Origin of the sequence: Bradyrhizobium sp. 138 (assembly GCF_023074075.1) — a bacterium.
Classification (GTDB): domain Bacteria; phylum Pseudomonadota; class Alphaproteobacteria; order Rhizobiales; family Xanthobacteraceae; genus Bradyrhizobium.
Genome location: NZ_JADPKT010000094.1, coordinates 283262 through 396605 on the forward strand (window position 1 = coordinate 283262; position 113344 = coordinate 396605).

104 protein-coding genes, 1 tRNA gene, 1 other RNA gene and 4 pseudogenes (2 of these 110 cut by a window edge) are annotated in these 113344 nt (G+C 64.6%); 54 read left to right on the forward strand and 56 right to left on the reverse strand.

The features are described from left to right. The 5 genes from IVA79_RS33600 to IVA79_RS33620 form a co-directional block, all read right to left on the reverse strand. Window positions 1–1378, reverse strand: partial view of a lysine--tRNA ligase gene (locus IVA79_RS33600; protein ID WP_247561534.1) — the 5' portion only. Its footprint begins 266 nt before the window's first position; only the first 1378 of its 1644 coding nucleotides appear in the window; its start codon is at window positions 1376–1378; its stop codon lies beyond the left edge, outside the window. A gap of 113 nt (window positions 1379–1491) precedes the next feature. Continuing rightward, a complete protein-coding gene (locus IVA79_RS33605; RefSeq protein WP_247561535.1) occupies window positions 1492–2427 on the reverse strand; it encodes a transporter substrate-binding domain-containing protein in 936 nt (311 codons plus the stop codon). Window positions 2428–2575: 148 nt separating this feature from the next. Continuing rightward, on the reverse strand, window positions 2576–3166 hold the full coding sequence (locus IVA79_RS33610) for an SCO family protein (protein ID WP_247561385.1): 591 nt from the start codon (window positions 3164–3166) through the stop codon (window positions 2576–2578). A 24-nt stretch (window positions 3167–3190) separates the two neighbouring features. Beyond that, window positions 3191–3385, reverse strand: a complete 195-nt coding sequence (locus tag IVA79_RS33615; protein ID WP_247561386.1) for a hypothetical protein — start codon at window positions 3383–3385, stop codon at window positions 3191–3193. Between the two features lie 162 nt (window positions 3386–3547). Next, window positions 3548–4069 (reverse strand): hypothetical protein, encoded by a 522-nt coding sequence (locus tag IVA79_RS33620; RefSeq protein ID WP_247561387.1) that lies wholly within the window; start codon window positions 4067–4069, stop codon window positions 3548–3550. A gap of 265 nt (window positions 4070–4334) precedes the next feature. On the opposite strand from IVA79_RS33620, the gene IVA79_RS33625 reads away from it, so the two are divergent. From IVA79_RS33625 to IVA79_RS33655, 7 genes are all read left to right on the forward strand, one after another. Then, a complete protein-coding gene (locus tag IVA79_RS33625) occupies window positions 4335–5993 on the forward strand; it encodes an FAD-binding dehydrogenase (RefSeq protein ID WP_247561388.1) in 1659 nt (552 codons plus the stop codon). 3 nt (window positions 5994–5996) lie between these two features. Then, window positions 5997–6914, forward strand: a complete 918-nt coding sequence (locus tag IVA79_RS33630; RefSeq protein WP_247561389.1) for a PHB depolymerase family esterase — start codon at window positions 5997–5999, stop codon at window positions 6912–6914. A 101-nt stretch (window positions 6915–7015) separates the two neighbouring features. Then, window positions 7016–7366 carry a RidA family protein gene (locus IVA79_RS33635; RefSeq protein WP_247561390.1) on the forward strand — a complete coding sequence of 117 codons (351 nt, stop codon included), beginning with the start codon at window positions 7016–7018 and terminating at the stop codon, window positions 7364–7366. Between the two features lie 112 nt (window positions 7367–7478). Beyond that, the gene (locus IVA79_RS33640; RefSeq protein WP_247561391.1) at window positions 7479–7844 is read left to right on the forward strand and encodes a nuclear transport factor 2 family protein; all 366 of its coding nucleotides are present in this window, start codon (window positions 7479–7481) and stop codon (window positions 7842–7844) included. 265 nt (window positions 7845–8109) lie between these two features. Continuing rightward, on the forward strand, window positions 8110–10686 hold the full coding sequence (locus tag IVA79_RS33645; RefSeq protein ID WP_247561392.1) for a ligase-associated DNA damage response DEXH box helicase: 2577 nt from the start codon (window positions 8110–8112) through the stop codon (window positions 10684–10686). Between the two features lie 53 nt (window positions 10687–10739). Then, window positions 10740–11411, forward strand: a complete 672-nt coding sequence (pdeM, locus tag IVA79_RS33650) for a ligase-associated DNA damage response endonuclease PdeM (protein ID WP_247561393.1) — start codon at window positions 10740–10742, stop codon at window positions 11409–11411. 118 nt (window positions 11412–11529) lie between these two features. Then, window positions 11530–11961, forward strand: coding sequence for a hypothetical protein (locus IVA79_RS33655; protein WP_247561394.1), 432 nt, complete (start codon window positions 11530–11532; stop codon window positions 11959–11961). Between the two features lie 163 nt (window positions 11962–12124). On the opposite strand, the gene IVA79_RS33660 is transcribed toward IVA79_RS33655, so the two are convergent. Beyond that, the gene (locus tag IVA79_RS33660) at window positions 12125–12901 is read right to left on the reverse strand and encodes a DUF2865 domain-containing protein (RefSeq protein WP_247561395.1); all 777 of its coding nucleotides are present in this window, start codon (window positions 12899–12901) and stop codon (window positions 12125–12127) included. A 175-nt stretch (window positions 12902–13076) separates the two neighbouring features. Continuing rightward, window positions 13077–13640, reverse strand: a complete 564-nt coding sequence (pyrE, locus tag IVA79_RS33665) for an orotate phosphoribosyltransferase (protein ID WP_247561396.1) — start codon at window positions 13638–13640, stop codon at window positions 13077–13079. Window positions 13641–13824: 184 nt separating this feature from the next. Here pyrE and IVA79_RS33670 point away from each other — a divergent pair, with 184 nt between their 5' ends. Further along, window positions 13825–14451, forward strand: a complete 627-nt coding sequence (locus IVA79_RS33670) for a glutathione S-transferase family protein (protein ID WP_247561397.1) — start codon at window positions 13825–13827, stop codon at window positions 14449–14451. A 97-nt stretch (window positions 14452–14548) separates the two neighbouring features. Here IVA79_RS33670 and IVA79_RS33675 read toward each other — a convergent pair whose 3' ends face one another. From IVA79_RS33675 to IVA79_RS33685, 3 genes are all read right to left on the reverse strand, one after another. Next, window positions 14549–15184: a LysE family translocator gene (locus IVA79_RS33675; protein ID WP_247561398.1), complete on the reverse strand. Its 636-nt coding sequence runs from the start codon at window positions 15182–15184 to the stop codon at window positions 14549–14551. A gap of 163 nt (window positions 15185–15347) precedes the next feature. Continuing rightward, complete coding sequence (polA, locus tag IVA79_RS33680; protein ID WP_247561399.1) at window positions 15348–18428, reverse strand: DNA polymerase I; 3081 nt, start codon at window positions 18426–18428, stop codon at window positions 15348–15350. A gap of 133 nt (window positions 18429–18561) precedes the next feature. Continuing rightward, window positions 18562–19629 (reverse strand): acyltransferase family protein, encoded by a 1068-nt coding sequence (locus IVA79_RS33685; RefSeq protein WP_247561400.1) that lies wholly within the window; start codon window positions 19627–19629, stop codon window positions 18562–18564. Between the two features lie 198 nt (window positions 19630–19827). On the opposite strand from IVA79_RS33685, the gene IVA79_RS33690 reads away from it, so the two are divergent. From IVA79_RS33690 to IVA79_RS33705, 4 genes are all read left to right on the forward strand, one after another. After that, window positions 19828–21144: a UDP-glucose/GDP-mannose dehydrogenase family protein gene (locus IVA79_RS33690; RefSeq protein WP_247561401.1), complete on the forward strand. Its 1317-nt coding sequence runs from the start codon at window positions 19828–19830 to the stop codon at window positions 21142–21144. 112 nt (window positions 21145–21256) lie between these two features. Then, entirely contained in the window at window positions 21257–23731 is a 2475-nt protein-coding gene (gene hrpB, locus IVA79_RS33695; RefSeq protein WP_247561402.1) for an ATP-dependent helicase HrpB, read from the forward strand. Between the two features lie 124 nt (window positions 23732–23855). Further along, window positions 23856–24368: a TIGR02281 family clan AA aspartic protease gene (locus IVA79_RS33700; protein WP_247561403.1), complete on the forward strand. Its 513-nt coding sequence runs from the start codon at window positions 23856–23858 to the stop codon at window positions 24366–24368. A gap of 192 nt (window positions 24369–24560) precedes the next feature. Then, a complete protein-coding gene (locus IVA79_RS33705) occupies window positions 24561–26060 on the forward strand; it encodes a phosphomannomutase/phosphoglucomutase (RefSeq protein ID WP_247561404.1) in 1500 nt (499 codons plus the stop codon). A gap of 148 nt (window positions 26061–26208) precedes the next feature. Here the strand turns inward: IVA79_RS33705 and IVA79_RS33710 are convergent, their stop codons facing one another. From IVA79_RS33710 to IVA79_RS33750, 9 genes are all read right to left on the reverse strand, one after another. Further along, window positions 26209–26718 (reverse strand): Lrp/AsnC family transcriptional regulator, encoded by a 510-nt coding sequence (locus tag IVA79_RS33710; protein ID WP_247561405.1) that lies wholly within the window; start codon window positions 26716–26718, stop codon window positions 26209–26211. Between the two features lie 97 nt (window positions 26719–26815). Further along, window positions 26816–27739 carry a sugar kinase gene (locus IVA79_RS33715; RefSeq protein ID WP_247561406.1) on the reverse strand — a complete coding sequence of 308 codons (924 nt, stop codon included), beginning with the start codon at window positions 27737–27739 and terminating at the stop codon, window positions 26816–26818. Between the two features lie 6 nt (window positions 27740–27745). Beyond that, complete coding sequence (gene nudC / locus IVA79_RS33720) at window positions 27746–28684, reverse strand: NAD(+) diphosphatase (protein ID WP_247561407.1); 939 nt, start codon at window positions 28682–28684, stop codon at window positions 27746–27748. A 10-nt stretch (window positions 28685–28694) separates the two neighbouring features. Next, window positions 28695–29114 (reverse strand): HIT family protein, encoded by a 420-nt coding sequence (locus IVA79_RS33725; RefSeq protein ID WP_247561408.1) that lies wholly within the window; start codon window positions 29112–29114, stop codon window positions 28695–28697. A 160-nt stretch (window positions 29115–29274) separates the two neighbouring features. Continuing rightward, window positions 29275–30402: a muconate cycloisomerase family protein gene (locus IVA79_RS33730; protein ID WP_247561409.1), complete on the reverse strand. Its 1128-nt coding sequence runs from the start codon at window positions 30400–30402 to the stop codon at window positions 29275–29277. Next, window positions 30399–31154 carry an SDR family oxidoreductase gene (locus IVA79_RS33735; RefSeq protein ID WP_247561410.1) on the reverse strand — a complete coding sequence of 252 codons (756 nt, stop codon included), beginning with the start codon at window positions 31152–31154 and terminating at the stop codon, window positions 30399–30401. The genes IVA79_RS33730 and IVA79_RS33735 overlap by 4 nt, the downstream gene beginning before the upstream one ends. Then, window positions 31154–31948 carry an amino acid ABC transporter ATP-binding protein gene (locus tag IVA79_RS33740; RefSeq protein ID WP_247561411.1) on the reverse strand — a complete coding sequence of 265 codons (795 nt, stop codon included), beginning with the start codon at window positions 31946–31948 and terminating at the stop codon, window positions 31154–31156. The genes IVA79_RS33735 and IVA79_RS33740 overlap by 1 nt, the downstream gene beginning before the upstream one ends. Further along, window positions 31945–32607 (reverse strand): amino acid ABC transporter permease, encoded by a 663-nt coding sequence (locus IVA79_RS33745; RefSeq protein WP_247561412.1) that lies wholly within the window; start codon window positions 32605–32607, stop codon window positions 31945–31947. The genes IVA79_RS33740 and IVA79_RS33745 overlap by 4 nt, the downstream gene beginning before the upstream one ends. A 189-nt stretch (window positions 32608–32796) precedes the next feature. Continuing rightward, window positions 32797–33642, reverse strand: a complete 846-nt coding sequence (locus IVA79_RS33750) for a transporter substrate-binding domain-containing protein (RefSeq protein WP_247561413.1) — start codon at window positions 33640–33642, stop codon at window positions 32797–32799. Between the two features lie 182 nt (window positions 33643–33824). Here IVA79_RS33750 and ffs point away from each other — a divergent pair. The 5 genes from ffs (at window position 33825) to IVA79_RS33775 (ending at window position 37267) form a co-directional block, all read left to right on the forward strand. Continuing rightward, an RNA gene (gene ffs, locus IVA79_RS33755) (signal recognition particle sRNA small type) lies at window positions 33825–33921 on the forward strand. A gap of 96 nt (window positions 33922–34017) precedes the next feature. Further along, the gene (locus tag IVA79_RS33760) at window positions 34018–35844 is read left to right on the forward strand and encodes a DNA polymerase III subunit gamma/tau (RefSeq protein ID WP_247561414.1); all 1827 of its coding nucleotides are present in this window, start codon (window positions 34018–34020) and stop codon (window positions 35842–35844) included. 30 nt (window positions 35845–35874) lie between these two features. Then, on the forward strand, window positions 35875–36195 hold the full coding sequence (locus tag IVA79_RS33765; protein ID WP_194404772.1) for a YbaB/EbfC family nucleoid-associated protein: 321 nt from the start codon (window positions 35875–35877) through the stop codon (window positions 36193–36195). Between the two features lies 1 nt (window position 36196). After that, on the forward strand, window positions 36197–36799 hold the full coding sequence (recR, locus tag IVA79_RS33770) for a recombination mediator RecR (protein WP_247561415.1): 603 nt from the start codon (window positions 36197–36199) through the stop codon (window positions 36797–36799). A 30-nt stretch (window positions 36800–36829) separates the two neighbouring features. Continuing rightward, window positions 36830–37267, forward strand: coding sequence for a hypothetical protein (locus IVA79_RS33775; RefSeq protein ID WP_247561416.1), 438 nt, complete (start codon window positions 36830–36832; stop codon window positions 37265–37267). A gap of 155 nt (window positions 37268–37422) precedes the next feature. On the opposite strand, the gene IVA79_RS33780 is transcribed toward IVA79_RS33775, so the two are convergent. After that, window positions 37423–38790, reverse strand: a complete 1368-nt coding sequence (locus tag IVA79_RS33780; RefSeq protein WP_247561417.1) for an MFS transporter — start codon at window positions 38788–38790, stop codon at window positions 37423–37425. Window positions 38791–38861: 71 nt separating this feature from the next. Next, window positions 38862–40064 (reverse strand): DNA recombination protein RmuC, encoded by a 1203-nt coding sequence (gene rmuC / locus IVA79_RS33785; protein ID WP_247561418.1) that lies wholly within the window; start codon window positions 40062–40064, stop codon window positions 38862–38864. A 170-nt stretch (window positions 40065–40234) separates the two neighbouring features. Here rmuC and def point away from each other — a divergent pair, with 170 nt between their 5' ends. From def to truA, 3 genes are all read left to right on the forward strand, one after another. Beyond that, window positions 40235–40759, forward strand: coding sequence for a peptide deformylase (def, locus tag IVA79_RS33790; RefSeq protein ID WP_247561419.1), 525 nt, complete (start codon window positions 40235–40237; stop codon window positions 40757–40759). A 138-nt stretch (window positions 40760–40897) separates the two neighbouring features. After that, window positions 40898–41827 carry a methionyl-tRNA formyltransferase gene (gene fmt / locus IVA79_RS33795; RefSeq protein WP_247561420.1) on the forward strand — a complete coding sequence of 310 codons (930 nt, stop codon included), beginning with the start codon at window positions 40898–40900 and terminating at the stop codon, window positions 41825–41827. Next, a complete protein-coding gene (gene truA / locus IVA79_RS33800) occupies window positions 41827–42564 on the forward strand; it encodes a tRNA pseudouridine(38-40) synthase TruA (protein WP_247561421.1) in 738 nt (245 codons plus the stop codon). Before fmt ends, truA begins: the two co-directional genes overlap by 1 nt. 42 nt (window positions 42565–42606) lie before the next feature. Here truA and dapE read toward each other — a convergent pair whose 3' ends face one another. From dapE to rpmH, 12 genes are all read right to left on the reverse strand, one after another. Continuing rightward, on the reverse strand, window positions 42607–43773 hold the full coding sequence (gene dapE, locus IVA79_RS33805) for a succinyl-diaminopimelate desuccinylase (protein WP_247561423.1): 1167 nt from the start codon (window positions 43771–43773) through the stop codon (window positions 42607–42609). Further along, on the reverse strand, window positions 43770–44414 hold the full coding sequence (locus IVA79_RS33810; protein WP_247561425.1) for a DUF805 domain-containing protein: 645 nt from the start codon (window positions 44412–44414) through the stop codon (window positions 43770–43772). The genes dapE and IVA79_RS33810 overlap by 4 nt, the downstream gene beginning before the upstream one ends. 108 nt (window positions 44415–44522) lie before the next feature. Continuing rightward, complete coding sequence (locus IVA79_RS33815) at window positions 44523–45059, reverse strand: DUF805 domain-containing protein (protein ID WP_247561427.1); 537 nt, start codon at window positions 45057–45059, stop codon at window positions 44523–44525. Window positions 45060–45141: 82 nt separating this feature from the next. Then, the gene (gene dapD, locus IVA79_RS33820) at window positions 45142–45987 is read right to left on the reverse strand and encodes a 2,3,4,5-tetrahydropyridine-2,6-dicarboxylate N-succinyltransferase (protein ID WP_247561428.1); all 846 of its coding nucleotides are present in this window, start codon (window positions 45985–45987) and stop codon (window positions 45142–45144) included. A gap of 131 nt (window positions 45988–46118) precedes the next feature. After that, entirely contained in the window at window positions 46119–46811 is a 693-nt protein-coding gene (locus IVA79_RS33825; protein WP_247561430.1) for a pyrimidine 5'-nucleotidase, read from the reverse strand. Between the two features lie 14 nt (window positions 46812–46825). Continuing rightward, on the reverse strand, window positions 46826–47812 hold the full coding sequence (locus IVA79_RS33830) for a DUF1036 domain-containing protein (protein WP_247561536.1): 987 nt from the start codon (window positions 47810–47812) through the stop codon (window positions 46826–46828). A gap of 161 nt (window positions 47813–47973) precedes the next feature. Then, window positions 47974–48861, reverse strand: a complete 888-nt coding sequence (gene argB / locus IVA79_RS33835; RefSeq protein WP_028140832.1) for an acetylglutamate kinase — start codon at window positions 48859–48861, stop codon at window positions 47974–47976. A gap of 226 nt (window positions 48862–49087) precedes the next feature. Then, complete coding sequence (locus IVA79_RS33840; protein WP_247561431.1) at window positions 49088–49453, reverse strand: DUF423 domain-containing protein; 366 nt, start codon at window positions 49451–49453, stop codon at window positions 49088–49090. Continuing rightward, window positions 49453–50106: a ribosome biogenesis GTP-binding protein YihA/YsxC gene (yihA, locus tag IVA79_RS33845; protein ID WP_247561432.1), complete on the reverse strand. Its 654-nt coding sequence runs from the start codon at window positions 50104–50106 to the stop codon at window positions 49453–49455. The genes IVA79_RS33840 and yihA overlap by 1 nt, the downstream gene beginning before the upstream one ends. Before the next feature lie 171 nt (window positions 50107–50277). Beyond that, window positions 50278–52149, reverse strand: coding sequence for a membrane protein insertase YidC (gene yidC, locus IVA79_RS33850; protein ID WP_247561434.1), 1872 nt, complete (start codon window positions 52147–52149; stop codon window positions 50278–50280). 16 nt (window positions 52150–52165) lie between these two features. After that, a complete protein-coding gene (rnpA, locus tag IVA79_RS33855; RefSeq protein WP_247561435.1) occupies window positions 52166–52552 on the reverse strand; it encodes a ribonuclease P protein component in 387 nt (128 codons plus the stop codon). Window positions 52553–52580: 28 nt separating this feature from the next. Then, window positions 52581–52715: a 50S ribosomal protein L34 gene (gene rpmH, locus IVA79_RS33860; protein WP_008542748.1), complete on the reverse strand. Its 135-nt coding sequence runs from the start codon at window positions 52713–52715 to the stop codon at window positions 52581–52583. Between the two features lie 364 nt (window positions 52716–53079). Between rpmH and IVA79_RS33865 the strand changes: the two genes are divergently transcribed. From IVA79_RS33865 to IVA79_RS33890, 6 genes are all read left to right on the forward strand, one after another. Then, complete coding sequence (locus IVA79_RS33865; protein ID WP_247561437.1) at window positions 53080–54579, forward strand: HAMP domain-containing sensor histidine kinase; 1500 nt, start codon at window positions 53080–53082, stop codon at window positions 54577–54579. 182 nt (window positions 54580–54761) lie between these two features. Continuing rightward, window positions 54762–54838 (forward strand) — tRNA-Arg (locus IVA79_RS33870). An 84-nt stretch (window positions 54839–54922) separates the two neighbouring features. Next, entirely contained in the window at window positions 54923–55279 is a 357-nt protein-coding gene (gene queD / locus IVA79_RS33875) for a 6-carboxytetrahydropterin synthase QueD (protein WP_247561438.1), read from the forward strand. A gap of 311 nt (window positions 55280–55590) precedes the next feature. Beyond that, on the forward strand, window positions 55591–55839 hold the full coding sequence (locus tag IVA79_RS33880; RefSeq protein ID WP_247561537.1) for a type II toxin-antitoxin system RelE/ParE family toxin: 249 nt from the start codon (window positions 55591–55593) through the stop codon (window positions 55837–55839). A 13-nt stretch (window positions 55840–55852) separates the two neighbouring features. Next, the gene (locus tag IVA79_RS33885) at window positions 55853–56161 is read left to right on the forward strand and encodes a HigA family addiction module antitoxin (protein ID WP_247561439.1); all 309 of its coding nucleotides are present in this window, start codon (window positions 55853–55855) and stop codon (window positions 56159–56161) included. A gap of 138 nt (window positions 56162–56299) precedes the next feature. After that, entirely contained in the window at window positions 56300–57202 is a 903-nt protein-coding gene (locus IVA79_RS33890) for a hypothetical protein (RefSeq protein WP_247561440.1), read from the forward strand. A 43-nt stretch (window positions 57203–57245) separates the two neighbouring features. Here IVA79_RS33890 and IVA79_RS33895 read toward each other — a convergent pair whose 3' ends face one another. Then, the gene (locus IVA79_RS33895; RefSeq protein WP_247561441.1) at window positions 57246–58826 is read right to left on the reverse strand and encodes a winged helix-turn-helix domain-containing tetratricopeptide repeat protein; all 1581 of its coding nucleotides are present in this window, start codon (window positions 58824–58826) and stop codon (window positions 57246–57248) included. Between the two features lie 220 nt (window positions 58827–59046). Between IVA79_RS33895 and IVA79_RS33900 the strand changes: the two genes are divergently transcribed. After that, window positions 59047–59706: a peroxiredoxin gene (locus IVA79_RS33900; protein ID WP_247561442.1), complete on the forward strand. Its 660-nt coding sequence runs from the start codon at window positions 59047–59049 to the stop codon at window positions 59704–59706. Between the two features lie 249 nt (window positions 59707–59955). Further along, the gene (locus tag IVA79_RS37085) at window positions 59956–63012 is read left to right on the forward strand and encodes an autotransporter domain-containing protein (protein WP_247561443.1); all 3057 of its coding nucleotides are present in this window, start codon (window positions 59956–59958) and stop codon (window positions 63010–63012) included. Between the two features lie 125 nt (window positions 63013–63137). Here the strand turns inward: IVA79_RS37085 and IVA79_RS33910 are convergent, their stop codons facing one another. From IVA79_RS33910 to IVA79_RS33925, 4 genes are all read right to left on the reverse strand, one after another. Then, window positions 63138–64169, reverse strand: coding sequence for an MBL fold metallo-hydrolase (locus tag IVA79_RS33910; protein ID WP_247561450.1), 1032 nt, complete (start codon window positions 64167–64169; stop codon window positions 63138–63140). Between the two features lie 120 nt (window positions 64170–64289). Continuing rightward, window positions 64290–65096, reverse strand: coding sequence for a helix-turn-helix transcriptional regulator (locus tag IVA79_RS33915; protein WP_247561451.1), 807 nt, complete (start codon window positions 65094–65096; stop codon window positions 64290–64292). 137 nt (window positions 65097–65233) lie between these two features. Continuing rightward, window positions 65234–66025 (reverse strand): phytanoyl-CoA dioxygenase family protein, encoded by a 792-nt coding sequence (locus IVA79_RS33920; RefSeq protein ID WP_247561453.1) that lies wholly within the window; start codon window positions 66023–66025, stop codon window positions 65234–65236. 210 nt (window positions 66026–66235) lie between these two features. Further along, window positions 66236–66562 carry a hypothetical protein gene (locus IVA79_RS33925; RefSeq protein WP_247561455.1) on the reverse strand — a complete coding sequence of 109 codons (327 nt, stop codon included), beginning with the start codon at window positions 66560–66562 and terminating at the stop codon, window positions 66236–66238. A gap of 222 nt (window positions 66563–66784) precedes the next feature. Between IVA79_RS33925 and IVA79_RS33930 the strand changes: the two genes are divergently transcribed. Together IVA79_RS33930 and IVA79_RS33935 are read left to right on the forward strand one after the other, a co-directional pair. Further along, on the forward strand, window positions 66785–67450 hold the full coding sequence (locus IVA79_RS33930; protein WP_247561457.1) for a class I SAM-dependent methyltransferase: 666 nt from the start codon (window positions 66785–66787) through the stop codon (window positions 67448–67450). Window positions 67451–67461: 11 nt separating this feature from the next. Beyond that, window positions 67462–68505 (forward strand): zinc-binding dehydrogenase, encoded by a 1044-nt coding sequence (locus IVA79_RS33935; RefSeq protein WP_247561459.1) that lies wholly within the window; start codon window positions 67462–67464, stop codon window positions 68503–68505. A 113-nt stretch (window positions 68506–68618) separates the two neighbouring features. On the opposite strand, the gene IVA79_RS33940 is transcribed toward IVA79_RS33935, so the two are convergent. Continuing rightward, a complete protein-coding gene (locus IVA79_RS33940; RefSeq protein ID WP_247561538.1) occupies window positions 68619–69485 on the reverse strand; it encodes a LysR family transcriptional regulator in 867 nt (288 codons plus the stop codon). Between the two features lie 98 nt (window positions 69486–69583). Here IVA79_RS33940 and IVA79_RS33945 point away from each other — a divergent pair, with 98 nt between their 5' ends. From IVA79_RS33945 to IVA79_RS33975, 7 genes are all read left to right on the forward strand, one after another. After that, window positions 69584–70894, forward strand: a complete 1311-nt coding sequence (locus tag IVA79_RS33945) for an aspartate aminotransferase family protein (RefSeq protein ID WP_247561461.1) — start codon at window positions 69584–69586, stop codon at window positions 70892–70894. Window positions 70895–70914: 20 nt separating this feature from the next. Next, complete coding sequence (locus tag IVA79_RS33950; protein ID WP_247561463.1) at window positions 70915–72525, forward strand: gamma-glutamyltransferase; 1611 nt, start codon at window positions 70915–70917, stop codon at window positions 72523–72525. Between the two features lie 247 nt (window positions 72526–72772). Next, on the forward strand, window positions 72773–74932 hold the full coding sequence (locus IVA79_RS33955) for a GumC family protein (RefSeq protein ID WP_247561465.1): 2160 nt from the start codon (window positions 72773–72775) through the stop codon (window positions 74930–74932). Window positions 74933–74934: 2 nt separating this feature from the next. Beyond that, window positions 74935–76077, forward strand: a complete 1143-nt coding sequence (locus tag IVA79_RS33960) for a cellulase family glycosylhydrolase (protein WP_247561467.1) — start codon at window positions 74935–74937, stop codon at window positions 76075–76077. Between the two features lie 83 nt (window positions 76078–76160). Further along, a complete protein-coding gene (locus IVA79_RS33965) occupies window positions 76161–77717 on the forward strand; it encodes a hypothetical protein (protein WP_247561469.1) in 1557 nt (518 codons plus the stop codon). Window positions 77718–77897: 180 nt separating this feature from the next. Further along, window positions 77898–79151 (forward strand): GGDEF domain-containing protein, encoded by a 1254-nt coding sequence (locus IVA79_RS33970; protein ID WP_247561470.1) that lies wholly within the window; start codon window positions 77898–77900, stop codon window positions 79149–79151. A gap of 207 nt (window positions 79152–79358) precedes the next feature. Next, window positions 79359–80678 carry an aminotransferase class V-fold PLP-dependent enzyme gene (locus IVA79_RS33975; RefSeq protein WP_247561472.1) on the forward strand — a complete coding sequence of 440 codons (1320 nt, stop codon included), beginning with the start codon at window positions 79359–79361 and terminating at the stop codon, window positions 80676–80678. Between the two features lie 113 nt (window positions 80679–80791). On the opposite strand, the gene IVA79_RS33980 is transcribed toward IVA79_RS33975, so the two are convergent. Further along, window positions 80792–81814, reverse strand: a complete 1023-nt coding sequence (locus IVA79_RS33980; protein ID WP_247561474.1) for an LLM class flavin-dependent oxidoreductase — start codon at window positions 81812–81814, stop codon at window positions 80792–80794. 210 nt (window positions 81815–82024) lie between these two features. Here IVA79_RS33980 and IVA79_RS33985 point away from each other — a divergent pair, with 210 nt between their 5' ends. Then, window positions 82025–82159, forward strand: coding sequence for a hypothetical protein (locus tag IVA79_RS33985; protein ID WP_247561476.1), 135 nt, complete (start codon window positions 82025–82027; stop codon window positions 82157–82159). A 400-nt stretch (window positions 82160–82559) separates the two neighbouring features. Here the strand turns inward: IVA79_RS33985 and IVA79_RS33990 are convergent, their stop codons facing one another. Beyond that, window positions 82560–82808: a hypothetical protein gene (locus IVA79_RS33990; protein WP_247561478.1), complete on the reverse strand. Its 249-nt coding sequence runs from the start codon at window positions 82806–82808 to the stop codon at window positions 82560–82562. Window positions 82809–82964: 156 nt separating this feature from the next. Between IVA79_RS33990 and IVA79_RS33995 the strand changes: the two genes are divergently transcribed. Continuing rightward, window positions 82965–85991 carry a BTAD domain-containing putative transcriptional regulator gene (locus IVA79_RS33995; protein WP_247561480.1) on the forward strand — a complete coding sequence of 1009 codons (3027 nt, stop codon included), beginning with the start codon at window positions 82965–82967 and terminating at the stop codon, window positions 85989–85991. Between the two features lie 22 nt (window positions 85992–86013). Here the strand turns inward: IVA79_RS33995 and IVA79_RS34000 are convergent. The 3 genes and pseudogenes from IVA79_RS34000 to IVA79_RS34010 all read right to left on the reverse strand — a co-directional run. Next, window positions 86014–86174, reverse strand: a pseudogene (locus IVA79_RS34000) (methyltransferase); the annotation flags it as partial. After that, a pseudogene (locus IVA79_RS34005) lies at window positions 86174–86392 on the reverse strand (LLM class flavin-dependent oxidoreductase); the annotation flags it as partial. The pseudogenes IVA79_RS34000 and IVA79_RS34005, both read right to left, overlap by 1 nt. 30 nt (window positions 86393–86422) lie before the next feature. Next, a complete protein-coding gene (locus tag IVA79_RS34010) occupies window positions 86423–87352 on the reverse strand; it encodes a LysR family transcriptional regulator (RefSeq protein ID WP_247561481.1) in 930 nt (309 codons plus the stop codon). 119 nt (window positions 87353–87471) lie between these two features. On the opposite strand from IVA79_RS34010, the gene styA reads away from it, so the two are divergent. Then, entirely contained in the window at window positions 87472–88722 is a 1251-nt protein-coding gene (gene styA / locus IVA79_RS34015) for a styrene monooxygenase subunit StyA (protein WP_247561483.1), read from the forward strand. Between the two features lie 24 nt (window positions 88723–88746). Further along, window positions 88747–89232, forward strand: a complete 486-nt coding sequence (gene styB, locus IVA79_RS34020) for a styrene monooxygenase NADH-dependent flavin reductase subunit StyB (protein ID WP_247561485.1) — start codon at window positions 88747–88749, stop codon at window positions 89230–89232. A gap of 6 nt (window positions 89233–89238) precedes the next feature. Here the strand turns inward: styB and IVA79_RS34025 are convergent. From IVA79_RS34025 to IVA79_RS34040, 4 genes and pseudogenes are all read right to left on the reverse strand, one after another. Beyond that, window positions 89239–89328: pseudogene (locus IVA79_RS34025) on the reverse strand (methyltransferase); the annotation flags it as partial. A gap of 92 nt (window positions 89329–89420) precedes the next feature. Beyond that, on the reverse strand, window positions 89421–89891 hold the full coding sequence (locus tag IVA79_RS34030) for a hypothetical protein (RefSeq protein WP_247561486.1): 471 nt from the start codon (window positions 89889–89891) through the stop codon (window positions 89421–89423). A 457-nt stretch (window positions 89892–90348) separates the two neighbouring features. Beyond that, entirely contained in the window at window positions 90349–91062 is a 714-nt protein-coding gene (locus tag IVA79_RS34035) for a Crp/Fnr family transcriptional regulator (protein WP_247561489.1), read from the reverse strand. 410 nt (window positions 91063–91472) lie between these two features. Further along, window positions 91473–91674 (reverse strand): annotated as a pseudogene (locus tag IVA79_RS34040) (integrase); the annotation flags it as partial. Between the two features lie 431 nt (window positions 91675–92105). Between IVA79_RS34040 and IVA79_RS34045 the strand changes: the two are divergent. Together IVA79_RS34045 and IVA79_RS34050 are read left to right on the forward strand one after the other, a co-directional pair. After that, window positions 92106–92573, forward strand: a complete 468-nt coding sequence (locus tag IVA79_RS34045; protein ID WP_247561491.1) for a phasin family protein — start codon at window positions 92106–92108, stop codon at window positions 92571–92573. A gap of 205 nt (window positions 92574–92778) precedes the next feature. Next, window positions 92779–92973: a hypothetical protein gene (locus IVA79_RS34050; protein ID WP_247561493.1), complete on the forward strand. Its 195-nt coding sequence runs from the start codon at window positions 92779–92781 to the stop codon at window positions 92971–92973. Window positions 92974–93938: 965 nt separating this feature from the next. Here the strand turns inward: IVA79_RS34050 and IVA79_RS34055 are convergent. Both IVA79_RS34055 and IVA79_RS34060 read right to left on the reverse strand, forming a co-directional pair. Further along, window positions 93939–94622, reverse strand: a complete 684-nt coding sequence (locus tag IVA79_RS34055) for a class I SAM-dependent methyltransferase (RefSeq protein ID WP_247561495.1) — start codon at window positions 94620–94622, stop codon at window positions 93939–93941. Window positions 94623–94648: 26 nt separating this feature from the next. Further along, window positions 94649–95107: an Rrf2 family transcriptional regulator gene (locus tag IVA79_RS34060; protein WP_247561497.1), complete on the reverse strand. Its 459-nt coding sequence runs from the start codon at window positions 95105–95107 to the stop codon at window positions 94649–94651. A gap of 183 nt (window positions 95108–95290) precedes the next feature. On the opposite strand from IVA79_RS34060, the gene IVA79_RS34065 reads away from it, so the two are divergent. Next, window positions 95291–95539, forward strand: coding sequence for a type II toxin-antitoxin system Phd/YefM family antitoxin (locus IVA79_RS34065; protein ID WP_247561499.1), 249 nt, complete (start codon window positions 95291–95293; stop codon window positions 95537–95539). A gap of 318 nt (window positions 95540–95857) precedes the next feature. Continuing rightward, window positions 95858–96151, forward strand: a complete 294-nt coding sequence (locus IVA79_RS34070; RefSeq protein ID WP_247561502.1) for a DUF718 domain-containing protein — start codon at window positions 95858–95860, stop codon at window positions 96149–96151. Between the two features lie 16 nt (window positions 96152–96167). Here the strand turns inward: IVA79_RS34070 and IVA79_RS34075 are convergent, their stop codons facing one another. The 3 genes from IVA79_RS34075 to IVA79_RS34085 all read right to left on the reverse strand — a co-directional run bounded on the left by IVA79_RS34075 (window position 96168) and on the right by IVA79_RS34085 (window position 100716). Then, window positions 96168–98189, reverse strand: a complete 2022-nt coding sequence (locus tag IVA79_RS34075; protein WP_247561504.1) for a YgiQ family radical SAM protein — start codon at window positions 98187–98189, stop codon at window positions 96168–96170. 77 nt (window positions 98190–98266) lie between these two features. After that, complete coding sequence (locus IVA79_RS34080; RefSeq protein WP_247561506.1) at window positions 98267–99679, reverse strand: amidase family protein; 1413 nt, start codon at window positions 99677–99679, stop codon at window positions 98267–98269. A 2-nt stretch (window positions 99680–99681) separates the two neighbouring features. Beyond that, window positions 99682–100716, reverse strand: a complete 1035-nt coding sequence (locus tag IVA79_RS34085) for a LacI family DNA-binding transcriptional regulator (protein ID WP_247561508.1) — start codon at window positions 100714–100716, stop codon at window positions 99682–99684. A gap of 210 nt (window positions 100717–100926) precedes the next feature. Between IVA79_RS34085 and IVA79_RS34090 the strand changes: the two genes are divergently transcribed. From IVA79_RS34090 to IVA79_RS34110, 5 genes are read left to right on the forward strand one after another with little or no spacing between them, the layout of a single operon-like run. Next, window positions 100927–101868: an ABC transporter permease gene (locus IVA79_RS34090; protein ID WP_247561510.1), complete on the forward strand. Its 942-nt coding sequence runs from the start codon at window positions 100927–100929 to the stop codon at window positions 101866–101868. Window positions 101869–101882: 14 nt separating this feature from the next. Then, window positions 101883–102776: an ABC transporter permease gene (locus tag IVA79_RS34095; protein ID WP_247561512.1), complete on the forward strand. Its 894-nt coding sequence runs from the start codon at window positions 101883–101885 to the stop codon at window positions 102774–102776. Then, the gene (locus IVA79_RS34100) at window positions 102773–103762 is read left to right on the forward strand and encodes an ABC transporter ATP-binding protein (protein ID WP_247561513.1); all 990 of its coding nucleotides are present in this window, start codon (window positions 102773–102775) and stop codon (window positions 103760–103762) included. Before IVA79_RS34095 ends, IVA79_RS34100 begins: the two co-directional genes overlap by 4 nt. Then, entirely contained in the window at window positions 103759–104787 is a 1029-nt protein-coding gene (locus tag IVA79_RS34105; RefSeq protein WP_247561515.1) for an ABC transporter ATP-binding protein, read from the forward strand. The genes IVA79_RS34100 and IVA79_RS34105 overlap by 4 nt, the downstream gene beginning before the upstream one ends. 25 nt (window positions 104788–104812) lie before the next feature. Continuing rightward, window positions 104813–106378, forward strand: coding sequence for an ABC transporter substrate-binding protein (locus tag IVA79_RS34110; protein WP_247561517.1), 1566 nt, complete (start codon window positions 104813–104815; stop codon window positions 106376–106378). Here the strand turns inward: IVA79_RS34110 and IVA79_RS34115 are convergent. Further along, complete coding sequence (locus tag IVA79_RS34115; RefSeq protein WP_247561518.1) at window positions 106354–106686, reverse strand: hypothetical protein; 333 nt, start codon at window positions 106684–106686, stop codon at window positions 106354–106356. The genes IVA79_RS34110 and IVA79_RS34115 overlap by 25 nt on opposite strands. A gap of 39 nt (window positions 106687–106725) precedes the next feature. Between IVA79_RS34115 and IVA79_RS34120 the strand changes: the two genes are divergently transcribed. Then, the gene (locus tag IVA79_RS34120; RefSeq protein ID WP_247561519.1) at window positions 106726–106890 is read left to right on the forward strand and encodes a hypothetical protein; all 165 of its coding nucleotides are present in this window, start codon (window positions 106726–106728) and stop codon (window positions 106888–106890) included. Window positions 106891–106894: 4 nt separating this feature from the next. Here the strand turns inward: IVA79_RS34120 and IVA79_RS34125 are convergent, their stop codons facing one another. Both IVA79_RS34125 and IVA79_RS34130 read right to left on the reverse strand, forming a co-directional pair. Then, window positions 106895–107560, reverse strand: a complete 666-nt coding sequence (locus IVA79_RS34125) for a GntR family transcriptional regulator (protein WP_247561521.1) — start codon at window positions 107558–107560, stop codon at window positions 106895–106897. Between the two features lie 8 nt (window positions 107561–107568). Then, window positions 107569–108981: an FAD-binding oxidoreductase gene (locus IVA79_RS34130; RefSeq protein ID WP_247561522.1), complete on the reverse strand. Its 1413-nt coding sequence runs from the start codon at window positions 108979–108981 to the stop codon at window positions 107569–107571. A 178-nt stretch (window positions 108982–109159) separates the two neighbouring features. On the opposite strand from IVA79_RS34130, the gene IVA79_RS34135 reads away from it, so the two are divergent. The 3 genes from IVA79_RS34135 to IVA79_RS34145 form a co-directional block, all read left to right on the forward strand. Next, entirely contained in the window at window positions 109160–110044 is an 885-nt protein-coding gene (locus IVA79_RS34135) for a dihydrodipicolinate synthase family protein (protein ID WP_247561524.1), read from the forward strand. A 200-nt stretch (window positions 110045–110244) separates the two neighbouring features. After that, window positions 110245–112569 carry a TonB-dependent siderophore receptor gene (locus IVA79_RS34140; RefSeq protein ID WP_247561525.1) on the forward strand — a complete coding sequence of 775 codons (2325 nt, stop codon included), beginning with the start codon at window positions 110245–110247 and terminating at the stop codon, window positions 112567–112569. A gap of 2 nt (window positions 112570–112571) precedes the next feature. Then, window positions 112572–113344, forward strand: the 5' portion of a protein-coding gene (locus tag IVA79_RS34145) for a PepSY-associated TM helix domain-containing protein (protein WP_247561526.1). 412 nt of this gene lie beyond the right edge of the window; the window shows 773 of its 1185 coding nt (coding positions 1–773); the start codon lies at window positions 112572–112574; the stop codon falls past the right edge of the window.

A 113344-nucleotide genomic window follows, 5' to 3' on the forward strand; every position in this document is an offset into this window, starting at 1 on the left:
GCAGATCCTGAAGTGCGGCGCGCTCGGTCTCGGTGGGTTCGCGGAATTGCTTCGTCGGCGCGACGAAGTCGCGATAGTAATTGATGGCGTAGCCGACCATGGCATCGAGCTTGGGATGCGTCTGCGGGCTCACGCCGGGACGATAGCGGCCGATGAAGCCCCACAGCGTCTCGGCATTCTCCGCGTTCGACGACGACACCAGCGTCAGCAGCAGCTGGAAGGTGACGGGCATGTCGCCCTTCGGCGGATGGCCGTTGTGGATGTGCCAGACCGGATTGCCGAGCTGCTGCTTGCCGTCCTGCTTGGCGAAGCCGTCGATGAACTGCTGGTAGTCGTCGACGTTGCGCGGGATGACGTCGAAATAGAGCCGCTTGGCCGCCTTCGGCTCGCGATACATGAACAGCGACAGCGATTCCGGCGAGGCGTAGCGCAGCCATTCGTCGATGGTCAGGCCGTTGCCCTTGGACTTCGAGATCTTCTGGCCCTGCTCGTCGAGGAAGAGCTCGTAGTTGAAGCCTTCGGGCGGCGTGGCGCCGAGCGCCCTGGCGATCGCACCGGACAGCTTCACGGAATCGATCAGGTCCTTGCCGGCCATCTCGTAGTCGACGCCGAGCGCGACCCAGCGCATCGCCCAGTCGGCCTTCCACTGGCACTTCACGTTGCCGCCGGTGACTGGCGTCTCGACCTCCTGGTTCGTGTCAGGGTCGACATAGGTCACCGTGCCTGCCGCGACATCTCGGCGGATCATCGGCACCTGCAGCACGACACCCGTCGTCTTGCTGATCGGGAGGAACGGCGAATAGGTGGCGCGGCGATCGGGGCCGAGCGTCGGCAGGATGATCGCCATCACCTTGTCGTAGGCGGCGAGCATCTTGAGCAGCGTCGCGTCGAAGCGGCCGGATGTGTAGTAGTCGGTCGAGCTCGCGAACTCGTAGTCGAAGCCGAAATGATCGAGGAAGGCGCGTAGGCGCGCATTGTTGTGGTGCCCGAACGAGGGATATTCGTTTGAGAACGGATCCGGCACCCGCGTCAGCGGCTTGCCGAGATGCGCGGCCAGCATCTCCTTGTTGGGGACGTTGTCGGGCACTTTCCGAAACCCGTCCATGTCGTCGGAGAAGGCGAGCAGGCGTGTCTTGATCTTGTCCTCGGTCAGCACGCGGAACGCGTGCCGCACCATCGAGGTGCGCGCGACCTCGCCGAAGGTGCCGATATGCGGCAGGCCTGACGGCCCGTAACCGGTCTCGAACAGCACCTCGTCCTTCTGGCTCTTCTTCAGCCGCGCGACAATGGCCTTCGCCTGCTCGAACGGCCAGGCGTTGGATTGTTCGGCGAGCGCACGCAGATCGCTCGGGCTCATGCTGGGATCGATAACGGACATCAAGAAGGGCCTCCGGGCCGCGGAAAATAGCGATTTCCGGGCAGAATGCAAAAGCGTTGATCGTCATTCCGGGTTCACGCTTCGCGCGCCCCGGAATGAGCGGGATTGAATGATTAGAACGGGCTCACCGAGAAATACCGCAGCCACAGATCGGTGTAGCGTCCCTTTTCCCAGAGGCGGAACAGGGCCCAGTTCAGGGCCTGGCGCAGCACGTCGTTGCCCTTTCGCACGGCGATGCCGATGCCTTCGCCGAAGAAGCGGCTCTCGACGAAGGGGCCGCCGGAGAAGGCACAGCAATCGCCGGAATCGGTGCCGTTGATCCAGAACGCCAGCGAGATGGCGTCGCCGAAGATGAAATCAACCTCGCCCTTGCGCAAGGCGGCGCGCATCGCATCGTCGTTGGGATAGGGATGCAGCTCGGCGTCGGTGAACATGGCCTTGAGATAGGCCTCGTGCGCGGAGCCGGCGATGATTCCGACCTTCTTGCCCTCGAGATATTCGGGCCGGATTTCCGGCATCACCGCGTCCTTGCGCGAGGCGAAGCGCGCCGGCACGCGATAGTAGGGATCGGTGAAATCGACGCGGGCGCGCAGCTGCGGGCTCACCGCCATCGAGGCGATGATGGCATCGCCGCGGTTGGAGGAGAGCGCGTCGACCAGCGTCTCGAAGCGGCGCATCTGCACGGTGCAGGTGACCTTGATCTCCTCGCACAGGCTACGGGCGAGATCGACGTTGAAGCCGGCCGGGTTGCCGTCAGCGCCGGTATAGTTGAACGGCGGATAGTCGGTCTCGGTCAGGAAGCGGATCACGGTCAGGCGCGACAGGTCCGGCCGCTCCGGCCGCCGCCGCGGATCCCAGAAGCCGGGTACGGCCTGCGGGGCGGCCTGGGGCGCGACCTGCGGCGTGGCCTGAGGTGCCGCCGGAGGCCGCTTGGCGGGAGCCTGAGCCTTGGCCCCGGACAGGCCTGCGAACAGGCAAGTGCCGACGACCAGCGCCGTCAGCAAGCTACGGGCAGATTTGGACGATTTCGCCTGGTGCGCTGGAGCCATCGGCCGGAAATGAACGAATTTCATTGAGATCGGAGGGCCTTATAGACCATCCCGCCGGGAACGCGAACGCGGATTATGGGCTGGTGAAGGTCTCTCCGCCGTCATGCCCGGCCATGACGATATGGGAAGCACTGCGCCTAAATCGGACTCAGAGATACTTCTTCAAATCCGCCGCCGCCTCTTCCGGCGTCCGCTTCAGATTGAACGGCGAGACGAACCTCCCCTCGCGATCCATCAGATAGACCAGCGCGGTGTGGTCCATGGTGTAGTCGCCGTCCTTGGTCGGGACCTTCTTGGCGTAGACCCGGTAGGAGGTGATGACCTTGGCGGTCTCGGCGGGATCGCCGGACAGGCCCGCGAGGTGCGGATCGAAGCTCGACAGATACTCCTTTATGGTCGCCGGCGTATCGCGCTCCGGATCGACCGAGATGAAGATGGCATTGACCTTGTCGGCATCCTTGCCCATCGCCCGCAGCACTTCCGAGATCTCGAACAGCGAGGTCGGGCAGACGTCGGGGCAATGGGTGTAGCCGAAGAAGATCAGGGTCGGCTTGCCCTTCAGGCTCTTGTCGGTGACGGCCTTGCCGTTCTGGTCGGTCAGCTGGAACGGGCCGCCGATCGCGGCCGGTTGCGCCACCTTGCTGACCCCGCCCATGGCCCAGAACATGATCAGGAGCCCGACAACGAGACTTGCGGCGAAGGCGGTCGCGATCACCAGCGGACGGGCGGCGGAACTCATGGGCGGACAACTTCCTGTCGCGGATCAGAAGCAGGCGGCGAAACCGGTCCTGATCATTTCGAAGAACATCTGGGTGCCGTAGTGGAACCACAGCGCCAGCGCGCCGAGCACGAGCAATCCACCGATCGCCACGCCCGCCCACAGCAGCACGGACGGCGTCCGGCCGGCAGTGGACGAATTGTCCTGTAACGGATGCGTCGGGTGCAGCGGTTGAGCCATGACAATGATCGGGGGCGAAGGCCCCGGTTCCCAAGCTCTCAAATAAGCGTTGGCCCGCGGGCGGGCAAGGCGCCGCCAGCGGGTTAAGGCGCCGCCAGCGGGCAAGGCGCCGCCAGCGGGCCAGAACATCCAATCAGGGCGAGTCCAATCAGGCCGAGAACGTCAGTGCAGGAGCTGGCCCCGGGCGGATTCCAGCCGGTCCGCTTGCGGGAGGGACCGGCGCGACGGCTTGATAGCCGAGGCCTGGGCGTCCAGGTAGCAGGGCTTGTACATGGCCTGGAGCTGCTTGCCCCTCAGGAACAGCATATGCGGCGTGAGGCCGCCACGCTGGTTGATCCAGCGCCTCACCTGCGATGGGTACATCGCATAGAGCATCTGGGTCGCCTCGGTATTGGTGACGGCGCGGCCATTGCTGCCGAAATCCCAGGCCGCGTGGAAGCCGAGCGTTGCGCTCGAGGTCACGCAGATGCGGTCATGCGGGATGGCGCCGAGGACGATGGTGCAGGCCGAGGCGCAGAGGCCGTCGATGATGACGGTTTCGCCCGACTGACGCAGGTCCTGGTACCTGTCGACGTAAGTTCCGATCCGGCCGCCGCGGTCATCCGCGATCCGAACCACCGCGTGAGACGCCCCCATGCCAGCGATCAGCAGAACCGCCGCAAGCAACCCCGTCAGAAACTTCATTGGCCCCCGCCCCGGTCGAATTCGAATCTGCGTGTCAGGTGGTGATGCACGGCTAGCGTCCGTCGTAACCAAGGTTTTGTCTAGGCAGGCCGGCTCGCTCAAAACAAATTCAAATCCAGTGTTGCGTCCGCGCTGCACTCGCTGGGTCTCTATCCCAAAGTGGAACAAGTTAACGATGTCTTGCGCGCCACACCCTTGATCTCAGTTACAACCGTTGGCTTCAATCCGGGCAATTACAGGGGGGAACTCGTGAAGGGGGAAATGCATGGCTGAGGAAATAGACGTCATCGTCGTCGGCGCAGGACTGTCGGGCCTCGTGGCCGCCACCGAGATTGCCAACGCGGGCAAGCGCGTGATCGTGGTCGACCAGGAGGGCGAGCAGTCGATCGGCGGCCAGGCATTCTGGTCGTTCGGCGGATTGTTCCTGGTCGATTCGCCTGAGCAGCGCCGGCTCGGCATCAAGGATTCCTTCGACCTCGCCATGCAGGACTGGATCGGTGCCGCCGGCTTCGACCGCGACGAGGATTTCTGGCCGCGGCAATGGGCCGAGGCCTATGTGGCGTTCGCGGCCGGCGAGAAGCGCGCCTGGCTGCGGGCCATGGGGCATCGCATCTTTCCCGTGGTCGGCTGGGCCGAGCGCGGCGGCTACGACGCGATGGGCCACGGCAATTCCGTGCCGCGCTTTCACGTCACCTGGGGCACCGGCCCGGGCATCGTCGAGCCGTTCGAGCGCCGCGCGCGCGAGGCCGCAAGCAGCGGCCGGCTGGTCTTCAAGTTCCGCCACCGCGTCGATGCGCTCTCCATCACCAACGGCACGGTGGATGGCGTCAGCGGCGCCATCCTCGCCCCTGACAATGTCGAGCGCGGCAAAAGCTCGTCGCGCAATGTGGTCGGTGAGTTCTCGCTGAAGGCGCAGGCCGTGATCGTGGCGTCCGGCGGCATCGGCGGCAATCACGAGCTGGTCCGGCAGAACTGGCCGAAGCGGCTCGGCGATCCTCCGAAATTCATGATCTCCGGCGTGCCCGAACATGTCGACGGCCGCATGATCGGCATCACCGAGAAATCAGGCGCGCGGCTGATCAATCGCGACCGCATGTGGCATTACGTCGAGGGTATCCAGAACTGGTCACCGATCTGGCCGCGCCACGGCATTCGCATCCTGCCCGGCCCCTCCTCGATGTGGTTCGACGCAACAGGCACGCGGCTGCCGGCGCCGCTCTTCCCCGGCTCCGATACGCTCGGCCAGCTCCAATACATCATGTCGACGGGGTACGATTATTCCTGGTTCATCCTGACCCAGAGCATCATCAAGAAGGAGTTTGCGCTGTCGGGCTCCGAGCAGAACCCCGATCTCACCGGCAAGAGCTGGCGCATGACCTTGCGCCGCGCCACCAACAAGGGCGCGCCGGCGCCGGTGGAAGCGTTCAAAAGCCATGGTGTCGACTTCATCGTACGCGACAAGATCGAGGACCTTGTCGCGGAGATGAACAAGCTTGCCGGCAGCGACCTTCTCAAGCTCGAGCACATCAGGATGCAGATCGAGGCGCGCGACCGCGAGATCGCCAATCCCTACGTCAAGGATGCGCAGGTGATGAACATTCACAATGCGCGCCGCTATATCGGCGACAGGCTGATCCGCACCGCCTCCCCACACCGGATCCTGGATCCCGCGCAGGGACCGCTGATCGCGGTCAAGCTCAACATCCTCACCCGCAAGACGCTGGGCGGCTTCGAGACCGATCTCGACTCGCGCGTGTTCGGCGCGGAGGGGCGCGTCATTCCCGGCCTTTATGCGGTCGGCGAAGCCGCCGGCTTCGGCGGCGGCGGCGTGCACGGCTATCGCTCGCTGGAAGGCACCTTCCTCGGCGGCTGCCTGTTCTCGGGCCGCAATGCGGGCCGTGCCGCGGCCAAAGCGGTAGGCTAGATCATGCGGTGGTGGATGCGCTTCGTGGCGCTGGTCTCTTCATTGGCCGCCGCTTCGGCTGCATCCGCCGAGACGATCGACGTAGGCGGCGTGAAACGCTCCTACACCGCGCAGCTGCCGGCCAAAAAGCCTGCGGCGCTCGTGATCGTGCTGCATGGCAAGACCCAGCGCGGCGCCGACATGATCACGCGGACGACGTGGCCGCAGGTCGCGAAACGAGAGGGCTTGGCCGTGGTGTTTCCCGACGGCCTCAACCACGCCTGGGCCGATGCGCGGACCAAGGCGGGACCCGCCCTGCGCGGCCCACCGGTAGGGACCGATGATGTCGCCTTCATCGCAAAGCTGGTTGAAAAGCTGGTGGCCGACGGCACGGCCGATGCAAAGCGCGTCTATGTCGCCGGCATCTCCAATGGCGGCGCCATGGCGATGACACTGGTTTGCGCCCGCGCCGATCTGTTTGCTGCGGGCGCGAGCGTGATCATGAATCTCACTGATGAGGCCGCCGTCACCTGCCATCCGTCGCGGCCGCTGCCGATGCTGCTCATGAACGGCACGGCCGATCCGCTGGTGCCTTATGAGGGCGGGCGCGGATCGAGCTATTATGCCGCAGACGGATTCTGGTCGACCGACGAGACGCTGGCGTTCTGGCGCAAGCTCAATGGCTGCGAGACGGACGACGCGGCAAGGTCCGATTTGCCTGACAAGAATCCTGCGGACCAGTCCACGGTCGCCCGGATCACCTCGCGCTGTCCGACCGGACACGACGTCGTGCTCTATCGCATCAATCATGGCGGCCATCGCATGCCCGGCTTCGCCCCGGATGCCCGCTTCCCCGGGGTTGCAACCAAGATGCTCGGCCCGCAGAACGGCGACATCGACGGCGCCGAGACGATCTGGTCGTTCTTCAGCCAGTCTCATTGAGCGGGCAGCGCATGCGTGCCGGGCAACGCATGCGTGCCCGGGGTGGCAGAGCGCGGGTCGCTGGGCTAGACAGGGCCGCCATTCCAGTGAGGAGATCTCCAATGAGCATTCAGCGTCTTGAAACCGGCCCGCGCATGAGCCAGGTCGTCGTGCACGGCAACACCGTCTATCTCGCCGGCGTCGTCGCGAACAAAGCCGCCGGCGAAAGCGTGACCAAGCAGACCCAGGACATCCTGGCGACCATCGACGGCCACCTCGCCAAGGCCGGCACCGACAAGTCGAAGCTGCTCTCGGCCACGATCTACATCACCGACATGAAGACCTTCGGCGAGATGAACGCGGTGTGGGACGCCTGGGTCTCGCCCGGCAACACCCCGGCGCGCGCCACCGTCGAAGCCAAGCTGGCGGCGCCGCAATACACCGTCGAGATCATGGTGACGGCCGCGAAGTGATTTGACGAAAACGTCACGCGCGTTGATGACCTCCGAGGTAATCGATCAACGCGCGTGAACCTTCGATAGTTGCGGTCAGCCGGACACCACGGCGCCATCGAAGGAGAGCACCATGACCGACCCCATCACCGTCGCCCGCCGATACATCGAGCTCTGGAACGAGCGCACCGCCGGCCGACGCCGCGAACTGCTCAGCGAAAACTGGACGAATGATGCGAGCTATGTCGATCCCCTCATGAAGGGCGACGGCCGCGACGGCATCGAGGCGTTGATCGCGGGCGTGCAGCAACGTTTTCCCGATTTCAAATTCAGCCTGATCGGCGAGCCCAACGGCTACGGCGACCACATCCGCTTTTCCTGGGGACTTGGTCCCGACGGCGCCGACAGCCCGATCAAGGGCACGGATTTCGCCGTGCTGAAGGACGGCCGGATCAGAAGCGTGACCGGCTTTCTCGATCAGGTGCCGGCCGGGGCGTGAGATCGCCGGAGCGATCTCGCCTGTGGCCATCCTTCGAGACGCCCGCCGTTGGCGGGCCCTCAGGATGAGGATCGAATGCGTTGCGCTAATTTCAACGAGCGCCGATGCTCCTTAGCCTCATCCTGAGGAGACTGCGAAGCGGTCGTCTCGAAGGACGAGGCGCGCGCTCAGGTCGCGCAAAATGCCATTGCGATAACCCTCCTCGTGCAAGCGGCGAGGGCAGCACCCCTCGACGAAGCCATCGCTACGGCTTACCTGTCATGCCGTGCCGCCTCGTATCCTCCAAACATCGGCCGAGCCGGCCGCGCTGCTGCCCGCCCGCTTCCAGGCGTGGTTCGCGGCCCGCGGCTGGTCGCCGCGCCCGCATCAATTGGCGTTGCTGGAAAAGGCGCGCGAGGATGCTAGCGCGCTGCTGATCGCACCGACCGGCGCCGGCAAGACGCTGGCCGGCTTTCTGCCGACGCTGGTGGAGCTTTCGACCGAGGTGGCCGAACGGAAGGCGGGTGCGAAGCAAAGCCTCGTCTCCACCGGCCGCAGCGTGCAGCGCGCTGGCGGCCTGCACACGCTCTATATCTCGCCGCTCAAGGCGCTCGCCGTCGATATCGCGCGCAATCTGGAGCGCCCGATCGCCGAGATGGCGCTGCCGATCAAGGTCGAGACCCGCACCGGCGATACGCCGGTATCGCGGCGCCAGCGGCAGCGACGCTATCCACCTGATGTGCTGCTCACGACGCCCGAGCAGCTTGCGCTGCTGCTCTCCTCCGACGACGCGCCGTTCCTGTTCTCCTCCCTGAAGCGCATCGTGCTCGACGAGCTGCATGCGCTGGTGACGTCCAAGCGCGGCGATCTGCTCTCGCTCGGGCTCGCACGGCTGTGGCGGCTGGCGCCACAGATGCGCGCGATCGGCCTGTCGGCAACGGTGGCCGAGCCGGATCAGCTCGCGCGCTTCCTGGTGCCGCAGCTAGGCGGCCAGGAGCGAGCAGCCGACATCGTCATCGCCGGCGGTGCGGCCCCGCCTGAGGTCGAGATGCTGGATACGCGCGAGCGGCTGCCCTGGGCCGGCCACAGCGCGCGCCATGCGCTCCCTGAAATCTACGAGCTGATCAAGGCGAACAAGACCACGCTGGTCTTCGTCAACACCCGCAGCCAGGCCGAGATGCTGTTCCAGAATCTCTGGAGCATGAACGACGACGGCCTTGCCATCGCCCTGCATCACGGCTCGCTCGACGTCGCCCAGCGCCGCAAGGTCGAGGACGCGATGTCGGCGGGCAGATTGCGCGGCGTGGTCTGCACCTCCTCGCTCGATCTCGGCGTCGACTGGGGCGATGTCGATCTCGTCGTCAATATCGGCGCACCCAAGGGCTCCTCGCGCCTGATGCAGCGCATCGGCCGCGCCAACCACCGCCTCGACGAGGCCTCGCGCGCGGTGTTGGTGCCGGCCAATCGGTTCGAAGTGCTGGAGTGCCGTGTCGCCATCGACGCGATCGCTGAGAACGCGCAGGATACGCCGCCATTGCGCACGGGCGGTCTCGACGTGCTGGCCCAGCACGTGCTGGGCTGTGCCTGTGGCGAGCCGTTCCTCTCCGATGAACTTTATGCCGAGATTCGCACCGCTGCGCCTTACGCCGATCTGTCACGGCAGGATTTCGACGACGTCGTCGATTTCGTCGCGTCCGGCGGCTACGCGCTGAAGACCTACGAGCGCTTCGCCCGCATCAAGCAGGACAAGGAGGGGCGCTGGCGCGTCGCCAATCCCAAGGTGCGGCAGAGCTACCGCATGAATGTCGGCACCATCGTCGAGGACGACATGCTGAAGGTGCGCCTGGTGCGCTCGCGCGGTGGCGCTAGCGGTTCGACCGGCGTGATCGCGCGCGGCGGCCGGCTGCTTGGCGAGATCGAGGAGGCCTTCATCGAGGGCCTCTCGCCCGGCGACACCTTCGTGTTCTCGGGCGAGGTGGTGCGCTACGAGACTCTGGTCGAGGACCAGGTCTATGTCTCGCGCGCGCATGACAAGGACCCGAAGGTGCCGTCCTATATGGGCGGAAAATTCCCGCTCTCGACCTATCTGGCCGAACGCGTGCGCCGGCTGCTCGATGACGGGCGCGCCTGGGGCGGCTTGCCGGAGCAGGTGCGCGACTGGCTGTCGCTGCAAAAAGACGTCAGCCAAGTGCCGGCGGTGCGCGAGCTTCTGGTCGAAAGCTTTCCGCGCGCCAACAAGCATTATCTGGTCTGCTACCCCTTCGAGGGACGCCTTGCGCATCAGACCCTCGGCATGCTGCTGACGCGCCGGCTGGAGCGCGCTCGCGCGCGGCCGCTCGGCTTCGTTGCCAATGAATATGCGGTGGTGATCTGGGGACTTGGCGATCTCTCCTTCATGATCCGCGACGATCGGATCGACCTCAACGCGCTGTTCGACCCCGACATGCTCGGCGACGATCTCGAGGCGTGGCTCGCCGAATCCGCGCTGATGAAGCGCACGTTCCGCAACTGCGCCATCATCTCCGGCCTGATCGCACGTCGCCACACCGGCGAAGAGAAGACCCGCCGCCAGGTGCTGTTCTCGACCGATCTCGTCTATGACGTGCTGCGCAAGCACCAGGCCGATCACGTGCTGCTGCGCGCCGCACGCGCCGATGCCGCCACCGGCCTGCTCGATTTGCGCCGCCTCAGCGACATGCTGATGCGCATCCATGGCCGCATCACGCACCGGGAACTCGACCACGTCTCCCCGCTGGCGGTGCCCGTGATGCTGGAAATCGGCCGCGAGTCAGTTTATGGCGAAGCTGCAGACGAGCTGCTGGCGGAGGCCGCCGATGAGCTCGTCAAAGAGGCGATGGGATAAGAGCAGGTTCGGACGTGACGGTTGGCGCGCAGATTTCGGGAGATGTCGACGACATGCGCGTGTCCACAGTCAGCATCAGCGATGTGACCTTTACTGCCGATCTCTCCGGCGCGCTGTTCTGGGAAGAGCAGCGCCTGCTGGTCGTCTCCGACCTGCATCTGGAAAAAGGCTCGAGCTTCGCCACCCGCGGCGTGCTGCTGCCGCCTTACGATACACTGGCAACGCTGAGCCGTCTCGCTGCTGTCATCTCCCGCCATGATCCGCGTACCGTCATCGCGCTCGGCGACAGCTTTCACGATCGCTCCGCGCATGAGCGGTTGTCGCCGGACGATCGCGACGCCGTCGCCGCGCTCCAGGCCGGCCGCGACTGGATCTGGATCTCCGGCAATCACGATCCGATGCTGCCGCGCGATCTCGGCGGCACGGTCGCCGATGAGGTGGCGATCGGCCCGATCACCTTCCGCCACGAGCCCACCGGCGCGCAGGGCGAGATCGCCGGCCATCTCCATCCCAAGGCGCGCGTGTCCGCGCGCGGCCGTTCGATGGAGCGCCGCTGCTTCGCCTCCGACGGGATGCGCGCGGTGATGCCGGCGTTCGGCGCTTATGCCGGCGGCCTCAGCATCCGCGACGCTGCCTTCGCAAAAATCTTCCCGGCCAATGGTTTTGTCGCCCATCTCCTGGGCGACCGCCGCGTCCACGCCATTGCGGCCTCACGCTGTTCCTGAGATTTCAGGGTGCCCTCGGAACAAATTAAGAACACTTTAGCAAGTCTTTGATATATCATTGTGATTCGGCGCGTTGCCGACACAATATCTAGCGTCTGTCAGACTTTGCGAGGACTAGATGTCCACCATCGCCTTCGATCAATTCGCCCTCACCCGGATCGCCGATTTCGCGCGCTCGCTGTCGCGGCTGCATCAGGCCGCGCGGCGCCAGCGGATCGACGACGACCAGTTCGACCGCGAGTTCAACGCGGTGTGCCAGTCGATCTGGGGCTACACCATCGACGATGTCAGCGATGATCTGTTCTCGATTGAGGATCATCTGTTTCTCGACACGCTGGACGAAGCGCATGCGCGCATCTTCGCGGCCGAGCAGGGCTATGACCTCGTCGGCGATCACGGCATGCTGACGGACTGGTGGGGTTTTTGCTGGATGATCCTGGCCGAGAAGCGCGGCTTGTTGACGCCGGACAACCGCGCCGCCGCGCGCGCGGCGATCGAGGAGAAATATCTGGCGGCGCCGAACGTGATCGGGGTGATCATCGGAAGGTGATCGCCGTGCCCCGGACAAAGCGCAACGCTCCCGGCGATGCGAAGCATCGTCCGGTGCGATGCGCTGCAGAGCAGGGGTCCATGTCTCCAAGAGTAACCGTGTGGCGTGGGTCCCGGCTCTGCGTCGCGTCATTGCATGCCGCGCCGTCGTCCGGGACACGAGATCAATCCAACCCCGCGCGCTTGGCCGGCTTCTGCGTCTTCGGCACCGATACATCCGGCAGCGCTTCGCGCACGATCTCAGGCGAGATCGGCGCATCTGCCGACACCGTCTCCGCCCGCACTGGGGCTACTTTCATCTCGCCGAGTCGCGCGCGGACCTGGGCGGTGAGGCCGGGATAGGAGGCAACCGGGGTGAAGTCGGCAGCCTGGTCGTTGCCGACGCGGATGCCGGTATAGGCGACGAGGCCGTCAGTGGTGGCGATCACGTCGCCGGCCTTCAGCGAGGAGTCCAGCGCAAGATCGACCGGGGCAAGGCCGACCGGCTCGCGGCCGTTGCAGGTGCAGTCGGCGCGCAGCGCCTTGCGGTAGGCGAACGCGTTCTCGCTGTCGGCGTAGCGCTCGCCGGTCTGCGACGCGGCACCATCGATCGAGGAGCCGAAATAGACCTTGGTCGCGCTGGCGGGACAGAACGCCTGGCACATCTGGGCCGGCGAGGCGAGGCCGCGCATCAGCGGAAAATACTTGCCGTCGCAGCTGCGCACGCAGAAGGCCGGGCCCGAACCGCCTGCCGCAGCCGAGCGTGTCGGCGGCACATATTGCGGGGTTGCGGCATTTTGCTGGCCGATGAAGGGATCGGCGTAGGAGCTCGCCTGTTGCGGCACCTCGCGCTGCGGCCGCTGCTGCTGCATGCCGCCGAAGAAGAAGTCGAACAGGCCTTCGGCCGAAACCGGGGCGGGAGCCGCAAGCAGCGGTGCTGCAAGCGTAGCGGCCACAAGCATCGCGCGACGCCGCCGGCGCGCATGGGACAGGACTGTACGCAACGCTCACTCCACCCGACGCTACTGAACCGGCCGAGACCCGAGGGGATCTCAGCACATGATTCACCATAAGGCGGGATGGTAAATGAGCGGTTGCTTCACCTCGCCCCGCAAGCGGGGCGAGGGAGAGGAGAGATCACCCCTTCAAGAATTCCGACGCCTTGTACAGCGCGCGGAACGGCAGGCCGGCTGCACCGAACGTATCGGTGGCGCCTTCCTCGCGATCGACCATGGTCAGCACCAGTACCACCTCGGCACCGGTCTCGCGCACGGATTCCACCGCCTTCATCGCCGAGCCGCCGGTGGTGGTGACGTCCTCGACGATCACGACGCGCTTGCCTGCCAGCGTCTCGCCCTTGGGCAGGCCTTCGATCGCGAGCTTGGCGCCATGCTCCTTCGGCTTCTTGCGCACGAAGAAGGCCGCGATCGGATGGCCCTTGATCCACGAGATCTGCGCCAGTGCGCCGGCGAGCGGCACCGCGCCCATCTCGAGCCCGCCAATGAAATCGAGATTGTCGTCCTTCAGCGCCTCATAGGTCAGCTCGGCGAGCAGGGTCGCTCCCTCGGGGTCGAGCATGGTCGGCTTGAGGTTGAAGTAGAAATCGCTCTTGCGGCCCGACGCGAGCGTCACCTCGCCGCGGCCGAAGGAGCGCCGGCGGATGATTTCGAACAGGCGGGCGCGGGAGGCAGATTTCGACACGGCGGTCCCTCGAACAGCTTTTTAGAGGAGGCGGAATTTATCCGCGACAGCAGCGACATTCCAGAGGGGGCGTCCCTCGTCAACAGGGATCGGCCATCCCCGGCTGCCGGTTGTGGGGCTGCGACCTTCTGGAGTAGTTGAGGGCCCAAGTCGGGCACCACGCCTCCTCGAGAAGGAAATGGGAATGACCATCGAGCTGCACACCTGGAACACACCGAACGGCCGCAAGATCTCGGTCGCGCTGGAGGAGATGGGGCTGCCCTACAAGGTGATCCCGGTGAACATCACCAAGGGCGAGCAGATGGCGCCCGGGTTCCTCAAGCTCTCCCCGAACAACAAGATCCCCGCGATCGTCGACCCCGAGGGCCCGGACGGCAAGCCCGTCAGCATCTTCGAATCGGGCGCGATCCTGCTCTATCTCGGTGAAAAGACCGGCAAATTCCTGCCCAAATCGCTTGTCCAGCGGATTCCGGTCTACGAATGGCTGATGTGGCAGATGGGCGGCTTTGGTCCGATGCCGGGCCAAGTGCACCATTTCATCGCGCTCGAGAACGAGCAGGACCGTGCCTATGGCCTGAAGCGCTACATGGCGGAGACGCGCCGGCTCTATGGCGTGCTCGACCGCCGGCTGGCGGATCACGACTTCGTCGCCGGCGACCTCTCGATTGCCGATTTTGCCATCCTGGGCTGGGCCTGGCGTCACCCTCGCCACAAGGTTGATCTGGCCGACTTCCCCAACGTCAAGCGCTGGTATGAGGCCCTGATGGCCCGTCCGGCCGTGAAGCGGGGGATGGACACGAAGCTGGACTAGCCTGACACCGAGCTCTCGCGCCGCGTGCCCCGGACGCGACGTAACGCAAGAGCGCTGCAGCGCTTCCGGGCCACGGGCGCGCGGCTTGTGGCGTCGGCTACACCTTCTTCGCTTCCACCGCCATCCGCACCGCGAGCCCCGCCAGCACCGTGCCCATCAGCCAGCGCTGCACCAGCATCCAGCTCGGCCGATTTGCCAGGAACAGCGCGATCGATCCCGCCGCCAGCGCGATCATCGCATTCACGCTGACGCTGATCGCGATCTGGATCGCCCCGAGCACCACTGACTGCGCCAGCACGCTGCCGGCGGCGGGATCGATGAACTGCGGCAGCAGCGCCAGATACAGCATCGCGATCTTCGGGTTGAGCAGGTTGGTGACGAAGCCCATCGCGAACAATTTGCGCGGGCTGTCGATGGCGAGCTTCCTGACCTGGAACGGTGATCGTCCGCCCGGCTTCACCGCCTGCCAGGCGAGCCACAGCAGATAACCGGCGCCGGCAAAGCGCAGCGCGTCATAGGCGAAGGGAATGGCGAGCAAAAGCGCCGTGATGCCGAACGCCGCGCACAGCATGTAGAACACGAAGCCGAGCGCCACGCCGCCGAGCGAGACGATGCCGGCCACTGGGCCCTGCGTGATCGAGCGGGAGATCAGATAGATCATGTTCGGTCCCGGCGTGAGCACGAGACCGAGGCAGACCAGGGCGAAGCCGAGCAGGGCGGAGGTGTGGGGCATGGGTGAATCGGTGCGGGGACGGCTGTGGTTCTAATACGCGCGGCGAAGTGGGGCCATCACGCAATTGCTCGGAGGACAATTGAGCTCGCCTCTCACCTCGATGTCGTCCCCGCCTAGTGCGGAATTGCGCCCTAGGCGAGGACGACACCGGGTGTGTGGCGCGCTAATGCGCCTCGTCCCAATTGTTTGCCGCGCGTGCGTCGACATGCAGCGGCACCGAGAGCAGCACGGCCGGGAACGGCGCGTCCTGCATCACGTGCTGCACGACGGGGAGCGTCGCCTCGACCTCGGCGTCCGGCACCTCGAAGATCAATTCGTCGTGGACCTGCAGCAGCATCTGCGCCGACAGCTTCTTTGCGGCGAGCGCGTCCTCGACCCGCGTCATGGCGCGGCGGATGATGTCGGCTGCGGTGCCCTGCAGCCGCGCGTTGATCGCGGCGCGCTCGTTGAAGGCGCGTACCGAGGCGTTCGACGCCTTGATATCAGGGTAGTGGCATTTGCGGCCGAACAGCGTGGTGACGTAGCCGTGGCTGCGGCAGAAATCGCGCGTCTCGTCCATGTAGGCGCGGATGCCGGGGAAGCGTTCGAAATACTTCTTGATGTAGGCCGACGCTTCCTCGCGGGCGATGCCGAGCTGGTTGGCGAGGCCGAAGGCCGAAATACCGTAGATGATGCCGAAATTGATCGCCTTGGCGCGACGGCGGATTTCGCTCGGCATGCCCTTGATCGGCACGCCGAACATTTCCGACGCCGTCATGGCGTGAATGTCGAGGCCGTCGCGGAACGCCTGCTTCAGCACGGGAATGTCGGCGATCTCCGCGAGCAGCCTGAGCTCAATCTGCGAATAGTCCGCCGACACCAGCTTGTGCCCCGGCGTGGCAATGAAGGCGCGGCGGATCTTGCGGCCGTCCTCGGTGCGCACCGGGATGTTCTGCAAATTCGGCTCGTTCGACGACAGCCGACCCGTCGTGGTCGCGGCCAGCGCGTAGGTGGTGTGCACGCGATGGGTCTGCGGATTGACGTAAGTGGGCAGCGCGTCGGTGTAGGTCGATTTCAGTTTCGAGACCTGGCGCCACTCCAAAATCTTCTTGGGGAAGTCGTGGCCTTGCTCGGCGAGCTCGTCGAGCACCTGCGCAGTGGTCGACCACGCGCCGGTTTTCGTTTTGGTGCCCCCTGGCAGTCCCATCTTGCCGAACAGGATGTCGCCGATCTGCTTGGGGCTGCCGACATTGACCGGCTCGCCTGCGATCTCCTGGATCTCGGCTTCGACGCGCGCCGCGGTCTGGGCGAAGTCGCCGGAGAGACGCGACAGCACCTGGCGGTCGATCGAGATGCCGCGTCGCTCCATGCGCGCGAGCACCGACACCAGCGGCCGCTCCAGGGTCTCGTAGACCGCGGTCATGCGCTCGGCGACAAGGCGCGGCTTCAGCACGTGCCAGACACGCAAGGCGACGTCGGCGCCTTCGGCCGATAGTGCGGCGGCCTTGTCGATTGGTACCTGGTCGAAGGTGATCTTGCCCTTGCCGCTGCCGAGCAGCTCATTTTCCTTCAGCATGGCATGACCGAACCAGCGCTCGGACAGCGAGTCCAATTCCTGCGAGCCGCGGCCGGCATCGAGCACGTAGGAGATCAGCAGTGCATCGTCGATGTTGCGCAAAATGATGCCGTGCTGCGCCAGCATCACGGCTGTGAATTTGACGTCGAAGCCGATTTTGAGAATGCCTGGTGATTCCAGCACTGGCCGCAGCGCTTGAACCGCCTCTTCATGCTTGACCTGGTCGGGCGCAAGGCCGGCGTCGAACAGGCCGGCCCCGCCGCCGGACTGCTTGTGCGCCAGCGGCACATAGCAGGCCTCGTTCGGCGCCACCGCCAGCGCGATGCCGCAGAGATCGGCCTGCATCGGATCGATCGAGTTGGCCTTGATCTCGATCGCGACATGCCCGGCGTCATGAATGCGCGCGACGAATGCGTTGAGCTCCTTGAGGGACTTGATCGTCTGATACTTGCTCCGATCGACCGGGAGCTTGCGCATGGCCTCTTCGCGCGCAGCAGCCAGCGAGATCGGCGCGCCTTTCAGGCTGGCGCCCTTATCGCCCTTGTCGCCGCCCGTCGGGCCGGCCGCAGGAGCGGCGAAGAGATCGCCGGAAGCCTCGGACGGTTTTGCTTTCGCCGTGCCGCCGCCGGCCCGGGCGCTGCTGCTGTTGCTGGCATCGGCGTCGACATTGGCGGGATCGATCTGCGAATAGTCGGCGACGCGGCGCGTCAGCGTGGTGAACTCCATCGCCTTCAGGAAGGCGATCAGCTTGCGCGCGTCGGGCTCGTGGACGGCGAGGTCGTCGAGCGGCACGTCCAGCTTGACCTTGTCGTCGAGCAGCACAAGCTTTCGCGAGATCCGCGCCTTCTCCGCGTTCTCGAGCAATGCCTCGCGCCGCTTGGGTTGCTTGATCTCGCCGGCACGGAACAACAATTGGTCGAGGTCGCCATATTCGGTGATCAGCTGCGCCGCGGTCTTGATGCCGATGCCGGGCACGCCGGGCACGTTGTCGGTGGAATCGCCGGCCAGAGCCTGCACCTCGACGACCTTGTTCGGGGGCACGCCGAACTTCTCGATCACCTCGGGGATGCCGATGCGGCGGTCCTTCATGGTGTCGTACATGGTGACGCAATCGGTCACGAGCTGCATCAGGTCCTTGTCGGAGGACACGATCGTCGCGCTCGCGCCGCGCTCGCAGGCCTCGCGCACATAGGTTGCGATGAGGTCGTCGGCCTCGAAGCCGCCTTGTTCCAGGCAGGGCAGATCGAAGGCGCGCACCGCTTCGCGGATCAGCGCGAATTGCGGGATCAGATCGTCAGGGGCCGGCGGCCGGTGCGCCTTGTATTCGGGATAGATCGCGTTGCGGAAGGTGACCTCCGACTTGTCGAACACGATGGCAAGGTGCGTCGGCCGGTTGTCCTCGGGCATGTCGCGCAGCAGCTTCCACAGCATGTTGCAGAAGCCGAGCACGGCGTTGACCTGCAGCCCGTCGGACTTGCGGTTCAGCGGCGGCAGCGCGTGGTAGGCGCGGAAGATATAGGAGGAACCGTCGACCAGGAACACGTGGTCGCCCTTGCCGGCTGCTTTCGCCGCGATTGGTTTGGCCGCAACCGGTTTGGCAGCAGCTGTCGCGGCGGGCTTGGGATCGGCGGCCTTGGGCGCTGCCTTGGTGTCAGCTTTGGCGGTGGTCTTCGGGGATGTTTTGGGCATGGCCGCAATGTATGAATTTTTGCGGACTTTGACAGCCTTGAGAGGGGGATTTTTGGGCGGATTCCCACACCTCTCGTCATCCCCGCGCCCCGTGCGCAATTGCGCACTAGGCGGGGACGCACCGAGAACGGTGCTACTCCGCCGCCTGCAACACCGGCCCCGCCTTCCTCGGCGCGATCCAGAACGCATCCGGTCGCTCGAACAGGAAGTGCGCATTGAGACGCAAGGCGGCCCGCCAGATCGCGAGCGCACCGATCACCCCGGCGACGGTGACGATCAGCGACACCGTGCCGATATCGAGAATGATTCCGGTGCGCAGCAGCAGCGTCCGTGTCGCCGCCATCGGCAGGAAGAAGGCGAGATAGATCACGATCGAATGCTCGCCGCAGAAGCGGAGGAAATTCAGCCACTGCGCGCGTGCGAGCAGCGTGCCCATCGTGATGATGGCACAGGCGCCTGCGAAGCCGAGCGCAAGCGAGACGATGCCCCATTCGCTGGCGCCCCACGCGACGAGGCCGGCATTGACCAGCGCCCAGGTCGCGAGCGCTGCGAGCGCAAGCGCCGGGTGCTTCCGCGCGCGGTCCGACAGCGCGAACACGTAAGGCGCGAACAGATATCCCGAATAGAAGTAGACGAAGCGCGCGCAGAACTCGTCGATGACGGTCCACCCCGTCGTGATGCGTGCCGTCTCCAGCGCGGCGGCAACGAGCCAGATCGCGAGTGGCGGGATCCTGCGTGTCAGTTTTGTGACCACGAAGAAGATCGGCAGCAGATAGATGAACCACAGCGTGCCGAACGGCTCGATGAAGGATTCCAGATACAAGAGGCCAACGTGGTGCCAGCTCGTCTCGGCCGCGAAAGCGGGCGCCTTGAAGCCGAACTGGATTGTCACCCAGACGACATAGAAATAGGCGAAATGCACCACCTTGCGGTCGAGATAGGTGCGCCAGTCTCGGTCGATCACCAGCGCCAGGAACAGGCCCGAGATCAGGAAGAAATCCGGCATCCGGAACGGCTTTGCGAAAGCGACAGCGACATGCATGAAACCGGTCTCGCCGGCGGCGAGCTCGACCCCCAGCACCGAATGCATCATCACGACCATGATGATGCAGATGCCCTTGGCGTAGTCGACCCAGTCGACACGCGCGGCAGAAGCGGCCTTGGTGCCTCCGCTCCCTGCGATTGTGCCTGATGGTGCCATGGTGTCCCTTTTCGAGGCGCCTTCCGCCCGTTCTGTTCGGGTGTGGGTCAGTGTGGGGCCCCAGCGGTTTCCGACTTCTTTACCGGTTCAATCCCCATGCCGCTTTTTTGTCTGCGGACTGTTCCTTCCCATCGGGAAAATGCTAAACCGCCCCACGTCGGGGTTTCATTTCGTTAACCAATCTAGACAGGGATTTTCATGCGCATCGCGATGATCGGCACGGGCTATGTGGGATTGGTGTCCGGGGCCTGCTTTGCTGATTTCGGTCACGACGTCACCTGCGTCGACAAGGACGAGAAGAAGATCGCGGCGCTCCATCGCGGCGAGATCCCGATCTATGAGCCGGGGCTCGACGAGCTGGTTGCCGCCAACGTCAAGGCCAAGCGGCTCGACTTCACCACCGACCTGTCGAAGCCGGTTGCGGATGCCGATGCCGTCTTCATCGCGGTCGGCACCCCGTCGCGTCGCGGCGATGGCCACGCCGATCTCTCCTACGTCTATGCCGCCGCGAAAGAGATCGCGCAGTCGCTTCAAGGCTTCACCGTCGTGGTGACGAAGTCGACCGTGCCGGTGGGCACCGGCGACGAGGTCGAGCGCATCATCCGCGAGACCAATCCCAGCGCCGACGTCGTGGTCGCCTCGAACCCCGAGTTCCTGCGCGAGGGCGCCGCGATCCGCGACTTCAAGTTTCCCGATCGCGTCGTGGTCGGCACCTCCGACGAGCGCGGCCGCAAGGTGATGGGCGACATCTACCGGCCGCTGTCGCTGAACCAGGCGCCGCTGATGTTCACGGAACGGCGCACCGCCGAGATGATCAAATACGCCGCCAACGCGTTCCTTGCGACCAAGATCACCTTCATCAACGAGATCGCCGATCTCTCCGAAAAGGCGGGCGCCAACGTCCAGGAGGTCGCGCGCGGCATCGGCCTCGACAACCGCATCGGCACCAAGTTCCTGCATGCCGGTCCCGGCTTCGGCGGCTCGTGCTTCCCGAAGGACACTAAGGCGCTAATCAAGATCGCGCAGGACTACGACGTCTCCTTGCGCATCGTCGAATCCGTGTTGGCCGTGAACGAAAATCGCAAGCGCGCGATGGCGCGGAAGGTGAGTCAGGCGCTCGGCGGCTCGCTGCGCGGCAAGACCATTGCGGTGCTCGGCCTCACCTTCAAGCCCGACACCGACGACATGCGCGATGCGCCGTCGATCCCGCTGGTGACGGGCCTGATCGACATGGGCGCGACCGTGAAGGCGTTCGATCCTGTCGGCATGGAGCAGGCCAAGGGCGAGCTGCCCAGCATCACCTATTGCGAGGACGCGTATTCCTGCGCGCAAGGCGCCGATGCGCTCGTCATCGTCACCGAATGGGTCCAGTTCCGCGCGCTCGATCTCGACCGGCTGAAGAGCGTCATGGCGCAGCCCGTTGTCGTCGACTTGCGCAACATCTACCGCCCCGAAGACATGGAAGCCGCCGGCTTCACCTATGAGAGCGTCGGCCGCCCGCCGGTGCAGGGCTGACGGCGGACAATTCTCCGTTAAATTCGTCATGGCCGGGCTTGTCCCGGCCATCCACGTCTGTTCAAGAACGTGGATGCCCGGGACGAGCCCGGGCATGACGAGTGGATAGGCCTTGCCCCGCAGTTTCGACACACCGCTCCCGATCGATGCCGTGCTCGACGATTTGTCGCGCACGCTGGAGGCCAACAACGCGGCCGTGCTGGTGGCACCGCCGGGCGCCGGCAAGACCACGCGCGTGCCGCTGGCGCTGCTGGATGCGCCCTGGGCTAGGGATAGGAAGATCATCGTGCTGGAGCCGCGCCGCATCGCCGCGCGCGCCAGCGCTGACCGCATGGCCAAATCGCTGGGCGAGCGGGCCGGTGAGACCGTCGGTTATCGCGTCCGCTTCGGCTCGAAGATCTCGCGGGCGACTCGCATCGAGGTGGTGACCGAGGGCATCTTCACCCGCCAGATCCTCGACGATCCCGAATTATCAGGCGTTGCCGCCATCCTGTTCGACGAATTCCACGAGCGCTCGCTCGATGCCGACATGGGTCTCGCACTGGCACGCGATGCGCAAACCGGCCTGCGCGAGGATCTGCGCATCCTCGTGATGTCGGCAACGCTCGATGGTGCGCGCGTGGCAAACCTGCTGGGCGAGGCCCCCGTCGTCGAAAGCGAGGGCCGCGCCTTCCCGGTCGAGACGCGCTATCTCGGCCGCAAGGCCGACGCACCGATTGAGCGGCAGATGGCGGATGCGATCGCATCGGCGCTGCGCGCCGACAGCGGCTCGGTGCTGGCCTTCCTGCCGGGCGCCGCCGAAATCCGCCGCACCCAGAATTTTCTCGGCGAGCGCGTGCAGGACGCCTCCATCGAGGTCGTGCCGCTGTTCGGCGCGCTCGATGCCGCCGTGCAGGACCGCGCCATCGCGCCGGCGCCGAAGGGCACGCGCAAGGTTGTGCTGGCGACATCGATCGCGGAGACCTCGCTGACGATCGAAGGCGTCCGCATCGTGGTCGATTCCGGTCTTGCCCGCGTGCCGCGCTACGAACCCGATATCGGGCTGACGCGGCTCGAGACCGTGCGTGCTTCGCGCGCGGCGGTGGACCAGCGCCGCGGTCGCGCCGGCCGTACCGAGCCGGGCGTCTGCTACAGGCTCTGGGACGAGCCGCAGACGGCTTCGCTCGCGCCCTACACCCAGCCGGAAATCCTCAGCGCCGATCTGTCCTCGCTGGTGCTCGATCTCGCGCAATGGGGCGTCGCCGACCCCACAGCGCTGTCGTTCCTCGACCCGCCACCGGGGCCCGCCTGGAAGGAAGCCAAAAGCCTTCTCGCCGAGCTCAACGCGCTCGATGGTGACGGCCGCATCACCGCCGAAGGCAAGAGCCTGCGTGCCCTGGCGCTGCCGCCGCGGCTGGCGCGCATGATCGTGGATTCGCATCGCGCCGGCGAGGGCGAAGCCGCCGCGGAAATCGCGGCGATCATCACCGAGCGCGGGCTGGGCGGTGACAGCGTCGATCTCGAGCATCGCCGCGACCAGTTCCGCCGCGACCGCTCGCCGCGCGCGTCGAGCGCGCGCGATCTGGCGCGGCGCTGGGCATCGCAGGTCGCGGCTTCGGAGAAGGCCGGGCCGCAGGAGGATCTGTCGACCGGCCTGATGCTCGCTTATGCTTTTCCGGACCGTGTCGCGCGCAACCGCGGCAATGGCAGTTTCGTGCTGGCCAATGGCCGCGGCGCCGCCGTCGAGCAAACCTCCTCGCTCGCCCGCGCACCCTACATCGCGATCGGCCAGATGACGGGCACGGCGGCGAGCGGACGCATCCTGCTCGCTGCGCAAATAACCGAAGGCGAGATCGAGAACCATTTCGCCGAGCATATCGAGAACGCGGACGAAATCACCTTCGACCGCGGCGCGATGGCGCTGCGCGCGCGGCGCAAGCGCGTGCTGCACGCGATCACGCTGTCTGAAGCGACACTGGCTGTGTCGCCCTCAGAGGATACCGCGCGCATTTTCGCCGACGGATTGATCGCCGCCGGTCTCGATCGGCTGCCCTGGTCGAAGGCCGCCAAGCAATGGCGCGACCGCGTGATGTTCCTGCGCAAGGCCGAGGGCGACAGCTGGCCTGACCTTACGGATGATGGATTGATTGCGCGGCGCGACGACTGGCTGGTGCCGGCGCTCTACGACAAGATCGCGCTGAAGGATATCTCGCCGGGCGATCTCTCCGACGCGCTGATGGCGCTGCTGCCGTGGGAGATGCGCGCGCGGCTCGACCGCGAGGCGCCGACGCATTTCGAGGCGCCGACCGGGAGTGTGCTCGCGATCGACTATGACGCCGAGCAGGGGCCGACCATCGCGGTGCGGCTGCAGGAATTGTTCGGTCTCAACACCCATCCCTCGATTGCAGCCGGCAAGGTGCCGCTGGTGCTGGAGCTGTTGTCGCCGGCACAGCGCCCGGTGCAGGTGACGCGTGATCTCCCGGGCTTCTGGCGTGGCAGCTACGCCGCCGTGCGCTCCGACCTGCGCGGCCGCTACCCGCGCCATCCCTGGCCGGACGATCCCGCCAATGCGCTGCCGACCCGGCGGGCGAAGCCGCGCGGGACGTGAGAACACGGCCTCATTAACCCTCCGCTCATCCTTTTCGTCAAAATAGCAGCGCTCCGGCCGCAGCTTCGCTCGCGGTCGGGCCTGTCGCGTGGTGAAATCGGGCTTTCGGCTCGGACGTGGTGTAATGCGTAACATTATGATCTTCGCGGCCGTCATGATCGGCCTCGGCACCTTCATGGCCCAGGTGGCGGACAAGATGAGCTCGGCGTCCGCCACGTCAGTGCCGCGCACGACGGTCGCCGTCGCGGCTGCGGCACCGGCCGGGGGCCGCAGCCTTGCCATTTCCCGCGACGGCCGTGGTCATTTCCAGACCGAGGGCAGAATCGAGGGCCAGCGTATCGGCTTCATGGTCGACACCGGCGCCTCCGTGGTTGCGCTGAATGAGACCTCGGCCGCCCGCTTTGGCCTCCGTCCCTCGCGCAACGAGTACAACGCCACCGTCTCCACCGCCAACGGCACCATCAAGGCCGCGCGCACCCGCATCGCCATGCTCGATGTCGGCGGCCTCATCGTGCGCGACGTCGATGCCATGGTGCTGCCCGACGCGGCGCTGTCGGAGAACCTGCTCGGCCTCTCCTTCCTCTCCCGCCTCAAGCGCTTCGAGTACGCCAACGGCCAGATGGTGCTGGAGCAGTAGGCGGGCCCTGCCGCGATCAGGCACCGTCCATTTCAAAGACATCTCTTTGCCTCGACCGCCCTCGCGGTAACGTTTCTTCGTTACCAAACTGCCGCAATTATCGGCCATAAGCCTGCATTCCCGCCTTCCGCTGCAGCCTGGCATTCGCTAAGGCTGCCTCATTTCCTGCCCCCTATTCACGAGACCGTCTCAATGTTCCCGAAGCCGAAATCCGTATTGTTGCCCAACACCTACGCCTTCGAATCCGAGCCGATGGTGAAACCGACCGGCTTTCGCGAATACGACGCGCGCTGGTTGTTCCAGAAGGAAATCAACCTGATGGGTGTGCAGGCGCTCGGCATGGGGCTGGGTGCGCTGATGGCCGAGCTCGGCGTCCGCCAAGAGATCGTCACCGGCCATGATTTCCGCGGCTATTCGGCCTCGATCAAATATGCGCTGATCTCCGGCCTGATGGCGGCGGGGTGCAAGGTGCACGACATCGGGCTCGCGGTGACGCCGATGGCCTACTTCGCGCAGTTCGATCTCGACGTGCCCTGCGTCGCCATGGTCACGGCCTCGCACAACGACAATGGCTGGACCGGCGTCAAGATGGGCGCCAACCGTCCGCTGACCTTCGGCCCCGACGAGATGACGCGGCTCAAGGAGATCGTGCTGGGCGCCGATTTCAAGAACAAGGCGGGCGGCTCCTACCAATTTCACGAGAACTATCCGGCGCGCTACATCGCCGACCTCACCTCTCGTCCGAAGCTGACGCGCAAGCTCAAGGTCGTCGCCGCCTGCGGCAACGGCACCGCCGGCGCGTTTGCGCCGCAAGTGCTGGAGGCGATCGGCTGCGAAGTGATCCCGCTCGACACCGAGCTCGATCACACCTTCCCGAAATACAATCCGAATCCGGAAGACATGGAGATGCTGCACGCGATCCGCGATGCGGTGCTGCATCACAAGGCCGATGTCGGCCTCGGCTTCGACGGCGACGGCGACCGCTGCGGCGTCGTCGACAATACCGGTGAGGAGATCTTTGCCGACAAGGTCGGCGTGATGCTGGCGCGCGACATGTCGGCGATCCACAAGGACGCGCAGTTCATCGTCGACGTGAAGTCGACCGGCCTGTTCGTCACCGATCCCGTGCTGCAGAAGCAGGGCGCGAAGGTTGCCTATTGGAAGACCGGCCATTCCTACATGAAGCGCCGTACCAACGAGACCGGCGCGCTGGCAGGCTTCGAGAAGTCGGGCCACTTCTTCTTCAACAAGCCCTATGGCCGCGGTTATGACGATGGTCTCGTCTCGGCGATCGCGATCTGCGACATGCTGGACCGCGCGCCGGGCAAGTCGATGGCGGACCTGAAGAACGCGCTGCCGAAGACCTGGTCGTCGCCGACCATGTCGCCGCATTGCGCTGACGAGACCAAATACGGCGTCATCGACCAGGTAGTGAAGCACTTCGAGGGCCTGCAGGCCAAGGGCACGAAGATCGGCGGACAATCGATCCGCGACCTCGTCACCGTCAACGGCGTGCGCGTCACGGTCGAGGACGGCAGCTGGGGCCTGGTGCGCGCCTCCTCCAACAAGCCCGAGCTCGTCGTCGTGGTCGAGAGCCCGGTCTCCGAGCAGCGCATGCACGACATGTTCGAGATGGTGAACAGCGTGCTGCGCACGCATCCGGAAGTCGGCGAGTACAATCAGAAGATTTGAGGAAGTCGGCGCTCACCATGAGCACCGCTGTCATTCCCCGCGAAAGCGGGGAATCCAGTACGCCGCGGCTTCTCCGTATCCAATCACCGTCTCTGGAATACTGGATCGCCCGGTCAAAGCCGGGCGATGACAGCGTCTGGGTGGCGACCTACGCCGCTACCACCGCCGGGATCGGCAGCGTCGTGACCGACTTGATCTTCTCCATCGCGAAGCGCGAGGTGACGTTCTTCAGCGGCACGGCGCTGATCAGCTTCTTGTAGAACACGTCATAGGCCTGCATGTCCGCGACCACGACGCGCAGCATGTAGTCGACGTCGCCGGCCATACGGTAGAACTCCATCACCTCGGGCATGGCGCTGACGGCTTCGGCGAACTTCTTCAGCCAGGCGTCGGAATGGTCGGAGCTCTCGACCGACACGAACACGGAGATGCCAAGGCCGATCTTGTTCTGGTCGACGAGGGCGACGCGCTTGAGGATGACGCCGTCGGCCTCCAGCCGCTGGATGCGCTTCCAGCAGGGGGTCGAGGACAGGCCGACGCGGTCGCCGATCTCGGCGACGGACAGCGAGGCATCCTCCTGGAGCACCATCAGGATCTTGCGGTCGATGGCATCGAGGCGGCGGCTGGTCTCGGGAGTTGGGACAGCGAGGTCGGTCATTTGAAGAACTTTGTTCCATTTCAGGGGCTGATTTCCCTGATATAGAGAAAATCCTTCCACAGCAAGCCCGTAATCTCGGCGCGCCAGTGGAATCGCTCTACAGGGCGCCTCGCAAAAGCCGTTCAACTTCAAAGCGTTGCGGGGCCGCGAGGCCACCGCCATGGCGGGTGCATTTCAGCGCCGCGGCGGCCGCGGCGAATCGCAGCGCCTCCCGCACCCCTTCGCCCTCGGCGAGGCAATGCGTGAACGCTCCATGGAAGACGTCGCCGGCGCCGAGCGTGTCGACCGCCTGGATCGGGAAGGCCGCGGTCTCCTCCAGCTCGCCCGCCTCGTTCAGCCAGATCGTGCCGTGCGGACCGCGGGTCGCGGCGAGGAAGGCGGGCGTCAGCCTGGCGAGACGCCTCAAGGCTTCGCCGTCCTCAGTGATGCCGGCCGTCTCCTGCACCTGCTCGCTGGCGAACAGCAGGTGCGAGGCCGTTTTGAGCAGGCCGTCCTGCAACGACATTGCGCGGTCGACGCCGACGATGACGGGAATACCGCGCCGGCGTGCCTCGGTGCAGAGGGGGATCGCGAACGCGGCGCAGCGGCTCTCGACGAGGACAGAATGACATTCGTCGAGCAGCTCGTCGGCATCGGGCAGCTTCACGGTCCACAGCGCGGGATCGCGATAAATCGTCAGCGTCCGCTCACCGGTCGCGTCGATGGTGATCGCCGAGACCGGTGTGCTCACGTCAGGCATGCGCACGATATTGCTGGTCTCGATGCCTTCGGCGGTCATGCGTTCGAGGATGAAGCCGCTCGACGTCTCGCGAGCATCGCCCATCGGTCCGGCGAAGGTGACGCGGCCGCCAAGCCGCGCGATCGCGATGGCGGCGTTGAGCGCATTGCCGCCGCAAATCTCGGCGAGATGCGTGGCGTTGGCCTTGCTGCCGCGCTGTGGCACGGCCTCGACCCGAAAAGTCAGGTCGCGCACGGGAATGCCGATGCAGAGGATGCGCGGCGCGGCCTTCGGTAGCGCCATCGGCGGTCAGCTCTTGTCGTGCACCCAGCGGCCGAGCAAATGATGGGCGATGGCGAAGGGATGCGGGCCGGCGAGCCCGTCCGGATGCGTCCGTGTCAGCATCAAGGCGGCCTCCTCGCGCGTGAACCAGCGCGCGTCTTCCAGCTCCATGCGATCGACGACGATGTCCTCGCTCACGGCCCGCGCGCTGCAGCCGATCATCAGCGACGACGGATAGGGCCAGGGCTGCGTCATGTAATATTGCACGTCGGTGCAGCGAATGCCGGATTCTTCCAGGATCTCGCGGCGCACCGCGTCCTCGATGGTCTCGGCGGCCTCGACGAAGCCGGCGAGGCAGGAATACATCCCTGCTGGAAACTGCTTCTGGCGGCCGAGCAGGCATTTGTCGCCGGAGGCGACGTGCATGATCACGACGGGGTCAGTCCGCGGAAAATGCTCGGCCTTGCAAGCCGGGCACTCGCGCTTCCAGCCGCCTTCCTTCATCGCGCTGCGCGTGCCGCAATTGGCGCAATAGCCGTGGCGCTGGTGCCAGCTCACCATCGACTTCGCCATCGCGATCGCCGAGAGCTCCTCAGGGGGAATCGCGCCCTGCATCGCCATGCCGCGCAGCTCGGTCAGGGTGTAGTCCTCGCGTCCCACCAGCTTCTCGGCGGCGGCCTGCGACAGGCCCATGCCGAACATCGCGGCGCTGTCGCGCAGGCCGAGGAAGATCGTGCCGGAATTGGCGCCGCACTTCAGCGCCTCGTCGATCGAGAGCAGCGCGCGGATCTTGTCGCCCTCGCGCTTGACCAGCAGCGAGTCGCGGTAGACGACATAGGCGCGCGAATTCGGCTTCTGCTCCATCGCGAACAGCTTCTCGTCGTCGCGACGCAGATGCGCGGCGCGGTCGAGGATGTTGGTGACGAAGGCCGGCCGTCCCAGCGGAAATGCGTCGAATGCTGACATTATCGTTCTTTCAACCCAACCAGATCTTGCGGCGAAGCGCGCTGATGAAATTCTGGACCTCTGCGGTGTCATGCGCCAAGGGCGGCATCACGCCCCAGACCGGCCGCGGCCAGGCCGCGTCACTGGTGCGGCGCGCGATGATGTGAACGTGAAGCTGCGGCACGAGATTGCCGAGCGCGGCGACATTGAGCTTGTCGCATTTGGTGATCTCTTTCAGCGCGCGCGAGACGCGGGAGATCTCCGTCATCAGCTGCGCCTGCTGCACCTCGTCGAGATCGATGATCTCGACCGCGTCGGGACGCCGCGGCACCAGCAGCAGCCAGGGATAATGCGCATCCTTGATGACCAGCACCTTCGACAGCGGCAAATCGCCGATGTCGATCGTGTCGTCTTTCAGGCGGGAATGCAGCGACCAGGCGGGTTCGGGCATAGGTGTTTCCGGATGGCCCGATGGGGTCGGGCTTGTTTGATCCGACCATACGATAGGGAGTCAAATTGGGGAAGCATATGGACCGCATAGGCGGTCGTCGTCCCAGACAAGCTTACGCTTGCCCGGGACGACAGCTGAGTTTGTAGCGTTGGCGGCTGCCTTACGCCTCCGCCAGCACCCGCGCATTGGCGCGGATCGAGGCTTCGCTGACGCGGATGCCGAGGCCCGGTCCATCCGGCACCACGACATGGCCGTTGCGATTCGCAACGCGTTCTTCCAGCACGTCTTCGGTCAGCACATGATGCGGCATGTAGAACTCGCAGCCGAGCGAGATGCCCGGCGTCGCCGCAATCAGCTGTGTGCCTGCGGCGAGCCCGATGCCGCCCTCCCACAGCGTGCCGCCGTAACCGGGCAGGCCGGCGATGTCGGCGATGGCCATGATCGCCTGCGCCTCGAACAGGCCGCCAGCCTTCATCAGCTTGATCGAGACAGCATTTGCCGCCTCGCGGCGCACCACCTCCATCATGTCGCGGCGGTCGAAGCAGCTTTCGTCGGCGAGCACGGGCGTTTCCAGCGCCGCGGTGAGCTGCGCCATCACGTCGAGAAACTTGCGCGGCACCGGCTGTTCGATGAAGGTCGGCGCGAACTCTTCGACGTCGCGCAGGATCTTGATGGCGCCGAACGGCGCCAAGGCCTGGTTGTAGTCGACGCGCAGGTCGATCTTGTCGCCGAACTCCTTCCGGATCGCTGCGAGATGGTCGAGGTCCTCGCGATGCGGCTTTACGCCGGTCTTGACCTTGTAGATGACATTGCCGTCCGGAACCATTTTCCGCATGCGGTCGAGATCGGCGGCAAAATCCGGATCGGCGATCGAGAAGGAGAGCGGGATCGTATCGCGGACGCGGCCGCCGAGCAGGTCGGCGACCGACAGGCCGGACGACTTGCCGACGATGTCGAGCAGCGCCATCTCGATTCCGACCTTGGCCTCGGCGTGGCCGACCAGCGCACGGTCGAGCTCGGCCATGAGTGCGCGGATGCGGCGCACCGGCTTGCCGAGCACGATTGGGCGCAGATAGATATCAAGCGCGGAGAAGGCTGCCTCCGGTGTTCCCGTGAACACCTCCCACGGCGCGGCCTCGCCCCAGCCGACCACGCCGTCGCTGGAGGTGAGCTCGATCAGCACGCGCTTGACCGTGCCCTTGACGTTGCCGACGCCCTGCAGGCGCGCCATCTTGATCGGGCTTTCGATCAGGAACAGCCTGATGCGTTCGACCGTTGCTTGGCTCATGTCAGGCCTCCATTGACGTGCCAGACCTGGCCGGTGACGTAGGATGCTTTTGGCGACGCCAGGAAGGCGATGATCTCGGCGACTTCCTCGGGCCGCCCGCGGCGGCGCATCGGGATCAGCGCTTCTGTGGCAGCGATCTGCTCGGGCGAAAGCCGGCTCTCGCTCGGCTTGTCCTTGATGATGAGGCCGGGTGCAACTGCGTTGACGGTGATGCCGTCGCTGGCCAGTTCAATTGCGGTGAGCCGCACCAGCGCTTCCAGTGCGGCGCGGCTGGCAGCCGTCGCTGCGAAGGGCGCAAATTCGGGCCGGATCGCGTGGGCAACGAACGATGACACCGCGACAATCCGTGCATCGCGCCCTGCGCGAAGGAGCGGAAGCGCGGCAGCGACCATTCGCGTGAAGGCCAGCGCTGACTCATCCATCGCCTGCCGGAACTGATCCGCCGGCGTGCCGATCGCGCTGCCTCGCCGAGCGTGGCCGCCGACCAGGATCAATCCGTCGAGCCGGCAGAAGGCGGCTTTCACGGCCGCGATGGCGTCGGCGGCGACGTTCTCCTCGGCAAGATCGCCAAGGCACTTTGAGACGACGGCGCCCTTCGCTCCGGCGTCCGCGGCGGTGGCGTCGAGACCCTCTGCGTTCGAGCGCGTGTGCAGTAGCAATCCGATGCCGGGCGCTGCGAGCAATTTTGCGGTGGCGCGGCCGATGCCGCTGGCAGCACCGGTGACGAGATAAACGCGGTTGATATCGGACATCACGATGCCGTTGTGGCCGGCGGCAATGCACCGGTGCGGTGGAAATGGCTGAGGAAGGCGCGTGTCGCGGCTTCCTTGGGATTGTCGATCACCTGCCGCGCCGGGCCTTCTTCCACCACGACGCCGTCGCGCATGAAGATGAGGCGGTCGGCGACCTCGCGGGCGAAGGCAATCTCGTGCGTCACGATCACCATGGTCATGCCCTCGGACGCCAGTTGCTGGATCACGTTCAAGACCTCGCCGACGAGCTCGGGATCGAGCGCCGACGTCGCCTCGTCGAACAGCATCACATCAGGTTCCATCGCCAGTGCTCGGGCAATCGCGACGCGCTGCTTCTGTCCGCCGGAGAGCGTCGCCGGATATTGATCGGCTTTTTCGGCGAGACCCACCTTGGCGAGTTGGGCGCGCGCGAGCGTCTCGGCGTCCGCCTTGGCCATCCGCCGCACCGTGACAGGTCCCTCCATCACGTTCTGGAGCGTCGTCATGTGCGGGAACAGGTTGAAATGCTGAAACACCATGCCGGTGGTGGCGCGGAAATTTGCCAACGTCCTCACGTCCGGCAGTTTTGAACCGTCACCGAACGCAAAGCGGGTGTCACCGACGCGGACGCTGCCGCCGTCGGGCACGACCAGGAGATTGATGCAGCGGAGCAGGGTCGACTTGCCGGAGCCTGATGGCCCGATCAGCGCGACGACGCCGCCCTTGACGACGTCAAGATTGATGTTCTTGAGGACTTCGTTGCTGCCGAAGCTCTTGCGAAGGCTGCGGATCTCGATTTTCGACGTTTCGCTCATTCGCTGACCGCCAGTCGCTTCTCGCCGCGGCGGACGAGGATGGTGAGCGGAATCAGGATCGCCGCATAGGCGACCGCGACGGCGGTGTAGGTCTCCAGCGGCCGGTAGCTGTCATGGGCGGCGACCTGGCTCTGATAGACCAGATCAGGCACCGCCAGCACCGAGACCAGCGACGTATTCTTGAACTGGATGATCGACTGGTTCATCAGCGCAGGGATCATGCGCTTGATCGCCTGCGGCAGCACGATGCGGCGCATGGTCTGTCCAGGCGTCATGCCCAGCGCGGCGCCGGCTTCGGATTGGCCCTTGTCGATCGAGATGATGCCACCGCGGATGATCTCGGAATAGAACGAGCCGCCATAGAGCGAGAGCGCCAGCGCCGAGGCCGTGATCGGCGTCATCTCGACGCCGGCGAGAATCGGCAGCGCGTAATAGAACCAGATCAGCTGCACCAGGATCGGCGTGCAGCGGAACGCCTCGATGAAGGCGAGCGCGAGAAGACGCAGCGGCTTGAAGCGCGAGAGCGTGCCGAACGCCCCTAGCAGGCCGAACAGCAGCCCGCACACCACGATGACCACGGTGAAGCCGACCGTGACGCCAAGCCCGTTGAGAAACAGCCAGCGATAGGTCCAGAGGATGCCGAAGTCCCACTGATACATGCGTGTCTTCTTGCTTCACCTCTCCCGCTTGCGGGAGAGGTCGCATCGCATCGCAGATGCGATGCGGGTGAGGGCTCTTTCCTCTGGGGGAGTCTTGCCAGCGGAGACACCCTCACCCCGGCCCTCTCCCGCAAGCGGGAGAGGGAGAGGAGCGGTGCGCGCGGCTCGCGCTTGCCCCAAACGGATCACTTACAACGATACGCCCGGCGGAATGTCCGCTTCCGTCACGCCCACCAGCTCCATGTTGGTGATGATCGCGTTGCGGATGAAGCCGAGGCCCTTGTTGAAGTCGATCCAGGTGTTGACGTAATCGCGCCAGGTCTTGTCGGCCTCGCGGCGGAAGCCGGCATTCGACGTCGTCGCGAAGATCGGCGTCGGCAGCACGAGCTGGCCGAGCGAGGGGTTCTTCTTCAGCACGGTCAGCGACAGCATCGTGATCAGGCACTGCGCGTCGACGCGACCGGTCTGTAGCGCGGCGGTGGCGTCGTCGGCGGTCTTCAGCCGGGTGATCTGCGCCTTGGGCGTCAGGCGGCTGACGACCTGGTCGTGCGAGGAGCCCTGGTCGACCGCGATCTTGATGTCGGGCGAGTTCAGCTCGGCCCAGCTCTTCGGCTTGAAGTCCTTCTTGCAGAGGATGGCAAAGGCATTGTTGAAGACCGGCACCGAGAAATCGATCACCAGTGCGCGCTTCGGGGTCGGGTTGAGGCCGAAGAAGATGTCGATCTTGTTGGCCTGCAGATCGAGCACCGAATTGCCCCAGGTGGTCTCGGTGATCTCGAGCTCGGCCTCCATGTCGTCGGCGAGACCCTTGGCAATGTCGATGTAAAAGCCCTTCCACTGACCGCTGGAGAGATCCTTCATGTAATAGGGTGCGCCGCCGCCGACCGCGCCGATCCGCATCTTCTTGGTCCGGCGGATGCGGGCGAAGGTCGATTCGTTCGAATCGGCGCTCTGGGCCACCGCCGGCGAAGCCAGCGCGGCCGCCGTCATCGCGCCAAGTCCGACAATCGATGCAACATCACGACGTGTAACCATTGGGATCACTGCTTTTCTGGTTGGGACGGGTTCCGGCAGGTTTCATACCAAGGCGGCACTATCAGTGAAAGCACAGCCTATCGGCTGGGCAGATCGGGAATTGCCCGGATGCTGGGCAGGCGCCGGCGATCGAGGGCGATAGCCGCTTGCTTTCCGGTCCTTTTGGCCCCAAATAGAGACCGGGAGATTGGCGGTGGACGAGCCACTCGCCAACCGGGTCAGGTCCGGAAGGAAGCAGCCCTAACGAGGTCCGGATCGGGTCGCTCGTCAGTCTCCTACCTGTTTTTCCGAGCGAACCAGCGCCGGCGGCGCCAGCCGCCAGCGCGCTCCTTTCCGCAAAAGCCGGCCAAGAGACATTTCATTGCGGATCGACCGATGACCGACGCTGGCGCCCCTCCCAACCCCGACAGCGCCGGCCCGGCCGGCAATGCGCCTTACCGGGTGCTGGCGCGCAAATACCGTCCCTCGAGCTTTGACGATCTGATCGGCCAGGAGGCCGTGGTCCGCACGGTCTCCAATGCGTTCGAGACCGGGCGCATTCCACAGGCCTGGATCCTCACCGGCGTCCGCGGCGTCGGCAAGACCACCACCGCGCGCATTTTGGCCCGTGCGCTCAACTACGAGATGCCTGATGGTTCGGTGAAGGGCCCGACCATCCACATGCCGACCCTCGGCGTGCATTGCCAGGCGATCATGGAAAGCCGGCACATGGACGTGCTGGAGATGGACGCGGCCTCGCACACCGGCGTCGACGACGTCCGCCAGATCAATGACAGTGTGCGCTATGCGCCGGCCAGCGCCCGCTACAAGGTCTACATCATCGACGAAGTCCACATGCTGTCGACGGCGGCGTTCAACGCCTTCCTGAAGACGCTGGAGGAGCCGCCGGAGCACGCCAAATTCGTGTTCGCCACGACCGAGATCCGCAAGGTTCCGGTCACGGTGCTGTCGCGCTGCCAGCGTTTTGATCTTCGCCGCGTCGAGGCGGACGTGCTGATGAAGCACCTCGCCAACATTGCCACGAAAGAAAATGTCGAGATCGAGCCGGAAGCGCTCGGCATCATCGCGCGCGCCGCCGAAGGCTCGGTACGCGATTCGCTGTCGCTGCTCGACCAGGCCATCGCGCATGCCGCGGGGCAGGTGAAGGCCGATGCGGTCAGGCAGATGCTGGGGCTCGCCGACCGCACCCGCGTCATCGATCTGTTCGATTCGCTGGCGCGCGGCGACATCGCGAGCGCCTTCAGGGAATTCCGCGACCAGTATGACGTCGGCGCCGACCCGATCGTCGTGCTTTCGGACCTCGCCGAATTCGTCAATTTCGTCACCCGCGTGAAGATCGTGCCTGCGACCGCCGACAACGTCGCTTATGGCGAGACCGAACGCGTGCGCGCGAAGGAGTTCGCTTCGAAAATCTCGATGCGCGTGCTGTCGCGGATGTGGCAGATGCTGCTCAAGGGCATCACCGAGGTGCAGGCCGCGACACGCCCCGCCGCGGCCGCCGAGATGGTGCTGGTGCGCATTGCCTATGTCGCCGACCTGCCGACCCCGGACGAAGCGATCAAGATGCTGGAGCAGAACGGCGGCGGCTCGCCGGTCGTGAGCAGCGGCGGTGCTGCGCGCAGCGGTGCGCCGGCCGCGCCGGTGGCCTCCGCAGCGCCGGTTCGCATGCCGACGGCGTCGCCGCCTTCGTTTGGCGGTGGCGGAGCGCGGCCGCAGATGGCGGCGCCCGCGCCGGATCCGCAAGGCACGGCGCCCGTACTGCGCGTCACCAGCTTCACCCAGCTCGTCGCGCTGGCCGGGCAGAAGCGCGACATCATGACCAAGAGCGCGCTCGAAGGCGATATGCGCCTCGTTCGTTTCGAGGAGGGCCGGCTCGAGGTCGCGCTGGAGCCGAATGCCTCCAGGACCATGATCTCGGAGCTTGCGAAGAAATTCGAGCTGTGGACCGGCCGGCGCTGGACCGTGATCGTCTCCAACGAGCAGGGCCAGCCGACGCTGCGCTCGGTGAACCAGGCCGCCAAGCAGGAGCATGCGCGGACCGCGGAGGCCGATCCGCGCGTGCAGGAGGTGCTGTCGCGCTTCCCCGGCGCGAAGGTCGTCGAGGTCCGCAGGCTTGCTCCCGAGACGCCGGAAGCCAATATAAACGCTGACTATGGCAGTGACGATCCGCCCGACGGTTCCGACGCCGACGACGATCTCTGAGCCATTCTTTCTTTCCAAGGACATGCACCCATGGCTGATTTTCTCGGCATGATGAAGCAGGCGGCACAGCTGCAATCCAAGATGCAGGAGATGCAGGAGCAGCTTGCCAACGTGGAAGTCGAGGGCATCTCCGGCGGCGGCCTCGTTGCGGTGCGCATGACCGCGAAGATGGACGTGAAGGCCGTCAAGATCGATCCCTCGCTGATGAAGCCGGAAGAGCGCGAGGTGCTGGAAGACCTGCTCGTCACCGCCATGGGCGATGCGCGCCGCAGGGCGGAGGCCGCGATGCAGGAGAAGATGCAGGCTCTCACCGGTGGGCTCGGCCTGCCGCCGGGGTTGTTCGGCCAATAAGATGGGCGCTGTTGCAGGTCCCGAAATCGAACGGCTGGTCCAGCTGCTCGCACGGCTGCCGGGCCTCGGTCCGCGATCGGCGCGGCGCGCGGCACTGCATCTGATCAAGAAGCGCGAAGCGTTGATGATGCCGCTGTCCTCGGCCATGCAGGTCGCGCTCGACAAGGTCGAGGTCTGCAAGACCTGCGGCAATATCGACACGCAAAATCCCTGCACCGTCTGCACCGATCCGAAGCGCGACCCATCCATCATCGTCGTCGTCGCCGACGTCGCCGATCTCTGGGCGCTGGAGCGGGCCAATGCCACCCAGGGGCGCTATCACGTGCTAGGCGCGACATTGTCGCCGCTCGACGGCGTCGGCCCGCAGGATCTGACCATCGACGCGCTGGTGGCACGCGCCCATGATTCGCAGGTGCACGAAATCATCCTGGCGCTGAATGCGACGGTGGACGGCCAGACCACGGCGCACTACATCACCGACCTGCTTCAGGACGCCAATGTGAAGGTGACGCGGCTCGCCCATGGGGTTCCCGTCGGCGGCGAGCTTGATTATCTCGATGAAGGTACGCTATCGGCAGCGATGCGGCAGCGGACCCTGTTCTAGCCATCCAAGACATCTCACGGAACGGACGACATGACGAAACTTTTCGCCACACGATTGGCTTTGGTCGCGACGATGGCAATGCTGGTGACCCCGGCGATCTCCGCGCAGCAGGGCGACGAGGCCGCGCCGCCGTCGAAGCCCGGCAAGCCGATCAATGCCGGCGACGTGCTGTCGGGCGAGTTGAACGCGATGAAAGTGCGCGACGTCAAGAAGGCCGGCAAGCGGATCCCGATGTACCAGATCACCTCCGAGCCGCGCCGCCTGCCGGCGCCGAACGGGCTGTGCAACCTCGAGACCGGCCCCGAGACCTTCCAGCTGGTCACCTCCAGCGACGCCCAGGCCACGCAGTTGAAATCATTCGTCGGTAAGGAAATCTCCGTCAAGGTCGACGAGATCGCCTGCGCCAGCGATGCTGGCCAGATGAGCGAAGCCGTGATCACGAAGTGGAGCTTGATCAAGAAGCAGTAGGGGGCAAGTGGGGTGCCGTAGGGGGCAAGTAGGTGCCGTAGGGTGGGTTAGCTGCCGTAGGGTGGGCAAAGCGAAGCGTGCCCACGACCTCTTTCGAATTCCTGGCGCGATGGTGGGCACGGCGCAAGTGCGCCTTTGCCCACCCTACGAGACCTTTAAACCCTTACCGGCCCCAGCGTCTCGAAATGCGCGCGCTTCTGCAACCAGGCCAGCAGCACCAGGCTCGGAATTGCCACCAGCACGCAGATCACGAAGAACAGCGGCCAACCGGTCGTCTCCGCGACGAAGCCCGCACCTGATGAGAGATAGGTGCGCCCCACCGCCGCGAGTGCGGTGAGCAGCGCATATTGCGTCGCCGTGTGCAGCGGGTTCTGGCACAGCGCCGAGAGATAGGCCACGAAGATCACGGTGCCGATGGCGCTGGTGAAATTCTCGGCGCAGATGGCGAACGCCAGCGCCCATTGATTGGTGCCGACGATGGCGAGCCAGGAGAAAGAAAGGTTGGCCAGCGCCTGCACCATGCCGCCGATCCAGAGCGATACCGCAAGCGGATAGCGCCGCGCGACGAAACCGCCGGCAAAGCCGCCGATCAGCGTCGCGGCCAGGCCGACGCCCTTCACGATCGCCGCATAATCATTGCGGGAGAAACCGAGGTCGATCACGAACGGCGCGGTCATTGTCCCGGAGAACGCATCGGTGAACTTGAACAGTACCACGAAGGCGAGCGCGGCGAGCGCATCCTTCCGTGACAGGAATTCCGAGAAAGCGCCGATCGCCGCGCGCAGCACGCGCGCGAATGCGGTCTCTGTTTTCGTCGCAGCTTCAGCCCGGACCGATTGCCCGGGCTCGGTCGCCGCAAGCGCCGTGATCGTCCCGATCAGCACCATCGCCGCCATCACCACATAGCCCCACATCCAGGCCGATGTGCGGGTGATGCCGGTGCTCTCGAAGCCGGAGACGATGAACAGCGCGCCCGCGGTCGAGACCAGCATGCCGATGCGATAGGCCGCGACATAGGCGGCCATGCCGGCAGCCTGCTCGCTCTCGGGCAGGCTCTCGACGCGGAAGGCGTCGACCACGATGTCCTGCGTCGACGACGTCGTCGCCACCAGCAGCGCGCCGAGCGCGACATAGAACGGCGAGCGCGCGGGATCGGTCATAGCCAGCAGCAGGATCGCGACGATCAGTAGCAGCTGCGAAAACAGTAGCCACCCCCGACGCCGCCCGAACGCGCGCGTGAACAGCGGCACATGCAGCGCGTCCACCAGCGGCGCCCACAGGAATTTCAGCGTGTAGGGCGTGCCGACCAGCGCGAACAGCCCGATGGTCTTGAGGTCGACCCCGGCCTCGCGCATCCACACCAGCAGCGTCGAGCCTGACAAAGCCAGCGGCAGGCCGGAGGAGAAGCCGAGAAACAGCACGATCAGCACCCGCGGCTGCAGGTACACGGCAAGACTTTCGCGCCAGGAGGGCGCAGGGGCGGAAGTCGCGGCGGCTGGGGAGGTCGCGTCGGGTGCGGTCATGGAGAGGTGTTAGCAGATTCTGGCGGCGGTGCCTCGTCTCCCTCGCCCCGTTGTTACGAGGAGAGGTTAGATCACTCCCCCGCCTGGAGCTTCCGCGGGAACAGCTCGCCTGCGCCCGCGGCCACCAGCCGTGGCCCCTCGGCCGGCGCGTCGCTCTTGCTGAAATCGAGCTCCTCGATTCGTCCGGCACGTTTCTCGATTTTGTCGGCGGAGATCAGGATCTGGCGGACGTCCTCGTTTGCGTCGGAAAAATGTTTCTGCAGTTTGACCACGCGCTCGCGCAGGCGTCCCAGATCGTCGCCGAGCTTGATCACTTCGGTCTGGATCTGGTCGGCGGCATCGCGCATGCGCGCGTCCTTCATGATCTGCTGCATCACCTGGATCGCGAGCATCAGGAGCGAGGGCGACACCAGCACGACGCGGGCGCGGTAGGCCTTCTGGATCACATCGTCGAAACCGTCGTGAATCTCGGCGTAAACCGATTCCGACGGCACGAACATCAGCGCCATTTCCTGGGTTTCGCCGGTGACGAGATATTTCTCGGCGATGTCGCTGACATGCTTCATCACGTCGCCGCGCAGGCGCTGCGTGGCGACGCGCCGCTCCTCGTCGGTGCGGGCGTCGTGCAGCGCCGTCATCGCCTCCAGCGGGAACTTGGCGTCGATGCAGAGCGGGCGCTGGTCCGGCAGGAACACGACGCAATCGGGCCGCTTGCCGGTCGAGAGCGTGAACTGGAACTCGTAGGCCCCCTTGGGAAGGCCGTCCTGGACGATCGCCTCCATCCGCGCCTGGCCGAAGGCGCCGCGCGATTGCTTGTTGGCGAGCACGTCGCGCAAGGTCGTCACCTGCGTGGTGAGATCGGTGAGGTTCTTGTGGGCGCTGTCGATGATGCCGAGCCGCTCATGCAGCGCGCGCAGGCTCTCCATGGTGTTGCGGGTCGAATGTTCCATGGACTGGCCGACACGGTGCGTCACCGAATCCAGCCGCTCGTTGACCGCCCGCGCCATCTCGGCCTGGCGGCCGGCCAGCGCCTGGGTCATGGCGTCGACCCTCCCAGAGGATTCGCTCTGGGCGCGCAGCACTTCGCTCAGGCGCTCCTCGAGCTCATCGGCCCGGATCGCGTGCGCCATGGCGAGTTCCGCGCCCCGCCGCCCGGATCGCGCGATGACGATGGCGATCACCACCAGCAGGACGAGCACGAGGGCGCCGAAGCCGATAAGCGCATCGATCGTGCGCACCGGCCAGTCGCCGAGCATGAAAATGATCTCGTTCATGCCGACCGTTCTAGCCGATTCGCCGAGGCTCGCGAACGAATAGCGAACGCTTATGGTTAACCGCCCCCTAATTTTTATGGTTAACGAAGCCTGAAGTTTTATGGTTAGCGAAGCGTTAACGGGTTCCCGGCCGCATTGACCGGTTGAAGGCAGCGGCTTAAATCGCGGCCATGGCCCTCAGAGAAATCATCATCCTGCCCGACAAGCAGCTGCGTCTGGTCTCCAAGCCGATCGAGAAGGTCACCTCGGAGATCCGCAAGCTTGCCGACGATATGTTCGAGACCATGTACGACGCGCCCGGCATTGGGCTGGCCGCGATCCAGATCGCGCAGCCGCTGCGGCTGATCACCATGGACCTCGCCAAGCGCGACGAGAACGGCGAGACCAAGCCGCTGCCGCGCGTCTTCATCAACCCCGAGATCATCGCCTCCTCCGAGGAGCTGTCGATTTACGAGGAAGGCTGCCTCTCGATCCCCGAATATTACGAAGAGGTCGAGCGCCCCGCGAAGGTGCGCGTGCGCTTCACCGATCTCGACGGCAAGGTGCACGAGGAGGACGCCGAAGGCCTCTATGCCACCTGCATCCAGCACGAGATCGATCATCTCAACGGCGTGCTGTTCGTCGACTATCTGTCGAAGCTCAAGCGCGACCGCGTGATGAAGAAGTTCGAGAAAGCCGCCAAGCGCGCGGAGTAGTTACGTCCTCCGCCGTCATGCCCGGGCTTGTCCCGGGCATCCACGTTCTCTAGCGCCGCGGGCAGGAAGAACGTGGATGGCCGGGACAAGCCCGGCCATTACGCGTACCTTGCTCGCTTCCGAGGATTGTCTCGCCACATGCCCCTCCGCCTGATCTTCATGGGCACGCCCGATTTCTCCGTGCCGACGCTGCTCGAACTGGTCGCGCATGGCCATGAGATCGTCGCCGTTTACACCCGCGCGCCGAAGCCGGGCGGGCGGCGCGGGCTGCAATTGCAGCCGACCCAGGTCGAGGAGGCCGCGCGAAAACTCGGTGTGCCCGTGCTGACGCCGAAGACGTTGAAGACTGAACAAGCGCTGGAGGAGTTCCGGGCGTTCGACGCCGATGCGGCCGTCGTCGTCGCCTACGGCATGATCCTGCCGCAGCCGATCCTCGATGCGCCAAAACTCGGCTGCTACAATCTACACGCTTCCCTGCTCCCGCGCTGGCGCGGCGCGGCGCCGATCAACCGCGCGATCATGGAAGGCGATGCCGAGAGCGGCGTGATGGTGATGAAGATGGATGTCGGTCTCGACACCGGCGACGTCGCGATGGCCGAGCGCCTCGCCATCACCGACAGCATGACCGCGGCCGATCTGCATGATCGCCTGTCCCGGCTCGGTGCCGATTTGATGGTGCGCGCCATGGCTGCGCTTGCCCGCGGCGGGCTCCAACTGAAGAAGCAGAGCGAGGACGGCGTCACCTACGCCGCCAAGATCGACAAGGCCGAGGCGCGGATCGATTGGAGCAAACCTGCGCGCGCGGTGCTGCGCCACATCCACGGCCTGTCGCCGTTCCCCGGCGCCTGGGCCGAGCTCGACAATGCGCGCGTCAAAATCCTGCGCTGCGAGCTGGCGGAAGGCTCGGGCGCGGGCACTCCGGGCGCGGTGCTCAACGATAAGCTGACCATCGCCTGCGGCGAGGGCGCGATCCGCATCATCGAGCTGCAGCGCGAGGGCAAAGGCCGGATGCAGGCCGCGGAGTTCCTGCGCGGCGCACCCGTGAGCCCGCCGATGCGGTTCGGTTGATGCCCCGCTACAAGCTCACCATCGAATATGACGGCGCGCCGTTCTTCGGCTGGCAGGTGCAGGAGACGCTGCCCTCGGTGCAGGGCGCGCTGGAGGCAGCCGTGAAGGCGATGACCGGCGCGGGTCTGCGCGTGCATGGCGCCGGCCGCACTGATGCCGGTGTCCACGCGCGCGGTCAGGTGGCGCATGTCGATGTCGACAAGCAATTTCCGCCGGGCCGCTTTCGCGACGGACTCAACGCGCATCTGCGGCCGCATCCGATCGCGGTGCTGGAGGCCGAGATCGTGCCTGACAGCTTCGAGGCGCGCTTCTCTGCTTTGAAGCGGCACTACCGCTACCGCGTGATCAACACCCGCGCCAATCTCGCCCTCGACATCGGCCACGCCTGGCGCGTGCCGCGCCGGCTCGATGCCGACGCGATGCATGCGGCGGCGCAGCGCCTGCTCGGCAAGCACGATTTCACCACCTTCCGCGACACCGAGTGCCAGGCCAGATCGCCGGAGAAGACGCTCGATCAGCTCGACGTGCTGCGCGACGGCCGCGAGATCACGATCATCACCTCGGCGCGCTCGTTCCTGCACAGCCAGGTCCGCTCGATGGTGGGATCGCTGGTCTGGGTCGGCGAGGGCCGCTGGACCGCCGACGATCTCTCCGCAGCACTGGCCGCGCGCAACCGCGCGGCGTGTGGCATCGTGGCGCCACCGGACGGGCTGTATCTGATGAAGGTGGATTATTGAGGTTCTTCGCCTCTCTCCGCTTGCGGGAGAGGGAGAAGAACCTCACCCAAAATACCGCGTCAAAATCCCGCGATACACCTTCGTCAGCTTCTCCAGATCGGTCACCGGCACGCGCTCGTCGATCTGGTGCATGGTCTGGCCGACCAGGCCGAACTCGATCACCGGGCAATAGCTGGAGATGAAGCGCGCATCCGACGTGCCGCCTGAGGTCGACAGCTCCGGCTTGCGGCCTGTCACCTCCTCGATCGCGGCCACCGCGAGGTCGGTGAACGGGCCGGGCTTGGTCACGAACACGTTGGAGTTGGAGGGCTCCCAGACGATGCGGGCGCGGATGCGGTTGCCGCAGGCTTTGGCGAGGCGCGTCTCGACCAGCTCGCGCAGGGACGCCTGGGTGTGGTTGTCATTGTAGCGGATGTTGAATTTCGCGCGGGCCTCGCCGGGAATGACGTTGCTCGCCTTGTTGCCGACGTCCACTGAAGTAAATTCGAGGTTGGACGCCTGGAATTGCGCGCTGCCATGGTCGAGCGGCTCGTCGGAGATCGCCACGATCAGGCGCGAGATGTCAGGCACCGGATTGGAGGCACGATGCGGATAGGCGACGTGGCCCTGCACACCGTCGACGACGAGCGTGCCGGATTGCGAGCCGCGGCGGCCGACCTTGATGGTGTCACCGAGCGTCTCGACATTGGAGGGCTCGCCCAGCACGCAATGGTCGAACTTCTCGCCGCGCTCGGCGGCCCATTTGAGCAGCTTGATGGTGCCGTTGATGGAGACGTCTTCCTCATCGCCGGTGATCAGGAACGAGATCGAGCCCTTTCCATCGTCACGCGGCTTGCCGCCATTGGCGGCGAGATGCTCCAGGACAGCAGCGACCGAGCAGGCGATGCCGCCCTTCATGTCGACCGCGCCGCGGCCGTGCAGGACCCCGTCCTTCACCTCGCCGGAGAACGCGCCGACGCTCCATGCGCTCTCGTCGCCCGCCGGCACCACATCGGTATGGCCGGCAAAAGTGAGATGCGGCCCCTCGTTGCCGATCCGCGCATAGAGATTGTCGACGTCGGCAGTGCCTTCCTCGCTGAAGGTCACGCGGTGGCAAGTGAAGCCGGCGGCAGAGAGGATTTTCTCGAGCACCCCGAGCGCACCGGCATCTTCAGGGGTTACCGAGGGACAGCGGATCAGATCGCGGGCAATGGACAAAGCATCGGTCATGCATTCCGCTTAACATGCATGCCGCCGGGTGGGCTAGCACTGGGCGGGACAAATTCGATCTCGCGGCTCTGGTCCCAGCTTTTGGCAGGGGGCGTGGCGGAGCGGTCCTCGATGTCGGCCAGCGGATCGGGGCCGAACCGGTTGCTGCCCTCGCTACCACGCATGCAGAACATCTCGACCAAGCCCCACAGCCACAAGATGGACGCGACCAGCCAGAACGGAAGCATCCAGTAGGAGTCCGGCAGCAGGTCCGAGAACTGGTTGTACAGGCCGGGCAGGAAGAAGAACGAAACGATCCACCAGCCATTCCTGTCGCGATCATGCAGCCGCTTGATGGAGGTCGCGAGAAAAATCCAGAGGAACAGCGACAGGCCGAGCGCCTTCAGGATCAGATTCGTGCGATCGAGGGAGGCCAGCGAGCGATAAGCGCGGGGATCGACCAACTTGAAGAGGTCGTCGAGGCCGAAGTCAAAATCGAGTTTCAGCGATAGCTTTAACGCCCCGTCGGCACTGACGAGGTGGATCACCTGGCCGATCACACCGAGCAGCGCCGCCAGCAACGCCACGATCAGCAGCGCCTGCCACAGCAGGGCGCGGTTGATGCGGCCGTCGAAGCGGAAGAGGTACCAGGTCCAGTCCATGCGATCGGCTCCGGAGGGACGTCGCCGCCCGGACGTTGGTCGTGATGAAGGGAGTGGGGGTTCGATGAGGTCTCGGTGCGTTCCGCGCGCGGATTTGCACTGCGGAATCTATCTCGCGCTATGCGGGGCGGAGCCAGAACGGCGAAGAAAATCCGGAAGCCCCTGCGGCTCGGGACGCGACGTGGCGGCGGCAGCACGAGCGGTGCGCGTCGGATCCGGCCCGAACCGGTTGGGCCCGTCGGTCCCTGGCAGGAAAAACAACTCGATGACGATCCATGTCTGCAGGAGGGACAGGGCAATCGCCAACATCACGAGCAGCATCTCCCCGGCGATCGGGATGTCGACGCCGAACGAGAGTCCGAAAAAGGCGCCGTAATAGAGGTAGGAGAGACGATTGATGACGACAACGGCAAGTGCCCACCAGCCGCTTCTGTTGCGGTCGTGAAGCCTTTTGGCCGTCGTGGCCATGTCGATCCACATCATTGGGATCGCGGCGATCCAGCTCAAGGCTTGTGGTGACGAGACCAGAAATAACGGCTTAAGCCAGGTCACGCCCCAGAGCGCGAGGAGAGCCAGCTCCACGACGAGGTATCTGGCGCGGTTGAGGCGGCCCTTGAAGCTGAACAATAGCCAGACGAAGTCCATCGCCACCTCCGGACCGTGCTCTGCGGCTCGCGGTTCCGCAGGTTGGTCGTACCAGGCTGGACTTCGGTTCGACTGCCGGGCTCTAATCCCGCAGCAGCTCGTTGATGCTGGTCTTGGACCGCGTGCGCTCGTCGACGCGCTTGACGATGACGGCGCAGGCGGTGCTGGGGCCGATCTGGCCGTTCTTCATCGGCTTGCCGGGCAGCGCGCCGGGCACCACGACCGAATATTCAGGCACTTCGCCCATGAAGACCTCGCCGGTCTCGCGGTCGACGATCTTGGTCGAGGCCCCCAGAAACACGCCCATCGCCAGCACCGCGCCCTTGCGCACGATCACGCCTTCGGCGACCTCGCTGCGCGCGCCGATGAAGCAATCGTCCTCGATGATGACGGGTTCGGCCTGCAGCGGCTCGAGCACGCCGCCGATGCCGGCGCCGCCGGAGATGTGCACGCGCTTGCCGATCTGCGCGCAGGAGCCGACGGTGGCCCAGGTGTCGACCATGGTGCTCTCATCGACGTAAGCGCCGAGATTGACGAAGGACGGCATCAAGACGACATTCTTGGCGATGAAAGCCGAGCGGCGCACGATGGAGCCGGGCACGGCGCGGAAACCCGCATCACGAAAACGGTTCTCGCCCCAGCCTTCGAACTTCGAGGGCACCTTGTCCCACCAGGTCGCCTTGCCGGATCCGCCCGGGATAACACCCATGTCGTTGAGGCGGAACGACAGCAGCACGGCCTTCTTCAGCCATTGATTGACCTTCCACTTGCCGTCAGCGCCGCGCTCGGCAACGCGCGCCTCGCCCTTGTCCAAGGTCTCTAGCGCCTGGTCCACGGCCTCGCGCACCTCGCCTCTGGTCGAGGTCGAAATGCCGTCACGCGCGTCGAAGGCGCTGTTGATGGTGGATTCGAGGGCTGCAAGGGACATCGGGATTTCCTCTGGGGAAGGCGTGGTTTCGCGTGAATTGGAGCGCTTTTTCGGGATTTGAGGGGGCTGAGTCAAGGCATACTCCGCCGTCGTCCCGGGTCTGCGCTTACGCTTGCCCGGGACGAAGGCGGTTATCGTGGCGACAGCCTGCCCAAAAACCCCGTCAGATCGTCCGTGACGTGGTCGACATGGGCGGCGTCCCGGCCTTCCAGTTCCCAGTCTTCCCGCACGACCTCTTTCGTTCCATCCGGCACCACCAGCACGGTGGTCATGCCGAGCTGGTGCGGAACGGTGAGGTTGCGGGCGAGGTCCTCGAACATGGCGGCGCGCGTCGGATCGACCGAATGGTCGGAGAGGAATTTCCGATACGTCTGCTCAGCCGGCTTCGGCTCGAACCCGGCGGCGATGATGTCGAACACGCCGTCGAAATGGCCGGCGAAGCCGAGCCGCGCCAGCACCGCATCGACATGGTCGACCGAGCCGTTGGTCAGGATCAGCTTGCGCCCCGGCAGTTTTGCGATGGCTTCGCCGAGCGCCGGGTTCGGCTCCAGCGGCGAATGGTCGATCTTGTGGACGTAGGCGAGATAGTCGTCGGCGGAGACGCCGTGCAGGGTCATCATGCCGCGCATGGTGGTGCCGAAGCGCCGGTAATAGTCCTTCTGGATGTTGCGCGCTTCCGCCGGGCCGACGTTCAGCCAGTTGCAGACGAACTCCCCGATCCGGGCATCGACCTGCTGCCACAGATTGACGTGATGCGGGTAGAGCGTGTTGTCGAGGTCGAACACCCAGGTGTCGACATGGTCGAAGCTGCGGAGCGAAGTCATCAAAACCCTCTCGATCACGGCACCGCGAAGCGCAGCGTCTTGCCGCCGCTCGACATGTCGACCGCGCCAAAGCCCGTTGCCGAAAATCCGCGCGCGCCGCAATCGGTCTGCTCGTTGGTCTCGAACTTGGTTTCGCGCGTGCACAGCTGCCTGTCGCCGCCCCAGTTCAGCGGCCTGTCCTTCAGCTTGACGGCGCGGTTGTCGCCATCGACGGCTTCCGCGAAGCTGAAGATCTGTTTCGGCTGGCCTGTCACATCGGGGTGCAGGCAGGTCTTGGGATCGATGCGATACCAGCCGCGGCTGGTCACGGACCTGCCGTCGTCGGTCGCGATCGCCGCCATCACCTTGTGCGGCGTGTCGTTGCACCAGGTGAGGCCGGTCGCAGACGGCGTCTGCACCGCATCGACCATGGTCTTGAAGAAGGTTGGCGAGCCCACGATGTCCGACGACAATCCGCGGCTTTTCAGGAACGCGGCTAGCGCGGCTTGCGTCTTCGGCCCGTCGACGCCGTCGATCGGCGCGGCGTCATAGCCTGCGATCACCAAGAGGCGCTGGATGCCGGCGAGGCGGGCCTGCTCGTCGTCATATTCGGAATCCTCGGCGAGGTAGGCGGCGAGGTTGCCGTCCGCGCCTTGCGTCGGCGTCACCTGCGTGAACGCGACTTGGGTCTGGCCGCTGCGGCACTGCCGTGCCGCCGCAATGACGAAATTGTCCTGTGCCACGCACAGCATGTCGCGGCCGTTCTGCGGGATCGGGGAGGCGCCATAGACCCCGAGCGCCCGGGCGTGGAGCAGGATGCGGTCGGCCGTCAGCGTGCCCTGCACCATCACGCGGCAGGTGGCGGGATCGATCCTGAACCAGCCCCGCGTCGCGGTCGCGGCCTTGTCGTCGATGCCGATCGCGGCCTCGACGACATAGGACATGCGGTTGCAGATCTTGAGATCGGCGAAAGCGGGCGCGGAGGAGAAGAAGAACGAGACCGCTGCGGCCGGCAACGTCATCAGGAAGCGGGTGAGGGGGGAGCGGCGGTGTTTCGGCCCACTCGAGTCGTCATGGCCGGGTTTGTCCCGGCCATCCACGTCTTTTTTGCCACGAGAAGAAAGGTCGCGGATGCCCGGGACAAGCCCGGGCATGACGGCTCTCATGCGTGGCGTGTCTCGTTTCACTTGTGGATCAGCGTGCCCGTGCCCTGGTTGGTGAAGAGCTCGAGCAGCACCGCATGCTGCATCTTGCCGTCGATGATGACGACGCCCTCGACGCCCTGCTCGAGCGCGTAGATGCAGGTCTCGACCTTCGGGATCATGCCGCCGGAGATGGTGCCGTCGGCGATCAGTTTTCGCGCGTCCTTGACGGACAATTGCGGGATCAGCTTCTTCGACTTGTCGAGCACGCCCGGCACATCGGTGAGCAGCAGCAGGCGTTTGGCCTTCAGCGCGCCGGCCACGGCTCCTGCAAAGGTGTCGGCGTTGACGTTCAGCGTCTGGCCTTCCTTGGAGGTCGCGAGCGGCGCCAGCACCGGGATCAGCTCGTAGCCGATCAGCTGGTTGAGTAGCGTGAGATCGACCTTCTCGGGGTCGCCGACGAAGCCGAGATCGATCGCCTTCTCGATGTTCGAGCCCGGATCAATGATGGTCCGCGTCGTCTTCGACGCTTTGACCATGTTGCCGTCTTTGCCCGACAGCCCGACGGCCTTGCCGCCGGCCTCGTTGATGTAGCCGACGATCTGCTTGTTGACGGAGCCGGCGAGCACCATCTCGACGATCTCGATGGTCGCGGCATCGGTGATGCGCAAGCCCGCTGCGAATTCCGAGACGATGCCGAGACGCTTGAGCATGGTCGCGATCTGCGGCCCGCCGCCATGCACCACCACCGGATTGATCGCGGTCTGCTCCAGCAGCACGATGTCGCGGGCAAAATTCTTCGCGGTCTCCTCGTCGCCCATGGCATGGCCGCCATATTTGATGACGATGGTTTCCTCGTCATACTGCTGCATGTGCGGCAGCGCTTCGGACAGGATGCGGGCCTGGTCGAGCGGGGAGATGTCGGTCATGTCGCGGTCTCGCTGGCGGGTCTAACGCGGCCTGCGTTCTATCCGATTGGCGGGCGGGGCGCAAAGTGGTCTTCGTGCCCCGGACGCAGCAGCGCTTCTTCAGCGGTGCGCTGCAGAGCCGGGGCCACGTGGCTGCTGGATCCCGGCTCTGCGGAGCGTCACCATAGCGCGTCGAAGACGCGCGTAAACGCGCTTTAGGTGCCGCACCGCGTCCGGGACACGAGCGTCACTTCCGCGCCACCAGCGCCGCCAGCGTCATCGCGAGCCAGCCCGCAATCATTACCATTCCACCTGTCGGTGCGGCCATCGGAAACAGCGCGTGCCCGGCATATTGCCGCAAGCTGAGGTCGCCCGCGAACAGCGCGGCGCCGATCGCGAAGCCGAATGCGGCCACGACGCCAATTCCGTCACGCAGAAGGCCGCGCGCGAGCAGGGCTGTGGTCGCAAGTATGGCAGTTGCATGAAACAGCAGCATGGCGCTTGCCGTGGCCAGCCGGCTCGCATCCGCGCCGTGAGCGGCGGCGGCGGCCAGCGTGACGCCGGCGGCGCCCATCAAGCCGGCAAGCCCGATCAGCAGGCGATGGGCCACCATCACTTGCTCCGCTCCTCCAGCAGCTTCGCCATGGCTGCGCGCAAGCTCTCCATGCCGGTCGAGCTGCGCGACGATGTCGCGAGCACATTCGGGAACGCGGCCGGATGTTTGGCCAGCGCGGCCTCGGTCTCGATGATGCGCGCTTGCAGCTCGGCGGCCTTCACCTGGTCGGCCTTGGTCAGCACGATCTGATAGCTGACCGCGGAGCGGTCGAGCGTCTTCAGAACTTCGAGGTCGACGTCCTTGATGCCGTGCCGCGCGTCGATCAGCACGTAGACTCGCGCGAGGCTGGCGCGCCCGAGCAGGAATTTGTGGATCAGTTCGGTCCAGGACGCGACCTGGCTCTTGGGCGCCTTGGCATAGCCGTAGCCGGGCATGTCGACGAGGCGCAGGTCACCCTTGCCGGGGACCTCGAAGAAGATCAGCTCCTGGGTGCGGCCGGGCGTATGCGAGGTGCGCGCCAGCGCGTTGCGACCGGTGAGCGCGTTGATCAGGCTCGACTTGCCGACATTGGAGCGGCCGGCAAAGGCGACCTCCAGCCCCGCCATCGGCGGCAGCGTCTGGATCGAGGGCGAGGCCCAGATGAACTGCCAGTCGCGGGCAAACAGCTTCCGCCCGGCCTCGATCAGCTTCGCATCTTTGTCGTCGGTCATGCGAAGGCTCTTTCCTTTCGTCGTGGCCGGGCAAAAGCGCGAAGCGCGTCTTCCCGTTCAAAATGTCCCGGCCATCCACGTCTTGTTACTGGGCGAGCTTCCAAAACGTGGATGCCCGGGACAAGCCCGGGCATGACGATGTGGAGGCGGTTTGCCTTGCAGTGACGGCGCCTACGTCGCCTTCCGCACGAACGTCGCCTTCAGATTATCGAACAGCTCCACCTTCACGCCGTTGCGGCGCATGATGTAGCTCTGCTGGACCACCGAGAGCAAATTGTTCCAGGCCCAATAGATCACGAGGCCTGCGGGGAAGCCCGCCAGCATGAAGGTGAAGATCAGCGGCATCCAGTTGAAGATGATCTGCTGCGTCGGATCCGGCGGCGTCGGGTTCAGCTTCATCTGGAACCACATCGTGATGCCCATGATGATCGGCCAGATGCCGAGCGCGAGGTAATGGCCGAACACCGGAATCGTGGTCGGATCGAACGGGATCAGTCCGAACAGGTTGAACAAATTGGTCGGATCCGGCGCCGAGAGGTCCTTGATCCAGCCGTAGAACGGCGCATGCCGCATCTCGATGGTGACGAACAGCACCTTGTAGAGCGAGAAGAACACCGGGATCTGGATCAGCACGGGAAGACAGCCGGCGACCGGATTGATCTTCTCCTTGCGGTAGATTTCCATCATCTCCTGCTGCTGCTTCACCTTGTCGTCCGGGTAGCGCTCTTTCAGCGCCTGCAGCTGCGGCTGGACCGACTTCATCTTCGCCATCGAGGCGTAGGACTTGTTCGCCAGCGGGAAGAACAGCAGCTTCACGATCACGGTCACGAGCAGGATCGAGATGCCGAAATTGCCGAAGAAGCGGAAGAAGAAGTCGAGGCCGAGGAACATCGGCTTGGTGATGAAGTAGAACCAACCCCAGTCGATCAAGAGATCGAAATGGTTGAGGCCGAGCTCCTTGTTGTAGCCGCCGTGGCCTGCCAGCGGGAAGTTGATGCCGACCACGCCGGCTTCCTTAGCGCCCGCGAACAGCCGCGCATTCGCGGTGGCGGAGCCGCCGATCGCGACGGTGACGGGATCGAGCAGGTAGTCGGTCTGGTAGGTGTGGACGTTACCTGATGGGTTCGATGAGAACCGCGCCTGCAGCTTGGCATTGGTGTCGGGTAGCAGTGCCGAGGCCCAGTACTTGTCGGTGATGCCGAGCCAGCCGTTGGTGACGTTGTTGAAGTTCACCTGCTTGGATTCGTCGACCTTCTTGTAGGCGTATTCCTGCAAGCCCTGGTCGCCGAGATAGCCGATCAGGCCTTCATGCAGGATGTAATAGCCCGAGACCTGCGGCGCGCCGTGGCGCGAGATCAGCGCGAACGGGTAGAGGGTGACAGGCGCATTGCCGACATTGCTCACCTCATCCTTGACGGTGAAGAGATAATGCTCGTCGACTGCGATGGTGCGGCGGAAGGTGAGGCCGTCGCCATTGTCCCATTTCAGCACCACCGGCGTCGTCGGCGTCAGGCTGCCGCTGCCGTCCTGCTGCCAGACGGTTTGCGCATCAGGCATCTTCGCCGTCACGCCCGTCGCCGCGACCCAGCCGAACTCAGCGTAATAGGGTTCTGCGGTGCCCGACGGCGAATAGAGGATGATCGGCGGCGACTTCGGGTCGACGGTTTCGCGGAATTGCACCAGCGCGATGTCGTCGATGCGGCCGCCCTTCAGCGAGATGCTGCCGGCAATCCGCGGCGTCTCGATCTTCACGCGCGGGCTGGCTGCGATCGCGGCGTCGCGGGCGACGACCGGCTGAGCCTGGTTCGCGGCCGGCGTCGACGGTTGAGCGGTGCCGGGCTGCGGCGCGGCGCCCGGCGTCGCAGGCGCGCCGCCTGGCGTCGCGGACGCCGTCGGCTGCGGCGTGCCCTTCTGGAGCTCGGCCTGGGTCTGCTGCTGGGCGCGCTGCTTCTCCATCTGCGGCACATTGTAGAAATACTGCCAGGCGATCAGCACCAGGCCGGAGAGAATGACGGCGAGGATGGTATTGCGATTGTCGGTCATCACTATTGTCTCGTCATCAATCCGGTTTGCGGCTGGTCGCTGCGGCGTGGCCTGGCCTCGGGCCGCGCGCTTTGTGCGTATGCCGCGCGGGCTTCGTGAACGCCATGCGCAGATCGTCGAGCATGGTGGCGAAGTCGCGCGCGAGCGCGTCCCTTCGGCCGACCAGCACATAATCATGGTGGGGCTGCATCGACACCGGATCGAGCCGCTTCACCAGTTCGCGAAGCCGGCGCCGGATGCGATTGCGCTCGGGGGCGTTGCCGTTCTTTTTGGTAACGGTGAAGCCGATCCGGATCGGGCCGCCGTCATCGCGGGGGCGGCTTTGCAGGACGAACGCGGGACTATTCACCCGCGCGCCATTGGCAACGGCGAGGAAATCCGCCCGCTGCCTCAGCCGATCCATGATGAAATCCCGGAAAAGGGGGTCCGGCTCAGGCGCTCAGACGCTTGCGGCCGCGGGCGCGGCGGGCGGCGAGAACCTTGCGGCCGCCGGCAGTGGCGAGACGGGCACGGAAGCCGTGACGGCGCTTGCGCACCAGTTTGCTGGGTTGATAAGTCCGCTTCACGGGTTTTTCTCCGCTGACCGGGCAATTTGCCTGTAGAATTGATGATAAAGTCCGGAAGATGCGGCCCAAAACGGGCCGTTTCCGGCCCCAAGAGAGCCGCTCCCGGTGTCGCACCGGGTCATCGCGGACAATTTGCGCGGCTTATAAGCGAGCGCCTTGTTTTCGTCAACGCCGCACAAGCGCGCGTTTCCGGTGAATATCGCTGTTTGCGCGGGGTTTTTAACCCTTGAGGTAGCGACTCGCGATATCAGCGCTTACATCCCACCTCGGCAGATTAGCGATCCGTAATTTGACCCGACCGGGGTCGGGCCGCATCTTCAGACCGCCATTCCTTCACCGGCCAAGGCAGCAAGGGGCGAATTTCGTGGCAGCGACAGACCTCCAGCCGATCCAGGATCAGGATCAGCCGGACCCGCCGGCGATACGTCCGCGTGGGACCCGCGGGCTTGGGCTGTCAGGCAAGCTGCTGCTGCTCACCATTCCCCTGGTGATGATCGCTGCCATCCTGCTCTACGTACCCGCCATTGCCAACTTCTGGGTCAACCGGTTGAACGACCGAGTCGCGGCGGCCAACACCGCGGCGCTGGTGCTGGATGCGGCGCCGCTCGGCATGGTTCCCGATTCGCTGTCGCGCCAGATCCTGAAAAGCATCAACGCCCGCGCCGTCGCCATCAAGATGGGCCAGCAGCGCCGGCTGCTCGCCAGCGACAACATTCCCGCCGCCATCGAGCACGACATCGACCTGCGCGACATGACGGCGTGGGAGGCGATCACCGGCTCGTTCCGGATGATGCTGGAAACCGGCAACCAGGCCATACGCATCGTTGGCCCCGGGGTCGGCAATGCCCAGTTCATCGAGATCGTCACCGACGAATTGCCGCTGCGCAAGCAGATGTACCGCTTCTCCCGCAACCTCGTGGTGGTCGCGCTGATCATCGCGGTGTTGACCGCGGGCCTCGTCTATCTCGCGCTTCATTACCTCTTCGTGCGCCCGATGCGGCGGCTGACCGCGAGCCTGGTCGGCTTCCACGAGAACCCGGAAAGCTCGGCGGGAATCATCGTGCCGAGCCAGCGCAGCGACGAGATCGGGGTCGCCGAGCGCGAATTGTCGGACATGCAGCGCGATTTGATGTCGATGCTGAATCAGAAGAGCCGCCTTGCTGCGCTCGGCCTCGCCGTGTCCAAGATCAACCACGACCTGCGCAATCTGCTCGCCTCGGCGCAACTGTTGTCGGATCAGCTCGCCAGCGTGCCGGATCCGCGGGTGCAGCGCTTTGCGCCCAAGCTCGTGCGCTCGCTCGAGCGCGCCATCGCCTTCTGCCAGTCGACGCTGTCCTACGGCCGCGCCCAGGAGGCCGCACCGGACCGCCGGATGATTCTGATCGAGCCTGTCGTGCTGGAGGTGCGCGAGACCGCGGGCCTCGCCTCCGATGCCTCGATCGCCTGGGTCGCCGCGATCGAGCGCGGGCTGGCGGTCGATGCCGACCCCGATCAGCTGTTCCGGGTGCTGCTCAACCTCGTCCGCAACGCCGCCCAGGCGCTGGAGAGTCATTCCTCGGGCGACGGTGGCCCGCAGCAGATCCGGATCACCGGAAAACGCGAGGGCGCCGTGGCGATCATCGAGGTGTCCGACACCGGCCCCGGCGTGCCCCAGAAGACCCGGGAGCACCTGTTCGAGGCGTTCCAGACCTCCGGCCGCCCCGGCGGCAGCGGTCTGGGCCTTGCCATTGCCGCCGAACTGGTCCGCGCCCATGGCGGCGACATTCACCTGGTCGAAGGCACCATCGGCGCCACCTTCCGCATCGTCATCCCCGACCGCCCCGTAGAGCTCCTCTCCATCCGCAACGAACGGGCGCGGGCGTAAGGCGGCCAGAGGCCGAGTTTTTCCGTCATTCCGAGGTGGTCAGAGGGTCAAATACGCGAAAATCTCCCCATCCCGGACCTTGCCAACCGGGGCAAGAGCGGTTAGTCAGAGCGCTCTTTCGCACCCCTTCGGCGCTGTCCGGAGGCTGCCTGCGGGCCCAGCCCGCACTGTTCGCGAAAAACGCGCCCGTAGCTCAGCTGGATAGAGCATCAGACTACGAATCTGAGGGTCGGACGTTCGAATCGTTCCGGGCGCGCCATTCTTCGCCGAAAGGTCAGGACCAAGCAGCATCTGGTCGCCAGACGGGCCCGAGACCGGATGGCTACGCCGTGTGAGGAGCTGGATGAGGATATCGCAGGCGTTCAAGTTCGAGGCGGCGCATCGGCTGCCCAACGTGCCCGAGACCCACCGATGCCGCCGCCTGCATGGTCATTCCTACCGGGTCGAGGTCCAGCTCGACGGGCCGGTCGATCCACACACCGGCTTCGTCGCGGACTTCTTCGATATCGAAAAATGCTTCGCGGACATCATGGGCGCGCTGGACCACCAATGCCTGAACGAGGTCGCAGGCCTCGAGAACCCCACCGCTGAGAATATCGCGATCTGGATCTGGGACCGCTTGAAGCCGAGCCTTCCGCAGCTGTGGGCCGTCCGGGTCTATGAAACGGCGGACTGCTGGGCCGAGTACAACGGCCTCTAACGACGGCCTGCGGTCCCTCGACCCGCGCCGCCCGTAGCTCAGCTGGCTACCGCTCGACTACGAATCCGAAGGGCAGACGTTCGAAATCGCTCCAGGCGCGCCATTCACGCCGAAGCCCGCTGTCGCGTCATCCGTTGCGACCGTCCGTGCGGCGTTAGTCACGAGTTGGGCCTTACTAAAAGATCTTAGCGCTGCTGGTGAAGCGAGGCGGCTGACCGTGCACGGAGGGAGCCAAATCGGATTGCTTTTGGTATCATGTCATGATACATGCGCGTGATGATTAAAGCTTCCGAGGCACGTTCGCTGCGTCGATTTTCCAACAGCGGCGCGTTCCTAAGGGGTTTCCGACCGACGTTGCCAAAGTGGCCCGCCGGAAACTGGTGCAGCTGAACAACGCCACAATGCTTGGTGATCTCGTGGCTCCGCCGGGCAACCGACTGGAAGCTTTGCGAGGCGACCTGGCTGGCAAGCATTCGATCCGAATAAATGATCAGTGGCGGATCGTATTCCTGTGGAGCGATCAGGGACCGGAGGAGGTCGAGATCGTGGATTATCATTGAAAGGCATGCGGCTATGGCCAAGAAACTTCCCCCTGTTCATCCCGGAGAAGTCCTGCGCGAGGAATTCCTGCGTCCCCTGGACCTCTCGCCCTACGCAGTGGCGCGTGCTGTCGGCGTGCCGCGCACGCGAATTGAGCGGTTGGCCAATGAGCAAACCCCGGTGACCGCCGACACCGCCCTGCGGCTCGGCAGATACTTCGGCACCTCGGCCGCGTTCTGGATGAGCATCCAGACACAGTATGACCTTGAACGGGCCGAGGACGAGCTGGGTGCCACGCTGCGCAAGATCGCCCCGGTGCGCGAAGCTAAACCGGCGGCCTGATCGATGGTAAAGATCGCAGCCCATCGCAGATTGGTCCGTTGAAGCGCGTCATCGACCATAATGTCAGAGCGCCACGATGAAACTAAAGCGCCCATCTTCATTGGCTGCGGCGCGCCAGTTCGGTAGTAAGTACGTCCCATGCGCACCATCGCCCGCCTGCTCTCCGGCCTCGTCCTATTCCTTGCAATCGCAGCCGCCCCAGTGCCTCCCGCGCGCGCGGCTGAAACCTGCCCGTTCATCAGCGCCCAGGAGCTCGCGCGCGCGATGCCGGCGCTCAAATGGTCGCTGATTTCAAATCAGGACGGCCGCGGCTGCATCTACCAGGCCGGGCGCGGCGACACGATGATGCTGACCGTGTTCCGCAATTCCGACAAGGACCGCGCCAGGGAATTGTACACGACCTTCGTCAAGACGCTTGGCGAGCGCATGCCGCTCGACGCAGTGTCCGGGATCGGTGACGAAGGCCAGCGCGGGACGAGCGCCGCCGGTGCGGAGCGCCAAGAAGCCGCAATCGTCATTTTGTCCGGCGACTACATTCTGCAGATCACCGTCCATCCGATCGGCCGGCGTGCCGACGATGCGCTGCTCGGGCCGCTCACCGAAGCCGCGCGAATTGCCATCGCCAGCGTGAGCAGGAGCAGCGAACGGTTCGGTGATTGCGAGTGGCTCACGGCCGCGGATGCCGACGGCTTTCTCGACAAGAGCACGCTCACCGTCCAGCGGACCGGCGCGGGCAGCTGCATGATGTTCGATGGCGAGGCCAACACCATGATCGCCGCGGTGATCGCGACCTCGCGCGACACCGCCATCGGCATGATGAAACGATTAGGTCCCTGCAAGCATGTGGCGATACCCGAGCTCGGCAGTGAGGCGTTCGGCCAGCATTCCTGCACCAAGGGCAACGGCAACGCGGTCACCATCTATGTCTGGAAGAACGGCAGGCAGGCCTCGATCGTGTTCGCGCCCGTCAAGCCGCATCCGGAGTCCGGTTCAGTCGAGCGCCTGAAGGCGGTCGCCGGGCGGGTCTATGGAAAGCTTTGACGGCGTACGCTCAGCCGGAATTGGCCGTCACCGCCGCCCCTTCTCACTCCGGCAGTCCCGCCCTGCGAAGTCCTTCGCCGTATCGCCAGGCATCGTCCGGACGCCGATAGGGGCCGTAGATGGCCTCCAGATTCGACACGCGCTCATTCGGATTGATCTGCAGCAGCCGGGTCACGGTCTTCTGCGCCTGTTCGATCTGTCCGGCGAACGCATCTGCTGATGCGCCGATGCGGAGCGCCGGCAACAGTTTTGGCGTGCCGCGCAGGGCCGCGTTCGCCCAGGATGAGGCCTCCTCGTAGCGGCCGGCGAAGAAATGGGCGTGCGCCGTCGCGGCCTGCATCAGCGGCATCAAGGGATCCACCGGGCTGAGGCGCATCGCGTACATCAGGTGCGCAACGGCCGCCTCCGGCTCGCCCATCCAGCTCTTGATGAAGCCGGCGAAATAGGACGCCCACATCAGATTGGGATTGATCTCAAGCGCCTGCTCGATGCATGCGGCGCCGGTGTCGAGATCGCGGACGACATAGGCAAGCGCGCCGGCGCTGGTCGCCAGGGCGAGCGCGTCGTCGCGGCCGAGGCGAACGGCATTCCGCGCCAGGCGGTCGGTCTCGGCGATGTCGCGCGCAAGGTCGTCGGTCGGCCACCGGTTGGTCCTGTCCTTGACATAGCAATACGCGGCCATGCCGTAGGCGGACGCGAACTCCGGATCGCACTCGATCGCCTGCCTGAACAGCTGCAGGGCCTCGACATTGGCTTCGCGGATCGTGAAGCGATAGATCGCCGCCGTGCCGCGCAGATAATATTCGTAGGCCCCCAGGCTCTCGGTCGGCTTGCGCTTGGCGCGTTCGATCGCGGAGTGCTCGAGTTTCGGCACCAGCCGGCCCACCACCTGGCGCGCGATCTGGTCCTGCAGGTCGAAGACGTCGGCCAGCGCGCCGTCGAACCGGTCGGCCCACAGATGCGCGCCGGTCGAGGCGTCGATGAGCTGCGCGGTGATGCGGACGCGATCGACTGATCTGCGCACGCTACCCTCGAGCACGAAGCTGACGCCCAGTTCCCGGCCGATCTGCTTCACGTCGACGGAGCGGCCCTTGTAGGTGAAGCTGGAATTGCGCGCGATGACGAACAGTGAGCGGAAGCGCGACAGCGTCGTGATGATCTCTTCGACGACGCCGTCAGCGAAATATTCCTGCTCGGGGTCGCCGCTCATGTTCTGGAACGGCAGCACTGCGACCGCCGGTTGAGCCGGAAGCGAGAGCGCTTCGGTCGTGGCTGGAGAATCCGGCACCGCCGCAGCGATGGACGACGTGTCGAGGCTCAGGGGGCCAACAAACCGGTAGCCGTATTTCGGCAAGGTCGCGATCCAGCACTCGCCGCCCGGCTCATCGCCGAACACCCGGCGCAACGCTGCAATCTGGACCGGAAGATTGCTCTCCTCGACGATGAGGCCCGCCCAGGCGGATTTGATCAGCGCATCCTTGGAGACCGGATTCCCCGCCCGCTCCAGCAGCGCGCGCAGCACCGCGATCGCGCGCTGTCCAAGCGCGACGGGGGTCCCATTGCGGAACAGGATCGCGTCGTTCGCATCGAGTCGGAACGGACCGATGATGTAACTCGTAGCCATGGTGCGATGCTTAAGAACTTTTTCAGAACGGCACCATGACTTTCGGTAGAGCCGGGCGCAGAAATCAACGATCCCGATTGTCGGGCTAACCCCATCCTTGGCCGGATTCCGGCCGCAAAATCAAGCCTATGCGACGCGTTGTCCCAGCCCCGAGACGAGTCGCGCAAGCTCTCGGGCGCGCAATGGCTGCGCGCCCGAGGACGACAGAAGGAAGTGTGTGATGGCACTGGCACTCAACGACACCGCGCCGGATTTCGAGGCGCAGACGACCGAAGGCGAGATCCGGTTCCACGACTGGATCGGCGATTCCTGGGCGGTGCTGTTCTCTCACCCGAAGGATTTCACGCCGGTCTGCACCACCGAGCTCGGCACGATGGCCGGCCTGAAGAGCGAGTTCGACAAGCGCAACGCCAAGATCATCGGCATCTCGGTCGATCCGGTCGAGAATCACAACAAGTGGAAGGGCGACATCCACAAGGCGACCGGCCACGAGGTCAACTATCCGATGATCGGCGACCGCGATCTCAAGGTCGCCAAGCTGTTCGGCATGCTGCCGGCCTCGGCTGGCGATACGTCGGAGGGACGCACGCCGGCCGACAACCAGACCGTGCGTTCGGTCTTCGTCATCGGTCCCGACAAGAAGGTCAAGCTGGTGCTGACCTATCCGATGACGACCGGGCGGAACTTTCAGGAAATCCTGCGTGTCATCGATTCGCTCCAGCTCACCGCAAGGTTCCCGGTCGCGACGCCCGCCGACTGGATGCCCGGTGAGGACATCGTGATTGCCGGATCGGTCTCGAACGAGGATGCCGTCAGGCGGTTCGGCAGCTTCGATGCTGTCCTGCCCTATCTGCGCAAGGCCAAGCAGCCGCTGGCCTGACGCGTCCGCGCGACGGTCGGGATTCGGCAAGTTTCAATTCTAGAGCGCGGCCTCCGCGAAGAGGGCCGCAAATCAGGCGGGGCCATGCAGTACCGGTTTCAACGATCACGGCCGACGCTCAGGCGCGTTCTGCTCCTCAGCACGGCTTTCACCGGCGTCCTGGCGTTTGGCGTTTTGGGCCATTCCGACCGCGCCCTCGCATCGTGCGCCGTCTCGGCGTCACCGAACGTTGTCTCCTGCGACACGACGGTGACAACCGCCACGACGAACGCAAACGCTGCATCGACGACATCCAGTGATTACGATCAGGGGTTCACCACCGGCGGCGCCGTGACCGGCGCGGTCAATGCCGGCCAGACGGTCAGCGGACAGGGGCTTTCGATCACCACGGCCGAGCTCGATGCTCCGATCACGTTCACCAATAATGGCGCGGTGCTGGGGGCGGGCGAGGGGCTTCGCCTCAACTCCAACGGCGGAAGCATCACCTATTTGGGCAATGGCAGTGTCAGCGGCGCCACCGACGGTCTCGTCATCGTGGTCGCCGGCGCTGGCTCCATCGCGGTCGGCACGAGTGCCGCGCCCGTCGCGGCAAGCTTTTCCGGCAGCTCAGCACTGGTCGCTCAATCGGCCGCCGGCGCGACCGACGTCTTCCTGAATGGCGGCAGCCTGACGGCAACGGGCGCATCCGGGAGCGGCTTGTCTCTGATCAATGGCAGCGGAAACGTCTCCGCCACACTGACCGGCAACACGACGATCACCAACGCCAGCGGCGCCCCCAACGCCACTTCCGGTATCGGTGCGCAATCGAGTGGCGGTGATGTCAACGTCACGTCGAACGCCAATATCGGCAGCGCCGGTGCAGCGTTTGGAGCCGGCATCCAAATCATAGCAAGTGCTGGAAATGCTCATCTATCCCAAACCGGCGGGGCGATCTTCGCCGACACGACTGGGTTTCTTGCAGTGGGTGGTGGCGCGGTTTCAATCAATACGCACGCAGGCAGCTCGATTACCTTGGCCGGCGGAACTGGTGTCACGGCCCAAGCAATGACCGGCGCAGTCACCGTCACCACCGCCGGCACGATCAGCGGGGCGGATCAGGGCGTCGATGCGCGCATCTTCAACGGCGGCAATACCAACGATGTCACGGTCGCTGTGAACGGCAACGTCACCGCGAATGTCATCGGTGTCATGGCGGGAACAGGTGGCACCGGCAACGTGAATGTCTCGGTCGGCGCTGGCGCCACTGTGCGAGGTACGAGCTCCCACGGCGTGATCATTGGCGGTAACGGCGCCAATACGCTCACGAACAACGGCGCGATCATTGGCGATACTGGTCTCGCAACCGCAGGCGGCAGCACCACGGTGACGAATGCCGGCAGCATCACCGGCACTGGCGGCAGTGCGGTGAACCTCGGTGGCGCCAACAACCTCTTCGTCATGACCGGCCCGGCCGCGGCGCTCACGGGCCAGGCGATCGGCAGCGGTACGGACACGTTCCGCTTCGCCGGCACCGGCAGCAACAGCTTCGACGTCAGCCAGATCGGCGCTGGCTGGGCACTGCTCGACAAGACCGGATCCTCCGTCTGGACAGTCACGGGCACGTCGACCTATGCGGGGCCGGTCACGGTCAACGGCGGCACGCTGGCGGTGAACGGCGATCTTTCCTCGGCCGGCAGCCTGACGGTGAACGCCGGTGGCATGCTCGGCGGCAGCGGCATCGCCGGGGCCGTCGCCGTCAACGGCGGCACGCTGGCGCCGGGCAATTCGATCGGCACGCTGACGACGGCGAGCCTGACGATGACCGCGGCCTCGACCTATCTGGTGCAGGTGTCCGGTGCCACCTCCGACAAGACCGTCGTGACCGGCATCGCCGCCATCAATGGCAAGGTCGTGGTCGATCCGGTGACGCGGCTGTCGGCGACGACGACCTATACGATCATGACGGCGGGCACCGTGAGCGGCACCTTCTCCGGCGTGGAATTCCTCAGCGCGACCAGCTTTGCCCGCAATGCACGGCTGAGCTATGTCGGCAACGACGTGCTGCTGACGCTCGACCCCAGCCTGCTGTCGCCGTTGCTGCCGGGCAGCGCCAACATCAATCAGCGTAACGTCGCTGCGGGGATCGACAACGGCCTCTCGGGTGGCGGCGCTCTGCCGGCCGGCTTCAATGCGCTGTTCGCGCTGTCGGGTCAGCCTCTGCTCAATGCGCTCACGCAGGCCTCGGGCGAGACCGCGACCGGGGCGCAGCAGACCACGTTTAACGCGATGAACATGTTCATGGGCGTGCTGACCGATCCGTTCGTGGCCGGTCGCGGCGATCCGCGCTCGGCAGGTGACGCATCGGGTTACGCCGCTGAGGACGGCGGTGCGCTCGCCTATGCTGCCCGCAAGCGCACGGGTGCCGAGCGCGAGGCTTATGCCGCAATGTCTCGCAAGGCGCCGATGCAGGCGTTCGAGTCGCGCTGGAACGTGTGGGCCGCGGGTTTTGGCGGCTCGCAAACCACTGACGGCAATGCGGTGCTCGGCTCCAACACCGCGACCAGTCGCATCGCCGGCGCCGTGGCGGGCGCCGATTACTGGTTCTCGCCGAACACCGTAGCCGGCTTTGCGCTGGCCGGCGGCGGCACCAATTTCTCGGTGGCCAATGGCGGCACCGGCCGCTCCGATCTATTCCAGGCCGGCGCCTTCGTGCGGCACACGGCCGGCGCAGCCTATGTCACGGGCGCGCTGGCCTATGGCTGGCAGGATGTCACCACCGACCGCAACGTCACGATTGTGGGTGCCGATCATCTCCAGGCGCGCTTCAATGCCAACGCGTATTCCGGCCGGCTCGAAGGCGGCTACCGCCTGGTGGTGCCATGGATCGGTGGCGTTGGTCTCACGCCCTATGCCGCGGCGCAGGTCACCACGTTCGACCTGCCGGGCTATACGGAGCGGGCGATTACCGGCAATAACACCTTTGCTCTGAGCTATGCCGCGAAGAACGTCACCGACACCCGCAGCGAGCTCGGCCTTCGCACCGACAAGTCGTTCGCCATGGCCGACGGCATCGCCACGCTACGCGGCCGCGTCGCCTGGGCCCATGACTTCAATTCCGGCCGTTCGATCGCCGCGACCTTCCAGACGCTTCCCGGCTCCTCCTTCGTCGTCAACGGCGCGGCGCAAGCCGCTGATGCCGCTCTGGTCACGGCGTCGCTGGAGAAGACATGGCTGAACGGTTGGTCCGCCGCGGGTACATTCGAAGGCGAGTTCTCGAACGTGGCGCACAGCTACGCCGGCAAGGGCGTGGTGAAGTATCGGTGGTAATGCCAGGCTGAATATCAGGGTGGTGGCGCGCGACGGTGCGCCGCTGCCTTGGCAGGACCCGATCAACAAGCGGCTGCCGTCGGGCGCAGGCGCCGGTTGCGAGGAAGCCGGTCGCGCTGCGCGAGCTAATCCGGATACTTTCGAAGCTCGGGCTGCCATCTCGTCGCGACCACGCGGTCACCGATCGTGAACCGCATGAGGTCCTCTCCGGCCTCCAACGGTCCCTGATAGGTGCTTTGTGTTCTTGATAAGAGCTCACGCACCTCTGTTCCGAGCAGGACGATGTGCGAATAAGCGGCGAGCTTCGGCTTCACGCGCGAAAAAACCATGCCGGCTTCCTCGGGCGATGTGTGATGCGCCGCGACCGGCCTGAGCTGCGGCAGTTTTGCCAATTGCTCCGACATCGCGAAAACCTCGTGGATCAAGAGGTCCGTTCCTGTCGCATGCCTGATCAGGTTTTCGTCGAACTTCGTGTCGCCTGAGATCGTCACGGACCTTGCACCGTAGTCGATGCGATAGCCCACGGATGGCTTGATCAGGTCGCCGTGATCGACTGCAAACGCGGTGACCCTGACGCCGGCTTCGTCGAATACGACGCGGTCCCCGTGAAAGTCGTGGACCTCGATCTGGGTGGCTGCCGCTGGGATTTGTTCGTCCGCCTGACGGATGAGCACGTCATCGGAAAATGCCTCGGCAAGGCCCTTGGCAATCTTTGCAACGCCGCTCGGCGCAGTCGTCCCGTCCGACGGCCCCCATAGCCGCATCGCTTTGGCGCGGGATCCGAACGGTCCAAAGATGTACCCGGTCATCCAGAGATCGGGCAATCCCGCGACATGGTCTGAATGATAGTGAGTCAGAAAGACGGCATCGATGCCTTTGCCGGACGATAGGCCGAGTTGAAACAGGCGCACCGTGACGCCCCGCCCCGCGTCGAAAAGCAGATTGAGCCCGCCGACCTGGACCAACGTCGCCGGCCCGAACCGTGTGGGCGAAGGCATGGGCGCGCCCGTACCGAGCAGCGTCACGACGATGTCCTTGGATATCGGAGGCTTGTCTTCAGCCCTCGCCGTGTCGCAGTCCGGAGAGAGCACCGCCAACAATGCCGCGATACCCGCCAGAATACATCGCCGCGTCGTCGTCCCGTCATTTCCCGCCATCGTGCCAATTCCTTCTTGATCGCAACGTCGCGTGGGACCGGCGCAAAGGCTGGGCGCGCATCGGGCCATGCATTTTGCAGGCTAGCAAACAGCCACCTTCAGCCGGCGCGCTTGTATATTTCAGCCAACCGGGGACAAAATATTATCCCAGTCGCCGACAAACTGGCCTGGACCGGTGCCGACCAACGCGTGGCATTCGCGGATGAAATGCGCCTGATCGAAATATCCGGCTTCGTGGATGATACCGGTCCATGGTCTCGTCGGCTCGTTGCGATGGGCCATCAAGGCTGCGTCAAACCGGACCGTACGTGCATAGAGCTTGGGAGAGAGACCCACCTGGGTGGTGAACCGCCGCTGGAAATGGCGCGCGCTCAAGCCCGATTGTTTCGCAAGCTGGTCGATACGGACACGACCGCGCGATCCCAGCAGTACACGGGAGGTGAAGTCGATCCCATCCGGGGCTGGGCTGCCATCCTGCATCATGCCGAAGCAGCGTTCGGCAGCGACGACGCGCGATGAAAAGTCCGCGGCCGAACGTACGGCGTCGCTAAGCTGCATCCCCCGCTTGCCGAGAACGTCGCTGGCCGGGACCCCTTCATTGACGAGGGCGGTCATGTCGATGCCGACGAGACGGTTGAGCGCAGCCGGCTGCAGCAGAATATTGAAGATATGGATCTCGCCCGACATAAACAGCTGGATGCGGCGCGACCCTTGCGGGCCGACCACGACCGTTTCGGGGGCCGCTTGCAGGCGCCCTCCATCGATTCGAAGATGGAACGGATCGCCCAGATAAATGTCGATGATCTGGTGGGGTCGCGCCGCCAGCGGCCACGTCAGCCCTTCGGGACCGAATGTCCCGCGGCGTTCCTCGAACGAGCGAATGATGCCGCGAAGCGCGGGATGAGGCATCCTTCGTGTGACGTCCATCGAAGGCCTCCCGTTTGGCGTCACCACAAGCGTCGCGCCTGGCCATCTGCATGTTACCACAAAGCTGGCGATAGCGGGTCAGTTCGACGCCATCGGCCACCATCGTCCGGACGGCGTCGACACCTCGAGCTGCTCAACTAGACCGTCAGCTCGCAAGCCCGCCGGATCGCGATCTGAACCGACGAAGGTGGCAACGCCGGATCAAACTCGCTTTTCGGCTGCAGCGGAGGCTGTGCCATGAAGCGCGGCCGCTTTCCGCGGTGGGGTTGCGCGGCATGAACGAGGAACGGGTGGCACAGATAGACGCTGCCTGCCGCGCCGGTCGCCAGTTCGATCTCGCAATCCTTCGTCGAGGCCCAGTCCTCGGCAGCGAGCTGCCGGAGCGTAGTGCCGGCATCGCCATACGGCAGCAACTCTCGTGCGATGGTGGCATGCGAGCCTTTCCGGATCCGCGTGGGCGCATCATCGGCGCCGACATCGGAGAACAGGAAGAGCATCAGGAGCGCACGCCCGGTGCTTTTCACATTGGCGCGCCATTCCATGAAATCCGGATTGGCAGTGCCAAAGCTCATGTCCACATGCCAGCCGTCATCACCAGGCGATTCCGCTGACGGGAAGCGGATCGGAAAGGTGCCGAGGCCCGTGGGCGCAAGCCAGCGCCCTTCGCCGACGAGTTGATCGTAGGCCTTGTGCAGGCGCGGCGCGCTCGCGGCTTCAATGAAAGCGGGCGAAGCCTTGAAGCCCACCCGGACAACGGGTCGAGTCCAGGTCTCGCGTTCGTCTGGCGAAAGGCCAATATCCGCCCACAGCTCATCCCTGCATTGCTTTGCAAGCTGGATGCTGAAGGCGTTCTCGATCTTGACGAAACCGTCGTCGATGAAGTTCTGGACCTGACGAGGCGTCAGGCCAGCCTGTTCGGTCTGGGGCATTGCACATTCTCCGTGCGGCTATCGCATCCAGCGCAGCCGGTTTGATCTGTTTGGCGCGGATGCGCCGCGACGACGTCAGCCGTTCAGATCAGCGGGAAGAATGTGGACATGAATATCATGGTGGGACCGTATAGCGCGGCGGAGCCGGGAATCAAGGCGCGCTGGACGGTTTTGAGAGTCATGCGAGGTTTGGTCGCAAAGCTCAGACACTCACCGCAGCCCCTGCTCGTCGATCAGAATGCGATGGATTTCGATGCGCTGCGGCAGCTCGATCAGGAACTCCGCGTCGCGCGCGAGATGATGCACCTTGGTCGGTTCGCCCTTGGTGAAGGCCGTCATGGCGGCGATATCAGCCCAATAGGAGATCGTGGTGAACCACGTTTCTTCATCGCGGTCCTCCCGCAATTGCTGCACGCCGAGCGCGGTCTTCAATAGCGGCGGAATGCCCTCGGTCTGCAGATAGGCCTGGTAGGCGTCGGCGAGATCGCAGCGGGTACGGCCGCGCCAGATGCGGGCGATGGTCGGTTTGGTCGGCATGGCGGAGCTCCTACGAGGCGAACGCCGTGCCTCGCCTTCCCGTTCCATGCGTCCGCGTGTCACTGCTGGTGACAGAACCTGTGCCGACCGCCGCGCGATTCCAGATCATTGATCTGTAGCAATGAAGATCTCGACCATAGATGCTAGAGCGATTCGCAAGTCGCGACTCTGGCGCCCAGCCAGACGCGAGAATTGCAGCGCGTGCTGGAACCCGAGGACTCAATGGGACGACTCCTGAATATCGTGACGCCACTGCATACGGCGACCAAGCGCGACTACATGGGCCGCATGAACGACGACAAGATCGGCTGCTCGCTGAAGGCGCGGGAATACGAGGCCGATTATTGGGATGGCGACCGCCGTTTCGGCTATGGCGGCTACCGCTTCATCGAGGGGCGCTGGGCGCCGGTCGCCAAGGCGCTGATCGAGACCTATGGTCTGAAGGACGGCTCCAGCGTGCTCGACGTCGGCTGCGGCAAGGGCTTTCTGCTCTACGAGATGCAGAAGATCCTGCCGGGCCTGAAGGTCGTCGGCTTCGACACCTCCAAGCACGGTCTCGAAAATGCACACGAGCAGGTGAAGCCATACCTCTTCAACTATCGCGCCCAGGACATCTATCCCTATGGCGACGACAGTTTCGACCTCGTCATCTCGCTCGGTACTTTGCACAATCTCCGGCTCTACGAGCTCGAGGCGGCGCTCAAGGAGATCGAGCGGGTCGGCAAGAACAAATATGTCATGGTCGAGGGCTACCGGACCGTCGCTGAATTGCACAATCTCGAATGCTGGGCGCTGACGGCGGAATCCATTCTGCACACGTCGGAATGGATCTGGCTGTACGGCAAGCTCGGCTACACCGGCGATTACGAATTCATCTATTTCGAGTGATCGGGCGCTCCATGGACATCAAGACTGCCAAGGCGGCTATTCTCGTCGAATCGGGCAAGCCGCTGATCGTCGACGAGTTCACCCTGCCGGATAGGCTCGAGCACGGCCAGGTGCTGGCGCACCTGCACACGTCGAGCATCTGCGGCGCGCAGATCAACGAGATCGACGCGGTCAAAGGCGTCGACAAGTTCCTGCCGCACCTGTTGGGGCACGAAGCGCTGGCAACGATCGTCGACACCGGACCCGGTGTCGACTCCTGCAAGCCGGGCGAGACCGTCGTCATGCATTGGCGGCCGGGCAAGGGCATCCAGTCCAACACGCCGGTCTATTCCTGGCGCGGCAAGCGCCTCAATGCCGGCTGGGTCACCACCTTCAACGATTATGCCGTGGTGTCCGAGAATCGCGTCACGCCGGTTCCGGCCTCGATCGACCGCACCAGTGCGCCGCTGCTCGGCTGCGCGGTGACGACCGCGCTCGGTGTCGTCAACAACGATGCGCAGATCGCCATCGGCGAAGCGGTCGTCGTGTTCGGCGTCGGTGGCGTCGGATTGAACATCGTGCAATTTGCCGCGATGGTCGGCGCCTATCCCGTCATTGCGATCGACCGCCTCGACAACAAGCTCGAAATGGCGAGGCAGTTCGGCGCCACCCACATCATCAACTCCGAAGCGGTCAAGGATGTCGCCGCCGAGGTTCGGTCCATCACGGGCACTGAGGGACCCGACAAGGTGGTCGAGACCACCGGCGTCAAGAATCTGATCGAGCTCGCCTACGAGATCACGGCGAAGAAGGGCCGCTGCATCCTCGTCGGTGTTCCCCGCGAGAAGGCCGAGATCTACACGCTGCCGCTTCACTTCGAGAAGGTGCTGAAGGGTTCGGAAGGCGGGCAATGCCAGCCGGCGCGCGATATCCCGCGCCTGGTTCGGTTGAGCGATGCCGGCAAGGTGAGCTACCGCGGCATCGTGACCCACGAATTCGCGCTCGATGACGTCAACGCCGCCCTCGATCTGATGCGCAGCGGCACATCGGGGCGAATCCTCCTGAACATCAGCTGAGCGCTACGCTCGCCGCGCACGCGCGGCAGCATGCCGACGCTGGCGCTCCAGCAGGCAAAGCTTCGATCGCTGGCGCAAGCTGGTCAAGGACGCGAACATCGAGGTGCAATAGGTCAGTAATCGATCTCCGCCTTGGTCTTCAGTCCGGGCAACACGGTGCGGACGTGCTCGGCCAGCGTCGTCGCCAGCAGCGAGGGCCTCGCCTCCGAGAATTCGAGCGCGATGCCGATGGTCGGAAGCAGGGGCAGTCCGGCCGAGACGACGTGAAGATCGAACGGAACGGCGGTTCGTGTCAGGACGCTGATCGCATGACCGGACCGCGCGATCGCGATCAGGCCGGCGAGACTGTTGCTTGCGTAGGCGACCCTGTAGCGCCGATTGACCGCGTCCATCGCGGCGCAGGCGGCGCGGTAGTCCAGGCTCATCGGCGCCGCCAGCGCCAGCGGCAGCACATCCTGCGTCAGTATTTTCGGTTCGGCCTCGTACGCGACCCAGACGAAGCGCTCCTCGCGGATCACCTCGCGCGCTCCGGCATCGGACAGAGAGACCAGCGCCACGTCGATCTGGCGCCGCACCAGCATCGGGCGCAGCTCGGAGGTCGGTGCGCAGACCATGCGCAGCTCGACATTGGGATGCAGCGCGCAGAACCCCTTCAGCAGCGCCGGCAGAAAAGCGATCGAATAGTCCTCCGGGCAGCCGAGGCTCAGTGTCCCCTTGAGGCTCGCGCCGCTCATGTCGGCGAGAATCTCGTCGTGCTGCGCCAGCAGCGTCTCGGCGTGGGCGAGCAGTTTCTCGCCGGCCGCGGTCAGCCTCATGCCGGATCCGCTGCGGTGAAACAGCGGCTGCGTGATCGTCGCTTCCAGCCGTTGCATCTGCATGCTGAGCGCGGACTGTGTCCGGCCAATCTGCAAGGCCGCCAGGCTGATCGAGCCGGTGCGGGCCACGACGACGAAATTCCTCAGAAGGGTGAGATCCAGCATTGGCATCAGGAAGATTGATATCCAGATTGAATTATATCAATTAGCCTGAAGTCAAATTCTTGACTAGAGGTCAGACGTCCCAAGCGCAGGTAGCTGTCATGACCTTGAATGCCGATCCCGATTTCTGGGCGTCCGCCAACACGCATCTGACCCGCTATGGGCCGAGTTTCGAACCCGTCATCATCGAGCGTGCGGCCGGCAGCTTCGTCTACGACGCCGACGGACGCGCCATCCTCGACTTCACCTCGGGTCAGATGAGCGCAGTGCTGGGGCACACGCATCCCGACATCGTCGCCACGGTCGCACGGCAAATGGGTGCGGTCGCTCATCTCTTCAGCGGCATGCTCTCGCGTCCGGTGGTGACGCTGGCCGAGCGTCTCGCTGCGCTTGCGCCCGGTCTCGACCGCGTGCAGCTGCTGACGACAGGCGCGGAGGCCAATGAAGCGGCGATCCGGATGGCCAAGCTCGTCACCGGCAGGCACGAAATCGTCGCCTTCGCGCAAAGCTGGCACGGCATGACCGGCGCGGCGGCGTCGGCGACCTACAGCGCGGGCCGGCGCGGTTATGGGCCGGCCGCGGTCGGATCGTTCGTCATTCCCGCGCCGAACGCCTATCGGCCGCGCTTCAGGAGCGTCGACGGCAGCAACGACTGGCAGACCGAGCTGGACGATGCGTTCGCACTGATCGACAGCCAGTCGACCGGTAATCTGGCGGCCTTCATCGCCGAGCCGATCCTCTCCAGCGGCGGCATTCTGGAACTGCCGCTCGGCTATCTCGCGGCCTTGAAGCAAAAATGCGAGCAGCGCGGCATGCTGCTGATCCTCGACGAAGCTCAGACCGGAATCGGCCGCACCGGGCACATGTTTGCCTTCGAGCATGACGGCGTGGTGCCTGATATTCTCACGCTGTCGAAGACGCTCGGCGCCGGTCTGCCGCTCGCCGCGGTCATGACGACAAAGGCCATCGAGCAGACCGCGTTCGAGCGCGGCTTCCTGTTCTACACCACGCATGTCTCCGATCCCTTGCCCGCCGCGATCGGCGTCACGGTGCTCGACGTGGTCGCGCGCGACGGGTTAGTGGCGCAGGCAACCGCCAGGGGCAACAGGCTCCGGGATGGATTGCTGTCGCTGCAGCAAAAGTTCGAATGCGTCGGTGACGTCAGGGGCCGCGGGCTTCTGCTCGGTCTCGAAATCGTCGTCGACCGGCAGTCTAAGACGCCGGGGTTTGAACTCGGCGCGCGGATCATGGAGGAGACCATGCGTCGCGGTCTCAGCATGAACATCGTCAAGTTGCCCAGCATGGGCGGCGTATTCCGCATCGCGCCGCCGCTCACAGTGTCCGAGGCCGAAATCGATCACGGTCTCGAGATCATGTCGGAGGCGATCCAGGCTGCTGCGACGACGCACTGATCGGCGGAAAGCCTGACCGGATGCAACTCGCCAGGACATATGGGCGTCCGACGCTTTTCTCGCGGCACGGCATGGTCGCCGCCGCGCATCCGCTCGCGGCACAGGCCGGTGCACGAATCCTGATGCAGGGCGGCAATGCGTTCGATGCGGCCGTCGCCACGGCGGCCGCCCTCAACGTGGTCGAGCCGTTCATGTCGGGGCTTGCCGGGTTTGGACTGGCCACGATCTGGGTGGCGATAGAGCAGCGTATTCGCGTGCTCGACTTCGCTCCGCCGATGCCCGCAAGCTTCCCGGTCGGCAGATACACCAGCAGATTCGAGCTCGAGCGCGGTCCGCAGGCGGCCTCGACGCCCGGCAATCTCGCGGGCTGGTGCGAGCTGCTCTCGCGCTATGGACGCAAATCGCTTGCAGACGTCTTTGCGCCGGCGATCACGCTGGCGCGCGACGGCTTTGCGCTCTCGGACTTCGGTGTTGACGAGATCAACGAGCAGGTGCCGCTGCTCGAACCCTGGCCGGAGCTGCACGCCGCACTGGTCAGGAACTATCTCCGGGATGGAATGCCGGTGCAGCTCGGCAGCATCGTCGCGCAGCCTGATCTCGCGCAGACTCTGGCCGAGATCTCCGCATTGGGGCCCGAGTATCTGTATGGCGGCAAGCTCGGCCGGCGGATCGTGGACTATCTCGCCACGCTCGGCGGCAGCCTGACGCTGGACGATGTCATCGCCGCCAAGCCGCATTGGTTCGATCCCCTGACCGTGTCCTATCGGGGGCTCGAGCTTCACGTCCCGGCGCAGCAATGCGGCGGTTTCCAATTCGCCCTGACCCTCAAGATCCTCGAAGGCTTTGACCTCGGGCGTCTGCCGAAGGACGGCGCCGATCATCTCGATACGGTCTATCGCGCGATCCGTCTCGCCGCCGGCGAGCGCATCGCCCATGGCCATCTGGGACCGGATCAAGCCGCTGGGGGAATGTCCGACGCGACGATCGCGCGGCTTCGCCAGCGTGTGAGCGACGGCCGGCCGATCACGGGCCCGACAGAGCAATGGATGCCGCAGGATCGTGCCGATCCCGGCCACACCACCTCGTTCTCGATCGCCGACGCCGAAGGCAATCTGGTTTGCATTACGCAAAGTCTCGGCAGCCCGTTCGGCAGCGGCGTCGTGGTGCCGGGAACCGGCGTTTGCCTCAACAATCATCTGCATTGGGCCGACGTGCAGCCGGGAAGCCCGAACCTTGCCAAGCCGGGCGACGCGTTGCCGGTGACGATGGCACCGTCGATTGCGACGCGCGGCAGCCGTCCGGTGCTCGCGCTGGGGACGCCCGGGAGCTACGGCATCCCGCAAACCCAGGCCCAGGCTTATGTGCAGCACATCGAGTTCGGCCTTCCGCTGCAGCAGGCGATCGAGGCGCCGCGTTCACGGCTGTGGGACGGCCGCTTCATTCAGGCAGAGAACCGCATCGCGCCGGAGACCATCGCCGAACTGAAGCGCCGCGGCCACGAGATCGCGATTTTGGACACCGGATGGACCATGCTCTGCGGAGGCATGCAGGCCGTCGCGCTCGATCCGGTAACCGGCGTGATGACGGGTGCCGCCGATCCGAGGCGGGACGGGTATGTCATCGGCTTGTGAGCGGTCGCACATCGAGGCGAGCGCAGGCGGGCGCCGCCGATGCGCGCCGCGCCTGAATGCAACTAAGCCGACGGATGCAAGAGCCGGTTGATCTCGATGGTCAAATACAGCGCGTGGCTGGCTGCGTCTCGTTAACGAATCTATCACCGCCCAAGGCCAGCCCGGCCGTAACCGCCGGTTAACCATGCATATTTACGGTGTCGAAAGCCTCTGAACTGTGACTGTCAGTTGATTTCGAGTCGAGCCCATGGCGTTCGGTAGCCGCCCATCTCCGCGAAGCATCGTCCCGACGGAGCCAGCGGCTTCGTGGGAAGCGCCGCGGGCTGCGCGGACCAAACCTGGCGATGCGCCGGCGCTGATCAAGGGATCGCTGACCGTCTCCGGAGCGCTCTCTTTCCTGCGCGGGAACGGCCGGCGCATTCTGACGCTGGCGCTGGCGCTGTTTGCCCTCGGCGTCGTCGTTCTCATGGTTCTGCCGGTCCGGTATGCCGCGACGGCCCTGGTCGTGCTCGATCCCCGCGAGCTGCGTATCACCACGGAGCAAGATGTTTTGCCGGGCATCGGCCAGGACGCTGCGGCGCTTCAGAGCCAGATCGAGATCGCCAAATCGGACGGCTTTCTCCGCCCCCTGATCGAGCAGCTCAAGATCGCCGACGACGAGGATATCGCGGGCGGTCATACCGACATGACGCGCCTGCTCGAAAAATTCCGGAGCCGCCTCGAGATCACGCGCCGCGGGCTCACCTACGTCATTGCGGTTTCCTTCACCTCGAACCGCCCCGAGCGGGCCGCTTACTATGCCAACGCCATCGCCGAGGCATTTGTGGCGAGCCAAGGCCGCGTCCGCACCGAGGCCACCGACGAGGCCGCCGACTGGCTCAAGGACCGGCTGAAGGCATTGAACGAGCGCCTGCGCGCCTCGGAAGACGCAGTCGCCGCCTTCAGGCTCGAGCACAAGATCCTCAATGCCGGCAAGGATTCGACCACCCAGCAATTGCGGGTGACCGATCTCAATCAGCAGGTCTCCGCCGCACGTCTGCGCACCGAGGAAGCCAAGGCGCGCTACGAGCAGGTGCAGCGCGATCTCAAGGCCAATGTCGAAGGACCCGTGAAGCAGGATCTTCTGAGCATGCTGCGGGCGCAGCGCTCGACCCTGAATGACCAGATCGCGCAGAAGAAGGCGGTGTACGGCGAGCGCCATCCGGACCTTGCGATCTCCTACAGCCAGCTGGCCGATATCAACCGGCAGATCGACGTCGAGCGGAAGAAGAACATCGACACCGCCAAGTCTGAATATGAAGCCCAGCTGGAGCAGCAGAACGCGCTGGAGAAGCAGCTCAGGGCGGTCGAGATGCAGATGCTGGTCGACGGACAGGCGCTGGTGAAGCTGCAGGAGTTGCAACGCGACGCCGACGCCAACCGGAACATCTACGAGCAGTTCCTGTCGCGGTTCAAGACCACCAACGAGCAGCGCCAGCTGCAGGCGTCCCAGACCAAGATCGCTTCGCCCGCGATTCCGCCGCTGCGTTCGACGCGGCCGCCGTTCGCTTTGCTGCTGGCGGCGCTGGCGATCGGCTCGCTGCTGACGTCGACTGCTGCCGTTGCGGTGATGACGAGCCTGTCCGACCAGTCTGGGCCCACTGAAGCTGCCGTGCATGCCGCGGCGGGGGAGACGCAAGGCCGGCAAGTTCAGGCTCACGTCCAAATTCCGGCGGCTGCCGTGGGCCGGCCCGAGGCGATGCCGCGGCTTCCTGTCTGGGCCCGCATCCCCGATCTGGCGTCTGGGACCAACACCACCACCAACAACACCGTCTGGCAAAGGTCGGTTGCGGCCCCGCCCGAGCTCGATCTCGCTGCCTATCTGCGGCCGCTGCTGGAGCGGATCGATCGCGTGCCGGTGCGCGGCTGCAAGGTCGCCCTCGTGTTGTCGGTCGGGAAGAGCGCCGGCGGCAACACCGTCGCGCGCTCGCTCAATCGCGCCGCCGTGACGCGCGGCATGATGAGCGTATTGATCCGGCTGCAGGGGGAATTCGCAGGTCACCAGCCTCCGGTGACCGAATGGAATGACGGCTCGACCACCGCGGGACTTCAGTCGATCGACGAACTCCTGAGCGCCGGCCGCAGGGCCGATGCGAGGCCGGAGGACGATATTCGCTCAGAATTCGATCTGATCATCGTCCACGCCGGCAATCTCGCCTTGCAGCCCGACGCCATCGCGCTGGCGGCGCACGCCGATCTCATCGTGCTGGTGGCGCGCGCCGGCGAGCTCGGTTCGGCGGCGATGCGCCGGGTGACCGCGGCGCTGTCACGGTACGACACCGTGCCGACGGGGCTCGTCGTCAATTACACGCCTCTTGGCTCGCAAGCGCCGCACCCTGAAGGCGGCGCATTGGGCCTTGCGGTTTGACGATGACAGGCTCGCGCCGTCGTCTGCTGACTGCTGCGATGCTGCTGTCGATCTCGTCAGGCCCGCCGGTCTTCGCCAATGATTGTGTGCCTGTGCCGCAGACGGTTGCACCGGAGCGGCTTGCCGCGCTGGCCCGCGGCTTCAATGCCGACGGCTGGATCAACGGCGCGCCGCCAGGCCGCGAATTGCTGCAGCAATTGCGCAAGGCGGGAATGAGCCATGTCCGCCTGCCGGTGCCGGCCGAGCGCGTGATGCCTCGTTTCTCTGCGAAGGCCGAGCGCGACGAGACGCTGGGTGTGCTCGACCAGGCGCTGAAGCAGCTCATCGCGCTCGGCTATTCCATTTCCGTCGATCTTCATCCCGGCGAGCGCTTCAATCGCCTGCACAAGGAGGATCCGGACGCGGCGCTGGGGCAGATGCAGGAGGCCTGGAGCGTTCTTGCAGAGGTCATCCGGCCCTATCCTGCGAATCGCATCTTCGCCGAGCTGCTCAACGAGCCCGATGTCGACGCCGACAAATGGCAGACCGAGGTCGAGACGCTCGCCGCCTTCGTGCGCGGATTGCTTCCCAAGACAACCCTCGTCATAGGTCCGGTCAATTGGCAGCGTGCGGACTCGTTGCCGCGGTTCCGGCCGCTGTCGGATCCCGATGTCGTCTATGCCATCCACTTCTACGATCCCATGGTGTTCACCCATCAGGCCCATTGGGATGCGCAGGATCCGCTGCACGACATCATCGATCTGCCTTATCCGATCGACGCCGGCGATCCCAAAGTTCGGGCGCTGCGCCAGGATTTGCAGGATCGGGCCGCGACCAAGGCACTCGGCATGCTCGACATCGCGATTGCCGCCGCCAGGGACAGGCCGGGCGCCGACCGCTGGCTCGCGCCCGCGCTTCAATGGCAGCAGCAGTTTGCGCGGCCGATCATCATCAACGAATTCGGCGTGTTGAAAGCCGGTGCGCCCAGGCAGAGCCGGCTGCGCTGGCTGGCGGAAGTCACCGCTTATGCCCGCGACCATTGCTGGGGCTGGACGCATTGGGAGCTGGCGCAGGGCTTTGGCCTCGTCGACCGCAGCACCGGCAAGCCCGATTCCGACGTGATGCGGGCGCTGCTCAGCGGCGCGACCCGGCCCGGCCGGCGCTGAGGTTCCAGCGTTCCGCTATCGTTAACGAATCCTTACCCATCGCCCCGCTATCGTGATCGCCGCGCGATGCCAAAGGACGATCGATGAGCGCCGGGGATTTAACCCAGGATCAGAGCGTGCAGGCCCTGCTGCCGCCGGCCTGGCGCGAGCTGGTCGCGACATTTTGCATCGCCGTGGCGACGATCGGCTTTGCGCCGATCCTGCACCTCGCCAATCCAGCCCTGGCCATTGCCGTCGAGGTCCTCGTCGGCATCGCCATTATCTTGGCGGTTCCGACCTATGCGCCGGCGATCGCGATCTTCGTCCTGTTCTTCCAGAATCTGTTCGTCTCGATCCTGTCGCCGCTGGTCCCGCTGCCGTCCGATCTCGACTTCATCAAGGGCTATAACTTTCTCGTCTGCTCCGTCATGTGGCTGGCGACGTTCGGCCTCTACGTGCTGGGCCAGAGGAATCAATCGGCGGAGGTGAGCCGAATCATGCGCTGGGGCGTCGTCACCCTGGTCGTGGTGTCGCTGTATTTCGCGATCGGCTTCATCCAGGACGGGCAGCCGGCAGCGGTGTACTTGCGCAACATCGTGCTTCCGCTGTTCCTGTTTCAATTGGCGCTGCTGACGGCCGCGACTTATGAGGTGCGCATCACGCCGTTCCTGGTGACGCTCGCGGTCATCCTCATCTGTTGCGGCTATATCGAGCTCGCCTTTCGCGATGTCTGGCTGGCCATCACCAACGGCTATACGTTCTGGGGTTTCGACGAGCTGAAGGCGACCCATTCGGGCGTCTGGGAAGCCGAGATGCGGGCCACCGGCAACGTGCCCGTCACCCTCAAGGATCGTTTCAGCTTCGACTTTCTGAATACACCTCTGCTCGAAGGGTTCGGCCTGTCGAAGATGCTGCGCATCCACGGTCCGAACATGCACCCGATCAGCTTCGCCTACGGGATCGGCTTTCTCGGCCTGTTCCTGTTCTCGGTGGGGCGTCCGCTGCTGGCCCTCGCGGCCTTGCCGCTCCTGGTGTTCTGCAGCGTGAAGGGAGCGCTCATCGTCGTGGTGTTCGTGGCCGCGGCCTGGATCGCGACCCGGCTGCTTGGCGCGGTGGTGACGCTGTTGCTCGGCTTCCTCGGCTTGATCGCCTTTGCGATTCTGGCGATCCGCCTCGGCCTGCAGATCGGCGACTATCATGTCATTGGGCTGATGGGTGGCCTGGATGGATTCGTGCAGAGACCCTTCGGCCGAGGTCTCGGCATCGGCGGCAATTTGTCGGATAGTTATTTTTCCATCGATTGGAGCGCCGCGCAGGCGGCCGGGACGATCGATGGGGCGGTCGAAAGCGCGATCGGCGTGCTGCTCTACCAGATGGGCATCGGCGCCTTCGTGCCGCTTGCCTTCTATTTCGCGATGGCGCTCAAGGCCTGGCGTCTGTACGCGTCATCAGGATATCTGACGCAGGGTCTCGCCGGCTTCGGCGTCATGGTCGTGCTGCTCAACGGGTTGTTTCAGGAAGAGGCCTTGTTCGCGCCGCTGGCGCTGGGGCTGATGCTCTCGCTCACCGGCCTCGTCATCGGCAGCCATGTGAGGATGCAGACCGTCGCCCGCGAGGAGGCCGAGCTCGAGCGGCTCACCGGCTACCAACCGGTGACGTAGCTCGGCGTCGCTACGGCCGTCCCGCTTGGCGCGGTCCTTTGGGCTGCGACGCCATGCTGCGTGGCCGCTCCTCTGGCCCGTGCGCAGAGCGGAATCTTCGGCCGTTACGGCCACGTTTACCAATCACCGCAAGCAAATCGTAGCAGCGGCTTGGTATAGGCCTGCGACCGGGTGAGAAACATGCCGCTGCTCTACGTCCCGACCATCTACGTGCTGATGCTGGCAGTCATGGTGCTGCTCGGCGCGCTGACGTTTTTCGCGTGGCTGCAAAATCGTGCGGTTCGCGCCCTTGCCTGGTGGGGTGGCGCTGTGCTGGTGATGGCAGCCGCGCTTGGCCTGCTCTGCCTGCGCGGGGTGATCCCGGATGTCTATTCGGTCGATCTCGCCTACGTCTTCCTGTTCACCGCCTGCGCTCTGATGCTGGAGGGCGCGCGTTGCTTCGAAGGCCGGCGGGCGAGCCCCCTTCTTCTGGTTGCTGGCGCGGTGACGTGGATCGCGGCCTGTCAGATCCCGGCACTGTACGAGTCCGCCGCGGCGCGTATGATCATCGTCTCGGCTGCCATAGGCTCCTATTCCCTCGGCTGCGCCTACGTGCTGTGGACCGGCCGCGCCGAGCCGCTACTGTCGCGATGGCCGCTGATCGTGCTGACTGCGTTCGGCGGCGGCCTGTTTCTCGTGCGCATTCCGCTCTCCGTTGCGCATCCGCTCGCAGCGACGCCGGTTACGAGCTTCGAGGCACTGCAATCGTTCTGGTTCGCGATCGTAAGCACATTCACCCTGCTCTTCATCATCGCCATCAACTATCTGTTTCTCGCACTCACCAAGGAACGGAGCGAGCTCGTGCACAAGCGTGCCTCGATGACGGACGCGTTGACCGGTCTCGCCAACCGCCGCGCTTTCCTGCAATTCGGCGAGCAATGTCTGAAGGCGCCCGCGAACGGGACGATCGCGTTCCTGCTGTTCGATCTCGACTTGTTCAAATCGATCAACGACACCCATGGCCATGCGATGGGCGACCGCGTGCTGCGGTTGTTCGCACAGACGTTGTCCGCCAATCTGCCGCGAGGCGGCGTTGCGGGCCGGCTCGGCGGCGAGGAGTTCGCCGCGATCGTCAATGCACCCGACCGGCAGGCGGCGATCGCGGCCGCCGAGCGCGTGCGTGAGAGCTTTGCGGCGGTAGCCGGCGTCGTGGACGGGGTCGTGGTCGCAGCCACGGTCAGCGTCGGCCTCGCACATGCGGACAGTGAGCCCACCGGCATCGAGGCACTCTGCGAGCGCGCCGACAGGGCGCTCTACACGGCGAAGGCCCTCGGCCGCAACCGGGTCGAGAGCGCGGTGGACGAACTCGTTCCGCTCGTGCCCGATGCGTCTGCGGAGCATCGGATCCCGTCCTCCAAGCACGCGCGAGCCGCATCGAAGCGGGCAGCAGCCTGACCCTGAAATCTGCCTCGCACACAGGCGCGTCCAATCGCGCTGGAGCGTGGCGCATAGGCACGTGATGCCGACATTGGCTTAAGTCGTCCCGATCATCGCATTGTCATGCTTCGGTCATCTTAGCTGCATCGTACGTTGCTCTTTTCCCCGTGCGCCGGAGCCTCTTCGTTCCGATGACATCGGAAAAGCGCTCTGGGGAGAGCTGACATGCAACTGATCAAGACGATTTCGGCTGACCGCCGGCTGGTCCTCAAGGGCCTCGCGGCAGCAGCCGTGGCGCCCGTTGCGGTGCCGGCGATGGCGGCCGAGGGGCTTCCGGCGCAGCCGACCGGAACGGCCGCCGCGATCGCCACCGACAAGGCCTATTGGGCGGCCGTGAAAGGGCTCTATGCCGTGACGTCCGATGTCGTCAATTTCGAGAACGGCTATTGGGGCATTATGACTGAACCCGTGCGGCGCGAATTCATCCGCCAGTCCGACATGATCAACTATCAGAACACCTACTACGCGCGGCAGCGCGCCGGCGCGGATTTCGAGGCCGTGCGCGCCAAGGTGGCGGAGGCGGTCGGCGCCGCGGTGGAGGAGATCGCGCTCACGCGCGGCGCGACCGAAGCGCTGCAGCTTCTCATCGGCGGCTACAACAGGCTGAAGCCCGGCGACGGCGTGCTCTATGCCGATCTCGACTATGATTCGATGCAGTATGCGATGAACGCGCTTCGTGCGCGCCGCGGCGTCGACGTGGTCAAGTTCGACATGCCGGAGCCCGCCACCCGCCAGGCGGTGCTCGACGCCTATGCCCGCGCCATCGAGGCCAACCCGAAGACGAGGCTTCTGCTCCTGACCCATGTCAGCCACCGCACCGGCTTGGTGATGCCGGTCGCCGAGATCGCCCGCATGGCGAAGGCCAAGGGCATCGACACCATCGTCGACGCCGCCCATTCTTGGGGACAGATCGACTTCAGGGTGAGTGAGCTCGAGGCCGATTTCGTCGGCTTCAATCTGCACAAATGGATCGGCGCACCGCTCGGCGTCGGCTTCCTCTACATCAGGAAGGACCGCCTCGCGGCCATCGATCGCAACATGGGCGACGAGGATTTTGCCGAGACCGATATCCGCTCGCGGGTTCACACCGGCACGGTCAATTTCGCGACCGTGCTGACGGTGCCGACGGCGCTGGCGCAGCATCAGCAGATCGGCGCCGCGGCAAAGCAGGCCCGCCTGCGCCATCTGCGCGACTATTGGGTGAGCCGGGTCCGCGGATTCAAGGACATCGAGATCCTGACGCCGGACGAAGTCGGCTCATACGGCGCGATCACCTCGTTCCGCCTCGCCGGCAGGACCAGCAAGGCCGACAACGAGGCCATCGTGGTGAAGCTCCGCGACAGCCACAAGATCATGACGGTGCGCCGGGCCGGCGTCGCCAAAGGCCAATGCATCCGCGTGACGCCCGCGCTGTTCACCGACGAGGCCGATCTCGATCGCCTCGTCGAGGCGCTGGCGGTCATCACGGGGACGAAGACGGGGTGAAGTTGCGCGGGGGAGGGGCGAGACCGCGAAGCGGTCGTCTCGAAGGACGAGGCACGCCCTCGGGCTGCTCAAAAACTCACGTACGATTGTCGTGCCCGACGGCGCCAGTCGCCTCACCGCCACCCCAGCGCCGGCGCCACGTGCGTCAGGATCGCCTCGATCGCATGCGCGCAATAGGCGACGCCGAGCTGGTTGGGAATCGTCAGCAGCAGCGTGTCCGCCTCGGCAATCGCCTCGTCCTGGCGCAGCTGCTCAATCAGCACGTCCGGCTCGGCGGCATAACTCCGGCCGAAGATCGCGCGGGTCTGCGGGTCGATGAAGCCGATCTGGTCTTCGCCGCCGCGCTCGCCGCCGAAATAGGCGCGGTCGCGATCGTTCATCAGCGCAAAGATGCTGCGACTGACGGACACGCGGGGCTCACGGGTGTGGCCGGCCTCCTTCCACGCCGCGCGAAAGCTACGGATCTGCGCGGCCTGCTGCACGTGAAAGGCCTCGCCGGTCTCGTCGTTCTTCAATGTCGAACTCTGCAAATTCATGCCGAGCTTCGCCGCCCACACCGCCGTCGCGTTCGAGCCGGCGCCCCACCAGATCCGTTCGCGCAAGCCTTGCGCATGCGGCTCCAGACGCAACAGCCCGGGCGGATTTGGAAACATCGGCTGCGGATTGGGCTCGGCAAACCCTTCGCCGCGCAAGAGGTCGAGGAAGACCTCCGCGTGTCGCCGCCCCATGTCGGCATCGCTCTGGCCCTCGGCCGGGCGATAACCGAAATAGCGCCAACCGTCGATCACCTGCTCGGGCGAGCCGCGGCTGATGCCGAGCTGCAGCCGGCCGCCGGCGATGAGATCGGCGCTTCCCGCGTCCTCCACCATGTAAAGCGGGTTCTCGTAGCGCATGTCGATCACGGCCGTGCCGATCTCGATCCTGCTGGTCTTCGCGCCGACAGCCGCAAGCAGCGGAAAGGGCGAGGCGAGCTGCCGCGCGAAATGATGCACGCGGAAATAGGCGCCGTCGGCCCCTAACTGCTCCGCCGCGACCGCGAGCTCGATCGATTGCAGCAGCGTGTCCGCGGCCGAGCGGGTCTGCGACTGCGGCGAGGGCGTCCAGTGCCCGAAGGAGAGGAATCCGATTTTTTTCATGAGGGCAACGTATGGCTGATCGGAAGCGTTTGCGAGACGCTGGCCGAGGGAAAGATGGCAACATGGGGTGTCCTCGTAGGTCTCCGCCCGCGCCGGGCACCGTCAAAGCGAAAATTCTCGTTATCAACGGTGCGGACAAACCCCTCGTGAAGCGCGGGCAGATTCGATGCAGCGAAGGCCGACTATCGGATCATCGAATATCATGGCGCTGTGCATGCGTTCACCAACCCCGAAGCCACCGAGCTTGGCAAGAAGTTCAACCTGCCGCTTAGATACGACGCCAAGGCTGATCACGAAGCGAAGGCCGAAGCTGCCAAGCTCTTTGCTGCGGACCTACAAAAATGAACATCCACATGGGTGGGCTATACTGCGGAACGATCGACAGCTCGTTTAGACGCGAGATGAGGCTACAGCTTCGCTCCTGGCACCTTGCGTCGGGCCAGATCGACGAATCCGCTTCTGGCCCCAGAGCAGAGTCGGATAAATCTCGCGTCCGACACGAGCGCGTGGCACTACCAGCCATTTACTACGCGCAATGTGTCGCGCTTCTTCACATATAATCTGCCTATGCTGCCGTTGGCAGCACAATGAGCCGCAGAGCGACCTCACAAAGATCACTCCGATTTTTTGATGCCCATGCTCCCGTTCGCGCAAGCAGCGCAAAAAAGCAGAGCCTCCTCGGTCCCGATTTGGACACTGAGGAGGATCTCGTTTTGCCCCGCGGAGGCTGGAAAGCGCGACCGCGCTACCGACCTGGGGAGACTTTGGCCAGCACTGTAGTCGTTCGGTCGGCGCTGCTGGGTTCCTGTTGGCGCGAGGCCAAGGCGGGGGACGAAATGCCAGCCGCCGAGAACGCCTGTTCGGCGTTGGCCGGACCCAGCACCATGAACTGGTGCGGCGTGATCGGAAAGCCCACGACTTCATAAGTCGGCAGTTCCGCCGCCGTGGCTGCCATGCCACTCATCACGAAGGTTGCGGCGGCTGCGATTGACATTCGATACCTCATGGTAGTCTCCGTTCGCTGATGCTTGTCCCTGACCTCGCAGCCAGACTAGCTGCCTGCCGCAATGGACCTGTCGGCGCGAGCGTGATAAATTCGCAAAATCGTCGGACCGGGTGTTTTTGCACCCCGAGCAAAAGGGCCGGCGGAATGGCGAAGGCGAGCCTCGCAGTTCTCGGCAGTTTCCGGCTCCAGATGGACACCGGAGAGCCCATCCCTTTGGCCACCAAAAAGACGGCAGCCCTGTTGGCCTATCTGGCACTGCACGCGCCCGAGGCACAGGCGCGATCAAAGCTTGCGGCGCTGTTATGGGGCGACCACGACGAGCCGCAGGCCCGCGACAGTCTGCGACAGTCGCTGAGCCTTTTGCGCAAGGCATTGTCACACGCAGGTCCCGGCGCGTTGACTGCTCATGAGGACACAATCAGCCTTGCGCCGGCCGCTCTGGAGACCGACGCAAGGGCGTTCGAGAATCTCATCGCGAAACCGGAGGCCGAGGACCTGGAGCGGGCTATGGGCCTTTATCGCGGCGAATTCCTTGACGGTTTTCACGTCTCCGCGCCGGAGTTTGAAAGTTGGGCCGCAGCGGAACGTCAGCGGTTCCGTGAACTCGCTTTGGAGGGCATGGCGAAGCTGCTCGATCATCACCTGTCCGCTGGAGCGATCGAGCGCGGCATTCACATTGCAACACGGCTGCTTGCCGCAGATCCCTTGCAGGAGCGTGTTCATCGCTCTCTGATGGAGCTGTATGCGCGGCAGGGCAGGCAGGGCGCAGCGCTCCGCCAATATCGCACCTGCGCCGAGCTACTATCCAGGGAATTAGGAATCGAGCCCGACGCGCAGACCAAGACATTGCACCGCCAGCTCCTGCGAGAGTGGAACCGAACGCAGCCCAGAGTCTCTGTGGCGGGCCGATCGGTGCGAGAGGGCCCCGGCAGCGGGCTTGCCGATGACTTGGGAGCCACGAGAGGCTTGAACAAAAGTATTTCGCCATCACTACATGCGAATGCCGCGCCGGGTAATTTACCCGTGCAGACAACGAGCTTTCTCGGGCGCGACAGGGATCTCGCCAAAGCTAGCGGGATCCTTTCCGGCGCGCGGCTGGTCACGCTGACCGGCCCCGGCGGAATCGGCAAGACACGGCTCGCACTCCAGCTTGCGGCGACGATGCACGACAACTATCCGGATGGCACATGGCTGGTGGAGCTTGCCGCTTTCGATGATCCCAATGCGACCGGTCACGCCGTCGCCGACGTCTTCGGCATCACGCAGCAAGCTGGCAAGACGATCGAGCAAAGCGTCGCCAATGCGCTTGCCGGACGAAGCCTGCTTCTCATTCTCGACAATTGCGAGCACTTGATCGATGCGATAGCCGGCCTTGCACGGGAGATCCTGTCAACATGCCCGCATGTCAGCCTGCTGGCGACCAGCCGGGAGACGCTGATGGTCGACGGCGAGCGGACCTACCCGGTGCGTCCCCTCGAGTGCGGCGACGGAATCGATGCGCCAGCGGTGGAGCTGTTCGTGGAGCGCGCGCGGTTCGTGGAACCACACTTCGAACTCAATGGTGACGCTGACACGATCTGTGAAATATGCCGCCGCCTTGATGGGATTCCCTTGGCCATCGAGCTCGCAGCCGCCCGAACGCGGGCAATGAGTCCCACTCAGATCCGCGATCGGCTGCATGAACGCTTCCGCCTGCTCACCAGCGGGTCGCGACACGTCTTGAAGCGACATCAGACGCTGCGCCACGCCGTCGAATGGTCGTATGACCTGTTGTCGTCATCCGAGCAGGCCGTGCTTTCGCGCGCATCGGTATTTTCCGGAGGTTTCGGGCTGGAGGCTGCCGAGCGCATCTGTAGCGGCGGCGACATCGCGGCTGCCGATGTTCTCTATCTTCTCGACTCGTTGGTACGAAAATCGCTGCTCAGCGCCAAACGAGTCGGGAATACAATTCGCTACAGCCAGCTCGAAACGATCAGACAGTTTGCCGAGGAGCGGCTCGCGATGCTGGTTGAAATTGAGGTGGTTCGGGGACGCCATGCGCAATTTTTTGCGGAGGATGCCGAGGCGCACCACAGGATTTGGCGAAGCCCGCAGCAACTGATGGCCTATGCCTGGCTCGATCAGGAGGTGGACAATTTGCGCGCGGCGTTTCGGTGGGCGTGCAGCCAGGATGATATCGATGTTGCGGCCCGGATCGCATCCAGGGTCCCGAGCATGGCGGTCCTCCGCGTGCGCAGCGAACCGCTCAATTGGCCGACAGAGATTGTCGATGCGGCACGGCGCGTCGGCCATCGACGGCTCGGTGCCCTGCTGACCTACGCCGCAAAAAGGGCGTGGAACCTGGGACGTGTTCAAGAGGCGACGCTCTACGCCGAGGAAGCGATAGGGCTGATAGGCAATGCCAACTTTGATCCGCCGGTCTGGGCGTTCGCGGTTCTGGCCATGATTGCGTCCCGACAGGGCAATGCGGAAAGCGCTGTCAAATTTGCGCGTGCCGGCGCCGAGCACCCGGCGGACCGGCGCGAGCGGCAATGCCTGGCGACGCTTCCCTTCTACCTCGCAATGGCCGGCGCACATGACGAGGCGATGGCGATCGCCGATGACATTGTTGACAAGGTTGCGGCTGCACGAACTCCGAGTTCGCTCATCGCGGCGCTGTTTTCCAAGGGAAGAGCATTTAGCAAGGCCAACCCAGGGCGTGCCCTGGATGCGTTCGAGACGGCCCTTGCTCATGCAAGGACATCCGGTAACCGCTACTGGGAGATCGTCATCATCCCCGCCGTCGCGGAGTTGCAGGTGCGGAGCGGCGATCCGGGCAAGACGCTGCGAACCCTGCCGCGAATGCTCGAAATCTGGGGCCAATCGACGGAGATAGGACTTGCAACTCTCACCTTAGCTACCCTCATTCTGCTGTTTGAGCGACTTGGACACCCGGCGGTCGCGGCCACGCTCAGCGGCGCCCTCTCCCAAATGATCCCATCGACCAGCTTTTTCCAAGAACTGCCTGACACCCTTGCCCGCGTTCGTCATGTGCTGGGGGATAGCTCCTTCGAGAAGGCTAAAGCGCGCGGTGCCGCGATGACTCATCGCGAAATGGTCGATTACGCAGCCGATCGGGTCGAAAATGCGCTGAGTACACTGGGCGCATCAACCGCCAAACATCAACACTAGCGGTTGAGAAAGCAGTGACGTCTCAGGCGTAGGCCATCCAGCCGCGGAATGTGAAGCCGATGTAGAACAGGATTGGGTCCGAGAAGCCAGCCTCGCGCCCAAAATCGCCTCATCCTGCGCGGGCTCCAGAATTTCCAGATGGTTGGTGACGTCCCGCGCGGCCGCCGCCTTGTCGGGCGGCAAATCCTGCTGGTCTTCGCGCCGACAGCCGCCAGCAGCGGAAAGGGCGAGGCCAGCTGGCGCGCGAAATGATGCGCGCGCAAATAGGCGTCGTCGGCCCCTAACTGCTCCGCCGCGACCGCAAGCTCGATCGATTGCAGCAGCGTGTCCGCGGCCGAGCGGGTCTGCGACTGCGGCGAGGGCGTCCAGTGCCCGAAGGAGAGGAATCCGATTTTTTTCATGGGCGTCATTTAATGATGGGTGGGACGGCGTCAACCACCTGCACGGATGCCGCCGCTCTCTGACGAGGCAATTGCAAAATGTTCGGCGCGCTCGACCAGGAGGTTCAGAAAGCTTCGCGCGCGCGGCGACATCCAGTGCGTCTCCGGATAGACCGCATGCAGGGGCAGGGCGGCGATCGTATAGTCCGGAAGCACATGCTCGAGCTCGCCGCTGCGAAGTCCGTCCGCCGCATTCCAGTCGGGCAGGATGGCGATGCCGAGATGATGCATCGTCGCCTCCTGCATCGCATCGGCATCGTCGACGTGAATGGGACCGTTGATCGATGCCACGTGTCGGCCGTGCTCGGACTCGAAGGCCCATTGGTGTGCCGGCGACATCCTGGAATAGACGATGCATTGGTGTGAGCTGAGGTCATCGGGTGTCCGTGGCATCGGACGCCCGTGCAGATAGGTGGGTGTCGCAACCAAATGGCGCTGCACGGTGCCGAGCCGGCGGGCGACCAATGTGCTTGCCTCCAGATGTCCAATCCGCAAGGCAAGCTCGATGCCCTCTTCCACCAGGTTGACGAAGCGCTCGCTGAAGCGGATGTCGACCCGGACCTCCGGATAATTGCGCACATATTCGGCGATGACGGGCATCATGTAGCGTCGTCCGAACGACGACGGCACGCCGATCCTGAGCGTGCCCGTCGGGCGCGGCGCCGCTTCTTCGACACTCGACCGCGCCATGTCGAAGCTGCCGAGGATCTGGCGCGCGAGATCGTAGATGCGGTGTGCCTCGGCTGTCGGCTTGAGCGTGCGGGTCGTGCGCAAAAATAGCTGCGTGCCGAACTCGCTCTCCAGCATCGCGATGCGCTTGCTGATCGCGGGCTGGCCGATCCCGAGCTCCTTGGCCGCCGCCGAGAAGCTGCCGCCCTCAAGGGTGCGAACGAAGGCGCGCAGGCAGTCGATCCGGTCCATGATCTATTCCGATCCGGAATAAATTATATCCCAGTTATTCCGTAGTGCGCAACAAGATGGGCCGGTAGGCTTCCTGAAAACACGCGATCACAACGCAGCAAACAGGGGAGGAAGACCACGTGGCACGCAACGTCGGAATCGTCGGGGCCGGGATCGCCGGCCTGCATCTCGCGCTTTTCCTGCAGAAGCATGGCGTGGACGCCACCGTCATCACCGATCGGCCGCCCGAGGATTACCGCAACATCCGGCTGCTCAACACCGTCGCGCATCATCACGTGACGATCGCGCGCGAGGACTATCTCGGCGTCAACCACTGGGCCGACCCCAAAGATCACTATTACTACCATGATCACGTCTTCAATTTCCCGCAGCCCCTGAGCTTTCGCGGCAATTTCTCGAAACCGAGCCGCGCCGTCGACTACCGGATCTATCTTCCTGCCTTGATGAACGACTTCGTCAGCCGGGGCGGCAGGATCGAATATCGCCGCATCGAGGAGCGCGACATCCGTCCGCTGGTCGCGCGCTTCGATCTCCTGGTCGTGTCGACCGGCAAGGGTCCGCTGGGCCAGCTCTTCACTTACCGGCCGGAGCACACGCCCTATTCGCAGCCGCAACGGCGGCTGTGCGTCGGGCTCTACACCGGTGTGCGGCAGCCCGATCCCATGAACGTCACGCTGTCGGTCTCGCCCGGGCATGGCGAGATGATCGTGATCCCGACCATCACCTTCGGCGGCATCGCCAACGCGCTGCTGATGGAGAATGTGCCGGGAGGCGACATGGAGGAGCTGGCGACGCTCAGCTACGACGACAATCCAAAGCACTTCCTGAAGGTGCTGCTGGGCAAGCTGGAGAAGCACCACCCGACCACCTACGACCGTATCGATACCGCGCGCTTCGACCTGGCGCAGCCGCAGGACCTCCTGCAAGGCGGCGTGGTGCCGACGGTGCGCAATACGATGGTCGAATTCGACGACGGCAAATGCGCGATCGCGCTCGGCGACGTTCATGCGATCGTCGATCCCATGATGGGGCAGGGGGCCAACGTCGCCTCCTATGCGGCCTTCGTGCTCGGCGAGGAGATCGTAAACGCCGACGCGCTCGACGCGCGCCTCTGCGAGAAGATCGATTTGAAACGGCAAGACCGCGTGCTTGCGGCCTCGCGCTGGACCAACGTCATGCTGCAGCCGCCGACGGAAGCGCTGGGCATGCTGATCGGTGCGATGAGCCAGAATCCGGCGCTGGCCAACGAGTTCACCGAAAACTTCAACTATCCGGACCGGCAGTGGGACCGCATTTCCACGCCGCAGCGCATCCAGGCCTGGATCGAACGCATGTCGGCGCCGCCAGAGCCCGTCAGGGCGATTGCGTGAGGACCGATGCGAGCGGAGACTGAGATGCCGCGCGCCAATCCGGCCTCGTTCCGCGAAGCCGCATCGCGCTTTGCGACCGGCGTCGCGGTGCTGACTGCGCTGGACGAGCACGGCCGCGTCTGCGGCATGACCGCGAACAGCTTCGTCACCGTGAGCCTGTCGCCGCCGACCGTGCTGGTCTCGGTGATGGCGGGGCGGATGCACCGGGCAATCTCCGCGACCGGCCGTTACTGCGTCAACGTCCTGCCGGACCACGGCCGGGATCTGTCGCGGCATTTCGCCAGCCAGCCGAACACCGGCGCCAGTCCGGATTACGACATCGTGGATGGCCTGCCCCGCCTTTCGGGATGCATCGCCTACTTCGCCTGCGAGGTCACGCGACACGTCGATGTCAGCGATCACACGCTGATCATCGCCGAAGTCTCGAGCTGCGACCATGGCGACACCACGCCGCTGGTGTTCTTTTCCAGCCGGTATCATCTCGGCCCCGGCGTCCCCGTCGATCGGTGACGCGCCTCACGCGTAGATCACCCGGCCGCGGAAAGTGAGCGCGGTATAGAACAGGGTCGGGTCGGAGAAACCGGTCTCGCGCAAGATCGCCTCGTCGAGGGAAAGATGGCGTCAAGGCGTGCACCCGTAAGCGCACCACGCAACGAAGTCAGATCGTTCGACTCGATCTGCCATGCCCAGACGCGCCCTCAGATCTCGCAGCCGGTCACATTCAAAGCCTTGAGCAAGCCGCCGAACGCCTTGAGCCGACAGGGTTCGGTCTCGCTGACAGCCTTTGCGCGCTGAACATTGGCGGTTCGCTTGACGACAATTGGCTTTGGCTTTGGCTTTGGCTTGGGAGGTTCGGCGGTCGCGGTCAGCTTCGGTTTGCTTCGATGACGGACGATCGGTTCCAGCGCGGACGAACCGACATGGACGTTTTGCGGAGCAACGGGGTTTTCGACTGAAGCTGCCTCTGTCGGCATCGCGCTGCTCACAGCGGCAATTTCGAGGCGATCGGCCTTCGCCAACGCATCATGCGGAGCAGGGATGCCTGCGTCATGCGCGGCGGGCGGCTGGGCCATCGCGACGGTGCGGCGCGGTGGAGCGCTCAGCTCCATGGCCGACAGCATTCCCACACTCAACAGGATGAGGAGGCCCAACAACGCCATTCTCAGCATAACGCGCCTCTCACCTGGCTTAGTGCCGCTGAAAATCCTCCGCTGCAATGAGGCAACTTTGCCGGCGGCTGCCGGCTCGCGAGGAATCATTTGCCGACAGGGTTAACGTCGGTGATGTTCCTGCACGTGCCGAAAGTGCCGCCGCTTACGTGTGGCTTCCGCGCGCAGACCGTCCCTGGCCACAGTCTGTTCGGCCCTGAACTGAACATCACGAGAGCCATAGTCATGTCTGCTGTTTTGAGGGAAACCGGACACCGCCTGACCCATCGGCCGACAGCTGCTTTTGGACCGGAAGCGGACAATTAGGTGGGGTCCTGGTCAGGGCATTGGGCCGCGGCCTGATACCCGGCGAAGCGGCGACGATCTCAGGCCCGGTCTTCGCCAGCTTCACCGGGCCACGCCGAAGCGGGTCGCATCGCCCGTTTCATTTAACGCGCCGGCAGAACCAAACGCGAGTTCAGGCTGGATCGATAGAAAAGATATCGTCGGCTTCGAGACGCATGGCGTCGCGGCATTCGCACGCGACCGCTGCGAGCCGCGATGGGTCGATCTCGATTTCGCCTCGCCGTTCAGATCTGATCGCTCCGGAAGCGCGCAGATTGTGCATCAGGAGCGTCACCGTCGTCCGTCGCACGCCCAGTATTTGCGAAAGCGTCTCCTGGGTGAGCGGGAGGACGTCGTGGTCGACGCGGTCGCGAAGATGGAGCAGCCAGCGTGCCATGCGGGCTTGGACCGGATGCAGCGCATTGCAGGCTCCGCCGATTTGTAGCTGTATCAGCATCGCCTTGAAGTGAAGCTGGACAGCGTGGCGGATCGCGGGGCTCCGGCTAAAAGCCGCGTGGAAACGCGATGCGGGGATCCGCGAGGCGGTGCCGGCGGCACGAACGATGGCGGTAACGGCCGCAGGGGACGGCCCCAGCACGGAAAGAGTGCCTACTGCTCCCTCGCGCCCTATCGCAGCGCTGGCGACCGTCTGCCCGTTCGCCATCTCGATCATCACCGAAATGGCGCCACTATGAGGGAACAGGACATGCTCGGTCTGCTCACCCGCCCGCGAGATGACCGCGTCCCGATCGAGCGCGACCATCTCTAGGTCTGATGCCAGCAGACCGAGATCTGCCACCGGTAGTGCTGCGAGAAGTCGGTTCTCAATTCCGCCGGGATGCGTCACCGTAGCCCACCGCGAACAACATTTCGAGCGGCATAGGACGGCAAACTCGAACTTTGTTTGAAACCGAGTACACTTCGCGCTGCGAAATCCAAGTCAGCTGCGGAAGCTCTCAATCTCAAAAATAAAACTCCAAACACGCGCGACCGTGAGGCGACGTTTTATCTTGCGCCATCATTGATGGACTTAGATTCAAGCGCCACGCGGCACAATTGCAAAATGCGTATGGGTAACACCATAGGGGGTTCCAATTTCCGGAGCGCGGCAAACGCTACGGTGAGAGAGTTGCGCGAACCATGCCTCTCACTGCGATCGGTGCACGATGAGCACAAGCTACTGGAAGCGGGCATTTAGGAATTCCGCCGGCACACTGGCGGACGCTTGCTCTATCGGCCGCATAGCCGCTTGGGTGCCACGTCATCGACTTTCAAAATGATCACGTCGCAGCCCCCGGAGCTTGCTGTCGACCGCGACGTTGAACAACGCCAGATCACGGATTCGATCCTCAACCTGAAGCTTGGTCCGGATCGACCAAACGTGCTTCGGGCGGAGTGGCGGCTTCGCACCAATGATCTTCCCCTTGTTCCACGGGACGCTGTTGGACGCTCTCTGCAGTGCTCATGATGACCTCCTCAGTTAACGAGGCCGATCACCTTTGAACCTGTAATCTCTGAATCTACGTCGGCTTCCGGCTGCATCAAACCCGATCGTCGCGGACTGCTGAACATCGAGCGGGCGCACCCCAACGCGGCTGGCACCGGGCTCCTTTTCAATGCTTACCCCGAGCAGGGAACTTCCCACCCCCTGCGATATCCCCGTTATGCACAGTCACTCCCCGACATACCTTCGTTTGAATTGACAATCTCAAAAAAAGTTTGAGCGAGAGTCACAAACCGAACCGACATTTCCGCTTCTCGCAGCACAAAGTCGTATCGGGTCGGGGCTAGATCAAGGCTCATCCAAAATCTGTCGAACACAGAGCGTGAGCTCTCGTGACGCAAGCGAGCGTTGCGAGGAATGCTTTCGCTTGAGAAAGGGAATGTTGCGTGAGTGAAAGCGAAATGAAAATGCCGCCGAACGGAACGAACGTTTTCGAGATGCCATGGCTGGATTTCTCGAAGGTCGTGTTTCCTGGCATGGGGCGCGAGCTTGCCGAGCAAGGTCTCGCCCGCGCACGGGAAGGCTGCGAGAAGATCAAGGCCGCATCGGAAGAGATGACGCAGGCGCTGCGTGAGACCTATTCGAGCAATGCGAGATGCACGACCGACTACGGGCTCAAGCTGTTCGAAATCTCAAACGCCAATGCGGCTTCTGCGCTCGATTTCTTCGTCCATCTGTTCGGCAGCAAGTCAGCCACCGATGCCTATGCATTGTCGGCGGCGCAAGCGCGCAAGGTGTTCGACACCGCCTCTGAGCAGAACAAGGAATTGTGGGCGCTTGCCCAGAAGGTCGCGACGGAAACGGGTGAGCCGATCAGGAAGCACTTCACCAGGGGCCTCCACCAAGACGGCTAAGAAAGCGCGCTTTCATGTACGGATTCGTTTGAAGAGGATCCGGCTGGTTGGAACACGCCCAGCTGAGCGAGCACGCCCCACTGCCCATGCTCGATCAACAAGGTGCGCGATGCCCCCCAAGTACCCCGCACTGACGAGAGGCGCATTTCAACCGGCCGGGCTTTTCTGCAAACTACAACAAAGACAAATCGCAAGGGAGGGCAACGTGGGAATGGTCATGGTCAAATGTCCGCAAACCGGGCACGCGATTCCCACCGGAATCAAGTCTGATCTCGAGAGCTTTGGACGCCGCGCGGTGTTTTTCTCGCGCACCCGTTGTCCGATCTGCCGCACCGATCACCCGTGGTTCGCGCGAGAAGCCTGGGTCGACGAGCCGGGCATCCGGACCGCGCCGTCGTAGCGCAGGCTTCCCGGAAGTACCCCAACGGCGAACGGATTTGTTGACCTTGTCTCGGTCCCGGCGGCCTTTAGGCGCAAGCTGCATGACCGGTTCATGGATTTCAGCCGCGGCAAGATGTGAGACATTCATGAACCCTCTATCAACGAGCGACGTACTCCTTACGGCCGCGATCATGAGCGTCACTTGCCTGGCCGAGATCGGGCTCTTTATTCTGATTGGAATGCTTTGAAAGGAACGGGCGATCTGGGCAGGCGCCCAGCCGATCCGAGCTCTAGGACTCCGCAAGCTTGACAGCGGGGAACTGCAGACATCACCCGAGGCCGCAGAAAGGCCAAAAGGACTGCCAATTTTCTCCAGCCTTTCTCCCTACGAATCGCGCTGATCAGCCCATAAGATGGCGCGAGCTTGGAGCGATCGCGATCCGCCCCTCATCATGAGGAGGAACGTCGAGATCATTGACTGCATTGAGTAGTCGAGCGCCTTGAACAGTCGCCTCCAGCCTCAGGAGCGAACGGTGTCGAGATCACCGGTTTCGAAGGACGAACTTGAGCGAATTGCGCTGCAAGAGATCCGGAGTTTTCCAGGCACAGAAAAGGTTGTCTCCATCGAAGTTGAGTTCGGGCCAGATTACCGACCCGGCACCACAGAGTGGAGGCTGCATGTCGTCGCACAGGAAGGCTGCGATCTTGCGCGCGTTCAATACGCAGCAAAGACGACCAACGACCGGCTCAAACGTCGCTATGATATCCGATCAAACTGACCGGACTGCTCTACATCAAGCCGATTGCTCGGCCGGAGTAGAGACCACATCGGCCCCAGCCCGGAGGTTTTTCCGGATCGAAAAAGAGCTGGAACCGAGGGCAGAACCGCCGTGGCCTGTGTCGCGGGCTAATGAATCGTGACTGCACGCCCGGGGCGTATCCGGCTTTGCATGATGCTCGGCCGGTTGGCGAAGCCGTGCCGCCTCAAGCGTAGGCCACCCAGCCGCGGAACGTGAACCCGGTATAGAACAGGGTCGGCTCGGAGAAGCCGGCCTCACGCAAGATCGCTTCGTCCTGCGCGGGCGTGAGGATTTCCAGATGATTGGTGACGGCGTTCCGCGCGGCCGCGGCCTGCTCGGGCTCGACGCCGGAGGCGGCCAGGAACGCGGAGTACCGCGACAGCCAGAGCGGACGTTCCTCATCGCCATCGGGCGCGCTCAAATGCGCGACCACGAAGGGCGCGCGCGGCTTCAGCCGGCGGCGAACCTCCGAGGCGATGCGGCGTCGCTCCGCGACATCGACGAAGTGCAGCGTCAGCAGGCAGCTGGCCCCGTCGAACGGTCCGTCCGGTGCATCGTCGATATAGCCCTGGTGAAGACGCGCGTGCGATGCGAGCGGGCCCAGGGTCTGCCCGGCGAGCGCCAGCATCGCCGCGGAGGGGTCCACGCCGTCGAAGCTCCAGCGCGGCTGCGCTTGCGCAAACGTCTTCAACTCGAGGCCGCCGCCGGCGCCGAGCACGAGGATGCGCGCATCGTCACGCGCACGCTCGGCCAGCAGGATCGCCGCCATCGACAGCATGGCATTGTAGCCGGGCACGAAGCGTGGTGGGCCTTCCGTGTATCGCGCCACGGCCTGCGGATCGGAGAACATGGTTTGAATGTCGGTCATGATGTTGTCCTTGCCGAATGGGCCGATCACGCACCATGGGCGCGCATGCCTTGAAGCTTGCGGGAGCCGAGCCGCTTGCGAAAATCCTCGCTCAGCATCGCCAGCGTCACCTCGCCGAGGCGCGACAGCAGCAGCGCCTCCGCATCGTGAAAGGCCTGATCGAGCGCGGCATTGACGGCCTGTTCGACGAGGCAGCCGGGTGCCTCCGTCCGGTTGCCCATGGCCAACAGCGCCGGGCTGCCAAGCGCGGTATAGACGTCGCGCAGCGTCACCTTCGAAAGATCGCAGGCCAGCCGCCAGCCGCCGCCATGCCCTTTCTCGGAGCGGACATAACCGAGCTCGCGCAGGCCCGCCATGATGCGCCGGATCACCACCGGGTTGGTGTCCATCGCCTTCGCCAGCGTCTCGGACGTGAACGGGCCGGGCTGTTGCGCCATGTGCAGCAGCACATGCAGCACGCCGGATAATCGGGAGTCTCGTCTCATGTAATTTTTTATGTTACATGATGACGTTCGAGTCAATCGGTTTCCGTCGCGGGGTGGACGTCAGGACTTCCGCGTGGACGACGTCAGGGTATTCTACGACGTTGCCGGCGCGACCGCCGAAATTCTGGCGATCGTTGCCAAATCGGAGGCCGAGGCATGGCTCGCACAATTCGGAAATCCGGAGTGAAAGAGGTTCCGCTCTCCGAGATCAAGGATGATCTGTCTCGCTACCTTCGCGAGGCCGAGACGCAGGAGATTGTCATCACGCGCCACGGCAAGCCGGCCGGCGTGTTGATTGGTTTCGAATCGGAGGACGCCTGGTTCGAATACCGCTTGGAGCATGACGCTCGCTTCCTGCAGCGCGTCGAGCAGGCGCGCAACAGTTTGCGCGCGGGGCGCGGTGTGAAGCTTGAGGATATCGATACGGTGTAGAGCCTCGGCCGGCTCTATCCCACTTATCCGACGATGCCATCATGCGCCTGTGTTGCCCGACGGTGCAACGGCGTTCTGCCCGACCGGTCAACATTCTCTGCATCCGCCTAAGCCATTGAACCCGCTAGGGCCGGCTACTGTGCATGGGGTTGTTTTCGACTTTTTGGTTCGGCGGGCCCAATAGACCGAGGTCGCCATGCTGATTTGTCACGGTGACGCCGCCGCGCGCGAGGGCAACAATCGGCCAGGGCACCGCACGGACTTTCCTGACCTCGCGCGGCGCCCGTTTTCATCCATCCATTTTTTCGGAGGCGCATCATGCAGGTTTACAACGTGGTCAAGTTTAGGGTGAAGGTAGGTGAGGAAGCCGCCTTCCTCGACGCGCACCGGAATGGCAAGGCCGAATGGCCGGGCCTGGAGCACGGCGTCATCATCAAGACCGGTGAGCAAACTTTTTGCCTCATCGGCACCTGGTCCAGCCAGGATGCGCTGGTCGCGGCACGGCCAGCGATGATCAAGACCCTCGACAGTTTCCGGTCCGTGCTCGAGGATCAGGGCAACGGACGCGGCATGACGGATGCGGTTTCGGGCGAGGTGGTGCTCGATCTCTAGCAGGCGAGCTTTCCGGCTACTTCATCACCCGCAGGCCCTTGGTCGTGAACCGCTGGGTCTTCTCGCCCGGACGGACCGGCCGCCGCGTGCCGGCGGCCTTGCCGGTGCCGGGCGGCTGGTGTGCTGGGACCAACTGGTGCGGCTGCGAGCCGATCAAATCGGCGCGGCCCATCGCTTTCAGCGCCTCGCGCAGCACCGGCCAATTGTCGGGGTCGTGATAGCGCAGGAAGGCCTTGTGCAGGCGGCGCTGGCGCAGGCCCTTGATCGCCTCGACCTTGTCGCTGCCGCCGTGGCGCACACCGCGCAAGGGATTGACGCCGGTGTGGTACATCGCGGTCGCCGTCGCCATCGGCGAGGGCAGGAAGGTCTGCACCTGGTCGGCGCGGTAGCGGTTCTTCTTGAGCCACAGCGCGAGGTTCATCATGTCCTCGTCGGTCGTGCCCGGATGTGCCGCGATGAAATAGGGGATCAGATAGTATTTCTTGCCGGCGCGTTCGGCCGCTTCATCGAACATGCGCTTGAACTTGTTGTAAGCGCCGATGCCCGGCTTCATCATCTTGTCGAGCGGGCCGCGCTCGGTATGCTCAGGTGCGATCTTCAAGTAGCCGCCGACGTGATGGGTGACGAGCTCCTTGATGTATTCGGGACTCTCGACCGCGAGGTCGTAGCGCACGCCGGAGGCCACCATCACCTTCTTGATGCCCTTGGTCTCGCGCACCTTGCGATAGAGCCGGATCAGATCGTCATGCGAGGTGTTGAGGTTCGGGCAGATCTCGGGGAAGACGCAGGACGGCCGCCGGCACGCCGCCTCGACCTTCGGATCCTTGCACGCCATCCGGTACATGTTGGCGGTGGGGCCGCCGATGTCGGAGATCACGCCGGTGAAGCCGGGTGTCTTGTCGCGGATTTTTTCGATCTCGCGCAGGATAGAACCTTCGGAACGGTTCTGGATGATGCGGCCCTCGTGCTCGGTGATCGAGCAGAAGGTGCAGCCGCCGAAACAGCCGCGCATGATCGTCACCGAGAATTTGATCATGTCCCAGGCGGGAATCTTGGCTTCGCCGTAGGACGGATGTGGCGCGCGCGCATAGGGCAGATCGTAGACCGCGTCCATCTCGTCGCTCGTGAGCGGGATCGGTGGCGGGTTGAGCCAGAGGTCGCGGTCGCCATGGCGCTGCACCAGCGGCCGCGCGTTGCCGGGATTGCTCTCCCGGTGCAGCACGCGTGACGCCCGCGCATAGGCTTCCTTGTCCTGCTCGACCTGCTCCAGCGCCGGCAGCCGGATCACGGTCGCGCCCTTCTGGCGCGTTGCGCCCTCGTCGGCGGAATCGAGATCGTCGGCGTGCAGCTCGGTGTAGTCAGCAGGGACCTTGCGGAACAGTGCGACGCCCCTGATGTCGTCGAGCGCGCGCGGCGCTTCGCCGGCGGCGAGGCGCTGCGCCACCTCGACCACGGCACGCTCGGCATTGCCGTACAGCAGGAGGTCGGCCTTGGCATCGGCCAGCACCGAGCGGCGCACCTTGTCGGACCAGTAGTCGTAATGCGCGATCCGGCGCAGCGAGGCCTCGATGCCGCCGAGCACGATCGGAACATCCTTGAACGCCTCGCGGCAGCGCTGCGCGTAGACGACGGTGCAGCGGTCCGGCCGCTTGCCGCCTTCGCCGCCGGCCGTATAGGCATCGTCATGGCGCAGGCGGCGATCCGCGGTGTAGCGGTTCACCATGGAGTCCATGTTGCCGCCGGTGACGCCGAAGAACACCCGTGGCTTGCCGAGCGCCTTGAAGGGCTCGGCCGAATGCCAGTCCGGCTGGGAGATAATGCCGACCCGAAACCCCTGCGCCTCCAGCAGGCGGCCGATGATCGCCATGCCGAAGCTCGGATGGTCGACATAGGCATCCCCGGTCACCAGCACGATGTCGCAGGCGTCCCAGCCGAGCGTATCCATCTCGGCGCGACTCATCGGGAGGAACGGTGCCGGCTTGCGCGCCTGCGCCCGGGCCATCAGCGGCTTTTCGGCGGTGATCATCTGGGTGTCCATGGCGCCTACGCATAGGACTCCGAGGCCATGAATTCAACCGACGGGCGCGTGAAAGATCCGGTTCCGTGGGGCTTCCCTCAGGGCGGCGAGGAAAACGTCTGCTCGATCCGGGCCGCGAAGGAGATCAGGCGCGCCTCGCTATGCGGCGGGCCGACGATCTGCAAGGAGACCGGCATGCCGGCCCCATCGCGGCCGGCGGGCACCGCCAGCGCGGGGCAGCCGAGGATCGACCAGACATATGTGATCATGATCCAGTCGATGTAGGTCTCCGACGCTGTCCCCTCGATCTCGGCCGGCCACATCATCTCGACGGGGAAGGGCGCAACCTGCGTGGTCGGGCAGATCAGGACGTCGAAGTCGCTGAAGAAGAGATGCATGCGCCGGTAGATTGCCGCCCGCTGTTCCATTGCGGACGCGATGTCTCTTGCGGACAGGCTTTCACCATGCGCGATGTCACCGGCGACCTCTGGCGTGAAGCCATCGCGCGATTGCGGCCAAAGCCTGCCCCAGGCGGCAAGATAGGCCAGACCCCGCAGCGCGCGGATCACCGGCGGCAGTCCTGCGACGTCAGGTGCGGCCTCGCTGATCCCGCAGCCGGCGCGCTGGAGCCGATCGATCGCGCCGCGGAAGCCGGAACGAATGCTGCGATCGACCGGCAGCAGGCCGAGATCCTCGGACACCGCTACCCGCTTCGCCCATCTGGGTCGTGCGGCGGCGTTTCGGAATGACGCGGGCTGCTCCCGCGACAACAGATCGGGCGGATGGAAGCCGGCCATCGCATCCAGCATCATGGCAAGATCGGGAATCGTCCGCGCCATCGGGCCCTCGACGAAAACGGTGTCGAACGGATCGGAGAGCGGCTTTCTTGGCACGAGGCCCGGTGTGGGCCTCAGCCCCGCAACACCGCAGAACGCGGCCGGCGTGCGCAGGCTGCCGCCGACATCGTTGCCATGGGCGAGATAGACCTGATGCGCGGCCAGTGCCGCCGCGGACCCGCCGGAGGAACCTCCCGACGTCAGTGCAGGAAAGAACGGATTGCGCGTCGCACCGAACAGTGCGTTCGTGGTGTTGGCGCCGCCGAGCTCCGACAGATTGCTCTTGCCAACGACGATGGCGCCGTTGCGCTGGAGATGGTCGATCGCGGGATTCGATATGTCGGGGGCGCCACGGGCTGTCAGCTTGCTACCGCCGCTGGTCGGCACGCCGGAGACGTCGGTGTTGTCCTTGACCGCAAGCGGAAGGCCGCAGAGAAGGGGCCAATCCTCGCCGGCCGCGGTTCTCTCCATAAGCCGCCGTGCTTCACCTCGTGCAGCTTCGAAGCAGCGAACCGGAATCGCGTTGATGCGCGCATCCGTCGCCTCGATCCTGCCGATCGCGGCATCGACCACATCGAGCGGCGACGCATGGCCTTTGCGAATCTCGGCGATGGCGTCGACGGCGGACAGCGCAAGAATGCCGGTGGGCGGCGCAAGGCCGGACGCATCGCTCATGTCTATGTCCGGATCGCGGCGGTGGACCCGCGCACCACGAGCGCCGGCTGAAGCTGGATCGATCTCGCCTCGTCCTCGACGCCGGCGCGTCCTTCCGAAATTCGCGACAGCAGGGTCGAGATCGTGGTTTGGGCGATCGCCTCGAACGGCTGCGTCACGACGGTCATGCCCGGCCGCACCAGCCCGGCCCATGGAGGCTCGTCCACCGCGATGATGGAGAGGTCGTCGGGAATGGTGAGGCCGCTTTCGGCAATGGCGCGAAGCAGTCCGAGCGAAAGATGATTGTTGGTGGCGAAGATCGCGGTCGGTCGCTGCGCACCCCGGAGCAGCCGCATTGCGGCGGCATGACCGGCGGCCTCCGAAAAATTGTCCTTCTCGATCAGCCGTTCGTCGAGCGTGATACCGCGCGCGGCTAGGCCGCTTCTCAGTCCGTCGAGACGATGGCGCGCGATCTGATGCTCGGGCGATCCCATGATCACGGCGATGCGGCGATGGCCGAGATCGTCGAGATGTTCGGCCGCGAGCCGTCCGAGTGCGAGATTGTCGGTCGTGACCGAATCGAGGTCGAGCCCTTCGATGCGTCGATCCACCAAAATGCCGGGCATCGGCAGGTTCGCAAGCGCCGCCTGGCGTCCGCTCCAGCCGCGCCGCGTCGGGATGACGATGGCGCCGTCGGCACGCTGCGACAGCAGCATGGCCAGATGCCGCTCCTCGCGCTCGGGGTCTTCGGCACTGTTGCACAGAATGACCGAATAGCCGGCCGCGCTCGACAACCGCTCGATGCTTTCGACCAGCTTCAGGAAATAGGGATTGGCGAGATCCGCCACCAGCAGCCCGAGAATGCGCGTGGCGCCGCTGCGCAGGCTGCGGGCGCTGGCATGCGGTGCATAGCCGAGCTTGCGTGCTGCCGCATTGACGCGCTCCTGAAGGAGTTCGCTGACCTTGCCCGACCGATTGAGCGTCTTCGACACGGTGGCGACGGAGACGCCGGCGAGCCGGGCGACCTCATGAATGGTGGGCAGCGGCCCTGCCGACATTGGCTCTCCTTATGTTAAACGTTTTTGTATTGCTGAGACCGACTCCAGGCAAGTCAAAAAGACAATAAGAAATGCACTATCCTGTTGCGAGACGCCGGCTTCCGTGCTTCAGTAGAAAAACGATTAACTAAGGTAAGGGGAGGCGGTGGTGCGGGGCGTGGATTGCGTCCGGCGCTCGACGGACCGCATTCGCGGGCCGGAGGGCTCGGCATGACCGGCTATGTGCTAGGTCGGCTGTTCGCGGCCATTCCCGTGCTGCTTGCCGTCGCGGTTTTCGTCTTTCTGTTGCTGAGCCTGGTGCCGGGTGATCCCGCCGTGTTGATCGCCGGTGACTTCGCCTCACCGTCGCAGGTGGAGGCGGTGCGCCAGGCGCTCGGACTCAATCTGCCGCTGCTGCCGCGTTTTCTCGCATGGGCCGGACGCATCCTGAGCGGCGATTTCGGCCTGTCGCTGTTCAGCCGCATCCCAGTCTCGCAGCTCGTCGCGCAGCGGATCGAGCCGACGCTGCTTCTCTCCCTCATGACGATCACGATTGCAGTGGTCGTCGCCGTGCCGCTTGGCCTCGTCGCCGCCTATCGTCCCAGGGGACTCGTCGCGCGCCTGACCATGGCAGGGGCGGTGCTCGGCTTCTCATTGCCGGTCTTCGTCGTCGCTTTCGCGCTTGTCTATACGCTCGCGCTCGGCCTGCACTGGTTTCCGGTACAGGGCTACAAGCCGCTTTCGCAAGGCGTGCTGGTCTGCCTGCATTCGCTCGTGCTGCCCGCGATCTCGCTGAGCTTCCTCTATATCGCCCTGATTGCGAGAGTGACGCGCGCCGCGGTGCTGGAGGTGCTGCGCGAAGATTATGTCCGCACCGCCCATGCCAAGGGGCTGGCGCCTCGCAAGATCATCGCACGGCACGTGCTCAGCAATGCCGCAGTCCCGATCATCACGGTCGTCGGCATCGGATTTGCTGCGCTGCTTGGTGGCGTCGTCGTCACCGAGACCGTGTTTTCCATTCCCGGCCTCGGCCGGCTGACGGCCGATTCGATTCTCCGGCGCGATTATCCGGTGGTGCAAGCTCTGATTCTGCTGTTCGCCTTTGTCTACGTCGTCGTCAATCTCGTGGTCGACATTCTCTACGCCGTCGTCGATCCGCGGATCCGGTACTGATGCGCGAGGAGCCGATGACGATCACCTCCGCAGCGGAAGGACTCGATACGCCGGACATCAGCGTCAACCGGTTTGCGCGGATCGCGAGCCTGCCGGTTCGTCAGCCTGTACTGGCTCTAAGCTGCGCTCTCCTGCTCGCCTTCGGCGCTCTGGCCGTGGTGAGCCCGTGGATCACCGCGGATCCCGCCGCGCTGGACCCGCTGAGCCGGCTTCAGTCGCCGTCGCTTGCGCAACCATTCGGAACCGATCAAGTCGGCCGGTCCGTGTTCGCTCGCGCGTTGACGGGAACACGTGTCTCGCTGTCGGTCGGGATTGCGGTTGCGATTCTCACCACGCTGATCGGCGTGAGCATCGGTGTCGTCGCCGGCTACTTCCGCAGCGTCGACAAGATCGTGATGCGCGCAATGGATGCGGTCATGGCGATCCCCGCGATCCTGCTCGCGATCGCGCTCGTGGCGCTGATCGGCGCTTCGCCCGTCGTGATCGTCACGGCAATCAGCCTGCCGGAAATTCCCCGTATGGCGCGCGTGGTGCGCGCCAGCGTCCTCACCTTGCGCGAACGCGTCTATGTCGAGGCCGCCATCATCTGCGGCGGGCGCACGACGGCCATCCTGGGTCGTCACATCCTGCCCGGCGCCGCTGGACCGATCATGGTGCAGTCGACCTACGTCTTTGCCTCCGCGATGATCCTGGAATCGATCCTGTCGTTTCTTGGCGCGGGCACGCCGCCGGACGTGCCGAGCTGGGGCAACATGATGTCGGAGGGGCGGCAATTCCTGCAGATCGCGCCGTGGATCCTCGGCTTCCCCGCCTTGATGTTGGCGATCACGGTGCTCGCCGCCAATTTGCTCGGCGATGCTCTTCGCGATCTGCTCGATCCGAGCTTTGCGGGAGGCGAGATGCGATGAGTGCGCCGCTGCTCTCGGTCGAGAACCTCTCCATTACGCTCAACAGGCGAGGCGCCCCGGTGCCGCTCGTCCGCAACGTCTCGTTTGCGATCGATCCGGGTGAAACGCTGTGCCTCGTCGGCGAGAGCGGCTGCGGCAAAAGCCTGACCGCGCTCTCCATCATTGGTCTGCTCAACCAAAACGTCATGCAGATCGCTTCCGGACGCATCCTCTTCGAAGGGCGCGATCTCGTCACGCTCGGTGCCGAAGAGCTGCGCAAACTTCGGGGCGACCGTCTCGCCATGGTGTTTCAGGAGCCGATGACGTCGCTCAATCCCCTGTTGCGCGTTGGTGAGCAGATCGCGGAGGTGATCGTCGAGCATCGTGGCGTGTCCGAAGCGGACGCACGGCGGCAGGCGATCGGATTGCTCGATCTCGTCCGCATTCCGGATGCGCGGCGGCGTGCCTCCGAGTTTCCGCACCAGCTCTCCGGCGGCATGCGGCAGCGCGTGATGATTGCGATGGCGCTCGCACTGCGTCCCGCATTGTTGATCGCCGACGAGCCGACCACCGCGCTCGACGTCACCATCCAGGCCCAGGTGTTGACCCTGATCGACGATCTGCGTCGCGAGTTCGGCACATCGGTACTCCTGATCACACACGACCTTGGGGTCGTCGCGGAAATGGCCGACCGTGTCGTCGTGCTCTATGCCGGGAGCATCGTCGAGCAGGCCGGCGTCAACGACATCTTCGATGCCGCGGCCCATCCCTACACCCGCAGCCTGCTCGGCGCGATCGGTCAACTCAACAGCGGCACCCGGGATCGTCTCGTCGAGATCCCCGGCAGCGTGCCGAGCCCGGCCTTGCTCGGCACGGGCTGCGCCTTTCGCCAGCGTTGTGGCGCGGCAATGCCGGTGTGTCAGTCCGATCTGCCGCGGTTGTCGGGCGCAGGCGAGCACCTGGCGGCATGCTGGCTTGGTAAGGCCGGCGCAGTGGAGCCTGCATGAGCGCCGTCCTCGAAGTCTCCGGTCTGACCCAGATCTTCACCTCACGGAAGGGGCCTTTCGGGCTGTTCGGCCGGCGCGAGCTTCGCGCGGTCGACGACGTCAGCTTCGCTGTCGCGCGCGCACGCACTTTTTGCCTCGTTGGTGAAAGCGGCTGCGGCAAGACCACGATCGGCCGCATGGTCGTGCGCCTGTTGCGGCCGACGGCCGGCTCCGTCCACATCAATGGCGAGGACTTCGGCAATCTCTCCGGCGAGACGCTGCGGAAGAAGCGCCAGCAGGTGCAGATGGTATTCCAGGATCCCCTCGCCTGTCTCAACTCGCGCATGACGGCGGCGGAGATCGTCGAAGAACCCCTGCAGAATTTCGGCATCGGCGATGCCATGTCGCGACGGCGCAAGGTCGCGCGGCTGTTCGACCAGGTGGGCCTGCCGCAACATTTTCGGGCACGTCTGCCGCATCACCTGTCCGGCGGGCAACGGCAGCGTCTCGGCATCGCACGGGCACTCGCCGCAGATCCCGCGCTGATCGTCGCGGACGAGGCGGTCGCCGCACTAGACGTGTCGATCCGCTCGCAAATCCTGAATCTCTTGAAGGATGTGCAGCGCGAGATCGGGATCTCCTATCTGTTCATCTCGCATGATCTCGCGGTGGTGCGCTATCTCGCGGACGACGTGGCGGTGATGTATCTCGGCGCCGTCGTCGAACAGGGGCCGGCGGAGACCGTGTTCGCTGCGCCGGCGCATCCCTATACGCGCGCGTTGATCGATTCTGTCCCTGCGGTCCACCCGCGCAACCGCCGCCGCCGCGCGCCTCTCGAAGGCGAGGTGCCGAGCGCCGCTTCGCTGCCGTCCGGATGCCGCTTTCGCACGCGCTGTCCGTTCGCAACGGACATTTGCGCACGACACGCGCCGGCGGTGACCGAGATCACGCCTGGCCACGCCGTCGCCTGTCACCACGCACGGTCGCTGCCACGCTTCGATGCTCCGGGTCCGGGCCGGACCGCGACCCCTGACGCAGTCGCCTAGAAGCAGCAAACGGGAGGAGTACCAAATGAAATCGCCGAAACGAATATTTGCCGTCATGGTCGCAGCCGGTTTGCTGGGTGCAATATCGCCTGCCGTTGCGGAGACGGTGCTCAAGATCCGCCCGTTCGGAGATCTCAAGCAGATCGATCCCGTGATCACGTCCGACTATATGGTTCGTAACCACGGCTATATGGTGTACGACACGCTGTTCTCGCTGGATGAGAAGCTCGTCGCGCAGCCGCAGATGCTGGAGTCCTTTGCGGTCAGCAGCGATCAACTCACTTATTCGTTCACGCTGCGCGGCGGCCTGACTTTCAGCAATGGCCAGCCGGTCACCGCGGAAGATGCGGTCGTTTCACTGAAGCGCTGGTGGCAGCGTGACGGTCTCGGGCAACAGCTTGCTTCCGTCAGCGACAGCTTGACGGCGAAGGACGAAAAGTCCTTCGAGCTGAAGCTCAAGCGTCCGTGGGGGCTGGTGATCGAAGCGCTCTCCAAGCCGAGCTCCAATGTGCCCTTCATCATGCCGAAGGCGATCGCGGCGACGCCGGCCGATACCGCCATCACAGATTCGACCGGCTCCGGTCCCTTTACGATGAAAAAGGACGAGTGGGTTCCGGGCTCCAAGGTCGTCTATATCAAGAACCCGTCCTACAAACCGCGCTCGGAACCGGCAAGCGGGCTTGCCGGCGGCAAGCTCGCCAAGGTCGACCGGGTCGAATGGCATTACATTCCGGATGCGCAGACCGCGCTCAATGCGCTCCAGGCCGGCGAGATCGACATTTTCGAGGAGGTGCCGCCGGACTTCCTGCCGACACTTGCCGGCAACGCCGACATCAAGACCATGCCGCAGGACACGCTCGGCATGCAGATGGTGTTTCGCATGAACGTTGCGGTGCCGCCGTTCAACAATCCAAAGGTCCGGCAGGCGATCAGCTACATGATCGACCAGGACAAGTTCGCGCGCGCCTATGTCAGCGACCCCAAGCTCTACAAGAACTGCTCGAGCTTCTACATGTGCTCGTCGCCCTATTTCACGGCCGCTGGCTGGACCAAGCCCGATATCGAGAAAGCCAAGAAGCTGATTGCCGAGAGTGGTTATGACGGTACGCCGGTGGTGGTGCTGCATGCGACCGAAAGCGGGCCGACAAATACGTTCAGCCTCGTCGCCGAGCAGCTGATGCGGCAGATCGGCCTCAAGGTCGAGCCACAGGCGATGGACTGGGGCACGTTGGTCGGGCGCCGTGCGTCCAAGGAAACCGTCGACAAGGGCGGCTGGTCGCTGTTCATGTCGGGGCCGACGGGCGCCGACATGTTCGAGCCGGTCGGCCATCTTGGTCTGCGCTCAAACTGCGACAAGGCCTGGTTCGGCTGGCCTTGCGACGAGCAGATCGAAAAGCTGCGCAACGAATTCGCGTTTGCGACAGATAGCGAGCAGAAGAAGAAGATCGCGGCCGACCTCCAGCTCCGCGCTGTCGACTATGTGCCGTATTGGCCGGCTGCACAGCTTTATCTGGTGCGGGCTGTGCGCAGCAATGTCGACGGCATCGTGAAGGGCGCGGTCCCGGTCTACTGGAACATCACCAAGAAGTAGTTCAATCCGGCCGGGCGTCGCAATTTGCGATCGCCCGGCCGCCTACTGGCGATGATGTTCTTCCTGTTCCTGCCAATCACCGATCGCAGGACTGCGCGGATGACGCTCTTCATGCCGTGTGCGCTGTCGACAGTGTTCTCGGCTTTCATCACCCGAAGCCATGTTGCGCCGGCGCAACTCGCCGGCATCTTCGCGGCGCGGTGAGCGGAAGGTGCGACGGTTCCAACCGCTCCGGAGGAACCAATTGCCACCAGCAACATTCTGATGGAGGGTTCGACGCGAGCCCGGGTTGTGCGCGCCTCCAGCATTTCGGCGTTCGCGACGTCGCCTCTGGCGATGGGGGAATTGTGAGCACGGTCATAGAGAACTTGCTGTTGCGGAAGCAGAAGCTCGTGGAACAGCTCGACACGGCGCCGTCGGTGGAGGATCGCGACAAGATCGAGTACCAGCTCGAGCAGATCAACACCGCGCTGGATTTCCTGGACAGGCCGGGGCCGCAGGAAGAGCGGTAGGCGCTCAATCCACTTTCAGCGCTTTCGCGTACACGGTTCCCGAATTGGTGATGTGCGTCGTCATCAGGTCTTCGAAGGCGGCGAACGCGCCGCGTGCGAACAAATCGAGCAGCTTGCGATGCTCGTCGAAGGACGTGCGGGTACGCACGTCGATCGGCGAGGTCAGGTTGGTGCGGAGCGCGGCGACGCGGCCGGAGACCAACTGATAGGATTCGGCGAGGTAGCGGTTGCCGCAATGGGTGAACAGTGCCTCGTGAAAGGCAGCATCGGCGCGGCCATAGGCGATGTTGTTCTTGGCCGTGACCGCCGGCTCCATCGCCGCGATCGCTGCACTCATCGCCGCGATCGCGCCGTCGCGATCGTGGCGGAAGGCGAGTTCGGCCGCTCTGGGTTCGAGCGCGATGCGGAAGGTGCAGAGCGCGTTGATGTCGTCCGCGCTCGGCGTGAACACGAAACTGCCGACCTGCGGGCGGATCACCACGAGGCCTTGTGCCTGCAACTGGCCCATGGCCTCGCGCACCGGCGTGCGGCTGACACCGAAGGAATTGGCCACCATCTCCTCGGAGATGGCGGCCCCGAGCGCGAACTCGCCGTCGATGATCGCCTGGCGCAACCGCTGCATCACCCGCCGCGACAGCGATTTCGGCGTATCGAGCTTGAGCGATCGCATCCGTTCTCTCAGACCACTTTGCCGGGATTGAGCAGATGATCGGGATCGAGCGCCGCCTTCAGCGTCCGCATCAGCGCGATCTCGGCCTCGCTCCTGGCATGGCCCAGCCACTTCTTCTTCAAGGTGCCGATGCCGTGCTCGGCCGAGACGCTGCCGCCGAGCTCGCGCACGAGACCGTAGATGATCGCGTCCATCTCTTCCTTCGGCTGCTGCTCGACGGCAAGGCCGGTGACCCAGGACACCAGATGCAGATTGCCGTCGCCGATATGGCCGTAATAGACGCTCTCGCAGCCCTTGATGCCGGAGGCGAGCGCGGCCTTGCAGCGCGTGACGAACTCGTCCATGCGCTTAACCGCAAGGCCGATATCATAAGAGATGTGCGGGCCCAGCACCTGGCCGAACTCGGCGCAGATGTCGCGCACGCGCCAGAAGCTTTGCGTCTGCGCCAGCGATTGCGCGACGGCAGCATCCGCCAGCAGCCCGCGCTCCATCAGCTCCTCGAGCCAGGCCTGGAAGCGCGGCGCGTCGACGCTCTCGTCGGTGCCCTGTGCTTCGACCAGCACATAGAGGCCGTGACCTGCGGCGACCGGCGGCTTCACGCCGGCACGTATCGTGATCACGTCCCAATAGTCCGGCCACATCACCTCGAACGCCGACAGCAGCGGGCCGAGCCCCGAGCGCGCCGCATCGAGCAGGGCGATCACCGCGGCATAGTCCTTGAGCGCGCACAGCGCAGCCATGGTCGAGCGCGGCTTAGGGAACAGCTTCAGCACCACGCGGGTGATGATGCCGAGCGTGCCTTCGGAGCCGATGAAGAGGTGCTTCAGATCGTAGCCGGCATTGTTCTTCATCAGCTTGTTGAGGCTGGTCATGACGGTGCCGTCCGGCAGCACCACTTCCAGGCCGAGCACCAGCTCGCGCGTCATGCCGTAGCGGATCACGCGGTTGCCGCCGGCATTGGTCGAGAGATTGCCGCCGATCGCACAGGAGCCGCGCGAGCCGAGGTCGAGCGGAAAGAAGAAGCCGGCCTCGTCGGCGGCCTTCTGGATCGTCTCCAGCGGCGTGCCCGCTTTCACCGTCATCGTCGCCGAGGCCGGGTCGATCTCTTCGATGCCCGTCATGCGCTCCAGCGAGATCGCGACCCAGCCTGCTTCGGGCGATGCGCCGCGGCACAGCCCGGTCAATCCGCCCTGCGGCACAAACGGAAGCCGCGCCTGCCGGCAGGCCAGAATCGCATCGGCGACGCCTTGCGCATCGACGGGGCGGATCACCGCGAGCGGCGTCTGCGGCAGGCTCGCGCTCCAGTCGTTGCAATTGCGTGCCGGCACGTCGGTGCCGATCAACACGGCGGCTGCGCCGAGCTTGTCGCGCAGGGCGCCGAGCAATTGGTCGGGTCGCCCAACGGGGGTCACCATGTTCATGCGAGACCTCCTCTGAAGATGGGCTGCGCTCATGCGCACCGGTGCGCGGAAAGGGTTTGCGTGTGTCTTGTATGTAAGGTACAAGGTGAAAAGTAAAGCAAAAACAAGGTCCGATACGGTTTCGTAAGATCGTTGAAGATCAGAGGCTTAGTTCGGGATCGAAGCAAAGGGCAGTGTCATGACCGAGGCAATTCGCGGGTTCTGGGTGGCGTCGGCGACGCCGCTGGCGGCCGACGGCAGCGTGGATTCGGCAAAGCTCGCGGCTCACGCCAAGCAGCTGTTTGGCAAGGGCGTCGACGGCGTTGTGCTGTTCGGCACCACCGGTGAGGGCACATCCTTCAACGTCGCGGAGCGTCTCGCGAGCATCGAAGCCGTGCTGAAGGCCGGTGTTGCGCCGGAGCGTATCGGCATCGGCGGCGGCTTTCCCGCCATCACCGACAGCATCGCACTCTCGCGCGCCGTGCTTGGCCTCGGCCTGCGTCACGTGCTGGTGCTGCCGCCTTACTTCGACCGTAGCGTCACGCCTGATGGTATCGAGGATGCCTTTGCCGCGATCATCGACGGCGTTGCCGACGACCGGCTGCGCGCCTATCTCTATCACATCCCGCAAACGTCGGGCGTCGCGATCCCCACCAGCGTCGCTGCGAACTTGCGCAAGCGTTACGGCAAGGTGGTCGCGGGTCTGAAAGATTCCAGCGGCGACTTCAAGCAGTTCCAGGCCTTCCGTGCCGCAGCTCCCGAGCTCGCCATCACGGTGGGCAACGAAGCCGATATCGCCCGCGCGATCGCCGCCGGCGGCGCGGGCACCATCTGCGGCATGGCCAACGTCGTTCCCGAGCTGGTTCAGGGCATGGTCGACGGCAAGGATGTCGAGGCGCGCATGCAGGCTGCAATCGACGTCGTGCTGAAGACGCCGTCGTTCCTCGCGACGCTGAAGGCGATCCTCGCAGCGCAGACCGGCGACCCCGCCTGGCTGCGCGTGCGCCCGCCGCTCCGCGCGTTGTCGGACGGCGCCGCGTTCAAGCGGAAGCTCGACGATTTGACGGCGCCTGCCGTCGCGTAACATCGCGACACGGCGCGGCAAATTCGCGTGCTGCGTGCCGCGCTTGCCGTCGCCGCAATTGCAGATTGCGGTCGGTGCCGATCTGTTCTCAAACGGTCTGCTATTAGAGCGATTCAAGTCCGCCTGCGGTTCTCTTCGCGCGCCGTGGCTGTTAGACGCGCCAGCTTCAATGCTGTGTCTGACCTGGAAGTGAATCGAACGTGCCTGTTCATCTGGACGGCCTATGCGTCAACGGTCGTCGAACTCACGCCGGCAAGAGCCGTGCGAGTCTTCTCATCGGAGCGGCCGTGCTGCTCGCTGAATGCAGCTCCAACACGACGACGGTGCGGGCGCAATCGGCGTTGCCGCCGGTGACGGTGGATGCGCCGGTGCAGCGGCCGAAACCGGCGCGCGCGTCGGAGCAGTCGTCACGCCGCACCCAGACCGCCGCGCGCCAGCGCAACCGTAATTCCGCCTCCGCAGCGCCGACGCTCTCGGAGCGCGCGGCCGCGGAAGCCGCCGCGCAGCAGGCCGCCAAGCTCGGCTATCGCGCGATGCCGAGCGCGACGACGCTACGCAGCGGCGCGTCCCCGCTCGACACATCGCAGGCCGTCAACGTCGTGCCCGAGCAGGTGTTGAAGGACCAACTGCCCCGCAACATCGACGATGCGCTCATCAACGTCTCCGGCATCACCCAGACCAACACGCTGGCCGGCAGCCAGGACGCCGTGATCCGCCGCGGCTTCGGCGACAATCGCGACGGCTCGATCATGCGCAACGGCATGCCGCTGGTGCAGGGCCGCAGCCTCAATCCCGCGGTCGAAAGCGTCGAGGTGCTGAAGGGGCCGGCCTCGCTGCTCTACGGCATCATGGATCCCGGCGGCATCGTCAACACCATCAGCAAGCGGCCGGAACTCTATCAGCACGGCTCGATCACGCTGCTCGGCTCGGCCTTCAACGCCTCCAAGACCGGCGCCGACGGCCTGCTCGACATCACCGGCCCGATCGGCGAGCAGGGCCTTGCCTATCGCTTCATCGGTTACGGCGTCAGCGAGGACTATTGGCGCAACTTCGGCCGTCACCGCGAGATACTGGTGGCGCCGTCGCTGGCCTGGTACGGCCAGGACACCACGGTGCAGCTCAATTACGAGCACCGCGAATTCATCTACCCGTTCGATCGCGGCACGGCGTTCAATCCGGCGACCAAGGCGCCACTGGCCGTGCCGTCCACGCGCCGGTTGGATGAGCCGTTCAACAACACCTGGGGCACGTCGGACTTGATCCAGGGCTCGGTCGAGCACCGCTTCGACCAGGACTGGAAGCTCTACGCAGGCTACAGCTACAACACCGAAACCTTCAGCGCCAACCAGCTCCGCATCACCAACATCAACTTCACGACCGGCAACGAGACGCGCAGCAACGATGGCACGGGAAGCTCGCTCAGCAACGTCAGCTACGGAACGTCTTATATCTCTGGGAGCTTCTGGCTCGGCGACATGCGCAATGAGGTGGTGTTCGGCGGCGACGGCCAGTATCGTACCATCTACCGCGATAACCTGATCCGGCAGACCACGCCCGCCTTCAACGTCTACAATCCCGTCTACGGTCTGATCGGCCCCGGCTCAACTGTGTCCAACAGCGACAGCGCCCAGACCGACAAGCTCGGCCAATGGTCGCTGTTTGCCCAGGACACGCTACATCTCACCGAGCGGTTCGCGCTGGTCGGCGGCGTGCGCTATATGGACTACGATCAGATCGCCGGACGCGGAAAGCCGTTCAAGACCAATACCAACGTGTCGCAAGACAAGGTGCTGCCGCTTGGCGGCGCCATCTTCAAGCTGACCGACCAGATCTCGCTCTATGCGAGCTACACGCAATCGCTGAAGCCGAATTCGACGATTGCGCCGATCGGCGTGGTGATCGACTCCAACGTCGCCCCGGAAGAGGGCGTGTCATACGAGGCCGGCGTCAAGTTCGATCTGAACAAGCGTATCTCCGGCACGCTTGCGCTCTACGATCTCGACAAGAAGAACGTGCAGACGACGAAGACCAACAGTGCGGGCGTGGTCGAGCTCCACACCGTCGGCCGTGCCCACTCGCGCGGCATCGAGCTGGACGTCACCGGCAGGCTCACCGACGGCTGGGCCTTGATCGGCAGCTATGGCTATACCGATGCCCGCGTGACGGCGTCCGATGATCTGACGTTGCTCGGCAAGAAGCTGCAAAACGTCGCCTTGAACACTGCATCGCTCTATCTAGTCTACGACTTCGGCACAGTATTGCCCGGCCAGCTTCGCCTCGGCGGCGGCGCGCGCTATGTCGGGGATCGTCCCGGCGATTCCATCAACTCCTTCTTCCTGCCGTCCTATGTGGTCGCTGACATCTTTGCGACCTATGAGACGAAGCACCAGAACACGCCGGTGATCTACCAGTTCAACGTCAAGAACCTGTTCGACACCGTCTACTACTCCTCCGCCGTCAACAATCTGAACGTCGCCATCGGCGACGCGCGGCGTGTCTCGCTGTCGGCGACGGTGAAGTTCTAGCCATGGCAGCGCGGTGGGGACACACGATCAAGGCGGTCCTGTTCCAGGTCCATTCCATCGCGGGCCTTGTCCTCGCGCTGCTGGTGTCCCTGATCGCGCTATCAGGCGCGATCATGAGTTTCGAGGACGAGATCGTCGATCATCTCAACGCCGGCATCATGCAGGTCGCGCCGCGTCAGGCGCCCGTACTGATGCCGGACGCGCTGGTCGCGCGACTGAAGGCGGCGCAGGATCTCGGCAACGTCTCGGCCGTCACGCTGTCGAGCGATCCGTCGTCGGCGGCCCATGTCCGCTTCGGCCGTGACGAGCAGGGCGGACGCCCGGCCTCGCTCTATGTCGATCCCTATGACGCACACGTGCTGGGCTCGCCCCGCGGCGAGGCCTTCTTCGCGACCGTGCGCAAGCTGCATCGCTGGCTGCTGATTCCCAGCGACGGCAAGGGTTGGGGACGTCCGATCACCGGCACGATCGCCCTCGGTCTGATCGTCATGCTCATCTCGGGTCTCGTGCTGCGCTGGCCGCGTCGCGCCGGCAGCGTGAAGATGTGGCTGAAGCCGAATCTCGGGCTCAGCGGCCGCGGACTGCACCGGACGCTGCACACCGTGATCGGCACCTGGGTTCTCCCGATCTATCTGACGATGACGCTCACCGGGCTGTATTTCTCCTTCGAGTGGTACAAGGACGGCGTGACCTGGCTGTTGGCGCGTCCTCACCTCACCGCAGCGAAGATGCCCGCAAAGTCGCCGCGTGCGGCCGGCCGCGCCGAGCCGGCGTC

Bases quoted from the DNA above. Each gene is read 5' to 3' on its own strand.
- IVA79_RS33830 (WP_247561536.1), bottom strand. From the start codon at position 47,812: ATGACGTTGCCGGCCGCAGCGGTCTCGTTCTTCTTCTCCTCCGCGCCC.
- IVA79_RS33685 (WP_247561400.1), bottom strand. From the start codon at position 19,629: ATGGCACCATCAGGCACAATCGCAGGGAGCGGAGGCACCAAGGCCGCT.
- IVA79_RS33965 (WP_247561469.1), top strand. From the start codon at position 76,161: ATGAGCGCCGGGGATTTAACCCAGGATCAGAGCGTGCAGGCCCTGCTG.
- IVA79_RS33955 (WP_247561465.1), top strand. From the start codon at position 72,773: ATGGCGTTCGGTAGCCGCCCATCTCCGCGAAGCATCGTCCCGACGGAG.
- IVA79_RS33635 (WP_247561390.1), top strand. From the start codon at position 7,016: ATGAGCATTCAGCGTCTTGAAACCGGCCCGCGCATGAGCCAGGTCGTC.
- IVA79_RS33930 (WP_247561457.1), top strand. From the start codon at position 66,785: ATGGGACGACTCCTGAATATCGTGACGCCACTGCATACGGCGACCAAG.
- rnpA (WP_247561435.1), bottom strand. From the start codon at position 52,552: ATGGATCGGCTGAGGCAGCGGGCGGATTTCCTCGCCGTTGCCAATGGC.
- IVA79_RS33705 (WP_247561404.1), top strand. From the start codon at position 24,561: ATGTTCCCGAAGCCGAAATCCGTATTGTTGCCCAACACCTACGCCTTC.
- IVA79_RS33640 (WP_247561391.1), top strand. From the start codon at position 7,479: ATGACCGACCCCATCACCGTCGCCCGCCGATACATCGAGCTCTGGAAC.
- IVA79_RS33630 (WP_247561389.1), top strand. From the start codon at position 5,997: ATGCGGTGGTGGATGCGCTTCGTGGCGCTGGTCTCTTCATTGGCCGCC.
- IVA79_RS33995 (WP_247561480.1), top strand. From the start codon at position 82,965: ATGGCGAAGGCGAGCCTCGCAGTTCTCGGCAGTTTCCGGCTCCAGATG.
- IVA79_RS33815 (WP_247561427.1), bottom strand. From the start codon at position 45,059: ATGGACTTCGTCTGGCTATTGTTCAGCTTCAAGGGCCGCCTCAACCGC.
- IVA79_RS33700 (WP_247561403.1), top strand. From the start codon at position 23,856: ATGCGTAACATTATGATCTTCGCGGCCGTCATGATCGGCCTCGGCACC.
- IVA79_RS33670 (WP_247561397.1), top strand. From the start codon at position 13,825: ATGACCATCGAGCTGCACACCTGGAACACACCGAACGGCCGCAAGATC.
- IVA79_RS33610 (WP_247561385.1), bottom strand. From the start codon at position 3,166: ATGAGTTCCGCCGCCCGTCCGCTGGTGATCGCGACCGCCTTCGCCGCA.
- def (WP_247561419.1), top strand. From the start codon at position 40,235: ATGGCCCTCAGAGAAATCATCATCCTGCCCGACAAGCAGCTGCGTCTG.
- IVA79_RS33950 (WP_247561463.1), top strand. From the start codon at position 70,915: ATGCAACTCGCCAGGACATATGGGCGTCCGACGCTTTTCTCGCGGCAC.
- IVA79_RS34075 (WP_247561504.1), bottom strand. From the start codon at position 98,189: ATGGACACCCAGATGATCACCGCCGAAAAGCCGCTGATGGCCCGGGCG.
- IVA79_RS34060 (WP_247561497.1), bottom strand. From the start codon at position 95,107: ATGAGACGAGACTCCCGATTATCCGGCGTGCTGCATGTGCTGCTGCAC.
- queD (WP_247561438.1), top strand. From the start codon at position 54,923: ATGAGGATATCGCAGGCGTTCAAGTTCGAGGCGGCGCATCGGCTGCCC.
- IVA79_RS33620 (WP_247561387.1), bottom strand. From the start codon at position 4,069: ATGAAGTTTCTGACGGGGTTGCTTGCGGCGGTTCTGCTGATCGCTGGC.
- IVA79_RS33775 (WP_247561416.1), top strand. From the start codon at position 36,830: ATGACGAAACTTTTCGCCACACGATTGGCTTTGGTCGCGACGATGGCA.
- argB (WP_028140832.1), bottom strand. From the start codon at position 48,861: ATGACCGACATCTCCCCGCTCGACCAGGCCCGCATCCTGTCCGAAGCG.
- IVA79_RS33730 (WP_247561409.1), bottom strand. From the start codon at position 30,402: ATGAGCCAAGCAACGGTCGAACGCATCAGGCTGTTCCTGATCGAAAGC.
- polA (WP_247561399.1), bottom strand. From the start codon at position 18,428: ATGCCCAAAACATCCCCGAAGACCACCGCCAAAGCTGACACCAAGGCA.
- IVA79_RS33990 (WP_247561478.1), bottom strand. From the start codon at position 82,808: ATGTCAATCGCAGCCGCCGCAACCTTCGTGATGAGTGGCATGGCAGCC.
- IVA79_RS33605 (WP_247561535.1), bottom strand. From the start codon at position 2,427: ATGGCTCCAGCGCACCAGGCGAAATCGTCCAAATCTGCCCGTAGCTTG.
- IVA79_RS33780 (WP_247561417.1), bottom strand. From the start codon at position 38,790: ATGACCGCACCCGACGCGACCTCCCCAGCCGCCGCGACTTCCGCCCCT.
- IVA79_RS33740 (WP_247561411.1), bottom strand. From the start codon at position 31,948: ATGAGCGAAACGTCGAAAATCGAGATCCGCAGCCTTCGCAAGAGCTTC.
- IVA79_RS33810 (WP_247561425.1), bottom strand. From the start codon at position 44,414: ATGGACTGGACCTGGTACCTCTTCCGCTTCGACGGCCGCATCAACCGC.
- truA (WP_247561421.1), top strand. From the start codon at position 41,827: ATGCCCCGCTACAAGCTCACCATCGAATATGACGGCGCGCCGTTCTTC.
- IVA79_RS33750 (WP_247561413.1), bottom strand. From the start codon at position 33,642: ATGGTTACACGTCGTGATGTTGCATCGATTGTCGGACTTGGCGCGATG.
- IVA79_RS33915 (WP_247561451.1), bottom strand. From the start codon at position 65,096: ATGGACGTCACACGAAGGATGCCTCATCCCGCGCTTCGCGGCATCATT.
- IVA79_RS33725 (WP_247561408.1), bottom strand. From the start codon at position 29,114: ATGCCCGAACCCGCCTGGTCGCTGCATTCCCGCCTGAAAGACGACACG.
- IVA79_RS33945 (WP_247561461.1), top strand. From the start codon at position 69,584: ATGACCTTGAATGCCGATCCCGATTTCTGGGCGTCCGCCAACACGCAT.
- rmuC (WP_247561418.1), bottom strand. From the start codon at position 40,064: ATGAACGAGATCATTTTCATGCTCGGCGACTGGCCGGTGCGCACGATC.
- IVA79_RS34105 (WP_247561515.1), top strand. From the start codon at position 103,759: ATGAGCGCCGTCCTCGAAGTCTCCGGTCTGACCCAGATCTTCACCTCA.
- IVA79_RS34095 (WP_247561512.1), top strand. From the start codon at position 101,883: ATGACGATCACCTCCGCAGCGGAAGGACTCGATACGCCGGACATCAGC.
- IVA79_RS33690 (WP_247561401.1), top strand. From the start codon at position 19,828: ATGCGCATCGCGATGATCGGCACGGGCTATGTGGGATTGGTGTCCGGG.
- IVA79_RS34085 (WP_247561508.1), bottom strand. From the start codon at position 100,716: ATGTCGGCAGGGCCGCTGCCCACCATTCATGAGGTCGCCCGGCTCGCC.
- IVA79_RS34115 (WP_247561518.1), bottom strand. From the start codon at position 106,686: ATGCTGGAGGCGCGCACAACCCGGGCTCGCGTCGAACCCTCCATCAGA.
- IVA79_RS33890 (WP_247561440.1), top strand. From the start codon at position 56,300: ATGCGCACCATCGCCCGCCTGCTCTCCGGCCTCGTCCTATTCCTTGCA.
- IVA79_RS33895 (WP_247561441.1), bottom strand. From the start codon at position 58,826: ATGGCTACGAGTTACATCATCGGTCCGTTCCGACTCGATGCGAACGAC.
- yihA (WP_247561432.1), bottom strand. From the start codon at position 50,106: ATGACCGACGACAAAGATGCGAAGCTGATCGAGGCCGGGCGGAAGCTG.
- IVA79_RS33980 (WP_247561474.1), bottom strand. From the start codon at position 81,814: ATGAAAAAAATCGGATTCCTCTCCTTCGGGCACTGGACGCCCTCGCCG.
- IVA79_RS33910 (WP_247561450.1), bottom strand. From the start codon at position 64,169: ATGGCGGGAAATGACGGGACGACGACGCGGCGATGTATTCTGGCGGGT.
- IVA79_RS34010 (WP_247561481.1), bottom strand. From the start codon at position 87,352: ATGGACCGGATCGACTGCCTGCGCGCCTTCGTTCGCACCCTTGAGGGC.
- IVA79_RS34055 (WP_247561495.1), bottom strand. From the start codon at position 94,622: ATGACCGACATTCAAACCATGTTCTCCGATCCGCAGGCCGTGGCGCGA.
- IVA79_RS33615 (WP_247561386.1), bottom strand. From the start codon at position 3,385: ATGGCTCAACCGCTGCACCCGACGCATCCGTTACAGGACAATTCGTCC.
- IVA79_RS33675 (WP_247561398.1), bottom strand. From the start codon at position 15,184: ATGCCCCACACCTCCGCCCTGCTCGGCTTCGCCCTGGTCTGCCTCGGT.
- dapE (WP_247561423.1), bottom strand. From the start codon at position 43,773: ATGACCGATGCTTTGTCCATTGCCCGCGATCTGATCCGCTGTCCCTCG.
- IVA79_RS34100 (WP_247561513.1), top strand. From the start codon at position 102,773: ATGAGTGCGCCGCTGCTCTCGGTCGAGAACCTCTCCATTACGCTCAAC.
- IVA79_RS33655 (WP_247561394.1), top strand. From the start codon at position 11,530: ATGTCCACCATCGCCTTCGATCAATTCGCCCTCACCCGGATCGCCGAT.
- IVA79_RS33745 (WP_247561412.1), bottom strand. From the start codon at position 32,607: ATGTATCAGTGGGACTTCGGCATCCTCTGGACCTATCGCTGGCTGTTT.
- IVA79_RS34070 (WP_247561502.1), top strand. From the start codon at position 95,858: ATGCAGGTTTACAACGTGGTCAAGTTTAGGGTGAAGGTAGGTGAGGAA.
- IVA79_RS34030 (WP_247561486.1), bottom strand. From the start codon at position 89,891: ATGCTGAGAATGGCGTTGTTGGGCCTCCTCATCCTGTTGAGTGTGGGA.
- IVA79_RS33920 (WP_247561453.1), bottom strand. From the start codon at position 66,025: ATGCCCCAGACCGAACAGGCTGGCCTGACGCCTCGTCAGGTCCAGAAC.
- IVA79_RS34090 (WP_247561510.1), top strand. From the start codon at position 100,927: ATGACCGGCTATGTGCTAGGTCGGCTGTTCGCGGCCATTCCCGTGCTG.
- IVA79_RS33940 (WP_247561538.1), bottom strand. From the start codon at position 69,485: ATGCTGGATCTCACCCTTCTGAGGAATTTCGTCGTCGTGGCCCGCACC.
- IVA79_RS33975 (WP_247561472.1), top strand. From the start codon at position 79,359: ATGCAACTGATCAAGACGATTTCGGCTGACCGCCGGCTGGTCCTCAAG.
- IVA79_RS34135 (WP_247561524.1), top strand. From the start codon at position 109,160: ATGACCGAGGCAATTCGCGGGTTCTGGGTGGCGTCGGCGACGCCGCTG.
- IVA79_RS33760 (WP_247561414.1), top strand. From the start codon at position 34,018: ATGACCGACGCTGGCGCCCCTCCCAACCCCGACAGCGCCGGCCCGGCC.
- IVA79_RS34080 (WP_247561506.1), bottom strand. From the start codon at position 99,679: ATGAGCGATGCGTCCGGCCTTGCGCCGCCCACCGGCATTCTTGCGCTG.
- IVA79_RS34125 (WP_247561521.1), bottom strand. From the start codon at position 107,560: ATGCGATCGCTCAAGCTCGATACGCCGAAATCGCTGTCGCGGCGGGTG.
- nudC (WP_247561407.1), bottom strand. From the start codon at position 28,684: ATGTCAGCATTCGACGCATTTCCGCTGGGACGGCCGGCCTTCGTCACC.
- IVA79_RS33735 (WP_247561410.1), bottom strand. From the start codon at position 31,154: ATGTCCGATATCAACCGCGTTTATCTCGTCACCGGTGCTGCCAGCGGC.
- dapD (WP_247561428.1), bottom strand. From the start codon at position 45,987: ATGTCCCTTGCAGCCCTCGAATCCACCATCAACAGCGCCTTCGACGCG.
- IVA79_RS33935 (WP_247561459.1), top strand. From the start codon at position 67,462: ATGGACATCAAGACTGCCAAGGCGGCTATTCTCGTCGAATCGGGCAAG.
- yidC (WP_247561434.1), bottom strand. From the start codon at position 52,149: ATGACCGACAATCGCAATACCATCCTCGCCGTCATTCTCTCCGGCCTG.
- IVA79_RS33765 (WP_194404772.1), top strand. From the start codon at position 35,875: ATGGCTGATTTTCTCGGCATGATGAAGCAGGCGGCACAGCTGCAATCC.
- IVA79_RS33840 (WP_247561431.1), bottom strand. From the start codon at position 49,453: ATGGTGGCCCATCGCCTGCTGATCGGGCTTGCCGGCTTGATGGGCGCC.
- IVA79_RS33660 (WP_247561395.1), bottom strand. From the start codon at position 12,901: ATGCTTGTGGCCGCTACGCTTGCAGCACCGCTGCTTGCGGCTCCCGCC.
- recR (WP_247561415.1), top strand. From the start codon at position 36,197: ATGGGCGCTGTTGCAGGTCCCGAAATCGAACGGCTGGTCCAGCTGCTC.
- IVA79_RS33625 (WP_247561388.1), top strand. From the start codon at position 4,335: ATGGCTGAGGAAATAGACGTCATCGTCGTCGGCGCAGGACTGTCGGGC.
- IVA79_RS33925 (WP_247561455.1), bottom strand. From the start codon at position 66,562: ATGCCGACCAAACCGACCATCGCCCGCATCTGGCGCGGCCGTACCCGC.
- IVA79_RS33715 (WP_247561406.1), bottom strand. From the start codon at position 27,739: ATGGCGCTACCGAAGGCCGCGCCGCGCATCCTCTGCATCGGCATTCCC.
- IVA79_RS34110 (WP_247561517.1), top strand. From the start codon at position 104,813: ATGAAATCGCCGAAACGAATATTTGCCGTCATGGTCGCAGCCGGTTTG.
- IVA79_RS33825 (WP_247561430.1), bottom strand. From the start codon at position 46,811: ATGACTTCGCTCCGCAGCTTCGACCATGTCGACACCTGGGTGTTCGAC.
- IVA79_RS34130 (WP_247561522.1), bottom strand. From the start codon at position 108,981: ATGAACATGGTGACCCCCGTTGGGCGACCCGACCAATTGCTCGGCGCC.
- IVA79_RS33970 (WP_247561470.1), top strand. From the start codon at position 77,898: ATGCCGCTGCTCTACGTCCCGACCATCTACGTGCTGATGCTGGCAGTC.
- IVA79_RS33960 (WP_247561467.1), top strand. From the start codon at position 74,935: ATGACAGGCTCGCGCCGTCGTCTGCTGACTGCTGCGATGCTGCTGTCG.
- IVA79_RS33885 (WP_247561439.1), top strand. From the start codon at position 55,853: ATGGCCAAGAAACTTCCCCCTGTTCATCCCGGAGAAGTCCTGCGCGAG.
- IVA79_RS33900 (WP_247561442.1), top strand. From the start codon at position 59,047: ATGGCACTGGCACTCAACGACACCGCGCCGGATTTCGAGGCGCAGACG.
- styB (WP_247561485.1), top strand. From the start codon at position 88,747: ATGCCGCGCGCCAATCCGGCCTCGTTCCGCGAAGCCGCATCGCGCTTT.
- fmt (WP_247561420.1), top strand. From the start codon at position 40,898: ATGCCCCTCCGCCTGATCTTCATGGGCACGCCCGATTTCTCCGTGCCG.
- IVA79_RS33710 (WP_247561405.1), bottom strand. From the start codon at position 26,718: ATGACCGACCTCGCTGTCCCAACTCCCGAGACCAGCCGCCGCCTCGAT.
- pdeM (WP_247561393.1), top strand. From the start codon at position 10,740: ATGCGCGTGTCCACAGTCAGCATCAGCGATGTGACCTTTACTGCCGAT.